The organism is Nocardia sp. NPDC051570, from assembly GCF_044454005.1.
Lineage (GTDB): Bacteria > Actinomycetota > Actinomycetes > Mycobacteriales > Mycobacteriaceae > Nocardia.
Window position 1 is genome coordinate 54,876 of the sequence record NZ_JBITDI010000020.1, and the last position, 95,802, is coordinate 150,677.

The following is a 95,802-nucleotide window of genomic DNA, read 5'->3' on the forward strand; positions in this document are numbered from 1 at the left end:
GTAGCTCACCATCGACGACAGCCTTCCGGGGCCCTCGACGCCGATACCGAGTTCGTCTCGAAGTGGACTGCGACCACCGTCGGCGGCGATCACGTAATCCGCCGTCACCTCCTGCTCGGTGCCGGTGGCGCGGTCGCGCAGCCGCACGCGGACACAATCGTCCTGCTGGCTGAGGCTGACACATTCGGTGCCGAAGCGGATCTCGCCCGCATCCTCGGATAGCTGTTCCAGCAACAGCGGTTCAAGACGGTTCTGGTCGATGAGGGACCAGCCGTGCGAGCTGACGAAGCTGACCTCGTCGTGCGGCGCACGGGGCAGCCGGATCCGTTCCTCGCCGGCGAGCGAGTGAACGTGGACAAGCTGGTTGTTCTCCGCGATGGGCGAGCGGTTGGCGGTAAGCGCCTCCGCGAGGCCCAGCGCGCCGAGCACCTCGGTGGTGCGGGGGTTGAGCGCCCGCGCCTTGGGATGGCTGGAGGTCGTGGAGTGGCGGTCGACGAGCAGGAACCCGACATCGAGCCGGGCCAGGCACAGCGCCGCCGATAGCCCGGTGAGGCCCCCGCCGACGATCAGCACAGGAACGTGCGTGTCGCTCACTTCGGCACCTTTCATGGTCTTCGAGAAGGGAGGAATGTGGTCAGCGACGTGCGACGACGACGGTGTGATCATCGAGCACCCGGTACGACTGCGGGGAGTGGAAACCGGCCTCGGCGAGCCACTGCGATAGCTGATCAACGCTGTATTCGGAGCCGCCGCCCGAGGCGAGCATGAAAGTGAGGCTGTAGAAGAGGCGGTGCAGGTCAAGCGGCGATCCGTCGATCATGCGGTCGTACACGACGACCATCCCGCCGGGGTTGAGCGCGCGGTGCGCACGTTCCATGAGGATGAGGCGGTTCTCCGGGCTCCAGTCGTGCAGCACGTGCCCGAACACCAGTACATCGACCTTCGGTAGGTCGTCGGCGAAGAAGTCGCCTGCCTGGAAGGTGACCCGGCCGACGGTGCCTAGAGCGGCTACGTGCTCGTCGAAGAACGGCTCGGACTGGGCCCGGTCGAAGCAGACGCCCTTCAGATGCGGCTGGGCGAGCACAAGATGTGCGGCCAGGTTGCCGCGGCAGCCTCCGATGTCGGCGAAGCTCGTGAACTCATCCCACGGCAGCAGCCGGGCCAGCTCCCGCGCCATGGCGGTGCTGTGGGAATCCATCGCCGTCATGAAGCGGCGCACGCGGTCGGCCTGGGTGTGCACATTGACCCGGAACAGGTGGTCACTGTCATCGGGCGGGATCGGGGCTTGAGCCTGGCCAGTACGCAACGCCGTGGTGAGCTTGCCCCACGCCGGATAGAACGTGTCGTTCGTGGTCTCGGCAAACCCGCCGACAAAGGTGGGCTTCGCACGGTCGAGGTACAACTCGCTCACGGGGCTGTTGCGATAACGGTCGCCCTCCTTCGCCAGCAGGTCGAGCTCGACGAGCACTTCGAGAAAGTGGCGGCTCAGCCGTGGATGCAGGCTCAGTTCCCGGCGGAGTTCGGCCTCGGTCATGCCCCCGCTCCCGGCGAGGATGGAGAACAGGTCGATCTCGACTGCGGACATGAGCGCCTTGGAACCGCAATAGGCGAGCAGCACCTCGTGGAAATGCTGCGGCGTCAGGGGGGCCTGTTCCGCTCTGGTCTGGCCGATCTCGGTCGTGGTCACGTTGGGTACCTGCCTTCGGAAGTGCGTCCGGCGTCGTCACCAGCACACCCGGCGCCACTCCAGTCGACCGTGATTGCTGGTTGTCGATCGCAGCTGGATCACCACCTGACGAACAGGGGGAAGTGTCGATGGCGAAACCGGGACAAGGAGGCTGCCGATGTCCGGAACCGTGCCCGAACCCGCCCCGATCGGGGACCAGTACGACCCGATCCGGCTCCAACCGTCCCCCTGGGGCTTCTACGCCAGGGCACGGCGGGAGGAGCCGGTCTTCTACGCGCCGGCAACAGGCGCTTACATGGTGACCAGGTACGAGGACGTGCGTCGGGTGCTCGGCGACGTCGACGTCTTCTCGATGGCGGGCGTGCTGCGCGTCATGGAGGTGCTGAGCGAGGACGCACGCACCGAGCTGCAGAAAGCGTTCCCGCCCTTCCCACCGGACGAGGAACCCGGTGACGCCGCACGACTGAAGGCCCGCGAACCGATCTCCCGGGCGTTCAGTCCAGAGCGGGTGCGGACGATGGACGCGGAGCTGACGGCGGCGATTTCAGCGCTGCTGGACGACCTGGACGCGCGGGGGCCGGGCGACCTGATGACGACAGTGGGCCGCCCGCTGCCGATCCACGGCAAAGCGATCGCGCTGGGATTGCGCAGCGAGGACCTGCCCGCGCTGGTAGACGGAGCGTACGCCCTTTCGGTGCTCAGTTCTGGCGGATCCACGTTGGACGGCCACACGCAACTGGAGCTCGCACGCGCGGTCGTGCCCTACCAAGCGATGCTGTCGGATTACGTCAACGAGCGAATCGCGACGCGGGGAACAGATCTGATCTCGCAGATCGTCACCGCGGTCGAGGAGGCCGCAAGCACCCGCAATCCCTCAGCGGTGACCCGGACGACCGTGGAGACGCTGATCGCACTGATCGGCGCGGGGCAGAGCACCACGACGTCGTCATTCGGGCTGGCCGTGCACCGGCTGCTCAGCGACGGCGAGGGCTGGCGAAAACTCGCCGCCGACCCGAGGCTGGCGCCGGTGGCAGTCGAGGAACTGCTGCGGCTGGACTCCCCTATCCAGGCCCTGAAGCGCCGCACAACGTGCCCGGTGACGCTCGGCGGAATCGACCTGGACAGCGGAACCGACGTGATGGCCGTGTTCGCCTCGGCCAACCGGGACGAGACAGAGTTCGAGGACGGCGACACGCTGCGCATCGGCCGCAGTCCGAACCGCCACCTGGCCTTCGGCTACGGGCCGCGCTTCTGCGTGGGCATACACCTGGCGCGGCGGTTGCTCTCGGGCGCGCTCGGCGGGTTGGCGCAGCGGCACCCGGATCTGCGTCCAGCGGGCGAGCCCGCGATGACATTGTGGCCCGGGATACATCGGTTGGTCCGCACACTCGAAATCACGTGGTGAAGGAGACTCCCATGCGCATTCTGGCCGTGACGAACCCCGCCGAGGGGCATTTCTACCCGATGGTGCCGTTCCTGCAAGCAGCGCGCGTCGCGGGGCACGAGGTCTTGGTGGGCGCCGCCGAGAGTTTCTTGCCGCAGGTGGTCGGGGCGGGCCTGACCGCCGTGGCGACCGCGCCGGCGATGGAGATGGTTGACGTGATGCGGCCTGATTCCAGTGAGGACGGGCCCCGGCAGCCACCAACCGAGAGCGCCGCCCGCGTGGGCACCGGACAGGGGTTCGGCAGGCTCGCGGTCCTCACCCATACCGGCCTCACCAAGGTATGCAAGACGTGGCAGCCCGACGTCATCGTGAGCGAGACGTCCGCCTACGCAGCGGGGATCGCCGCTGCACGGACCGGTTGCCCCCACGTGGAATTCCACTGGGGCATTCCGTTACACCCCGAGGTGCAGGAGGCGGCGGTGAAGTTCCTCGCTGGCCGGAATCTCATCCCAGCAGCGCCCTCACGAACGCTCGGCGTGTGCCCACCGTCGTTCCTGATGAAACCGGAGACCACTCCAGACTGGACCATGCGTTACGTGCCCTACAACGGCCCTGCCGAGATGCCCTACGAGTTCCTCGTGCGACCCGCCCGCCAGCGGGTACTCGTGACCCTGGGGACCGTACTGCCCCGCTACGGCAATGTGCGAACTCTCATAACGGATCTGGTCGCCGCCCTGTCTGCACAGGACCTCGACATCGTGGTGGGGATGCGCGAGTCGGACCGGATACGGCTGGGTGATCCGGCCACGCTCCCCGAAGCCGTACGCAAAGCGGTGTGGACGCCACTCGCCACCGTCGTGGGCACTTGCGCAGCCGTCGTCCACCACGGCGGATCGGGCACGACGATGACCGCGCTCTCGTTCGGTACCCCCCAGGTAGTCGTACCGCATTTCGCCGACCAGTTCGTCAACGCCACGCACCTTGTGGCGTCCGGATGTGGCATCCAGGCGGACAGTGCCACGCCGGGCGCGGACATCGCCGGCCTGGTGGACCGGCTGCTCTCCTTCCCCCGCTACGCGGAGCGGGCCGCCGCGGTGGCGGAGGACTGTCGTGCCCAGCCCACGCCATCGGAGGTCGCCGATCAGCTCGTGCATTCCCTGACGAAAGGACTTTCCGGTGTCTGACGTGAAAACCTCGAGGCGTGATCTCGGGCTTGGCTGCCTGAGCATGATCGGCGCTTACGGCGTCGAAGACCCCGGCGACGTGGCCGCGACCGTCCGTCTGGCGCTCGACCGCGGCGTGGGCGTCATCGACACAGCCGATTACTACGGCGACGGAGCCAACGAGGAGCTGATCGGCCGCGTACTGGCCGGGCGCCGCGACGACATCACCCTCGCGGTGAAGACCGGCATACGGCCGGATCCAGACCAGGGCAAGATCCTCGACGGTTCGCCTGAGTATCTACGCTCGGCGTGCGACGGGTCGCTCAAGCGGCTCGGGGTCGACCACCTCGATTTGTACTGCTTGGCGTGGGTGGACCCGAAGGTGCCGATCGAGGATTCCGTCGGCGCGCTCGGGGAGCTGGTGGCGGCCGGCAAGATCGGTGGGCTCGGGCTGTCGGAGGTGGCCGTGGGCACGCTGCGCCGGGCGTGCGCGGTGTCCCCGGTCTCCGCGCTGCTGACCGAGTACTCACTGTGGCAACGGCACACCGAGCCGGCAATCCTGCCTGCGGCCGAGGAACTCGGAGTGCGGCTTTGGGCCTACGCGCCGTTGGGCCGGGGTTTCCTCACCGGCACCGTCTACGGCATGGCCCACCTCGACGAGGGCGACTGGCGGCACAATTTCCCGCGGTTCCTGGACGACCACGTGGGCCGCAACCTTGCGTTGCTGGGTCCGCTGCGCGGTGTCGCCGACCGCCACGGGGCCACCATGGCCCAGGTCGCGCTCGCCTGGGTCATGTCCCGGCCGTCGGCACCGCTAGCGCTGGTCGGTTGTAAGACCCCCCAGCACCTGGAGGAAGACCTGGCTGCGGTGGACCTCGAACTCGACGAGGAGGATCTGAAACGACTGGACGCGAGCTTCCCGTCGGACGCAATCAGCGGTGACCGCTACGCCCCCATGGTCGCAGCGCTCATGGACGACGACTCCTGAAGACCCCTGCTACCGGACAACGCGGCGGTTACCCGGACGCCGTCGGGCTAGGACAAGCCGGTGCGGACCACCGATCACCCGATATCGGTATCGCGGCAACACGATCCCAACCCCTGCGCCACAGCCAACCACGCCTGACGGCAGACACCGTCCCACCGTGTTGCATGCGATGCCAGGAGAGGCCAAATCGCTCAGCCAAGTGCTTCGCGTAGCGCTGCGTGCCAAGGCAGCCAGCGCGGATCGGGCACTGCCGGGTTGTCTCCGGTCATCCGGTGACATCGAGAAGCTCAACCACCCCGCCGCCGGGCCGAAGGATTCGTCTGCGGCACTTCGTGATCACCTGCTTTTGGTTAATCGCGCGAGCGGGTCTCTGCGCTCGTGCCGACCCAACTCCACCAGAGTCCTTCGCTCGATGTGCACGGCCTGATGTCAGGTGACACGGTCACGGGCCGACGCGCAGCGGGCCCATTGTGCCGCCAGAGAACGGCCACCTCGGTGCCAGCACCGTTCGCGTGTTCCCGATGTCCCTATCCACCAGCGGGGACACGCTGTCATCGAGATCGGTGCCAGTGCTTACGGTGTCGCCTTCCGGTAGGCCGCGACGACATCGGCCGAGATCCGTCCGCGGGCGGACACTTTGTGCCCGTTCTTCCCGGCCCATTCCCGAATCGCCTGTGTCTCTTCCCGCTTCCCTGTGGGTCGGGCCGCGCTCTTGCCCTTGGGGATGCGGCCGACCTTGCGGGCGTTGTCAGTCCAGGGCTCGAACAATGCGCGTAGCTTGCCCGCATTCCTCATCGACAAGTCGATCTCGTATGTGGTGCCGTCGAGTCCGAATGTCATCGTCTCCCTGGCGATCGACGACCCATCGAAGTCGTCGATCAGCTCGACGACAACCTTTTCGCCATAGAATGGCCCCCCTTCAGTCGTGAAGATTCCGCAGCTATCGACAATAGTCAAAGCGTCTAGGGTGCGAAACGTGGGCCCACCATCAGCCAACCCTGGAACTTCGTGGGATCGGTGACGGCCACGCAGTAAGCGGCATTGGCCCCGCGCGCGTGGGGTATCGGGTTCTTGGCAGGTTTCGCCGGGGGAGAGAACGCCACGCCTTTCCCTGGCGACACCGACAACACCCACGTGCAGAAGACCCGATAGAAATGCGCCGGATCCGCAGGGCTTGGTCGTGTTGGACCCCCACCAGGCAGTCACCGCGCGGGCGCTGCGCCACCCCACCGTAGTCCTCGAACAGGCGCTGCGTGCGGGCCTGCCGATCTGAGCCCAGCTGCATCGCGCGGTGACGCCCCGACCTGCTGGACGGCACCGCTGGCGTCCCCAGCGCAGGGCTGCTGGCCGGGCGGACCGTGTCGTTGGCCGGACTGCCTACTGAGCGCACCGGCACCGAGGACGTCACCGACGCCTCCCCCGCTGCGCCTGGCCGAGCTGCTCGACGGGGTTTCGGTAGTAATCGCCGAAAACAACGGATATGGCGTAATCAATTGGCCGACAGGGTTTCTGGTCGTATCCTGCCGCAAGTTGCCGCTCTAGGGTAAAGCAACGAAAACCGTCTGGCGGCAGCCGCGTGGCGGTCATCAGCAGCAGTACCGGTTGCCGGACGCGACACCTACGACCAATAAGGCGCCAACCAGCCTACCGGATCGGCCGCACCGACGACCCGACATCCGTGAGTGCTTGAAGGGCACTGCGAATGTGCCAGCGAACCAACAACTTCGAAGAACTCGGCATGAAGGTGCAACGCGCACAGCGCCAGCTCGAACAGATCCGCGGCGTCGGCAAGGAGCGCAACAGGCGGGGCTGGCTGGAAAGCTGAGACGGCTCGGGGTGGAACCACGGCCGGTCGCCGCACGTCATAACCTATCGAGGTCGAGCCGAAGTCGAGACCGGGGAGAACTTGTCGATGCGATCAGCCGCCGCCATACGAGGAAAAGTAGCGCTGCCTGCTGTTTTGGCGGCCATGACTGTCGCAGGAACCTTGGCGGGATGCTCGTCGACCACGACCGGTACGCCGAACAGTCCGTCCTCCTCGGCCGGTTCAACGCCCAGTGGACTGAAGGACCCGCTCTACAACCCTTGCCAACAGCTGTCCGACGACGCCCTGCGAGGAACTCGTCTGAACCCCACCTCGAAGCAGGTGTCCGTCGACTCCGGCCAAGATGTGGACGCGTTCACGAAAAGTTGTATCTGGAACTCCACCGAGGGCCCCTACGGCGTTGGGGTGCAATCCCTTCGGACCACCATTGATCAAGTGCGCCAAAACCCCAAGTACACGGACTTCCGTGACGTGCAGGTCGGTCCTCGCAAGGGCTTGGTCCATCTCGACAACACCGCAGCCAATGGCAGCAAGCTCGACTGCTATGTGAGCCTGCCGTTCGCCCAAGGCACGATCGAGGTCATCATGTACTGGGATTACGGTCAAGAGGCGAAAGCACCGCAACTACCACCGTGCGATCTTGCCATCTCGCACGCAAAAGACCTCGAGCCGTATCTGCCCAAATGATCAAGTCGGTCTGCCCTAGTCCGGTAGGCCAGTGACTCAGGGGGTGCGATACCGCCGATGTCGATGAGGAGGGGAACCATGGCAGATCCCGTGAGCGCCGCATCGGGTCAACCGCAGTTTGATAGCCAGGTCGCGTACTGGCGCAACCTGAAGCAGCAAGCTGAGGGCGGCACCTTCCGGCTCGATCCCGACCTCGCCACCGAACTCCGCAACCACGCCGAGGAGATGCGCCAGAAGCTCGTGGAGTTGCAGAGACGAGCGCGCAACCTGTCGACTCTCAGCGGGTTCGGCGCACTACCATCGTCAACCACACTCCAGACCGCCTTCGAGCAGAAAGCCGACGGCGGCCCAGACTCACTCGTTGTTCAGTACGCGAGAGCGATCGAGATCGTCACGCTCATGCGCGACACCTACGAACTGTCGATACGGAAACTGACCGGCCAGGACTCCGCGGCGGCTGACGCGATCGGACAGGCCAGCGCTACGGCCGGTTCCGACAGCGCGGCCAGCTGATGGCAGTTACTGGTGTGACAGCCCAGCGGTTTGCTGGGCTGGATTCTGAGCGTAGTAGGCGGCCTCCACCTCGGCCGGTGGCATGTCCCCGCAGTGCTGGTAGAGGCGCCGGTGATTGAACCACCCCGCCATTGTCCTCGCGCGGTCGCTCGATCCGGGCGAAACCTGTTCGGCCCCATTTGTTTGTGCGGCGGTGCCTGCCGGAACGGGCGCAAGATCGGTGATGGTGTCGATGCCTGCTGAGACACTTGCGGTCATGCGGTACGAGGTTGCGCGGCCGTCTTCTCGCAAAGGACGCTCGGTGAGCGGTTATCACCGTTTCACCGTTAGCTTGAGCACCGATGATGGACAGTGCCCCACGGGGTTTCGAAGCGCTGGACGAGCGCATCGACTCGACGGCCGCCCGTTGCAGCGGACGGCCCTTGTCAGCGGTCAAGTAATTCCCCCAGGTGAGGGGTAGTTCCGTCACGGAATTGGCTCTGGCCCACTTTCGGTGACGGGCGTGTCGTTCCGATGATCGGGTGATCAACTCGAGTATCGACTCTGTGTGTGATTGGTGTTGGTGCGTCAGAATCGTTGCTGCGGTTGCTGTTTCCAGTTCTCGCGGATGTTCGGATCGAGAGTGTCGAGATGCGCAGTGGTGGGATACGCCTCCGGGCCAGCACCTGTTCGGAAGCGGTGAGGTGCCCGCGGTGCTCGACCCCGTCGCGGCGGGTCCACAGCCGTTACGACCGCACCGTTGCCGAGCGTGCGATCACAGGCCGGGAACTCTCGATCCGGCTGCGGGTGCGCCGGTTCCGCTGCATCGAATCACGCTGCGAACAAAAGATTTTCGCGGAACAGGTACCGGATCTCGCTGAGCGGTACCAGCGGCGCACCAACCCGCTGACGACCCTGTTGGGTCGGATCGGGCTGGCCCTGGGTGGTCGGGCGGGTGCGCGGATGACCGGTCACGTCGCGACTCGATCCTCGCGGTCGACGCTGCTACGGCTGGTCCGCAAGCTGCCGGTGCCCGAGCCGGGCGTGCTGCCGGTGATCGGGGTCGATGACTTCGCCACCCGCAAAGGCCACGTCTACGGCACCGTTATCATCGACATGGCCTCGCACCGGCCCGTGGACGTGCTCGAGGACCGGGAAGTGGCGACCTTCGCCGCCTGGCTGGAACAGCACCCGGAAGTCGAGGTGATCTGCCGCGATCGGGGCGGCGCCTATGCCGAGGCGGCCCGCCAAAGCGCAACCGGCGCAATCCAGGTCGCAGACAGGTGGCATCTGCTCCATAACCTGACCAAGGCGGTGGACTACGCGATCCGGCCGCACCGCCGCTGCCTGGCCGACCCGGTAGAGCAGCCCGTGGACCAGCGCAATCCGCTGCCGCCGACGCAGACGACCCATGCCCCGCAGGGACTTCGGGAGGAGAACACCCGCACCCGCCACCGCGAGGTCCATGCACTCGTCGAGCAGGGTGTCTCGATACGTGCGATCTCGACCAAGCTCAACCTCGATCGGAAAACCGTTCGTCGCTACGCGTGCGCGCAGACCGCCGACGCGCTGCTCACCGTGGACACCGGCCGTCGCAAGAAACTCGACGACCACGTTCCCTACCTGCTGCAACGCTGGGAACAGGGCTGCACGAACGCCGAGACGCTCTACACCGAACTCACCGGACGCGGCTACAAGGGCAGCGCCCGCTCGGTGCGGCGGCTACTCGAGACCTGGCGGGCCGCGACGTCACCGCAGGCCGCGATCGCTGCCGCCGTGCGCCCACCCAAACCCCGCGATATCGCCGCGACCATGATGCGGCCGATCGCCAAACGCAGTGACGACGAGAACGCCCAGCTCCAACGAATAGTGGACCGCTGCGACACCCTCAAACAGATCGACAGGCTCGTCTCCGACTTCGCCGGCATGGCCCGCGAACGCCACGGCCGCCACCTCGACACCTGGATCGCGACCGCAGCCGACAGCGGCATCGCACAACTGGAGGCATTCGCCGACGGCCTGACCAAGGACTACGACGCAGTCCGCAACGGGCTGTCCATGGACTGGAGCAGCGGACCGGTAGAAGGCAACGTGAACAGAATTAAGATGATCAAACGAATGATGTACGGCCGCGCCAACTTCGACCTCCTTCGCCGCAGGATCCTGCTCGCCGACTGACAGCGGAATCACCGAAAGTGGGACAGAGCCAATTACCTGACGGCCGACACCCTCGCATTCTCAGAACGATTCAGTCCACGACACCCACGGCCTACCCATGTCGATTCCGGCCCAAATACTGATCCTCGTGTTCAGGGCGAACGCTGACCCACCCTGTGACGAAACACGAGGTGCTGAACGTGGAGGATTGGGCGGAGATCCACAGGCTGCATCGAGCTGAGGGCATGCCGATCCGGGCTATCGCCCGGCATCCGCAGGTGTCGAAGAACACCGTGAGGAAGGCCCTGGCCTCGCACGAACCGCCGAAATACCAACGCGCGTCGAAGGGTTCGGCTGTCGATGCGTTCGAGCCGCAAAGGGGAGTCAAACCGTCAGCTTCTGAGAATGTTTATTCTCGGAAGTCACATCCTGACGCCGGGCCCGAAACTCGTCGACCGCGCAGCTCAACGCTCTGGCCGCGGCGAGCGGACAGCTCACTATTCCATGCTGCGGTGGCTATTTTCGGACAATCTCATCGAGGAAGAGGTCATCTGCTGTCGGGCGCGGTGGTCGGTGACCGGGCATCGGCCGGTAGGTTGCCTCTGCGACCGGCCGGCGGGTGGCGGTGTAAACGTCCAGCGCTGCGGCTATGGTGTCGGCCTGGCGCAGGGACCTGGCGAGAACGAGGGCATCCTCGATGGAGGATGTGGCGCCGCGTCCTGCTGCCGGTGAGACGGCGTGGGCGGCATCGCCGGTGAGCACTGTGTCCGTGCTGTTCCAGATCCCGCTGGGATCCAGTTCGTGGAGGGCGTACTGATCGCTGAGTTCGGACATGTCGACGACCGCAGCGGCGGGGGTCGCCCGAAGCGGGCGTAGCAATTGCGCGAGTTCGACCATGCCTGTCGGGGCATCGGCGTCGTGTCGGCTGAACCAGAACGATCCATCCCGATCATCGCCGACGTAACCGATGACGCCGTCGGGGTGGGTCCAGAAGTGCAGCACGTGCCGCGGCAGCCCGGGCACTGGCATCGGGTGGTGGCCATACCGGATGACCTGCCCAGCGAAGTTCAGTGGTGTCGAGTTTCCGAGCAGGCGCCTCGTCGTCGAGCGTGCGCCGTCGGCACCGACAACTAGATCGGCGCTCACCTCGCTTGCGGTTACAGCCAAGCCGAAGCGGCAGCCGATACCCACCTGATCGAGCCGATCGCGCAGCACCGACAGCAGGTCTCGACGCCAGACATGCGTACTCGACCAACGATGGCCAGGCTCATATCGGGAAAGTCTGTCCTTCTGCCCCGTAACTGTGTTCACCATACGGGCCTCGACGACCGGGAAACCCACAGCTCGGATCCGTTCACCAACTCCTATCTGATCGAGTGCCGTCATCGCTGACGGTCCTAGCGTCACCCACCCGCCTTCGGCGGCGGTGCGCACCGCCGCCTCGTAGACCTCCACGTCAGCACCAATTTTGGCCAACGCCAAGGCGGCGGTGGTTCCGGCGATCCCGCCGCCGATCACTGCCGCGTCGAGCCAAGCCGCCATAACCGAATTCTCCTTGGTGAATGAGCTCTATGAAGTCCCACGTGCTGAATCAAGGGGAGGGTACAGCGCGATGGTTGAGATATCGGCCTACTGCCTTGAGCAGCCGGCGGTCGCCATCGAAGGAACTGGCACGATCCGCGGGCGCTCGGACTGCTGTCCCGTAGAGCACGGGTCGTTCCTGGTTGGCTGCGGCGACCCGGAGGATTTCTGACGTATAGCCCGCAACGGTTGCGGCCCGACTGGGGTCTATCTGCGGGCTCAAAAGCATAAGAGCGTCACGGATGTCGACCATCATGGCCTGACGGCGTTCCAGAACAGATGCCAGGGGGCGCCGTGCATCGATACGGGGCGGGATCCGCGGAGGCAAGAACTGGGTGAGCGTGGCAGACGCCATTTTCCACAACCAGTGAAGTCTCACGATGTCGCGCACCGCAGCCAGGGCGGTCAGAAGATCGCGGACGCGCATGACAAACCCATACCACGATATGCCGATAATAAATAAGAACTGGCCGGTATAGATCTCCCAACGTCCCGCTACGACTAATGGACGGGGTGGACGGCTAGCGTTGGCGTAATAAAACAATTCTACTGTGAATGTTGCCTCGGCGACGAAGATCAGAGCCGCTCCAAGGGTAGCCGCCGCTATGCCGCGCGCCGCCGTGCCGGACAATAAACGCAAATATGCCACCGCATACCAGACGATAATCAGGTCGATCGGCAGCAAGAATACTTTCTCGGCGAAGAAGGCATTGACTGCTGCCGGATCGGAGAACCCGTGAGGCCTAGCCGATGGGCTAGCAGCGAAACTTAAGACCACAAGCAGCACTGTCGAGATCCCCATAGGGATCAGACTGACGGCAAGAACGCGTTTGACGACCTTCCCATGCTGCGATGCAAACACGAAGAAGGCGGCTGTCAAGTACTTGCACCAGAACAACACGATCTGGCCGATGAGCTCGTATCCCATGGGGTGGAGTAGCCACGTCGCGTGGGACTTCCGCGCATAGTCGCCGAATGCGAGACCGATAGCCTCGCAGGCAAAGGCGCCCACCACGGCCAGTAGAGCGGGGTCGGCATTGCGTCGGTACTGTTGCGCCTTCCAGATGGCCACGAACGAAAAGATCACAATAAGCACAGGATGTGGGATATAGATCATAGCCAGCCCATGCGTTCTCGTAGCGGAGCTGATACGTCGGCGAGGGGTAACAAAGGCCGGAGGTCCTTGGTTCGGTCCATGGCACGCCCCAACTGATAAGTCCAACGCCCCAGAAGGTTCGCGCAGAACTCGGCTTCCCACTCCATGTGGGCGGACATATCGAAATGGCATGTACCCGAGCGGCTATCATAATGCCCGGATATAATATGCCCGAGTTCGTGCGCTATACCATGGTCTTGATGCCAAGATGACGTAGCCTGCTGGTAGGTGATCGCATAGGCGTCGAACGGTGAGGTCAACTTGAGGGTGATCGCAAAGAAGCAGTCCACAGGCAGAAGCCTCTCCTGCAGAAGGATCAGTGTTCCGGTGAACTCAGAGTAACGCTCTATTAGCTGGCGGATACCGAGAGGCTGATGAACACCCATTCGCCGGACCAACGCGCGAACCTGGTCTTCCACGGCATGAACCTGGCTGGTGTTCGGTTTGAAGGCCTGGCGATCGACATCATCAATCCTGTGCGTCGCAGTCATGTCTCAGTGTCAGCTACCGTTCGAGTCGTCGGAGTGACGCCGGTACACCTCGTGGGACTGAAGGTCGCGAAGAATGTCACCAACGATGGACATGAACGTAGAGCGCCCAACCGCATTTAGGGTGCCGAGCTCGGAAAGACGAAACCCAACTGCCTCCACGCCGGAGTCGGCCAGTTCCTTGTGGAGCTTGGACTCTAGTCGAGCTTGGTCAGCGGCTGCGCCATCGAGGAATTCGCGAACGTCGACTCCCAACGCAAGTGAAATACCCTCGATGATCCTGAATCCTGGATTGCGCACGCGTCCAAGCCTGATGTGCGAGACCTGTGCAGGACTAACGGGGTAGCCGAGTTCGGTCGACCGCTCGGCAATGTCCTTGTTGCCATATACCCGAGAATCGCGTTGTTGCGCAGCCTCAATCAACTGGTTCAAGCGTCGACCGATCGGTCCGATCTCCTCATCATCCGACTCTGTCGCAGCCACAGACCCCTCCCGTCCACATGAGGATACAACAGCACCCGACTCTGTCCAGCAGTCCGGGTTCCCGCGCGGAGAGCGACCACATAGGGGTCCTACCGAACGGCTGCAGGGTTCTTCGGTGAATCCTCCGATCCTCCTGGCAATATGATCCTATCGCTCTACACTCTGATCTGAGCGCGCAAGAACTGCTGGCTTGACACCGACGTCGACGATCTGCCTGCTCTTACGTGCATTACGAGTGCATACCGGTCGCTCCCGGGTGCTGCGAAGCTACGGCTGACGGCATCGAGCACCCCGGAAGAAAGGTAAGGACTATGAAATGACTGGGTGACCATGCCACAGCCGCTGCGGTCTCCCAAGCAGGCTATCGAACATCCCGAGTCGCTCACCCGCCGCTGCGCTACGCAAGGCATCGCATCCTGCCGTCTAACGAGGGGTCGGCCGGATTCGACGGGCCCTTGCGGGGCCATGCGGCGAAGCACCCACTGCCAGAGGCAATCCGGTACGAGCGACAGCATATGGGATCTCCGAGCCCGGGCTTGGCGCGCTACGTTCGCGAAGGGGGCGAACGATGGTCGACAAGGGAGACACAACGGCATGCTGGACGCGCCCCCGAGCCGAGGCGGCACCGACCGAAAACGATTTCTACGCCCCGATCGGCGCGATCCTGCGGCGCTACCGAACGGCACTTTCGGGCCGACCGCACAAGCGTCCGCCGAGTGTTTGGGCCTGTCGGAATCGTCGACATCCACCTGGGACCGGATCGTCTGATATCGAGGCGATCCGGCAGGGTCGGTTCAGGGGAATCTCACAGTGGCTGGGATCGAATCCCTGTACGGGATTGCGATGACTGCCGCCCAGAATCGAGCCCCAGGTGAGCACCCGATACCAACGCCGCATTCGCTTCCCGGCGGCAGACTCACGCGCTCGGTGTTCGTGTTCTCGCCCGTCCGCCCCGGCTGCGTCTATCGACCTGAAAGCCGCGAACCGGTTCTCCCACACACAATTCCGGCATGTTGCTACCGAAACGAGGTGCTCAAACCACGCTGACTACCAGCGACGACTCCACACCTAACTGCATATCCGTCTGAGGCAACACCTGGGCAGGCAGCACGAACTCTCGGCAAAGAGTTCGTTGAACGAGGGAGCGTTTTCGCCGACGACCCTCAAATCGCTGAAGAAGTCGCCAGAAACGACTTCCGGGTGTTGCTGTGTCCGGAAAGGACTGCTTCCCATGAGCAGATCCGAGGGTACCGCATGCCCTCGAACCCTGTACAACCCCAGCGCATGTCAAACCGACCGAGCCCTCCTCGCATCGTCGGAAGTGCCCACACCCGCCGCGGCGACCGTCGCTGCCGCGTTTCAGCGATTCTGTGCCGCGCCGCGACCATCGACACTCGGCCCAGCATCGTGGCCGAGACCAATCCGCCGCGGCTACAGCACAACTGAGTCGGCACTCGCCGCGCAACAGCGCCGCAGACGTGTCCGGTTCGCCGATGCCGACACCGTCCGAGAGCGGCTACTGCGTGCGGCCGACGACCTACGCCTGACCGGAGCACGCCGCAACGTGCTGGCCGCAGTGCTGAGACTATTGTGTGGCTGGTCACGCATCAGCGACGACCGGGTCCGCATCCACCAGATCATCACCTTGTGCGGACCTCACCGGCACGGCCCGAAGACCGTCGGTCGCGTGCTGGCCGCCTTACAACGCGACGAATTCATCCTCTACACGCCCGCCCAAGGTCGGGGAACCTTCGCCACGATCGCGATCCACCCACGGTTCCTCGATGGCATCTGCGAGCTGGAACGCGACCAAGCCGGCCGCGTGATCACCTTTTCCCGCCCGTCTCCTTACTCTTCCAAGAGAAAACACCTCCCTACCCTCCGCTGGCGCTCCGGCGACGCACGGCCCGACTCGGTGACCGTCGATGCTGGTGAGGTGCGCGAGGTGCTGGCCAACGTCCCCGAGCCGTTCCGGTCGTTGCCGGCCCGTCTCCGGTGGTGCCTGGGCAAGGAAATCCGCACCTACCTGGCTCGCGGATGGCGGCCCGACCAACTACTCACGACGCTGCGGGCCGCACTACCCGAACAGGTCCGACGACCTCTGTTGTTGGCTCGATATCGGTTCCGACACAACCTGATCGGCGCCGGGCCCCGGCTGGCCCCGGCCCAGCGGGCCTGGGACCGGCGACACCGAGCCGAGGATCGTGCACGATACGATGCGCAGCAGCGCCGCCACGCAGCCGCCGTGTTCACCGCGACCACAGCCGCGATACGCGAGAAGCTGCTCACGGCTCTGCGCAACCGATTACACCTGAGCACTCCCTTACCGGATCACACCACGGCAGTGATCCACGCTGCCCGTCTCGCGCGACGCGCCTTTCCCGAAGCACCCCTGCGCGAGGCCGTCGACCGCTGGATCGCACAGTTCTATATGTTCCCGGCGCACGCCGACGTGCCCGAGAGCAACAAGCCCTTCACAGCAGCCGAGCCCGATCGTTGTGTCGCATGCGGAGCGAACGGTACACCGCGGCAAGAGCTTCCGCTGCGATCGATCGTGTGTGACCGATGCTGGTCCCGAGAGGGAATGTGACACGGATCCATGCAGGGTCGGAGGCCGTTCGATCGCCCAGCCGACGTAAACCACAATCCCGGTATGTCCGTTTCATCGGAGCTAGGATCCCATCGCCCGGCAAATACCGAGACTACCTATACGCACCCGAATACGAACCGAGGCAATGACTGCTCCACACTATCGATCGCCCAATTCCAACCAGGGTGCACGCCTGGACCGGTACGACCGCTGTGTCGCCCGCAGTTTGCAACGGCTACGGCAGACCTGCGGGCTGACCGTGGCCGAGCTTGCCGAACACATCGGATACGAACAAGAGTGGCTGAACAACGTCGAATCCGGTAGTCATTCGCCCACGATCAGACAGCTGCACGACCTGACTGTCCTCTACGACGTCGACGGGCGCGAGTTCCTCGAACGAACATGGGCCGAAACCATCGGCAGGGGGTGACGTCTGCGTGCAACCCTGCCGGGCATGCGAGTCGCTCTTCTCCCGTCGATTGCAACGAAAAGGGCCCGGCGCGAAGGGGATTGGCGCCGGGACCTTTCCTCCGACAGGTCCTCCCATCGGCCCCTCGGATGCTACGCCCCCGAACACGATCCACAGAGGAGGTCCTCCGATGGGAGTGAGCCGAGACGAGCGCCGGACCGAGCTGGCACGGCTGACCAAGAAACAGCTGATCGCGAAGTCCCGCATCGGTATTCGGCGACCCGATGGGCAGATCGTCGAGCTACTGGACACGGAAGGGTGGACCAAGGACGAACTGATCGCTCGAATGCTGGACATTCAGTTCCCCCGGCCCTGACCTCCGGGCGGCGTCCCACTCTCGCGACGGCGGTGCGGCGCCGCCCGAGCGTAGGCCACAGCTCGTCGATCGGCACCATGATCGAACATGCACGGCTCTCGCCCCCGGGGAGCGGCCGACCTCACCGACAACGGCTTGGATCTCAAGGGTTGAGGCGTTAGATGGTGCCGGCTGGGTTGCTACATGTTCGTGGTCGGTGCGGAGAGAGCGGCATCGTTCTGGCCGCGGTTTCCATCAGGACCGCAGCGGTGCAGAGCGCTCCGGTGAGCACGGCCCCGGCGACCGCCCGCCGGTGGTGGCGATCAGCCCGCCGGCAAAGGCACCGAACCAGATCGACCGATTTGTCGCGGAATACTTGCTGAACCAGTACGCCTGTCCGGTGATTTTGTTGAGTTTTGTGCTTCCAGGGCATGTCCTATCAGGCAGATTTGCTGGACACGTAAAAAGTTTGCTGGATGGACGCGCAAACCGGTCGCGGCGCGGTTGCCGAGGCGAGTATTGGGTGAGATGTCATAGACCCCACCCCGGTTCAGTGCTTTCCGACTAAAACCGGCCAGCCGTCCAGCTCACACGTTTTGCGAGGTGTGGGGTATCCGTAGGCGCGGATACCCCACCGTGATGGGTCACGTCCAGTCCAACGTTGCCCGTCCTCGTGCCGCGGCCCGACTGCTCGGTGAGGCGACAGCTGTAAGGATGCTGCCTTTCCCGCTTCACGGCCAGACCTCAATTTGTCAAGAAACGGTAACGGTTCCCGTTCCCGGCCACGGAAACGGCAATCTGGATTTTCCTGGAATGTCGTGACATTGATCAGCGTTGTTCTGGCCCTTTGTTCAGAGCGCTCCTGACAAAGGGCACAATTTATGGAACAGGGGCCCGGGAAAGATGCGCACAATTCTCTGGCAGCGACCCTATTTCCACCGGCGTGAATACAGGGCACTATGGGTTGCCGTGTGGCTGCGGAAGCTCGCCGGGGTAGGCGCCCCGGATCCGCCGCGACATGACCGTCCAGTCCATAAAGTCCCAATAGTCAGATAGCGGGTGATTTACGTGGGGTCCCGTGTGTCCTCGTGGAGGAACTGCCTGCCCGGATGGTGGTTCGCCGGCTACGTCCTCGTGTTCGTCATGTTCATCGTGGTGGAGGGTGTGCTGATCGCCCGCGACTTGTCGCCGATGGTCGCGGTCTCCGTCCCGGTCAGCGCCAGCGCCGCGGCGATCGCGGCCCTGCGCTGGCTGTGCACCATCGGGACAGCGATCCAGCCCAGATCCGCCGCGTCACCGCAGCATTCCTGATCCGGCGGTGGGAAGGAAACCCAATCCGATCGAGGACCTCGGCCCGATCGGGCAGTTCGCGACGAAACTGCGTCAACGAATCGAACAGGAGGACCCCACACCGACCTACCGGGATCTGGCCGCCAAGGTCAACTACTCCTACGCGACGCTGGCCGGCGCGGCCAGTGGCAGGAAGCTCCCCACCTGGGAGGCCACCGTGGCGGTACTGCACGGCTGCGACGCCGGCGACGAGGAAATCGAGCAGTGGCACAACTACTGGAAGGAGACCCGGCTCAAGGTCACCGGAAGACTGCCCGACCCGATGGTTCCCGACCCGCAGGGCTGGGTGGTCGAGCCGAAGACCGAGCCGGACCGTCCGGACCTGTCCGGGTACGACGACTGGCGGCCCCACCCGGAACTCGTCGGCACCTTCGACGATCTCGCCTATCAGCTGCAACGGTTCAGGGCAGCGGTGGGCAACCCTACGCTGCGGGCTCTGCTGTACGACCTGCGGAACCAGGCATTCCGGGGACCCGAGGCCACCTGCTCGCTGACCGCGCTTTCGGAGATCTTCAACGGCAAACGACGCCCCCGGGCCCTCACCTTCCGCGCCCTGCTCACCGTGCTGCTGCTGCGGTCGCACGCCATCCACGGACTCGAAGAACGCGATCGGACATGGAAATCGGACTACGAATGGACCGAAGCGTGGAGCCGCGCTGAGTTCCACCACCAGCAATCCCGCCGACCCAACCCCAGCACCGCCGCGGCGACCTCTCACCAGACCGGCGCGGGGCTGGCCAACCTCGCGACCACCAAGCCCAAGGAGCTGCTCAACCTGCTGATCGACATGAACCCGGCCGACGCAAGCAGGATCATCACAGCGCTGCCGGAACCCACCGGTACCGAGATCCTCACCGCCGTCCTCGAAACGCTCCAGGCACGAGCCAGACCCACAGTGACGACCGGACCAACGGCCGAGGTGACATCACTGGCAGCCAGGCGGTCCTCACAGACACCGTCCCCCACCCCGTTCCGGCCGAAAACCGTATAGCGCGAACGAGTCCCGGCGAAACGAGCCCTGAGGAGATTTCCGGGGAACCGGGCCCGCGGGCCGTGCGTCGAAACAGATGTGTAGGTACGGCCTCGCGGTGCGCGGCCGTACCGCGGGGACCACTCAGGTTGGGGCGGTGGGGCTGGGGTAGGCCGACACGCCCGAATGGCGTTGACACACCGCTATTTTGGGGCGCACCGTCATCGCGAATTCTTCAACACTTCGTGATGAATCCGGACGCCATTTTTATGCTTTGACCTGCGGCTAACGGTGTAAGTGTCCAATTTTGGCCGCGAGTACGGGTTTTGTCGATCGGGCCTGGTCGCATTGCGTGGCGGGTGCGTGATGCAATAGCCGGGCTGCAGCGTCGTGAACCGAAAAGCGTGCCGCCCCACCACGTTCGCGCAGGTAGGGGCAGGCGGGAAACCCGCCCTGGTGTGCGCTCCCGAACATGTGCCCAGGAAAGAGCCCAGCATGTCGCCAGACGCATCTCTACGAACACCCCGGCGCGCTGCAGCGCCGACCGCATCACACGGTCGATGGGACCGGCCGAGGTACCAAAAACCTTGGCACTTCGGCCTTCTCGCCGCCCGTAGGTTCGGTCATCATGGTTGACCTGTTGGCCGGGACCGGAGCAATCACCGGCGGTATCGGTGGGCTCACCTGGTGGCTGTGGCACGACGGCCCGGTCCGGCTCATCGCCGGATTCGTGGCGGTCGCGCACTCGGATCCGCAGCGGCGCGCCGACGCTCGCGAAGTGCTGCGCTGCACCGGCCGACACCGGACCGCCACCCGCAAACGAGCAGCTGCACCAGCCCGCCCTGCCGGGTAGGCGCGGAACATGGCCTCGCCCCTGTCGCCGCAGTGCTGCGCGGCTGGGCCGAGGCGAAGAAGATCAGCGCCACCGAAGCGATCAGGCGCGCGATCGCGGTCTGGAACATCATCGAGACCGAAAAGGCCAACGGGAACACTCTGGCCATAGTCGAGAGCCTGCCAGGTGTGACAAGCGGCGGATCCGTGAAGTCTCGTGCTCATGGTTTTCCGACACCTATCCGGCCGTATCGACCAAGAGATCCCGGCCCGGCAGGTCGGTGTCGAGAACCGGTCAATCCTCGACACCCACCCTGTCCCGCACGACGTCAGCCCTCACCTACTCGGCTGAGCCGTCCTCGCGTTCACGCGGCGTTGGTTGGGTTCGGCGCATCGAGGTCCAGGCTTCCAAGTCACGCCAAACGCGTGGCCGCGTTGAGACTCCCCGGCTCCTAAGTAGTCGCGCGGTCCAGGATGCGGACGGCGATCAGGATGCGCCCTTGAACACTTTGGCCAGGGCCCTGGCCACGTCCTGGGGACGGGTTCCGCCGAGGATATCCACGCACAGCTGTTCGTAACCGGCTTGGTCGACAGGAACTGCGCGTTTGCGTCGCAGTTGGCCCAGCCGATTGCGCATGTCCGGGGCGACGATCGCGGCGAGGTCGGGCAGTTGGGCGTCGAGGCCGGGGCCGATCGCGTAGATGTGGGCGTCGACGATCGTCTGCAGCGGTTTGAGGCCGAACTCGTCGTAGACACGCTGAGCCTGGGCGCGGGCGCGCCACCGGGTGGTGGCCATGATGGCGGCCCGCCAGACCGGCTGGTGGTGGTGCATCTTGAACTTGGACCGCCACATGTCCGGGTTCTTCATGCGGCCGATGTACTGCTGGTAGATGGCTTTGACCATCGCCTCCATCGCGAGGTCGCCGCTGGTGACGAAATGCGCGCGGGCCTCGCGCAGGGTCTTGGTCCAGGCGTCGAGGGCGCGGCCTTGCGACGGCCACAGCCAGGCTTGCTCGATCTCGAGGTCGTCCAGGCCGAGCCCGGCGCCGCCGTCGGCGACCGGCTTGCACAGCCATTCCACGCTGACGCTGGTGACCCAGGTGCTCACCCGCCGATCGGCGCGCATGTGTGGATGCGGCAGCGGCATCCACTCCGGCGTGGAGAGCTCTTGTCCGGCAGGCAGATTCGCGCGGTAGAGACCGAACGGCAGCGGGACGGTTTTGGGCGCGTTCCAGGCCTTGCGGACCGCGGCGACAGCGGCGTCGCCGGACATGTGGACCGGTGCGCCGTAGCCGAGGTTGATGGAGCAGGAGCCGAGATAGGAGGCGGTCTGGTCCATTTCGACCAAGTGAGTGATCGGGACGACCCCGGCCTCGTCGGCGGTGAGGTCCTCGGCCGAGATGAGAGTGGGGCGGCGGGTGTATTCCAGCGGCGGCTCGAGGTCGTCCTCCGGGCCGGGCGGGTATTCCATGTCCTCGGGCAGGCCGCCGGGTTCGCTGATCACCAGGCCGCGGCCGGCCTTTTGCCGGTCTTTCCAGATGATGTCGGCGATCGAGGCGCCGGTGCGGCCGGCCGATTCCGAGGGCAGCACACCGAGGTGCTGCACGGCCGCGGCAAGGCGGCGGCCTAGTTCGGCGGCCGCGGCGATGTCGTCGTCGGGCAGCGCGGTCGACGTCGGATCGGTCTCGGCGCCCGCGGTCTCGGCGGTGCCGTCGTCCACGCTGTCGTTCGTGTCGGCGTCCTCGCCGTCCGGGTCGGCGTCGGCCTGGTCGAGGTCGCCGAGGATGTTGCCCTTGTCGCTGCCCTGGGCGATCCAGGCGAACGGTTCGAGGACGAGGTCGACCATGGCGCGGCCGCGGGTCAACAGGATCCGGGGGCCCGGGTCGGCGCGCAACTCCCATCCGTGATCGGTGAACGGCCACAACGTTTTCGACAACAGGGCGGTCAGCGATTCGGCCAGCGCCACACGCCGCTGCAGATCGGGCAGGTCGGCCCAGCCGTCGGGTTCAGGCGGCAGCCAGCCCAGTCGCTCGCACGCGTCGATGCCGACGATCCACACCTGCGGCGTGACGCCCTTGGGCCGCAGCATCTTCCGCTTGCGGCTGGGATCCAGCGCCTGATGCAGAACCTCCGCGAGCCGTTCCACCGAATCCACCGGCTCCTTGAGCGGCAGCTCCCGCCCCGAGGGCAGGAACACGCGTCCGGCCGCGATGATCAGCGCATGCTCGTCGGCGGCAAAGGGATTGACCGCCCGCCCGTGGGATTCGGCGGGCTCGCCGGACTTCGATGCGCCCGTGGTCGCCGGCATCGCCTCAACCCTTCCGTGGAACGACTTCAGTTGCCTCGGTTGCCCTGTTGCAGGGGCCGCTTGGACGCCGGCCGCCAGCCGGTCACATCCCGCGCCTCGAGCAGCCAGGTCTTGCGCGGGAACAGCTTACGGATCTCGTCCTCGGCCAGGTTCTCGTCGATGTGCACGATCACTGGCTTGCCGGTGCTGGCCGCGGGCTCCAGCAGCGTGGCACGGTACACCGTCTGCGCACCGGCCGAAGTCAGCGCCGCCTCCCGCAACAACCGGCGCACCCGATCGGACACCGACTCCCCCGCCTCACCGGCGTCGCGCTGCGCCGCTTCCCACTCGCTGTCGGGGATGCGGATCGTACGTCGGTCGTCAGTCATAACAATAATCGTCGCATTTGTCATGCGGTGGCCTCCGTCCGGACACCCGAGATTCCAGCCCGCGATGAGCTGACACGTCCGGCCCACTGTAACAAAACGCATGACGTAAATTCAATTTTTAGTCATACATTCGGCGCGGCTCACTGCCAGTCGACGTCGAAGTCCAGCACCGATTCCATGTGGAATCCGGTGTCGTCGTCGAAGTCCGCGAACGTGGTCGCGTATTCCAGGGTCAGGTGCCGCTCGAGGATGGCGACCGCCGCCGCATGATCCTCACGGGCCACAGCGGCAGCGAAATCCGAAGCGACCGGCTCGTCGAGTTGGATTTCGAAGCTGCGGCTGGCCCGGTAGTCCGAGCTCGTCGTTCCCGAATTCCGATACTGGAACGCCGCGGTGACGGTCACCGCGGGCCGTCGCTGCAGCGCGCCGGTCCGCCGGTCGGCAAGATCGGCGCGGGCCAGCGCGTCGGTGGCGCGGGCCTCGGACAGGCCGCGCTCGGTGGTGGGACGCAGCGACGCGGATTTCCCGGTCTGGTAGCGGGAGACTGTCTTGTCGCTGACCCCCATCGCGGCCGCGCCGCCCTTGATGCCGCCGAAGCGGGTGACCAGGCCGCGGCGTTGCGCGAGCTCGGCGACCACGTCGTGCGGGATCCGGTCCTGCTGGATCCAGCGGCGGATCGTGCGGTCCGACGGCGGTGTACGGCCGGCGTCGATCGCCGCCTGGCGCAGGCCCGCAGCACCGATCTGTTCGCGCAACTCCCCCACCGTCACCGGCCGCGACAGCTCAGCCACCCCAGAATCCGGATCCGCGGCCGCCGAGGCCCAGGTGGCCACCGCATCCCCGGCGACCTGCACCGGGAACCCTTCCAGCCGGGCCGTGGTCGGCGCGGCCGGAGTACTACGCGGCCGCCCCCGCAGATACTGGCGAGCCATCGTTCTCGAACCTCCGTCACCAATCGTCGTCTCACGCGCGGGTTCCCGCGCTGCCCGGACTGTCGGGCAAGTCAACCATGCACACCCGACAACAACGAGCGTTCACGCGGCGGTGGCGGCGGTGGGCGCGCCGAGATGCTCGGCCACCCGCTCCCCCAGCCAGCGGGCCACATTCACCGATACCGCGTTGCCGATCTGTACGACCACCTCGTCGACGCGGCGCTTGCCGACCAGCACGGTGCCGCCGTGGAATTCGTAGTCGTCCGGAAACCCTTGCGCGCGTGCGCGTTCGCGGCGGGTGAGCATCCGATGGAAGACCCCGTCGGGGGTGACGGTCGCGATCGCGTGGTGGTTTCCGCCCGCGGTGACCGCCGCCAGCGGGTGCTGGTCGGCACGCCGCGGGCGGCCGTGGTTGCGGTAGGTCACCAGGTGCGGTACACCCTCGAGCTGGATCTGATCAATCTGCGGCGTCACATACAGCCGTCGGGTGACCGGCTTGCCGAGATCCGGATCCAGGATCGCTATCGCCGGGGTCCGCGCGACCGGCGCCAGCGTCAGATTTACACCACCATCGCGGGTGAACACCGTAGAAGCGAATCCGGTGCTGCGCCACCGGGTTCGGGCCGACGTCGGCGGAATTGAGGATGAGGATCTGCTCCCGGTAGCCCAGTCGGCGCATGCCGTCCAGCCACCACTCGTAGAGCACCCAGTTCTGGAACTCGGGCACGTTCTCGACGATCACGGCGTCGTAGCGGTGGACCTCGGTCGCGGCGATCACCGCGAACGCGGTGGCGCGGTCGACCGAGCCTTCGTCGGCACGGCGCAACTCTGCCTCGACCGGCTGCTGCTTACGGCCGCCGGAGCGCGCGTGCCACACGCAACTCGGCGAGACCCACAAGATGTCGGTGCGCCGGATACGGCGGAAATCGGTGTCCGCGGACAGATTCCAGGTCTGATGCTCGGTGTTCGGGTGATTGGATCGATGCGTCAGGATCGCAGTGGGCCAGTGATTGATCGCTGTCAGCACGTCATAACCCGCCCGCTCCAACCCGAGTGTGGATCCGCCGCCACCGCAGAACAGATCGGTCGCGGTCGGACGGCCGCTGAGGCATGCCGCGCGACGGCCGAACAAGTCAGCGGAGCCGCCGAGGCGGCCGGAGTGTATTCGCTTCCCGGTACTCATTCGGTCATCCCCTTCTCGTCACGGGACGTGGCGAGATTCAGACTACGATTTTCGCCTGACAAAAACAATGATTTATGTCATGCTCTAGCCGGGAGTGCCCTACTGTCCGAGAGCGAGAGGGAGAATCCCAATGATCGAGTCAAGCACGGTCACCGCCACCGAGAAGGTCTCCACCGACCGGCTTCGCCACGGCGACGTCGTCCTGAATCACGGCATGCGCCTGATCATCGACCAGCCCATTCAGACCCGCACCGAGGATTCTGGCGACACGGTCTATTCGACTTCGGCGGTGGTCGCCAACCGGGAGGGGATCACCTCCCAGGCCGCCGCCGAACGCGAGGCGGGGATCATCAACGGCCGCGCCCGCTTCATCCAGGCCCGCACCGAGACACGCACCGGTACCCCTCGCTGGACCATTCAAGGCAACAGGCTCGCGCACTGGTACCGCGAGGTGCGCGGCACCGCCGTGCGCTGACCTGCCGACTGCCGACTGAGGATCGCTAATGACACACCGCGGCAGAATCCTGGCTGATCGACGCGCATTCAGCGGGCCGGATACGGGCCGCCGTCGAGGTGGCGTTCGCCTCGACGGCGGCCTTCGGACCCTCCCTTCAACTCTCGCGCCCATGACGTAAAATCGAACACATGTACGAACAGGGGCAGGTGGTGGGGCACCGAGACGCAGGACGCGTCGACCCAGCCCTGGCGGCGCTGTCGGCCCAGGACCGGCTGGTCGAACTCCGTCGGCGGATAGCGGCTGTCCCGGGCCGGGTCGGCGCCGGTGCGCCGGCGACGGTCGCCGCGCACGATGTGCTCCCGGTGCCCGGGGCGCTGGGCGAGCTGCTTCCCCACGGCGGTGTGGTGCGCGGGACCGTGGTGTCGTGCCCGCGCGGTGTGGTGCTGTCGGCCATCCTCGCTGGCGTGACCGGTAGCGGCCGACATGCCGCGATCGTGGGCAACTTCCGCCAGTTCCGTGCGATGCGTCCTGCACTGCTGGATATCTGGGAGATGGGTGGCACGCTCGAGAAAGTCGCGCTGGTTGACGCGACCGCGGGCGCCCCGGCCGAGATCGTGCACGTGCTCGCCGATGGCATCGAAGCGATGGTGTTGTTCGACATGCCGCGGCTGCACCTGACACCGACCCAGCATGAGCGATTACGCGCCCGGCTGCGCACTACCCGCTCGATACTGGTCGTCACCGGCGGCACCGGGGCGCGCCAGCCGCACCTGACGATCGATTACCGCCGCGTCGGCGATACCGGAATCGGCCGGGGCCGTGGACGTTTCGCGCGTCTGGAGCTGGATGTACGGGTGACGGCAGCTGGCGAATCACCGCACCGCGGCCGGGTCATGCTCACCGGTGTGGACGGCGAGCGCACTCAGTGGATTCCGGGACAGTCCGAGCGGGACCGTGGGCCCCGGCGCCTCGCGCAGACGGGATAAGGGGCCGGTATGGACATGTCCGCGTTGCGGCGATTCTCCGAGCCGCGGCCTGTGCTGGTGGATCCCCGGCGGCTGCTGGTGGTGCCTCTGCAGGTGCAGGAGCAGCCGTCGATCGGGGTGCAGGCGGCAAGTTTCGAGGCCTGCGGCGACGGCCAATGGCTGGCGGCGCAGCTGTACGCGTGGGCGCGGCTGCGTGCGTCGTGGCCGCAGCCGCCCAGTGTGGGCTACCTCTGGTACGGGCAGATCGCCGTCACGTTCGAGACCCGGAATCGCCAGGAGCAACACGACTTCTGGCAGTGGGTGCCCGCCGACGCCGTCCGGCCGATCCCGTCGTCGGACGCGCCATGTAGGCAGTCGCGTGCCGCGGCGGGTGGACGTCCTGTTCAGTAGACGACCCGGCACCCGGACCCGTCGGGCTCGAGCGTGATGCCCTTCCATGGGCGTTGGGTGAGCTCCAGGATGCGCTCCTGTTCTTCCGCCTGCTCGAGGGCGTACTGCTCCAACTCGCGCTGGGATCTTTCGACAGACTCCTGCGCGCGTTTGCAGATGTCGCGCAGCCATTCGCTGGTGGTCGGGTGGTCGTGAAGCTCGGACATGGCGGGATTCCTTTGTCTTCTTACGCCGCGGCGTCGGGCACGGCGGATGGCTGGGTTACGACCTCCAAGAACAGTTCGGGAGGCGCGGCGGCGAATTGCATGGGCAGAGGCACGAGCATGTCGCTGTGCCCCTTGCGCACGCTGCAGTATTGGAACGGCCCGTCGGGCTTCATCAGGGCACGCAGGGTCGGATCCGCGCAGGTGAGCCACCAGTCGTTCTCGGCTTTCGGGTTCGGGCTGCGCAACCCGTGTTCGTAGGCCCGCCAGATCGCAGCGAGGCGTTCGGCCGCTTCCTTGTGCAGCCACGGCTGCGGGCACCAGACCGTGTCCGATCTGTCGGTCACCTGGCGGCGGTAGGTGGGAGCCAGGTATCGCTGCAGGAACTGCCCCAGAGACCGGTATCGCCATTCCGGGGCCGCGCCGTGATCGACGCCGCCGGTGGAAGTGCTGGGCATCGAACTTGTTCTCCTGTCGATGTTCTGGGGCAAGCCCCGGCCACGGCCGGGTGGTCGGGCGATGACGGGGCGGGTCAGCGGTCGGTGCGTTCGGGGGCGGCGACGAATCGGCGGATCCGGTCGTGGTGGGCGTCTTTGCCTGCGTGGTCCCAGCGGGCTCGGGGGTCGTCGGCGGGGACGACCTCGACGTGGTCGAACAGCGGAAGGTCGCGCGGGTTGACGTGGTAGCACAGCTGTCCGCCGTCGCGGGGCAGCTCGAGGTAGAGCACGGGCCAGTCCTGCGGATCGCTTTCGGAGTTGTAGGACAGCGCGGCCGGTGTGGCGTCGGGGATCTCGGCGAGCAGGCTGGTGACCAGGGCGTAGGCGTGGGCGCGTTCGCAGTACACGTGATCGGAATGCGTTTCGGCCTGCTGGGCGCGCCAGCGTGCGCTCTCCAGCTCGGCGTACAGGTTGCCGACGCCGTCCAGCAGCCCGTCGACCAGACCGGCCGCGTCGGGGCTGTCCACGATCTGTCGACCGGACTGCCCCAGCGCCAGCAGGCGAACCGACGGCTGCGGGCCGCCGCTCGGCGTGGTGATGTCGTGAATCATTGTGTCCCCCCTGGGGTTGTCAGCGGAGCGGGCCGGTGGCCGGGTCGGCGAGCTCGGTCGCCATCGCTGCGGCGGCGTCGATGCGGTAGCGCGCGCGGAAGGCGAGCCCGTCCTCGGTGGTGCCGGTGACCTCGATGCGGATGTCGGCGGTGTCGGGGTCGCGGTCGGCGCGGACCCGAGCGCCCTCGGCGAGGAACTCCCCCAGATGCAGCAGCGCCCGGAGGGCCGGGACGGCCTCCTGATAGGGCGGCCGCCCCTCGACGGTGATCCGACGGTCGACGGCGATCGCAACAGTGCCGGTGTCGGTCATCATGCTTCCCCTTTCCTACGGAGCCGCCGGCCATGGCCGAGGCGGGTGTCGAGCGGACCTGTCCAGCTCGCGGAGACGCCGTTGTCCCCACTCCACCACGTTGTGTCTCGTGGACCGGTCCGCCGGGATCAGCCGGTGAGGCTGCCACCAGCCTAACGCAACGTCATGACGAAAACAATCATTTATGTCACGCGCGTTGTAGAGCGGGGGTCCATGTATGGTCTCGCCGACGAGCGGCATCACCGATGGTGGGCGACCGCGGCGGCGACGGATTCCGCAGCGATTTGCGCGTACGCCGCGGATCCCTCGATGCCGAGGAACCGGCGGCCTTCCATGACCGCGGCGACGCCGGTGGTGCCACTGCCGGCGTACGGGTCGAGCAGCAGTCCACCGGGCGTCATGGCGCGCACCAGCTGCTGCATCAACGGGAGCGGCTTCGCCGTGATGTGCCGGCGCGCTCGCCCTTTCGGTGACCCGAGGGTGTAGACGCCAGGCAGATACGGCGGCTGGTGATCACGGTCGAGCTGCCCGTGCGAAGCCCACAGCACATACTCGGACTGATTGGCGAAGCCCGGCTGCGGGCGGGCATTGGTCTTGGCCCACACCACGATTCCTCGCCACCGCCAACCCGCCACCTGCAGGGCATCCGACATCGCGGGCAGTTGTCGCCAGTCGGTGAACACCAGCGACGACCCGCCCGGCCGCACCAGCCTCAGTGCTTCGGCCAGCCAGATCGAGCACCACAGCGTGAAACTTCTCTGGTCGCGCTGATCACCACCGAAGTCCGGCAGCGCGTGTCCCTGCCCGCTGTCGGACGACACGTATTTCTCGGCCGCGGTCCGGGACGTCCGCTCGGCCGTCGAGATACCACCCGAGCAGTAGGGCGGGTCGCAGACGAGAGCATCGAAGGCAGCCGAGGGCAGGCCACGCATGGTATCCAGCGCCTCACCGTGCACGATCTGCGCAGGTAGAGACAGGTCCACAGGGGTTTGTACCGCAGGCGAGATGAGGGAGGGTGTCGAGGTCATGGCTCACTATCTGATCGACCGAACACACGACAGAACGGACGAACAGGGACATTGATACCCGGAGGAACTACCGGAGGGCTGTCAGGAGCCTCGGCCTGTGCTCAGCCGGAGGCATTGCCGCTGGAGGGCCAAATCTTTCGAGGACAGGAAATCTCCGGTGTAACGATCGGGATCAGCTGTTGGAGGATCCGCGTTCGATCGCGCGAAGGCCCTTGAACCGCACGTGAGTGAGACTGGGTTTCAACATGATTCCTGTGTCGGTGATCTCGACGTTGGCGTCGCGGTAGACCAACAAAACGGCTTGCAGGTTGCGGATGAAGTCGCGTTTGAACTGTTGCTTGCCTTGCTTGGTGTCGGCCAGATTGCTGCCGAATTGGCCGCGGAGCAGTTCCCAGGAGACGGTGGTGGGCCGCTCCAGGTAGCTCATGCGGTGGGTGAGCCATGCGTAGATGTCCAGGCGCATCGGGGATTGCCGCAACGCGCGCAGCGCACCTAAGTCCATGGGGACGGGGCGGCTGGTCACTTCTTCGAAGAACTCGTAGGACAATCGCACGGTCGAGGGCATCAAACTCGGCTGGTCGTCGAACCCCTTCGTCCACCACAGGTCATAGGCGGAGGCGACCGACAGCTTGGCGCCGGCCTGATGGTCGGGGTCACCGTCATCGACCCGCACGGACAGCGTGGCCTGGAACAGCCGCTCCATCTGCCGTTTCAAGCGGGTGATCGTGCCGTTGCTGCCGCCGGTCGGAGTCATGTCGATCTTTTGCATGAACTCGGTCAGCGAGGCGCCGAGCATGAGTTCGGGATCCTTGGTGCGCACTGCCTCGGTCGACAACCAGGTCAGCAACAGCCGGGGAACGGTTCCGTACGGGTATCCGAGACTGCGGGCCTTGCCCTTGGTGTCGACCGCCACCCCGGGCTGCACGGTCAGGGTCAACGCCCCGTTCTTGCGGAACCAGACGGGGGCGTCGTCACCCGGGTCCTTGTAGGGCAGGGATGTCTGCGAAAACAACTTCGCGAGATAACCGATCTCCTGACTGTCCGCCGTCCAGAGTTCGGCTGCAGCGCGAGCCAGCTCCAGATCTCGAGACGACGACATGCCCGCTAGCATTGCACGATCGCCGCGCAGCATCGATCGAGCCACCCCGGGCGTGTCGCCAATGCGCCATCGCAGGCCGTCACGCTGCGGTTCGGGGCCGTCACACGCATATCTTGCCGACCGGACCGGACACGCAGCGCATAACTTGCCGACCGAAATGGCCGAGTTTCGCATAACTTGCCGACCAGCGGGCTGCCGCCGGGCTTCGTACGCCGATCTGCCCAGATGGAGCCCACGCATAACTTGCCGACCAGCGGGGCCTGAGCCGACGGACTGTAGGCGGGGGTCCAGTCCGTTCATGCCGGAAACCTCACGGCACGCTCATGGGTGCCGAGTCGCCTTTCGGGGGTGCGCGACGGGTCGTTTCACCACTTCGTGGACGTGGTGGGCGTTGTTGCTCCAGGTGGCAGCATTGTTCGCGGTCCGCGTATGGGGAGTATCACCATCGGTCATCGACGCGGGGCAGCGGCTCGTCGACAGGTTCGATGTCCACCGCCGTACTGGACTCGGTGGCACCGGCAATGCCGGGTCCACGCATATCTTGCCGACCACGCAGGTCAGGTCACGCATAACTTGCCGACCGGTGGTCGGGAACCGGGTGCGCGGGCGGCCGAACCGGCTCGCCGGGTTCGGCTACGCATATCTTGCCGACCATCGCGGTCTACGCATAACTTGCCGACCGAGATATCCGGGGCTGTCCTGTGACAGTGGGTCGTCCTTGAGGCGGGTGCCCTGACCTGCGGCGAGGAATTTAACTGGCGATCCGCGTGCTAGGTCAATGTTGCTGGAGAGCTCCGGGCGGGCGATTTCGCCATTGGATCTTGCTCGTTTCGCGGGCGTTGAGATTAATGGAGTTCGTCGGCTTTACGAACCACAAGGGCTCTGATAGCGGCTCTGAACTGCGGTGATTCATAGACTATGTCCGTGACGGTGGTTCAGTGCCGTTCCGGAAAACCGCTGGGGAATGGCGCGGTCGCGGTGGCAGGATGCGGGCATGCGCTCTGATGTCACCCTGCGGCAGCTCGATGAGGGTCTGCTTCAAGATCTGCTGGATGTGGCCGTGGTCGATGCGGACCCCCATGAGGTGATGCCCCCCGTTGCCGGGCCTGCTGGATGGACCGACGAGCGGCGGGCGGCGTTCTCGCGGTTCCATCAGTCGAGGTCTCTCTCAGCGGAGCCGGTGGAGAGCACCTATGCCATCGTCGTGGGGGACGCCGTGGTGGGGGCTGCCCGGCTGTGCCCACTGGAGGGTGCGGAGCATGCGGTCGAAGCGGGGGTGTGGATCGGACGTTCCTACCGCGGTAGCGGCGTTGGCGGCGCGGTGCTCAGCCACCTACTGACCCTCGCACGCGGCCTCGGATTCGATTCATTGTTCTTGGGCACGAAGCCCGACAACACGGCTAGTCAACGACTGCTCTCGGCAATGGGTGTCGACCTCGTCCACGAAGGCGACGCTGTCACAGCGTGGGTGGACCTCATCGCTGCCGGGTAGAAGCAGGCCAGTATCCGTGTAGACAAGCCAGGCATTGGTGCGGTTGCCCTCTCGGCACCACGGCCCGTCGACCACGAGCAAACTGTTAGTGGCAGAACCGGCGGCACGAGCAAGATTCATTGGCACAGAGCACGGTTCACTGTCACAGGATAGGGGCCAGCAGCCCGTACCGGAGCCGCACCTCGGCCGGGCGCTCCTGTCTCAGTGAATCTGGCCAGTCCCAGGGGCTGGAGCCTGCGGATCGCCCCGATTGATTGAGACGACGAACTCCTTTGGGGCTCAAGTTTTTCTGGCCAGCGCAGAAGGCTGCGCAGGACTGTTCCGATCGTCCTGTGGGCAGTAAATGGGGTCGCTGGCCCAGTCTCGGGTGTGGTGGGATCTGCGGTGTGAAGATCAGGCAGTACTGCTATTTCTCGGTGAGGAGCACCTCGTTGTCGGCTGCGGACATGACTGCGCAGCTAGGGATGCAGCCGGACGAGGTGCTCGTGATGGGCAGTCGGTCCCGTGAACGTGTCCTTCCGCGGTGTCATACGTGGAAGATCGTCTGCCGCAGCGGCGAGAGCGTCGACGACCAGATTCAGCATCTGATGGATCGGTTGGAGCCGATTCGCGCCGAGCTGGTCTCGCTGTGTGCCGACGACGATGTCAGCCCCGCGATGCAGGTTGTGCGCCATTTCGGTGATCCAGACGGCATCGAGGTCGCGCCCGATGGCACTGCCTGGGATCAGGCGCAGGACTGGCCTCGACCGCTGGGGTGGCACCTTTCGCTGTCGATGCTGGACTTTCTGGTGTCGACGCGAGCTGAGCTCGACGTCGACGAGTATGACTCAAGTGATGATGAAGACGACCGGTAGTCGCGATCTGCGGATTCGGTAGATCCACTGGGACGCTGGCCCGATGCCTGGTCGGGTTGGCCAGATCGATCGAGACTTGGCCGACTTCATTGAGATGGGACAACTCCTTACGCATAACGTGCCGACCGGACACAGTCGGTGCGCATATCTTGCCGACCTCACGATGTCTTCTCGCGCATATCTTGCCGACCGTGCGACCGGGTGGCACGCATATCTTGCCGACCAGGCCTCGGGTCGGCGCATATCTTGCCGACCACGCAGGTCAGGTCACGCATATCTTGCCGACCAGTGGTGATCGTGGGTCGGTGTGCGGTGGCTGAAATACGGGTTACGCATATTTTGCCGACCGAACAATAAGCCGTCGCGGGCCTGTGGATAACTTGGCGATTAGGTGGAGTTATCCACGCATATTTTGCCGACCGTTCGAACCGTAAAACCCCAGGTCGCTACGCATATCTTACCGACCTTTACGCATATCTTGCCGACCGAGCCTCATTGTTTGCCCAGGTCACGGGGCGAATCGCCGACCCCCCTGTAGTTCTTTCCTGTTTAAGAAATCCTGTAGTAGGCTGCCGGGAGCTGTGGATGACTCGAATTCGGTGCAATTCGGGTCGGCCGCAAGCAAACCGGAATCTCCACCGCATCGCTCTGTGCACAGGCTCTCGCATTTACCGTGACATCGTTGGCGCTGCGACGGCTGTTCGTCGGCGGCGCGACTCCCCCAGTTCGATGATCGGTCTCACGCAGCGCTGCACGCGCTCGTTGCGGTCTCGTTCTCGATTGTCGGCTGTGCCGCTGACGAAGATCGACTACACCCGGCTCCCGGATTGTGTCTTCTGCTGAAGTCTCTCATATGGCGTCTGGCCGTCGAGTCCGCCGTGTGGTCGGTGGTAGTTGTAATAGTCTTGCCACTCTTTGAGTTTCGCGTTGAAGATGTTCACGTCGTCGATGACGACGCCGTCGAGCAGCCGGTAGAACTCCTCGGCGTCGATGCGGTGGGAGCGCTCCACCTTGCCGTTCAGCCGCGGGGTCCGCGGCTTGATGTAGACGTGGTTGATGCCCTTGTCGAGCACGTGCCAGTGGAACCCCGACTGGAACTCGGCGCCGTTGTCGGTCTGGATGGTCTCGACGGCGAAGGGCAGCTGGGCGAGCACGTAGTCGAGGAACTGGATCGCGGTCTTCTGGTTGTTGCGTGGGTAGATCTTCAGGATCCGCAGGCGGGTGCAGTCGTCGATGGCAGTGAACTGGTAGAACTTCCCGCGCCGGCCGATCGGTTTGGGCGCGATCGCGGTGCCACCGGTCTTCCCGGGCAGGGCCTCGACGAACTTGACGTCGATCTGGACATGGTGGCCGGGGCGTTGCTTCTCGTAACGCTTCCACCGGCGGTCATGACGCTTATACCGTTGCGAGGCAGGCAGTCTGCCCATGTCGAGGCGATTGAGGATGCGCCAGACACCGGACTTGCTGATGTCGATGTCGTGGTAGCGCTTGAGGTACATCCGGATCTTCTCGGGCCCGAAGTGGTAGTTCTGCCGCAGATGGATGATCTTCTCCACGACCTCGGCGCGCGTGGCGTTCGGGCTGGTTCGCGGGCGCTTGGATCGTTCTCTGAGTCCGTCGACGCCCTCGGTTTCGTAGCGGCGCAGCCACGTGTAGTAGGTGGGGCGGCTGATACAGAAGTACCGGCAGGTCATCGCGACGTTGCCGCTGACTTCCTCGACATGACGAAGGACCGCCAGGCGCCGACGCACCTCGCGGTCCAGAACAGGCTCACTCACCCGAATCTCCTTAGGGCTCAGGGGATCCGAGTGTCAAGCATCTCCGTCAGTTTTATAGTTGACATCGATCGCAGATGTTCGTGGTTTCCTGGCTGGCAGTCGGTGATCGGCGTCGCCCGGCCTCGATCATCCACGCGGCGAACGTGGTTCGGCAGACAGAACACCAGCCGAGACCGGCCCGTCTCGTCCTGGCGTGTTACGGCTGGGCTTCCGGCTCGATCCAGGCAGCCGAGTGCCATGTGGCGAGGGTTGTCAGCTGGGCCATCCGGGGACGGGGGGCTGCACGGTTGCGTCCGATGATGGGAAATCGCCGATGGGTGGTGTGAGAGCTTGGCAGGCGGTCGCGACTTTTTGATAGTCGTCGCCGAGTTCCACGGTGTTGTTCTCTTTGGTGGCGGTCCAGTGACCGAATACGTTGCGATTCGGTCGAACCGAGGGTCCTCGTTGGTCAGGTAAGGGGAATGATCCCTGCCGGGTGTAGTAGAGGTAGGCGAAGCCGGGCGAGGATGGTTTGTTCCACCATTCGCAGACCGTGGCGCGGCCGGTGCCGTCCGGCAGGGTTGTGATCTCGGCCAGTCCCATGAGCTGTGTGCGTCGCCATGCGGTGGTGACGGTACTCAATTTGACCGCGCTGTTGGCTTCGGTGAACCCGGGGTACAGCGAACTGTTGTCCCCGGAGGCCATGTAGCGGGTTTGGGACTCGATGAAGGCTCGGACGAAGGTGGCATCGGAACTGGACAGGTCGGCGCCGGGGCCGGCCACCCACCGGAAAGACATTTCGTTGTGCCCCGGCTGGTTCGGGTGATCGGTATTCGACGAACATGCCGGGATCAGTCCGAGCGCCGCCGCCACGGTTACGAAGGCACCCATCCGGTGCCATCGCCAACCGCGCTTGTGTTCACTGGCGCTGTCGTTGCCGGCCGGACCGGGGCTGTGTGTCGAGGCGTTCACTTCCGGATCCAGTTCTGGGCGTCCTGTCCGCGGTTCCAGCCGTTCTGGTAGATCTGCAGCGGTGTCCCCGCGCTCTTGTCCATGTCGGCGTTGAATTGGGGGGTGCCGCCGGTACCGCGGACGATGTCGTCGAACGACATGACACTGCCGTCGGGACGGTAGTACTGGCCGAGGTTCGGGTCGTGGCGGAGGTTCGGGAACTGCGGCGAATCCGACATGCCGTGGAAGATGTCGTAGTAGCGGTGGGGGGAGTTGCCCTGGCCGTGGATGTCGACCGAGGCTCCCGCGTCGGGCACGGAGCCGAGCAGCCACGTCTTCACCTCGGGTGAGGTGACGTCGATGCCGGTGTTGAGGAACGAGCCCACGACGGGGATCTCACCGACGCCCAGTTTCACCAGCGGTTTGAGGCTGTCGAAGAAGTCCTTCTTGGTCTGCAACTGGGGATCACCGTCACCGGCGGACGGGTCGTACATGGCGTGCTGGGCGGCCCAGTCGATCCGCGACGCGTACTCCCCCAGTTCCGGATGAGCGCCCCCGTCGTGGCCGAACTGGTAGTCGAGCTGGGTGATGGTGGAGTAGGCGCTGCCGTTGAACTGCACGGCCGCCTCGTGGTTGCTGTCTATTTCCTTGAAGATGGCTTTGACGTCCTGGGCGCCGAGGTGATTGGTGCCCGCCGCATCACCGAAGCCGTGTGATTGCACCATCGAGTCCGGGACGCCGACCATGTTGGGAATGTAATGCCCGAGGGTCCGTTGCAGGGCCTGGGTCATGTTCGGATCGTTGGCGCCGATCGATGGCGCGTCTTCGAAGTCCCTGCCGGGCAGGTGCAGCAGTTGATCCTGATGGCTGCCCATGTACTGGGACAGTGCGTACGCGGCGCGCCCGGACGGGACATTGAGGTTGCCGTCCGAGGAGGTGGCGTTCTGCCCGATCGAGTCGATCAGTTTCGCGATACCCTGGTCGTGGCCGTCCCAGCGGTGGTTGAGCAGGCCGTCGATGTGGCTGGTCGGGTCGTAGTGGTTGCCGCCGCAGGTGACATCCATGTTGTTGCCGGTCAAAGCGTCGGTGACGGCGACGTGGTCGGTGCTCGCTCGGTCGAGCATGTCGCTGGCCAGTGCGTTCATGTCGTTGTGGTTCACGTCGACCACAGGATCCTTGCCCGGTGTCGCACCGGCGATCTCCGACGCCTGTTTGATCAACCCGCGATCCAGATCCGAGCCTTGGGCAAGACCGGGATCGCCGTGACCGAGCAGGCTGGTCACCGATTTGAAGTCGCTCGCGCGCGGCACCGACTGAACCGGCGGCACCACTCCGCCTTGCGTGATGAGCTCCTTCGACCACGTCACGGGGTTGTCGGTGAGCAGGGTGCGAACGTTGGTGGGCAACTGTCCCAGGCCTCCGCGATCGATCACCGAGGGCGCGTCACCCGGATGCAGCACACTCGCGGTCTGCACCTGCGGATTGGAGATCAACTGCATCGCGTTGGCCAGGTCACCCTGCCGATCCGCGGGCAGGGCGCTGGCGAGCTTGCTGATGTCGTCCACGCTCGACCCGTCCATCGCGCGCATCAACCCGCGCAGATAGTCGTACTGGCCTTGTGGCATATCGACCGGTCTGCCCTCGGCAAGGTCGCGTTTCTGCTGGTCCGTCAATTGGGTGGCGGCATGGATGCGATCGAGTTCGGCCTGCGTGGGATGCCCGGTCCTGAGATCGTCGACATCGGACTGGGCCGTCGATCCAGTCAGCCCCGCCAGGGCCGGGGTGAGCAGTCCGATGTCCTTGAGCGCGTCGCCGGCCGCTTGGGCGCACTGCTGATCGGCGGCGCCCAGATCACCAGCCAATTTCTGCAACCGCACGGTTTCGTTCGTGGCTTCTTCAGCTCGCCGCTGCTGCAGCGACTTGTCGGTCGTGGTGAGCTTATCGGTGACCGTCCAGTCGTCACCGACCTGGAAATGATCGCTCTCCAGCCCCCTCGTCGCCGACTTCAGGCTGTCGATGATCGGCCCCATCGCTGCCGCGCCCTGCGTGCATGCCGTGGCCAGCCGGTCGAAGGCGGAGCCGACTTTGCGCATCTGCCGGTCCTCGCGATCGGCGCGGTCACACGCGGCGTTATAGGCCTCACCGGACCAATGCATCCCGGTGATGGTCCGCAGCATCGAATCGGCGGCGTTGTCGATGTTGACGACGTTACCGGCGACGACCTTGCCGACATTGCCGAGCCGGGTCGTGTCCCAATGGTCTACCTGTGAGCGTGTCGGTGCCACTGCACTTTCCTTGCTATTCCGGGTTCAGGTCACCCATGGCCGACAAACGTTTGGCAGCGTCGAGATCGCTGTCGTGATAGGCGTCAGCGCACGTATTCAACACGTTGCCCATCTCGACGTAGCGGTACCCCATCACCTGCGTCGCCTTCACCACCGCGGTGTCCACCTGCGCCAACGCGGCGGCGACCGCCGAGCCCGGCAGTTCCTGATCCGACCACATCGACCCGATGCGATCCGGATCTACCTGCTCCTGCAGGACCGCAATTGCTCGTGAGGCCGTCCGCAGATCATCGGGAGAGACCTGCACCTTATCGCCACCCATGGGCCACCCCCGCTCTCACGCGCAGAACAGTACAACAGACTCCGTGGCCGTAGAAGCTGGACAACGTTCCCGACACCCAAGGCGCTTGCCTTCATTACTCGCTGCGGCAGCCGTACGGTTTCAGTCAGCGGTCACCCGCGAGCGAGGTCGGTGAATCGGCTGTAGTGCAGTTGGTGGGCGACGGTGATGGTGCCGGTCGGGCCGTTGCGGTGTTTGCCGATGATGAGGTCGGCTTCCCCCTGGCGTGGGTCGTCGCGGTCGAATGCGTCGGGCCGATGGAGCAAGATGACCATGTCGGCGTCCTGTTCGATCGATCCGCTTTCGCGCAGGTCAGCGACCATGGGCCGCTTGTCGACGCGCTGTTCGGGACCGCGGTTGAGCTGGCTGACTGCGATGAGGGGCACTTCCAGCTCCTTGGCCAGCAGCTTGAGCATGCGGGAGAACTCCGACACCTCCTGCTGCCGGGATTCGACCTTCTTACCCGAGGTCATCAGCTGCAGGTAGTCGATGATGATCAGCCGCAGGTCGTGGCGCTGCTTGAGACGTCGTGCCTTCGCGCGGATCTCCATTATGGTCATGTTCGGTGAGTCGTCTACGAACAGTGGTGCCTCGCTGATCTCACTCATCCGCCGTGCCAGCTTGGTCCAGTCGTCATCGCGCATCCGGCCGGTTCGCATGTCGGCCAGTTTCACACCGGTCTCGGCGGAAAGCAGGCGCATAGTGATCTCGGAGCGGCTCATTTCAAGGGAGAAGATGACGCTGGCCATGCTGTGCTTGATCGAGGCGTGGCGCATCACGTCCATGGCCAGGGTCGACTTGCCGGATCCGGGGCGTGCTGCGATGACGATCATCTGGCCGGGATGAAACCCGTTGGTGAGATCGTCGAGTTCGGCGAATCCGGTGAGCACTCCGGCGGGCAGTCCACCGTGCCCGGCGATGGCATCCAGCTCATCGAGTGTCGGCTGCAGTAGTTCTTGTAGCGGGACGACGTCGTCGCTGGAGTGGTGCTCGGTCACCTCGTAGATCTCCGCCTGGGCCCGGTCGACCACCTCGGCCACGTCCTGGCCCTCGGCGCCCGCGTAGCCGTACTGGACGATGCGCGTGCCGGCCTCTACCAGACGGCGCAGAATCGCCTTCTCCGCAACGATTTCCGCGTAGTAGGAGGCATTGGCCGCGGTAGGGACGACCTGGGTCAGCGTGATCAGATACGGGGCGTCGCCGACACGTTTGAGTTCGCCGCGGCGGGCCAGCTCGGTAGCGACAGTGACGGCGTCGGCGGGCTCGCCGCGCCCGTACAATTCGAGAACGACGGCGTAGATCATCTGGTGGGCGGGGCGGTAGAAGTCGTCGGGTCGCAGCACCTCGACGACATCGGTGATGGCGTCCTTGCTCAGCAGCACGCCGCCGAGCACAGACTGTTCGGCGGCCTCCCCGTAGGGCGGTTGTCGCCCGAAATCGTCGGCGGCCGAAGCCATCTCGGCGGGGCTGGTGTGGGGCAGACGATTGTGGCGGGCGACCGAGGTCATCAGGCGACCTCCCGTGCAGCCTCGGTCATCTGGCTGGTGACCGGGCCGAGGAGCCCGCGGTGGCGGGCTTCGGCTCGAACGCGGCAGACGGTGCGTTCGGTGGTGCCGAGCCGGGCGGCGATTTCGGCGCTGCCCTCGCCCCGTTCGGTGGCGGCGACGACCTGGTGGATGCGTTCGTCGCGGCGGTCCCGGAAATTGGTGGTGCGAGTGCGGCGGCATGGGATGGGCTTGGCGGTGGGGTCGTCGAGGTCGGCCTCGTCCCACATGAACGGCAGGGCCCACCGGTGGCGGGCGGCGGTCTGGCGGGCTGTTGTCGACTGGCCGGGCTGCATCTGCAACTCGGACCACAGCGTGTGGACGCGCCGGTGGAGGGCGACGCTGATGTGTGCGCCTCGATTTCTGCTGTTGCGGACGGGGCGACTGGTCAGCTGGCGCATGGTGGCGCAGGAGACTCGCAGTCGTCGGCGCAGATAGCAGGGAGTGTGGCCGAACGCGATCAGGGACTGGATGCGGCGGGTGGCTCCGAGGATCGGTACCCGGGTGTTGTCCGCGGCGATTTCGGCGCCGGAAAGCGGGATCGGGATCGACTGGATGGCCGCGGCGACCCGGCGGCTGACAAAGACTGCCGACGGCAGCCGCGACACCGTGGTCCGATCGAGGTGGGCGATCTGCGCAATCTGCGTTGCGCTCATCGTCGCGCTCAACAGCTGCAGATGTTGTTGTGTCGCGGCCGGGTCGGTGCGGTCTGGCCGCCATTGCTGCAGGATGATCAACCGGTCCCGGTTGCGGCGGTAGCACTGGCCGCAATGGGTGCAATCACAGTGCAGCACAGCCTTTTTCGCAGTCGGGTGCGGTTGCTGGCACATCATTCTCTCCTTCCCTCGCCGGCGGCCGGGTCGTCGGCGGCGAGCAGCGCGTCGTCGGAGGTTGAGGAAGAGGTAAAACCGGTGTGGGACATGCGGGTTCCTTTCGCTGTTCAGGCGGCTGCAGATGCCAGGTCTTGGTCTGCGCTCCAGCAGGCGTCGCAGACGAGCGACCGCAGGGGCAGCTCCTCCCGGACGACGCCGCCGGTGCCGCCGCATGCCACGCAGTCGCCGTGTTCCGGTGCCGTGGCAGATTGGTCGGGGGAGGTTGGTTTTGGCAGGTGATGGGCCAGCCAGCGGTCGATTGCGGCGGCGAGGTCGTGGTCGGGGTGTTCCCGCGACGCCATGCGGGCGGCGTGGACGAGTGCCCGGGTTTCGTCGGCGTGCGGCCCGTCGCGGTGCGGCAGACGCGCCCGCAGTGCGACGAGCATGCGGCCGCGAACCGATTCGGTTGTGACCGACCGCAACTGGTCGATACGGCGATGCTGTTCGTCGGCGGTGGCCGTGCGTTGCGCCGCGGTCTGTGCGTCGTCCCAGGCCCGTTGCACCGGTGTGAGCAGCGGCCCGGTGCCGATCATGTTGTGGGCCAGGCGCCATCGGGCCAGCAGCAGCGGTCGGGCTACGGTGCCGGGCATGGGGGCGGCGAGGATGGCGATCACCTGGTCCGTGGTCCATCCGCGGCTGAGGTAGCGGCGGATCTCGCGGCCCAGGCACCAGCGCACACGGCTGGGCAGGTGCCGATACACGGCAGGGATCCGGGCCAGGACACGGCGGACGTCGTTGGGGATGATCTCCACCCCCGCCGGTCGGCCGCTGGTGTCGGTGCGAATTCGGGGGGTAGGGGGGTTATTAACCCCTTTGGGGATATAAGGACGGCGGCGCGAAAAGGTGATCACGCGGCCGGCGGTGTCGCGGGCGAGCTCGCCGATCCCGTCGAGGAACCGGGCGTGGATCGCGATCGTCGCGCAACGGCCGCGGCCGCGCGCCGGGAGGTAGATGATCAGTTCTGCGCGGTTCAGATCGCGCAGGGCGCGACCGATCGTCTTCGGGTCGAGTTGCGTGCCAGCGTGTTCCGCGATCACGTCGCTGATCTGCTGGATGCGGACCTGGTCGTCGCGGATGCGGGACCACCCGCACAGCAGCCGCAGCACGGCAGCCAGGACGTGATCGCGGGCGCCGGTGAGGCCGAGCGGGCCCGCGGCGTCCAGCACGCGAGCACGGACGGCGGTGGCGTCGGAAAAGGTGATCCGCGGCCGCGCTTTCGGCGTGGATGTAGAAGCGTGTCGAGGGTGTGCGATACCCTGAGATCTGCCCATTTGCAGTCTCCTTCGGTTTGGAACTCCTGGGGGATCTGCCGCTTGCGGCAGTCCCTGCGCTTGAGGAGGCAGCGGCGATTAGGGCCGGGTACGTCCGGTCGATGTGAAATCCCTTTATGCCGAAGGGGTTTCACGCGTCTCTATGTCGCTGCGAGTATTCGGTTAGGTGGGGTTCGGCGCCTCAGCGCAGTGCTGCATCACCTCCTGGATCTGGCAAACCCAGTTGGCGCAGTGGAGAATTCGTAGCTCGCACGGTGGAATGGGAGGGCATCACTCAGTCCTCTCCGGCCCGGTGTGGTCCAGCCAATAGCAGGCGTTGCGCCAGATCGTTGTCGCCGTCTCGTGGCCCTCCTGCGCCTTCAACCGTGAGAACAGGTCGGGAAAGGCATGTCCCGTCGGCAGGTCGTCGTCTTCCTGCGCGATCAACTCGGCGAGCGCGAAAGAATCGGTCGGCAACGGAGGAAGCGCGGACACGCCATCAGGTGTTGGCGACCAGGCGATCGTGGTCCCCTCAACGTGCTCGGTGTTGTACAAGCAGTCGGTGAGGGACCAGGACGCATGCGTGGCCTGATGCCGAAACGTAAATCCGAGATGCACGTCCGGCAGTCCGGGACGGTGCACGGTCGCGACGAACGGGTAGTCCATGGCGTTGCTCATTCCTGTCTCCAGCGGTTTTCGGATTGGGTATGCGTGGCGGGAATCAGGTTGGCGGCGGCGCGATTGGGCAGGTGCGCCCGGCGCTCGTGTTCACGCCATCACCGTTCCGGCAGGGTGATTGGTGGGTGGGTACTCGTCCCATGTCCGGCCGTCCAGGAACCGGCCGCCGGTCTTCGGGCGGATGCCTCCGACCTGCTTGAAAAATAGGGCGATAGTCTGAGCCTGGCACCGGTCACGGATATCGCGCACCCAGTCCAAATCCAGGGGCCGGAAACCGCGTCCGGACTCGCCGCCGATGATCACCCAGTCGATATCGGTCAGATCCAGGCTGGGCAGCGGACCCAGCAGCGGTTCGCAGGACAGGAACCGAACAGCGGCTGGGGTCTGGCGCAACTCGTCGGCGCGCCAACAGTATTCGTCCACGCCGATCGAAGGCCCCAGCCATACGTTTGGAAGTGGCCATGGGCAGTGCTCGGCCCGCAGGAACAACAACTTGGTGTTCCAGGCGGGAAGGCTCGGTCCATTCCGGACGATGTCGAGCAGCGCTTCCTGCATCGCCGTCTGCACCCGTCCGTCGGTCAGCAGGTCATGCATCCTGTTCGGCCGTTTCGTCAACACTTGATACGTGTGCTGCGGCGTGAGGGCCATCGTTGCGAAGATCCGGCCAAGGAAGGAAACCGAAATTCGCGCATGGAAGACGTCGGACATGCTGTCCACGAACACCATTCGAGGCGTCCGCGACCACTTCAGAACCGGCTCCAGCACGACATCCGGATGCATCGTGACCCCGAACCCTGGCCCACTGGTCCGCGGGTCGCCGTCGTTCTGATATTTCGTGGCTCCCATGACCTTCAACCTCTTGGCCATCGTCAGCGCATAGCAGTGATCACATTCGGGCGAAATCCGGTCACAGCCAGTCGACGGATTCCAACTGAACCCCGTCCATTCGATCGTCGTGCTCATCGGCCTGTTCTCCCGTGCCGGTCGGCGAGCACGGTGCGCGCCCGCGATTGCTGAAAGTGGTAGGCGGCGACGCCGGTCGGCGTGCCCAATTCCGCAGGGATCGTCATGAGATGGAGGTCGCCGACCGTGCGGAGCCGCCCCGGAAGAGGCAGGGCAGCCACGCGCAGGACCGCACCGAGGTGCCGGGTCAACGAGTGGATGAGAGCGGTCTCCTCGATGCTGGCCGTCACGGTGTCCGCCAGCTGGATATCGCGCTCGCCCCAGGTGATGCCGCGATCGTCGGCGTATTCGGGGACAGTGAGCACCAGCGTCACGGTTCGGCCGTTCGAGGTGAGCGGATACGCCGCTCGATGAGTCCGGACCATGCCGGTTTCCGTGTGCCGCCAGTCGCTGTGCCCGGCGGGAAGTTGGCACCACGGCGGGCACACCCACGCATTCCAGCCGGCGGCCAGTTCCTCGGTTGTCGGCTCGGTTTCGGCCATCGTCGTGGTGCGCGGCGCGTCGACGCGAAGCGGAAACCATGCTCGGGGCAGCGCTCGCACGGGCATCGCCTGGGCGTTGTCTTCGGCGACAGCAGTGAGCAACGTGTAGCGCGTCGACTCGTGCCGCCAGCAGAGCCGCCACCTTCGGCCGAACGAATCCGTCACCGGCAAGACAGCGCCTTCCGCGGGCACCGTCGCGGCGTGGTCGGACGCAGTGCGACGCACGCGCGGTGTGGCGAGCAAATCGTATGCGACCCAGGCGGATTCCCATGTGCGCAGCCGAAGCTCGGTCGGCAAGATATGCGTGTCCGGACATTGCAGGCCGTCGAGGCCAGTGCAGATTTCCCGGGCGGTGGCCCAATCACTCGCGGACAGTTCCGCCGCTACCGGCGCGATGTCGGGGTCCGCGAGCAGGGCGGGGTTCGGCGTGGAGCCGATGCCGCAGAACGACCCCGGCTGCAGCCACGGCGGCCGCACGGTGGGCGCGGTCATTCGATGGCCCCCTGCCGCACGGTGGCCAGCCATTCGGCCAGCTCGTCGAGGACATGTCCCTTCGGACCGTGGAGGGTCAGCACAGGTTCGGGCGTACCGTCCTGGCGGATCGTCACGTCGATGCTGCCGGCGAGCAGCGGACCGAGATGGTTTGCCAGCCAGTCCACCGCTGTAACGGGTAACGCGCGGAACGTTCGAGGGCGAGCCCGATTGTCACCGGCGCTGCCGGACTCGAGGCCGGCGGAAAACTCGACCTCCACCGCGCGCTCGGGATCGACATTCGCCAGCGCAGCCGAGCCGTGCCCGTTCGACGCCTCATGCCGCTGGTCGATGTCGGTCGTGCCGCTCGGTGCGGACGACTCGGTGCGAAAAGCGTTGTGCGACATGGCTACACCTCCTCGGTAGGACTCGGCAACTCGACGGTGACGATAGGCTGGGAAACGGCTGTACCCGCGGCCTGGATGCGGCGGTCGATCGCACCGATCCACTCCACGGCCACGGCAGCCACCTGGAGGAGTTCGGCTCGTAGCCGGAGGGGTGCCGTTTCGGCGAAGGCCTCGGCCACCTCCTCGAGGAGGATGTGGCGGAAGGTCACTTGACCCGCGTCGGCGGCAGCCTGGCAGCAGGCCCGCATCAGATCGGCGTACCCCAGGGCGCCGCCAGGGCTTTGGCCACCCAACCCGCCGCACCAGTCGTTCTCCCATGCGGTACCGGTGCCGTCGGGGTGGTCTTGCTGACCCCACCGGGCGTCCTGGCGGGCACGTTCGGCCAGCACCTCGTCTACGATCTGTTCGTCGACCAGCACGGGTGGTTGGTACGCCTGAATGACACCATCGGCGGCGACAGCACACGACATCCAGCCGCTGGCGATGCGGGCCGCGTCCTCGGCGGGGCGGTTCATGCCGCATCACCGCGCACGTCGTTGGCGGCGGGAAGGTCCGGGAAACCGTGCAGTGTCAGGGGCTGGCCCTCTGCGAGTTCCCGGCGCCACTCGTACTCCCACTCCCCCAGCGAATCTCCTGCCTCCCACGCTCCGACCAGGTCGCGGGCGGCGCGATCGGCAGCGTCGGGAGCGATTCGGTGCAGCACGGCCAGCAAGTACGCCACCCCGTAGCCGTCCACATGCGCCGCGACCAGCAGATGCCACAGAGGGCCGTGGAACTCCTTGCTGAACGCGGGATCGAGCGCGGCCGCGCGCTCTTCCAACGCGGTGATGGTCGCGCGCCGCTGCTCGAAATCGAGAGCATGATCCAGGTGCGAGGCGAGGACAGACAGCGTCGGCTGGCTCTCGTCCCCAGCCCATTCCGGCCAGGGCCAGCTCTCTGGATCACCGGGGGTGGTAGCGCGTTTGAACGCGTCGCACACGAGGGCGACCTGCTCGGCGGTGATCGAAGTGGGCGTGACCTGGGCCCAGTCGATCGGCAGCGCTTCCAGTTCGATGGCGAACCGGCGCATGTCGGCCCAGCTGGCGTGGGTGACGACGTAACCGGTAGGGAGGTGGACCAGGTTGCGGCCGCAGTCGGTCAACCCGACCGAGCCGCCGGTCCGGATCGTCAACGACGGTGCGACAGCGAAATGTTCGCTGACCTGCTCGGCCACGATGGTGGCCGGGTCGTGATCTTTGAGCGGGACAGAAACGGAGACGAGCGTCATCGGAGTACTCCTTTGAACGGCGGAAGGATGTTGCGAGACAGCAGTTCTCGTCAGGTCGCCACCTCCGTTCGCGCGAACTCGTTGCATAGGCCGCAGGAGGGGGCGGCGCGGTCACCGCGGTGGTTGTTCGTTGCGCCGTAACCACAGGTGTGAGCGGTCCTCACGGCCGATCTCCTTCCGCTGCACTGGGTTTCGGTACGTGTGGGACGTGGAGATGGGCCGCGGTGATCGCCTCGGTCAGGTGAAGATCGAGTCTTCCGGGGATCTGCACCAATTCCTCGAGGATGGCGCGGGCCTTCCGCTCGGCGAGATGCGCTTCCGCTGGTTCGGTGTCGGGGTCCAACGCCAGCGCGAGCATCGCGCGCGCCCCACGCAGCGCCCGGTATTCGGCGTGGCTGAGGTGGTGGCCCTCGCCCACGGTGCCCTTCTGGGCCTTGTCGCGTGCGTTGTCGTCGGCGCGCCGCCACATCTGTTCAGCGTCGCGGGCAGCGTCGACGAAGGCCTGAATCGCCGTCGTATCCGTCGGCGCGGTATCCGACCACAGCGCGTGCGCGGCGCGGTATGCGGCGTAGAAGCGGGCGGTGTCGGGCTCCCGGTTGTCGCCGAGGAGAGGCCGCCCGAACAACGAGTCGAGGATCCCGTCGACGGTGTCGGGCATCTCGAACTCTCCGAGCTGCCGGTCCACCCGCCCCATCACCGCAACACCGGTGCGCCACAACGCAAGTTGGTCGAACCGCGCGCGCCGTCGCCGTGCGCGGCCAGCCACATCGCGGACCGCCAGGATGATCGACATGGTCGCCGCCAGGACGACGAACACCAGCGTGGTCACGATCACGTCGACCACAAGGTGCAAGGGATATCCGGTCGCGACAGCGAGCGGGCCGCCGAGGGCGAGCGTCTGCAGGATCCGAGCGCGGTCGATCATGCCGCTCGCCCCTTCGATGCCGTGCGTCGACGCGCACGACGAGTGCGCATGGATTCGGCCAGCTGCTGTCGATCGATGTCACCTCGGTTGAGGGCCTGCGGCCGGTGCCCGATGTGCCAGAGCTGGTCGTTGTGCGGGCACCGCCAGATCGCCAGGCCCTTGCGGGTGCCGCGGTGCACGCGGCGGGCAGCCTTAGCGTGACTGCGCGTCGGATAGCCGCGGTGCTGGCATTTCTCGCACGGCTGGAACGACCGCGTCGAATCCGGGGCACCGCGAAACCGAGGTGGCCGAGGCGCGAAATCTCCGCACTCGTCGTCGGAGTGGTTCAGCCAATGGGCATTCCGCGTCATCCGGCCCTCCTGATTGCCGGGTGCGAGTCGTGGACGGGTTCGGGCCGACGTCGGCCAGCCAAGACGCCACGGACGAAGGCCGCGCGGGTGTCGAGCACGGCGCGGCGTTCCCCAGCTCGAGAACGAACGGTGGTGGCGGGGAGAGGGATTCGCGGCGGCACCTGGCTGGCGATGGAAATGGCCAGACCCACCAAATGAGAGCGACCCATCCCGTCGATCAGCCGGGCGATGTCGTGTTGATCGCCCTCACCGTGGACGATGTCGATGAACTTCTCGGCGGCCTCGTCGACACGGTCCGCTATCGCCTGGTCCAGCGATCCGTCGGGGCGCACCGGCCAGACCCTCGGACGGGGTGCGCGCGCGGTCATCGAGCACCCCCGGACATGAGGTACTGCGTGCCCTCAACCCATGCCTGAAGCCGGGCTAGATCCCCCAGTGGTTGAGCGGCCGTGTCGAGGATCGCGCGCTGCAAACGCGGCGGCAGCTGCCGCCAGTGAGCGCCGCACGAGAAGTACTGGTTAGGGATCGGCTGCTTGCATCCGCCGGGACATGAGTGGTGACGTTGGCCGGGCGAGCCGACGAAGCACGGACGGATCGCAGAGGCGCCGGATCCGGTTGTGGTGCAGGAGGTTCGGACGGGTTCGGTGGTAGCCATGTCAGGCACCTCCCCAGCACAGCCAGAAGAACCCGATCACCAGGCAGATCACCAGCATCTCGGTCAGCGCCTGGTGCCAGGTATGCGGCAGCAGCGGTTCGGCGATGACCGTCTCGGGCTCCGGTTCATGGGACACAAAGACGCCGAGCGGCGACCTGGCGGTCACCCAGTTGGAAATCCGCCCGACCTCCGGAGCGGGCGTCGGCTGAGGCCGGGCGGAGCTCAAGGAGGCGCTCATGCCGCGTCCGCCTTCGAAATTGCGGCAGTCGCGGTGGAGCCACCCAGGTGGGCACGGGCAACGAGATCGCGCTTCAGTTGTCGCCGTTGCTTCTCGGTCAATCCGCCCCAGATGCCGAACCGTTCGTCGCGATCAAGGGCATATTCCAGGCACTCATCGCGCACTTCGCAGCCCATACAGATCCGCTTCGCCTCACGGGTGGACCCCCCTTTTTCCGGGAAGAAAGCGTCGGGATCCGTCTGGGCACACAGCGCCCGGTCCTGCCACTGCTCGTCTCGCTCCGAGCGGTCGAGGAAAGCGAACAGGGCTTGCGCGGAGATCAGTACGCCGCTCATGCCGCGCACCCCCGGCGGGCGATACGGCCGGCCGCGATGAGCTTCAGAGCTCCGGACCAGGCCTCACGGACACCGATGAACTCGCCGTCCACCAGCAGCATCGGGTCGCCGCCGCGGGCCGCGACGCGACCGAAGTAGGTGTAGCCCGGCTCGTGGGATTCCGAGTCAGTGGGATCCGGTTTGGGCAGCGGGATCGTGACAGCCGCGGCCGAATCCATACCGGCCTGCTCGGGCATCCCGGCCACGCTGCAGGCGACGAGCAGGCACGACGCGAACGCTTCCGCGTCATCGGCGTCGACCGGGTCGTTGTGCCACGGCGAGTAGACGGTGCCGCGGCCAGCCCAGGCGACGACTTCCTCGAACTCGGCATGCTCACCCAGATCGCCGGTCCACCCCTGGTCGTTGAGGCGAACCCGGGCAGTTGGGCGAGGAAGCGTGACGAGCGCCTTGTTCCCCGCACGCGGGGATGCGGATACGATAGACATTGCTGACACTCCAATTCAGCGACTGCTCGCCGACGGCTGTCACCGTCCGTGAGCCTTGGGGCCCGGCGGCTGTCACCGCCGGGTTCACTAATTTCTGGAGATCGACTCGCCCGCTGTCACAGGCATTTTGAGTTCGATCAGAGCACCGTATTCAGGAACCGATGCTGAAGTAGCAGCCCTCCTCGCGTCGTTTGCTGGGGCCGAGCCGTAGGAGGTGAGCTCCTATGGAACTTGAGTGTAGGAGCTCACCTCCTACGTTGTCCAGGGGGAAGTTCAGGCGTCCGTCTGCTTGGGCCGTCCGCCCTGGTCCCACGCGATGATCACGCGGGGCAGCCATATCGGGGACTTGCCGACCCGGTCGGACGGTGCCGGAAGACGTTTGGCATTGAGGTAGGAGCTCACCGTCTGCGGACTCCATCCGAGGTAGGCCGCGACGTCGTCCCGGGTCCAGTACGGCGCGTTCGGATCCGGTTTCGAGGTGCTCATGAATGTCGATCGTAGGAGGTGGGTTCCTACGACTAGTGGAACCCTCAACGATTCTCGCCGTCTGTGTGTTGCGCGCCCGAGGCGGTGGCAGCCGATACGACGGGTAAGCGGCCATGTTCTGATCGAGCTTCGACAACCGTTGCACGGCGTTCCTCCTGATCCAAACGAAACGACCTGTTTGCCAAACGTTCCGGATGGACAAATTCGACCAGGTGTCGCGTGGTTCAGGAACGGTGCTAGACCCGGACGATCGCCCGGCGGGACACTCGGATAGATGCTGGGAGCGGTGCCTCATCGGGAGGCGGTGTTGCGGCCGAATGGTTTCGGGTGCGAGCGCCATGTACTTAAGGCTGAGGGAAAGCGAGCAGTCTGAGCGTGACAATTTGTCACACCGTACTGCTCGGCCGTCTCGATGGTGCCCTGCTCATCGGCCCTCACCGCCAACCGTGGCCACCTGCTCCATACGAGGCACACAGCCAGTTCGGTACTCAACCTCAGCGCTGCGGCAGATGTTTGGAGAAGGTGCGAAACGAGGGTCGCTGATCGCCGCGGCCATACATCCGGCGATCACGATCAGCAGCACACCCGCGAATCCGACCAGCACGAGCACCGGATCCACCGGCAGCAGGAGAACCGTCGGCCAGAGGAGAGGCAAGGGCGCGCGGATCTTTGCCGGAGAACGCATGCTAGCCAAGGGGTTTTCACTCCTCAAGTGGATGGTCGAGCCTGTCCACCCAAGGATGTTTCTTGACCCGGTCTCCCCTCGTCTCCCTCAGTGTCTCACCTGCTCCAGCTATGCCTCAAAAATGTCTCTTCTGTGTCTCGCCTGAGCGCAGCGCAGACCTGGCTAAGCGGCCTACATGCTCGTGCAGCGCAATTTGTCGCAGCCACACACGATTCAGACTGATCGGGAGGATACTCTCGCCGGCGCGAAGCAAAACCAGCCTTTGGGAGGAGGGCGCTTGGAAAGCAGAGGGATTTCGCCGAGCCAGGTGATGGCCGATTTAGGCATTCTGCAGGAAGGTGATCCGCTGCTGTGCCAGGTTGCGAGGCCGTTCGATCTGCCTACCGAGGCGGGGGACGCATGTCGAGTGGTCGCTGGGCTGAACTCAGCCGCGGAGCGAGTGGTGCAGGCCCACATCTTCTCGAAAGGTATGGGGCTCGCAGCGCCGCAGATCGGGATAGACCGTGCTGCCGTGATAGTGCGCACCTCGCGCGGGGATCGAATTACCCTGCTCAACCCACGGATCGTGGAGGCCAGTGCCACCGAAGACGAGCAATACGAGGGGTGCCTGAGTTTTTTCGATGTGCGAGGGAAGGTACCGCGCCCACTGACTATCGGTGTCGAATACGCCGACCTCGACGGCCGCAAACACATCACGGTGTTCGAGCGCGGAACGGCGCGCCTTGTCGCGCACGAGGTCGACCACCTTGAGGGGCATCTGTACCGGGACCGGATGCGGCCTGGCATCGAGCCGATCTCCGTCGAGGAGTACAGGGGCACCGGAAAATCGTGGACCTATGGCCCGACCAGCTCAGGGTCTTAGTTGGACAGCGCTTCTCGTGGGTCCGCCGACATTGCGTTCCACGCATCTCGGACGATGGTGTGAATATCGGAACGTGTTGGGGCCCAGGATATTTCGGCGATCGCTCGTGATGGGTCGCTGACCAGCGTGGATGGTTCGGCAGCGGGCGGATTCCTCGTAATCGGTACGTGTTTTCCGGTCACGTTTTCAACTGCGGCCACTACTTCGAGAATGCTTGTCCCGTGACCGCTTCCGATGTTGTATCGCCGCGTCCTGCCGACGGGCGGTAGATGCTCGAGGCACGCTACGAAGGCATCGGCAGTGTCGGCAATGTGCAGGTAGTCTCGGACGGCACTGCCATCGCCGTTGACCTCCAGCGCCTCGTTTCGCAGAGCAGCGGTGATCGCCCTCGGAACCAAACGTGTTGGATCCGGATCGGCCCCGCCGGCGACATTCAGTAGCCGAACGACGGTTCCCGCAATCTCGCCGGTTTGCGCTTGAGCCTCGATGGCAAGCTCCGCAGCATATTTGCTGCTGGCATAGGGATGGGGCGGGGCGGCTGGAAGGTCTTCGGTCATCGGCTGGCGTTCGGGCGTGCCGTAGATGGCGCCGGTGGATGCAAAGACGAGCCGAGCTACCCCCGACGCCGCCATAGCTTCGAGCAACGCAATGGTCCCGCTGGTGTTGACGCGAAAGTACTTGAGTGGCTCTTGGATCGACTCCCGGGCTCGGGTCAGACCTGCGAGATGGCACACCGCTTCGACGTCAGCGACAGTCTGTCGAAGGGCGGTCTGATCCAGGAGGTCGGCAGTCCGAGTCTCGCTCGCTCCGGGAATCGCCAACTGCGACGAATGCACCATGGCGATCGGATCGTGCCCAGCCGCCCGCAGGGCCTCGACTACAGCACGGCCGAGATAGCCGCCTGCTCCGGTAACGAGTACACGCACAACGCCATCATCCCATCACGGCAGCAACACGCTTCTGTACTTCCAAGTCAGAGCAATGCAGGCAGCTGCAGCTGCCGCGAGCGGCTCATGGTTCAGGGCCCGTCGAACGTTAGACGGAGTCCACCTGATGCCTATGGTCCCGTCGTCGGATGGGTAAATCTCTCCCTCGGCGTTTCTCTCCACCATGCCCGCGAAGGCCGCGTCGAAGATCTCGGAATCGATGACAACCGTCGTCAGAATCTCACCAGCCGGGGCGAGTGGATCCATTCCGATCCCGAAGCACCACGCCTGAACCTTCCCGTCGCGCCGCCCCTCCGTGAGCGTGCGGAAGGGCTTGATGTCGTAATCGACGGGCGTCCCACTGCTGCCATCGTGCTCGGGCGCGTCCAGGAACTCCTCGGAGAACTCTCGAATCATGTTGCGCCACAGGCTGAAATCCCGCATGACATTGGCATGCCCGATGGCGGCAGGCTGAAAGACGCCGGCAGGGACGATATGCGAGAGCCCGGCAGCGAGAGTGACAGTCGTCGAGCCGCGACGATGAAGAAAGAACGTGTCACCGTCGGGCGCCCTGCGGACCGTCAAGGTGTTGATGCTCGGGAGAATGGGGCGCCGCGAAGCGTCGAACAGATTGCCTACGAGGCTCCTGAACGGTAGGTCGTTCATTTCGAGCTTCTCGCCACCGTTGGCAATCCACGCCGCAGCGGTCTCATGCGCGATGACCTCGCAGACGTCGACCATGTCGAAGTAGGTGGTCAGGCCGTACGACATCCGCCCGCCATTCGCCTCGAACGAGACGTCCAGCAACCGATACGAGGTGCGGTTCTCGAACAGCGCAGGCTGAGCGATAGCACGAACGGCCTGGCTGTATCGCCCGTATCTCATCCCGTTCGAGCGCGGGGGACGGTACGGTTCGGATGCTGTTTCAGCACCGTTGAGAGTGGGATCCTTTGCCTCGGTGTCGAAGTCGAGGCAGATGGAGTCCAGATCGACTGGGGTTGGAGCCATCCACCCAGGCTGTGAGATGCAGGTTGTGCCCTCGATCTGGATCGGATCCCAGTACAAGCGTGCAGCTGCAGCGGTCAACATGTGACGATTTCGATTCAGCGTCTGACGCACGAGACGCCACTCGGTGACCACATCATCGAGCTCTTGCTGAGCCTCATCGGGTGCACCCAATAACCCGAAGGTCTCGGGCGGAAGATCCATGGCCTGTGCAAACCGACGGAGCTGGAGGACGTCCCTGCACGTTCGGGCCCCGCTGATGTACCTCGATACCAGGGTGCGATCGACGCCGAGGACGCGTGCCATCTCGTCGTGCTTGGTCAGACCATGTGCCTTCATGTACGCCTTGATCACATCGCCTAGGCGCGAGTTGTGGACTGGCGATGACATGCGTCAAGCCTAGGAGCCCACGGCGGTTGTCCGAGCGGTAATAGAACGTCCGGTGTGGGCTAGACGCATGTTTTGGCCTGATCGGCCTTCTTCTGCCGACATAAGGCTATGAGGAAACTGGCGAGCGTATGTTGATTTCGTTTACCGACGTGTCGGTACCGAACAGTCGGGATCTAGGGCAGATCGCCGCCGTAGCGTTGGTCTCGGCCACGCTGCCACGCCGCCTCGACCTCGTCTTCGGACACCTCATATGCTCGCGCCAGGGCGGCGCGTACATGCTCGGGCATCAGGGAAATGTATGTCTCGGCGGTGTAGATCGGCGTCACCCCAATCCCGGCCTTCTCCGCGGCATCTTCACCGCGCAATCCACGCCACTGCCGCATCTGCCGCAGGGTCGGCTGGTCTGGCGGGGTATTGGTGAGGTCCGCGATGTTCACCTTGAGAGCTTCGGCCAGCTTCACCGCCTTGGTTTCGGTCGGTGTGAGGCGGCCAGCCGTCCAGCCCCGCGCCGTGCCGATGACGACGCCGCACCGGACAGCGATCTGATCGAGTCCGATCCCGGACCGCTTCTGAAAGATCCGCATCCGCTCCGGTGAGTAGTCGTCCAGACCCTTCGGCATATCCGGATGCTATCGGACCGGTTTACGTTCGCGTTGTTTGGTCGGCACGTATCCAACCGCCGTATATCTGGCTGCGCCAGGCAACTGCTGCTGGGCGAACACATGAGACGGGTGGAGCGGGGCGCGAACCAACGCGCCCCGCCGGGTTGTCAGCTGGCTGCGGTCTCCTTCTTCGGTTTGGGCGCAGGCAGGTAGGCGTCGAGCAGCACGGTCAGCACCTCGGACTGGTCCGTGGGCTTGATCTTCGGCCAGTTCGCCTCCAGCCAGGCGTTGATGGAGTCCACCAAGGCCTTCAGGTAGCCCAACTCGGCCTCCGTCGGCCGGATCCGCAAGTCGTCCTTCGTCTGCTTGTCCATCGTGAGACGCCGCAGCGGCATGCGCTGACGGGTGTAGCGGGCCGCGATTTCCGGCCGGTGCCGCAGGATCAGCTGGTCCAGCTCGTGCGCGTGCTCGGCCATGGCGTCCAGGACGACCGCGGTGTGGCTGGCGGCGCCGCGGCGGGCGTTGTTGAACCGCCGCATCACCGGGACCGGGATCTTGGCGACGGTCGGCTTCACGTACAGCGCGGTCGGGTCGTCCGGCTCGATCGAGTCCTCCGGCATCACCCAAGCCTGCTTCTGCGCAGGCAGCCCGCCGCTGCCCTGGGCTGGTGGTGTGGTTGCTGCACCCCGCGGTTTCGCTTTGGCTGCGGCAGGAGTCGTTTCAACGGGCTTTTCCGGCGCCTCTGGCGCAGGGGTGACCGCCGGCGAGTTCTCGGTCCGCGCCGTGACGGGCTCCGGGTGCGGAACCGGGGCTGGTGGGGTGTCAGGTGCGGTCGCGGTTTCCGCTGCGCCTGTCGCCTCGACTGGTTCCGGGGCCGACGGTGGGCTGACCGGAGCCCGGCCTGCGGCCGGTTCGACAGTCGCGGTGCCGGCGGGCGCAGGCGGCGGGGTCTTTTGCGGGATTGGCTGCTCGATGGCAGCGACGCTCGGTGCGGCTGCCGGCGCTTCGATCGCCGGGTTCTGCGCTTGGTCGGCGTCCTTCTTCGGGTGCCTGGGGGGTGGGGCGGTGCGCTGGCGCCGTTGCTTCTTGAAAGCGCCGCGAACGTTGTCGATACCACCGACTCCGTCGATAGTGGCCATGCTGGTTAGCCCTCCTCCCCCATCTGCTTGGCGATCAGTTCCACGACCGTGCGGGCGACCAGGGTGACCTGCTCGGCGTACTCCTGGAACCGGGCGGGAACTGGTTCGCTCGCGGCGACCGCCATGCGACGGGTGCGCTCGGGCAACCAGCGGCAGAACGTGATCGGCGGCCCTAACGGCACCGAGTACTGCTCGGCGATGCGGCCGAGCCGGTCGAACATCTTGTCGCTGGGCACCTTGTACAGGTTCTGGTTCGGCACGATCAGCAGCGGATAGCCGCGGAGCTCCTTGACCATCGCTTCCAGGGCCTCGAGCTCGTTGATCCCCAGCGGGGTCGGCACGACGATGACGTGGGAGGCGCTCATCGCGCCGTAACCGACGTCGGTGCCGCCGGGATGGGTGTCGGCCAGGACGGACCGTTCCCACGAGGATCGCCATTTCTCCAGCGCCGCCGACACCTGGTCCGGTGAGGGCTGGTTCTTCTCGAGGTCGGGGTGGCTGGGCACGAGGTCCGCGCGCCATTCGCCGCCCTGCAGCGGTTTCGGTATCCGGTTGTTTTCGAACGCGTCGAGCAGCGGCGCGTTCAGCCGGGTCTCGTGGTTGTAGCCCCATTTGCGGCTGGCGCCGCCGGCGTCCCAGTCGAGGTCGACCATGACGGCGTTGAGCAGCCAGGCCAGTTCCTTGGCCAGTTCGGTCTTTCCGACGCCGCCTTTCCAGGCCGCTACGGTGACGATCCCCTGCCGCAGTACCGCGGTCCGTGCCGCGGTCGGTTCCAAGCCGAGACGTCGCAGAACAGCGATCTCTTCCTCGGTGGCAGGTGCCGTGAGATCAACCATGGCGCCTCCTATCGTCCATTCCGTGTGCTTATGTGAGCCGTAGACCACACGATAGCCTGCGTGACCAGTCGCGAAGCATCTCGTCAGGCATCTCGCCACCTAACGTATGCCAGATCTGCCAAGATCGTGGATGCTGGTCGGCGTAGTGGAGGGCGTGTCAACGCGTGTAGGGAACCGCGGCAGAGCATCCATGACAGCGGCCATCAGATCATCGGTGATGACTCCCGAAGGTCGGACCGTGTCGCCCCGCGTGCTACAGCACGTGACGGATGCTGTGAGTGCACGTCGAGGATCGTCCGTGCGTAGTTGAAGAGGTATCTGCGTGAAGGGGCGCGGGACGTATTTCACGATTCGACGCGTGAAGAGTCTGGGGAGCCATCTGACGAAGTAGCGGTTGAGGGATGCGTTGTGGTAGTGCAGAGGCTACGCTGCTTGAAGTCGCGTACGAGGACTCGAGGGATCATGCGCACTACATCTCATGAGATAACTCAAGATGGATCTCACTCTGTACGTCGGAGTGCATCTCATCAAGTATCTCATCACGTATCTCGAGATGTATCTCATGGTCTATCGCAGACGCACCCGCACGGAAGGTTGATACCGGCTATGACCAGCACAGAGGTCCACACGACTGACGAGGTAGCCGCGCTCGCGCACCGTGTCGCCACGGCACGTGGAAAGCTGCCGCTGCAGACAGATCGCGCCCTCTACGAGGCGTTGTCGGAGCAGGAGATAAAGGCAGAGCGCGACCTCGCTGAGTGGATCCGTGAGCAGCGGCGCAAGCAGCAGCGCAGCGCGGTACGGTACGAGCTGAGGCAGCAGAAGCTCGCACGCCGGAACGCGGACAAGATCCGGTCGGAGCAGGATTCAGACTCCCGTTGGCATCGCCGTGCGCTCGCTGCCCGCCGCCGCACAGCGAACCCGGATGCGCGCCTGGCCGAGCTCTATCGCCGCGCAGAATGGTCCTCACGTGCGCTCATCGGTGTCGTCGTCCTCGGCATGCTGTGGGCCGGGGTGAATGTGCAGCACAATCTGGTGCCCAGTGGCGACATGCACGATCCGCTGTACTGGCTGAGCTACGGCTTCGAGGCAATGATTTCGATCCCGATCATCACCATCATGGTGGTGGCCACAACGGCGGCCCGATGGGGGCGCGAGATCGACCGAGGAAAGGTCGTCTTCCTCGAGGTCGCACTGCTCGGGGTGACCATCGCACTGAACGCCGGGCCCCACCTTGCCGCCCATGCGCCAGCCCGAGCAGCCGAGGCCGCGATCGCACCGGTGATGGTGGGTGTGGTGATCTGGCTGCACGCCTGGGTGACCGCCCGCTACGCCTACCTGATCGACATCGCACCCGACACCAACGCCGCACCGCGCCACGATCCCGTCCTCGATGCGCCGGAAGCCACGGCAGCGATCCACCCGGCCACCACCGCCACCGTGGCGCACCCGGAGCCCGCAACGCAGGCCGACAGCGACCTGTCCGATGCTGCATGGGACAGCGTTCTCGCGATATCGGGCGCCGGTGGCAGCGAGCATGTCGAACTCACCCGGACGGAGCGCAGCGCGGTGTCGGACACGCTTCTCGGTGGCGTCCTACCGTTCGCGCGCCGCGTCGACGACGCCGTGATTCCCGCCGCCGAGTCGAGCGCGTCGGCCGCGGGTGCCCGGCAGTCTCGCGGCCGCCGCTGGTTCGGTGGCGTTGATCTGGCCGACGAGGAGATCGAGCAGCTTGCCCTCGCGATATTTGACAGCAAGCGCACCCAGCAGTCCCTGGAAACTCTCATCGACATCATCCGCGCCGCGGTCACCGAGCGGGAAACCTCCGCCAGCGCTATCGCCCGCAGCCTCAACATGACCGCTCACAGCACCGTACTGCGCGTCCTCAACGTCGCAGAGGACCACTATCGAGACGAACACAGGGTCGCCTGACGCGTCGCCTCGCGGGCAGCCGATTCGAGCGGAGAATACCAGCGAACAGGGAAGATGGCTGCCGAGAGATACAACGCAAAATCGGCCGTGCGTTATCGCATGAGATACGCCATGCGATAACGCATCCGTGCATCTCCGCTTGCCGCGATACCGTCGAACACGCTGCCTGACACCGCGCCGGTCACGACACCGCCGGGCGGGTTCCTCGGCGCACGCCTCACCGAGCAGGACATGCCGAGCGGCGCACAGCCTGCTCCGGACAAACACCCACGTGATCGGGACAGCACGCAGCGATCGGCCCGATCCGATCGCGGACCACCACGGCTGATCACGATCGGCGAACCCCACGACCGTGACTCGGCCGCGCCGAACGAACACCGATCGGCTCGTTCCAGCCGGTGTAGTCGGATCGCGATCCGCTCACGATCGGCGATCCGCGCGATCCATTCGCGGCCGAGCGCCAATCAGATCCCGCCGATCGCGATCGGGACCCGGATCGCCGATCACGATCGGGCGCAGCATGCGACAGAGCCGATCGCCTCCCATGAGGCCCGGCCGGAGCATCCGCGATCGGCGAACCAGGTCCACCCAGCCCAGCTCCCGGCAGGCTGTTTCCCCGCGTCACACCCCCCTCCGATCGTCCGGAAAACGATCGGGCGGGTCCCGACCAGCCGATCGCGATCCGCGATCCACCCGCTGCGCCGCGGGATCGCCGCCGCGGCCGGGACGGCGATCCGATCGCTATCGGACTGGTGCGCGGGCCCCGGATCGAGGATCGCGTGCACCGATCGCCGATCACCTGGCGGGCCGTGAATCAATGCCCACGATCCGATCCGCCGATCGCGATCGAGTGGCGGCACGAGCCCCCGATCACGGGGCCCGATCGCGCTCCGATCGACCGGTAATCGCCTGTCCGATCGCCGATCACGATCCGATCGTTCGATCACTGCAGCCCGATCGCCGATCACGATCACGGTCTGGCCCGGATCGCGAACACGATCGAGGGCGGGCACCAGGTCGGTGCCCGCCCTCGATCGGATTCAGAGGATCGGAATCAGGATCCGATCGTGATCCCGCCGATCGTGATCGCCGGAATACCCGGGACCGTGATGTGCGCCGGCGGCATGAGGCCGCTGTCGGCGGCGGCCTGCCCGAGGCGCTGGGCGGTGTCCTGGATGCCCTGGTTCGCCTGGGCGATCGCGGACTGCACCTCGGCCGCCGGTGGGGGAAGGGCCGGCAGGTCGACCAGAGGCGGCGGCAGGGGAGGCGGGGGAGCCGCGGGGTCACCGCCACCGAGCGCGTACCCCAGTGCACCGCCGGCGACAGCACCGACCGCACCCGCTGTCACGGCGACGCTTCCGCCGGTCACGGCAGCTCCGACCGCGCAGCCGACCCCGGCGCCGATCCCAGCCCCCGGGAGCCCACCGCCACCGGGCATGACCGCCTCACCGGCGATACCGCCGCCCACAGCGCCGATCACGGCCCCACCAGCGCACCCGAGGGCAGCGGCGGGGACTCCGGCGAGAGCCGCGGCTCCGACGCCGCCGATCACCGCGCCTGCAGTAGCGGCCGCGGCGCGGCCATCGGCCTCGGCCGGGCCGACACCCGCGGTGGTCGCGGTCTGGCGGATCTCCCATTCGCCGTAGGCGGCCCAATCGTTCGCCTTCTCGATGGCCCGATCGGGCACCACGTCGGGGATCTGATCGCGCGGCACCTCGATCGAGCCGATCCGCAGCTTCCCCGGGGGTGCCTGGATCGGGCCATCCATTGCCTCCGGTGTGGGCGGGCCGGAGGTCGTGTCCTGATCCGCCTCATCGGAGCTATCGGATTCGGTCCGCGGGCTCGGCTTCGGCGGCGTCGTGGGCACCCATCCCGTGTCCGGCTTGGGGCGATTCGGCCGAACAGGCGGGTCGGGAATCCATTCGACCGGGTCGTTCGTCGACTGCGGTGCGGGTGCCGCTTCCGGCGGCGCAGGCGAGGGCGCCGGCGCGGTCGGCGGTGGGCTGCTCGGTCGCGGTGCCGAGCTGGCCGGCCCGGGGTTGCCGGCGGGCGGGGTCGTCGATGCTGAGGAGCTCGAGGACGCGCTCGCGGACGGATCGGGATTGTCGGCGCCGGTCGAGCTGGGCGCGGTGTTGCCGTTCTCAGCCGGAGCGGGCGCGGCGTAGGCCTGGCCGCCGAAGGCCAGACCGGTACCGAGACCGGCGGTGGCGGCCGCGGCGAGGACCCATCGTCTGCGTGTGTGGGGATATGTGGCGGTCATGGCAGGCACCTACCTTTCGTGAAATGTGCAGGTCAGAGGGGAGGGCAGGTGGTGTCGCAGTCGGTTTTCGAGGCGATGAGGTACTTGCCGTCGTCGGCTCGGGCGAGCCGGTACCGCTGCGCATAGGGGTGCTGGACACCGTCGGAGGTGGTGATCGTCAGCCGCGCGTCGTACAGGAGCGGATCGCCTGTTTCGGTGACCTCGACGTGGAATTGCCACTTGTCCGCGGCGGCCTTGTCGATCAGCTTCTGCAGGGTCTCTGGAGGACCCGCGGCACCGGAGGCCCAGAACCCGGAAACTCCTGCCGCGGTGCGTGGCCACACGTAGTACGCGTAGTTCGACGCCTCGATGATTCCCGGCCCGGATGTCCTATCGCCCGGCCCCGCCAGGGAAAACGTCTCCAGGGGTCGATCAGGGGCCATTGCGGCGGTCCCTGTGCTGCCTCCGCCAGCCGCGGCTCGGCCCGCTACGAAGGCGGCTAGCAGCACGGTCGCCGCCGCGCCGTAGCGGACGCTGCGCCGCCGCCATGCTGCGACCGCCGTCTCAGCGGCCGCTGCCCGCCGATCGGTCACCGTGCGGGCGTTGCCCACGACTGCGCTGGGTCGGGTCCGGCCGACACCGCGGCCGTTGTCGTTCTCCGGCGGTGGAGGGAGTCGTCGCGGCAGCGGATGGGGCGGGCTGTCCGGCCCGTCCTCCCGAGCTTTCCTCGGGGGCACTTCCACGAGGCGTGACCAGCTCTTACCTGTGGGGGCGGTGACCACCAACCGGACGGGCAGACCGGACTCCTTGGCCCGTCGGCGAGCGTGGCTCATGATCGCTTCCTCGATCGAGCCGGTGCCGGCCTGCAGGGTGCGGTCCCCGGTTCGGGCTTGAGTGGGGGAGGTCAGGTCGACCTTGATTTCAAGGGGTTCGTGCACGGTGGTGGACACAGCGGAATCTCCTGTCAAACGTGGGCGTCGACGGCCGTGAGCTGGTGATCGTCGAGCTGAGTGCGAAGTTCGGCGACCACTGCGGCGGCCGCGCGGTGACGTTCGAGTGCGGTGTCTCGCTGCGGGCCCTCCGGGAACGCCTCGAGGACGCCGATGCGATGCGTGAGTGCCGCGTCGAGCTCGGCGAGCATCGTGGGCCGCAGATCGCTGTCGTCGGTGATGCGGTTGACCCAGCCGGGGGCGTGCGCGGACAGGTGTTTCCGCTGCTCCTGGATCACTGGCTCGGAGGTCGCCTTGGCGTCGAAAGCGGCCCGGATGATGTCGGCTTCGGCGGTGCTGGGGGTGAGAATCGGTCGGATGATGCCCACGGCACGGTCCTTTCGGGCGAGGGATTACGGATTGGGCTGGTCGGTGCTGTGGCTGGCCGCGGGTGACCCACCTGTCCGCGTACGCGGACAGGTGGGTGCGGCAGAACCGGATGACGAAATTCGGTGAGGCAGCGGCGCCCTGCCCGCGTAGGGGGCCGGTGGGGATGAGCGTTGCCTGCAGTGTTGGTTCGGTCGGCGCGCTCATGAGGCGTCCAGCCGGTCGGCGTGCACGTACTCGTCGACGTCGTATTCGGCCTGCCATCGAGGCCGATAGTCCGACACCAGATCGACGAAAACGCTGGTTTCCTCGACCCGGACCTGCGAGACGATCCCGGTCACCTCGGTGACGCCGTCATCGTCGACATGGTGCAGCCGGTCGCCGGGGACCAGATCACGCGCCAGGATCCGATCAGCAGGATCATCGACGCCATCGACCCGCGGTGGGGTCTCGTACCGGCGCCCGTGCTTGGTGAGGAAGGCCCGCATTTCGCGCGAAAAGGCCATGAACAGCGGCTCGGACTCCGGCTCCAGTCCGCTGACGATCTCCAGGTCCTCCGCGCTCAACCGCGACCGCTTGTTCGGGTGATCGTCGACATCGGGAGTCCACACGACCTGCACGTCGAACGGCTCACCACGTTCGTTCGTCGCGACCGCCCGGCCCGGGATCGAGGTGTCGACTTCCCTGCCGATCGCTCCATCGCCCCACATCATGTAGGCGCCATCGGGGCTGAGTTTCGCCAGGCAGATACGGGTGCCGTAGTTGTCGCGCACATTGCCGCCCGCGTCGCCGTAGACATACGCGTCAGGGCGCTGCACACCGTCGGCCCGGCGGCCGCCTGCCGACCGGATCAAGGCGGCGATGTCGGCCAGCTTGCCCAGCGGGTCTTCGTCCTTGACCCAGTCCGACAGCAACTTGTCGGCCGATTTCCGTGCCCGCTCCACCATGTTGCTGAAGATGAACAGCTCGTCGAGGATGAACGCGAAGATCGGCAGTTCGGTATTCGGCACCTTCGTCGTGTGCACCCAGTCCAGCCGTGCGTGCATCTCGGCGTGGACCGCACTGATCAGTTCGCAGGCGTCCCGCAGGACGTACACCACTGCAGCGACACCAGGCCAGTTCTCCAGGCCGTCGAGTTCGATCTTCTTCGGGTCGATCGCGAGCACCGTCACCCCGCGCAGCACCAGCTCGGTGATCAGGGCTCGCAGTGTGGTCGTCTTGCCGCCGCCGGTGGGCCCGACGACCAGGGCGTGGGGGACATTGGACTTCCAGGAGATGTCCCAATACGCGGTCTTGGCGGCCACCCCCATTCCGTACGGGACGTGATAGAGCTCGTGTCCGGTGACGCCGTCGAGGTCGGGTGGAGTGTGCGGGATCCGTTTGGGAAGGTTTGCTTGCAGCTCGATCCGCAGCTGCGCGGTTTCACCACCGAGGTAGTCGCTCTCGCCAGGGTTGTGATTGCCCAGCAACCAGGTGAATTTCCACAAGCGCCCAGAGGGGTGCTGGCCGAGGATCGAGCGCAGTGAGTTTTCGAACCCAACCTGGGTCGTGCGATTGCCGACCGGAATCGCTGTCTTGAACTTGACCTTGTAGCCGATCTCGCGATACTCCGGCCGGTCTTCGGCGGCATCGATCAGAGGTGTCACCACCGCATCTCGTAAGGGAGTGCGGGAGAAGGAAGCTTCGAGGGCACGATGACGAGAGCTTCGGGCACCGGCCATCAAATCGGCCTCGGTGTTCCCCGCCCGACCGCGGATGATGACCAGCCTCCGCTCCGGCGCCTCCCATGAAACCTGCATGTCCCAGTGCGGTCCAGCAGTGTCCCTGACCACCGTTCTGAGCGCCGCCAACTGCCCGGCATCGAGCACGGCTCCGAGACCCAATCGGGCGACGGCACGGCGCGGGGCACGAAGTCCGGCTCGCCAGAGCCGCGGAGGCAATCGGCCCGGAAGCCAGGACACACGAAGCGATGTAGGAGTGGCCTGCGCCGACTTGGCGATCTGTCGGCGCAACGCAATCTGATGCCTGCTGGCGAGAATGCGCAGCACCTCGAACGCCACGATCATCGCGGCCGCCCCGATCACCAGCAATCGCCACTGCCACTGGCAGGCCTCAGCCAGCAAGTCCCGAAGAGTGGCCGAACCGGGCGTCGGCAGCGCCGAGGCGACTTGAGTTGCGGAAAGCGCCAAGACACCGAGACCAATTCCGCCGACGAGCAGTGGGGAAGTCCATCTCGGTGTCGGATTTCGATCCGCCTCATTTCCACCTACGGCGGACGATCCGCGGTGCGGCGGCGCGAACACTTCGCCCACCGTTTCCTCGAACCACCGAACCAACGGATCGCTGGACGACGAGGGGCTCATGGTGCACCGCCTAGAGAAGATGACAAGACCATAGACGGCAACTGTAGACGGCTATCAAAAGACACATATAAACGAACGCACTTATGGGCGTGTCGCGAACATCCGCTAGCGCCCACTGCGGATCTGTCTCAGGGAGACGGAGAGGGGGTAGCCGAAAGGGGCTCCCAGGCGAGCCGTTGAGGAGCGTCGCTCGTCCTGTTCAGCGAGTGTCCTGGAAGGGCTGTAATCGGCCGTTGTGGAGGCCTGCTGCACCCTGTCGAAAACAGGGCCTCCAGGGCGTGTCGACTGGCGGATTCTCCCAAGTTCCCCCAGAATCAGAGATTCTGGGGGACCTAAAGGGGGGCAACAAAATTCGCCACCTCCCGCTGACGTACTTCCCGCCCGCTCGCGGCCCCATCTCGCAGTAGGCTCGGAAGCTCCCGTTCGCGCCCCGGTCGCAGCCCCCTGTGCGGGGCCTTCCCGGACGCGCTGTCGAGGCATCCAATCCGCGGGTGTTCCAGCGCCGAGGTGAACCAGCGTCGCTCATCTGCCGTCGGCCATGGTTCGCAACACGCGTCGGCAAATCGCCGCAGGATCCATCGCTGGGTCAAAAAATGCGGGTACCGTACACAAGCAAACGAACACATCATTCGAACGAACGTGCTGGAGACAATCATGTTCGGAAACCACCCCGCCTCCGTGACCACCTCACTGGCCGACTCCCAGATCGGCACCACCAATCTCCTCGACTGGCTCACCCACAACGGTGTCACCGTGATGCTGGTGATCGTCGGAATTGTCATGTTGGCCGCCAGCATGCGCGCCCACATGTCCAAGGTCGTCAGCGTCGGCGCCTGCGCCATCATCGCCTTGGCCTTCATCGTGCTCGGCAACAACGGCGGCATGCAGACCGACGTCGGCAACTGGCTGTGGCACCTCGTCCACGCCGCCTGACGAGGAGCCGACATGTCCTATCAGTCAGACGACATGGTGTGGCGGGTCGATAACCGCTACCTCGGTCCCCCCGGCAAGACCCTCCCATTCCCGATCCGAACCAACGCTCTGTGGGTCGGCCTGGGCATCGGTGTAGCCCTGTTCATCACGCTCCGCGAGGTCTTCCACATCTCGTTCTCACTCAACCTCGTGGTGATCGTGGTCTTCGGCACCGCTATCGCGACCGTCCGATTCATGCGGCACGTCGACCCCGAACGACCCGTCCGCGCCGTACTGCGATCGGCGCTCAATGACCTCCGCTCGCCCCGGCAGCCGAAACCCGGCCAACCCATCACCCTCCACTACCTCCCGGCCCTCACCCTCCGCAGGCATGGGCCCGTCCCCTCCCATGAGGAGCTGCTGTGACCGCCTTCGACCGGCACCCCGCGGACGCCGATCCCGACTTCACCAACTTCCTCACCAACGCCTTCGACGAGGACGGCTCCACCGATCCTCGATTCGCCGACACCGTGTGGGACAACGACTTCGGCGCCGAGCAATGGGCCACCGACAGCAGCTCCACCAGCACCGCCACGCACGAAGCCGACGCCCCCACCGTCGACGAGGACTTCGACGAAGCCGACTGGCACCGCTTCCTCGGCGCCGACAGCCCCGCCGATCTCGACACCGTGACCCCAGCCATCGAACGTCCGAGCCCCAGCACCACATCCACAGAACTCGAGACCGAGCCGCAGCGCACGAAACCTTCGCGGCAACGCGGATACGACACCCCCACTCAGCGGGTCAAACGTCTCGCCGCCGCCGACCGCGCCGAACATCGGCGCTCGGACAAAGCCACCCGCGACAAGAAGACGATGCAGCTGCGGCTTCGCGGCACACTGGCACATCTCACCCGTACTGACAGAACGACTACCGCGTGGTTCGTTCAGGCACCCGGCGCATGGACGATGCGCTCGACGAAGAAACAGCGCGACGGCATCGAAGCCGAAGCCCGCGTGCTGTCCATGTTGCAGGCCGCCGGTGTCGAGCGCTTGCACCGCCGAACCGTGCGTGCCAGCTGGCCGGTCGCAGAATGGGCCCGTGCCCACGACGCTTGGGCATCCCCTCCGCCGGACGTTCCCGGCACCCTCTCCTGGTCGGATTACCTGATCGGCCAACAGCACGCCCTGATGGCCGCTGGCGCGACCCTCAAGTACCGCTACTGGGGAATCGAATTGCCGCACCGCACCGGCCTGGCTACAGCGGTCGACAAACTGGCCTCCGTGGTCGACCGCGGCGCGGCCGCTCGGACATGGCCTGCGCGGCAGCTCAGCCAATGGGCCGACGCCATCTTCGACCGCGAGGTGGCCGAACTCAACGAACTGCTCAGCGAACTCGCTCGCATTCTCGGCAGTGACGGCGTGTGGGCGCACTCCGCCACCAGCCGTGAACTGGACTATCTCCTGCGTCGCTCCGCCACCATCGGCCTGCCCCTGCATCCAGCCGGCCTCAGCGCCTACGTCGGGCACGGGGAATGGGAGACCAGCGATGTCGCCGGCCTGGTCAACGCTGCCCAGCCAACGGTCATCCCCGGCGAGGGATACACCACCATCACCGGCGTCGTCGACGGACAGACGGTCTCCTCCACTGTCATCGTCGTCACGATCGGTCGAATGGGGGAGCTCGACATTCCGGAGAGCATGCTGCCCTGGCAGGTCCTCGGCGACGGCCTCGGCGAAGGACTGGAGCATTCCGAGCGCATCCACCTGTGGGGCCGGGAGCGAGCCCGCCGCAGCCTCAAATACCAGCTCGACCGGATCGAGGCCCAGTTCAAGCACTACACCGGCGAGCACGACGAAACGCCGCCACTGGAACTCACCCAGCAGCACGCCCGGATCCGTCAAATCATCTCCGACATCGATCATGACCACACCGGCCTCGCGGACCGGCTCGAGGGATGGTGGCGGATCGCCGTCGTCGGGGACACACCTGAAGACGCCCGCAACAAGGTCGCACGCCTGAAGAGCCTCTACGAACCACAGATTCAGCTCGAAGTCGAAGACGGCCAGTGGCAGCTGCTGCGCGAATTCATCCCCGGTGAGTCCTTGGCGAATATCGCCCACCGGAGGCGAATGAGCGTTGTCACCGCGTCCGCCGGTATGGCCGCGGTCAGCGACCGACTGGGCGACCGCACGGGCGTACTGCTCGGCGAAACCGCCAGCATCGAGCCGAAACCATTCGCGTTGGACCTGTGGGCAGGCCCCGAGCGCAAGCACCAGAGCGGCTTCACCCCAGTCGTCGCCATCCCCGGAGGCGGCAAGTCCGACCTCGTCGGCATGATCACCTACCAGGCCGTGCGCGCGGGAGCCTACGGCGTAATTCTCGACCCGAGCGGACCGCTCGCACGAATTGCGACCATCCCCGAACTCGCGCCCTACACCCGCGTCTACGAGCTGACCCGGAACCCGCGGCCCGGTGTGCTCAACCTGTACCGGATCATCCGCGATCCGCGCCCCACCGACGGCGCCTACGACCCCGAACTGCCGGAGTTCGCCGCCACCTCCAACCCGCAGGCCGCAGCACGTGCCCGCTACGAGGCCGATCTGCGCGCCGCGCCGGCCATGCGGATCTCCGAAGTCGTCACCGTACTGACCCAAATGCTGCCGGTCGACCTCTTCCATGATCAGGTCGCTCGATCCGTGATCCGTCGCGCCGCGAGCGAAGTCGGCGGAGGCCGCGACCACCACCTTGGTGAAGTACTCGACACCCTCGGCAGCCTCGCGAACTCGGCAACCGACCCGGAGGAACGCAAAGCCGCCCGGGCCGTTTACGACGCGCTATCGATGATGCGTGACCTGCCCGAAGCTCAGGTGCTGTTCCCCGTCGCCGGGGACCTCGGCGGTCTTGAGGAGATCGGCGACGAACGGCTCACCATCCTGACCATGCCGGGGCTGCAGCTTGCCCCACCCGACGGTTCCGAGGAACTCGATCTCCGAGCCCGGATGGCCGCCCCGCTGCTGCACATCGCGGGATGGCAGGTGTCTCGGCTGATCTACGACAGGCCACCGCGTGAGCGCAAGCTGGCCGTCATCGACGAAGACAAGTACGTCGATAGCACCGGCACCGGCCGCACTATGAATCTGCGAATGGCCACCGACTCCCGCAAATACAACCTGCGGGCACTGATCTGCTCACAAACCTGCGACCCCTTCCTCGGCATCGACGACGACGGCGACGACAAATCCTCCCTGGCCAACGAGACATTCATCGGCGATCTCGGTGGCGATGAACACGCGATCGCCAAGGCGCTGCGTCTGCTGAAGCTCCCGCCCGGCCACGGTTACGAGGCCCTCCTCGCTGGTCTCGGCGGAGGCGGCGAAGACACCTACGACGAAGACGCACCGACCAACCGCCGCGACGACTACGACCGCCGATTCATCGTCAAAGCCGCTGACGACCGCGAGATCGTCCGCATCAACTGGCACCACTTCACCCACCTCACCCACGTCCGGCGCGCCCTGAAGTCCAGCCCGACCGAATGGGGCGCACGATGAGCCGCCACACACGCCCCACTCCGACCCGCAGCCGTTGGGCCGCAATCACTCTCGTCATCGGCGTCCTCGCGGCGATCGCCGTCGGCCCGGGCATCTCCACCGCGTCCGCGGGCGGGTTCGAGTGCAAAGAAGTTCCGGCTCCTGAAGCGCCAGCCATGGCCGAGCCCGCAACCCTCGACCCCGACGCGATCGCCGAACAAGACCCCAACGATCACACCGGCTACGGCACCTACGGGTGGGCCGGACTGAGCTGGTACACCTACGATCTCGGCTGCGGCGAAGACATCACCCGGTCCCCCAAGGCGGTCGCCGACACCGAACTGGGCAACACCTTCTTCCGCACCGGCCAGGAAATGGCCGCGATTGCGTTCTGGATGGACCGCCAAGCCACCACCCCCGACGAAGCCGCTAAAGCCGGCCGCGTCTCCTTCCTGTCCGAACTCGACAAGCTGATCATCACGATCACCCAGGCAGTCCGCGACAGCACCTACGGCAAATACATGGCGATCGCCCTGGTGATCGTCGGCCTGACGATCCTCTGGCGCGGCCTCCGTGCCGACATCGCCTCGGTCACCAAATCTGCCCTGCTCGGCGGCAGCGCCCTACTACTCGGAGCTCTATTCCTCGGCGCACCGCAACAGGCGATCCAACTCAGCGACGACACCTTCGCGCAGCTGATCACCAATCAACAAGCCACGATCTTCGCCGACACCGGCACCACCGGGAAACCACGCGACGTCGTGCTCGACCAGATTCTGCTACCCGACTACACCCGCGGCTGGTTCGGCGACCTCGACACCGCCAACGCCCACAACCTGGAACCCCAGATCCGCGACGCGCTGGCCCTGTCCTACGACGAGCAGGAAACAATCCGCAAGGATCCCTCGGCCGCCGACAAGATCCGCGACGAGAAGAAACAAAAATGGCAGTCCGTCGTGAGCGGCCTCGAAGGCAACGGCCTGTCCTACTACACCTTTCAGGGCAAAGACAGTCACCGCATCTCCATCGGACTGATGTCCATGGTCAAAGTGTCCACCATCAGCCTCCTCTGGCTCGGCGCATCCCTGCTGAAACTCGCGGCGTTGTTGGTGATCCGGCTCGCGATCCTCACCGCGCCCATCTGGATCCCGATCGCCGCCGTCCACGGCGGCCTGATGGAACGCGTCCTGCGCGGACTGCTCGCCGCCTACATGTGGGGCGTCGCCGCCTCCGTGCTGCTCGCCGTCTACATGTTGTTCGTTGTCCGGCTCTACACCACCGATGTAGCGCTATCGCCGGTCTGGAAGTTCTGGGTCACCCTGCTCATGACCCTGTTCTGCTGGTTGGTGATGCGCCCGTTCAAACGCATCTCCGCCATCGCCCGCGAGTCGAACACCAGCATCCTCAACCGAAGCCGCCTGCGCCGCAAAGCCCTTGCCCTTGCCGAGCTCGGCGGCGCCGGGCTCGCACGCATCGCCGCAAAAAAACCCACCAACGCCGACGACAACACCAGCCAATCCCCGCGGCCCGAAGGTACCACCGTCCAGCAGGCCGAACTAGACGTTCGCCGCCGCAAAGAGCAAGTAGCCCAGCAGATCGCCGCGCAGACCATCGCCGACCACTACCGCCGCCGCCGCGCCGAGCACGAAGAATACTGGCGCAACAAGGCCGAACAGGAAAACGGCCAGCCATCCGATATCGACAGCGAGACCGACTCTGCGCAGACTCCCGCTGCCGCAGCAGGCGAGGGCATAGGTGGCGTCGGCACCGGACCGACTCATCCGCGGACTCAACGCAATGAAGTCGTATTCGTTTCGATCAAAGGCCAATCCCGGCTGGGGCGCTCGCGCCAACAGCGCCACGAACCGGCGGGCTCCAACTCGATGATTTGGGGCGGTCAGCTATGGGTGCCCCCCGTGTCACATGACAAAAAGGGTGGCGATTCGACGCCCCCAGCGCCGGCTGCCTCGGCGCCTTCGGCAGGAACCAGTGGTGGACCCCTTGTCACCTCGGGAGAAACCTCCACCGGCGGATCTGGAGGAGGCGCCTAATGGTCGCGCGTCGCCGAAACCCAGTCCTCGGTCCGATCTGGCGGTGGGTGCTCTACAGCGAGACCAGAGCACTCGGCACCGTCGTCGCGGTGCTCACGATGGCTGTCGCTATCAGCATCCTCACCCGGCCCACACCACATTCCGCCCCAGCTCGTCCGGTCGCGCCCGCCGCAGCCCAGGCCACGGCACCCGCCTGGCCGAGTTCAACCACATCGGCGACGACATCGACCACCGCGTCGGCGACAGCCACATACAGCCCCGCGACGTCCGCCCTGACGCCGACATCCGCCACTCCCACCACCCCACCCTGGCGGGACCCGGCCACATCGACACCATCGGCTGCGGCCACGACAACACCGGTGAACCCGACACCCGCGAGCACGACACCACTACCTACCCCGAGCTCCCCGCCGTCGCTGCCACCCGCCACCGCGCCTGGCCTGGATCCGCCGCTGCCATGACCATTCTCGACAGATCGTCCCTCGCCGCAGGGATCGGCGTCGTGGCCACCGCGATCCTGGTGTGTGGTTGCGCGTCGACCACCGAGGTCGCACTCCGCCGTCCAGTTGACCGCTGCGGATCGGCACCCGGCTCAGCCAGCATCGGATCCATACCGGCCGGCACCCCCGGCACCGAAGCACTGAACGAGAGCCAACAACGCATCCTCGCCACCATCGTCGGTCGAGGAGTAGACCGCCGGATCCCCACCCAGGGGCAGACGATCGCGGTCACTGTCGCCCTAGACGAAAGCACCCTCCGAAATCTCGCCAACCCACACGTGCCGGAATCGCTTACGTACCCGAACGACGGAATCGGCGTGGATCACAACAGCATTGGCATCTTTCAACAGCAACCCGACCTGGGATGGGGCACGGTCCCCGAGCTGATGAATCCTGCCACCGCCGCAGACAAGTTCTACGACGCATTGCTGAAAGTCGCTGACTGGCAATCGATGTCGATCCCGGACGCCGCGGCCGCCGTGCAACACAACCTCAACGGCGCACCTGACTACGCCCGATACGAGAGCGCCGGGCGGAAGATCATCGCCGGGCTCAACGACAGCGGAGTCCGCGTCGTTCCGGCGGCCGCCGTCGGCCCGGCGACACCATCGCCTGCCAACTGCGGCCAGGGCCCGATCCAGATCCCACAATTCGTACCCGGTGGCCCTGCCGGCCCGAACATCGTCGCCGCAGCAGCATCCCAGATCGGAATCGACTACGCCTGGGGAGGTGGCGACCTCAACGGGCCCACCCTCGGTCAACGCGACGGTGGTGTCGCTGACAGCTACGACGACTACAACAAAATCGGCTGGGACTGCTCCGGACTGTCCCGCTGGGCCGTCTATCGGGCGACCGGAAAAACCATCGCCCGCACCTCCCAAGATCAATCCACCGGCGGACAGGCCGTCAGCGAAAAGGACGCTGCTCCTGGCGATCTCGTCTTCTTCGGCGGCCAGGGCGTCGCCCATCACGTCGGGGTGTACATCGGTGGAGGCCAAATGATCGCTGCGCCCCAATCCGGTGGCAAGGTCCAGCGGCAGCCCGTCGCTGACGTGGCCGGACCCGTGACCTACCGGCGGTACACATGATGCGTCGAACTGCTGGGCCAACCCATCGCCACGGTGACTCATCACAGGCCGAATCCGTCCGGCCGATGAAAGGAGACTGCCCATGAGGATCAGCGCCCGACTCCTGCTTGTCCTGGCCGCACTCATCCTGCTCGCAATCATGTTGTTCCGATGCGGCACCGGCTCGGAGACACACCCCGACGCGGCGCTGACCCCCCCGAGCTCCAGCGCCGACACCACAACGACCACCGCCGGCCGACTGGCATCCACTTCCGCGACCACGCCGACGACCACGCCAACCACCCCGGGCGGGCTGCGATTTCCCGCACCATTCGATGCGGTCAACCCGTCGGACCCGTCAGCGGTACTTGCGGCCGCAAGCCGAACACTGTTCTCCTACCAGTCGGGCGACGCTACCCAAGCCGACGCCGCCCAGCGCGCCGCGCCGCTACTTGCCCATCCTGTAGACGACAGTTACCAGGTACTCGCTCCGATCACGGGTGCGCAGTGGCGCAACTGGATGACCGCGGGGGATCGCGTGGTCGCCGACGTCCAGGTGCCCGCCCGCAATGACAACCCGGACCAGCCGACCATCGCGTCTCGTGTCATCGCCGTCACCCAGCACGTGCTCGACCCCCAAGGAAAACCGGTCGAAGATCGTCGACTCACCGCATACGCGACCGTCACCAAGGACGGTCAAGGAGTGTGGCGCGTGACGCGAATCAGCGTGCAGCAGTAGCGCATCCAGCTCACAACCAGACGCGGTTCACCGGAAACCGAGACGACGGCATCGGTTCTCCGGTGAGCCGATGCAGCCAGTGGTGCACCGGCAGCATGACCTGCACGTATTGGGCGAACATGGCATCCGGTTGAGTTCGTCGAATCGCCTCGAGTTCCTCCGGGGCAGGCACGTCGCAGTAGATCTCCGAGACCACCACGCATGCCTCCCAGGCGTTTGGCTCCGTGCGGGCCAGCCAGCCCCGTCGGCCGGTCAGCACCCCCATCTGGTCGGCCGGCCTGGTCAGGATTCGTGGCAACGGCCGTGCGGGCGGTTCGTTCAGCACCGGAACCGGGTGATCGAAGTTGAAATGCTCCGGCCCTACAGCCGCCGGCCACTCTGGTGTGTCGTCGGACCAGTACACGCTCTGGTCATCGCTCATTTCCAGCATCCACACCTGATCCAGGTCGACCAATCGGGTGGCGATGGGGTGGAGCGCAGTGTGCGGGAACCGTGCCCGGAACAGTTCGTCTTCGGCCGCGACTGGTATACGACCCCACTGATCCGGCCCGCGCATCCCATACACATCACTGATGGATGCTCGTTTATTGGCGTCGAACAAGATGACAGGAAAAGGCGGGTCCCACGCGCCCGGCCATTCCCCTGCAGGAACCGGGTTCAGGACGGGCGGGAACTGAAGATAGTCCGCGAAATGCCACGGCAGCTCATCGACCGGCAACCAGTCCATGCGCGCCAGCCAGTCACTATTCGCCCCATGTGCCACATTGGCCCCCATCCCCGCAGTGTAAGGGCCGCCGCAGTGTCCGGTCCAGCCGCGTATCCGCGCCGAAGGGGGCGCCCCGAGGGGCGGAACCTGCGCTGTAGCTCATGTCGCAACTCCACAATCGTCAGAGTCGATCGTATATTTGTGCTGAATAGTAGCGTTGTAGAGAGGTGAAGGTCATGAACCGCCGCCGCGCAGCAGCAACCACCACGGTCATCACCGCTGGAATCGTCGTCGCCCTGCTCGCCGTGTCCTCCTCGGGCGCTGCACCGATTCCGCTCGCGCACACCGACGCCCCCGGTTGCGCACCAGTCACCGTCGTCGCGCTGGCCGGCACCACCGAAACGAGCCCTGCTGCCAACCCCGACGTCGCGGCCGGTACGTTCGCCGCAGTCACAGACCCCCTCAAACAGCGACTCGGCAACCGCGTTCGGATCCGATACCCCGGCTACCCGGCAAGCGCCTTCGACAAGGGCCTCACCTATGCCGAATCACGCAAACGCGGAGTCCAGGCCGCTACCGACGAAATCGCCGCAGACGTCCGCTCCTGCCCGAGCACCAAATTCATCCTCGGCGGCTTCAGTCAGGGTGCGCACGCCATCATGGACTTGGCCGTCGACATCGGCCACGGCCGCGGGCCGATCCCCGCCGACAAGGTGCTCGCCGTCGGTACCCTTTCCGACCCGGGGCAAGGCACGCCAGGCGAAGCCCTCGTCGGACCGCCAGTGCAAGGTGTCGGTATCGCCGGACCCCGCCAGGAAGGGGTCGGCGCACTCGCCGGCCGGGTCGCCACGATCTGCCGCAATCAACCCGTCGACCTCTACTGCGCCACCAATCGGGCGAAGGACGGATTCCTCGCCGGACTCGGCAACGTGCTCGGCAACTCCACCGGCGACGGCGGGGATCCCGGATCGAAGATCGGTTCCTCGCTCGTCTCCGACTTCACCGGCGCCGACCTCGGCACCATCCCGTCCAGCGTGTCCACGTTGACCACCCAGCTCGCCAACCCGAACGGCCAGTTCAACCCGCAAGACGTCACCTCGGCCGCATCGAACATCGTCACCTCCCTGCGACCTGTCGCCGACCTCGTGCAATCACTCGCCGGAAACACCGCAGCCTCCCAAATGCTCAGCTCGGCTCCGACAGGGTCCCCTCAAGCCCTCGCGGGTCAGGCCCTGGACACGCTGTCCCACATCGACCTCACCGGAGCGGTGAACACCGCGGCCCGCATCCTGACCACCGCGCAGAACGCCCTCGCAACTCAAGGGGCCAACCCCTCCGCCTCGCCGACCGCATCGGCCGGAGACCTCACCCAATCCGCCAACCAGCTGGCGCAGCAAATGCAGCCGCTGACCACCATGCAGCCCGACGCCCTATCCACCGCCACCGGGATCATGTCGACCCTCCGGCCAGCCACCGTGGTCAACCAACTGCTCAACGCCGCCACCGGCGTCACATCGTTCGCAGCCAACCTCCCCAAGATCCTCGACGATCTATTCGTCCAACTTCCCCAGAAGATCATCGCGCTCGACGTGCAAGGCGCACACCAGATCTGCGGTGACCTCAACAACCTGTTCCAGCCCCTCGTCAAAATGGCCGCAGGAGTCGACCTCGGCTGGGTCGGCCAAATCGTCGGAATGATCCCGGACCCCCAAGGATTCGCGCAGATCGCCTCCGTAATCCTCGGCATCCTCGGCCACGTCGACGTCATCCGGCTCGCCAACGACGTCGGTGCACTCCAAGAAGTCGGCTGGAATGCCCTGCAGGCACTCACATCCGGCCGCCCCATCGACGCCGGACTCGCTCTCACCGGATTGATCGCCCCCGGACTCGACGTCGCCTCCGTTGCATTCGGAGCAGTCACCGGCAACGCCCAAAAGACCGACCCCGCATACCTGGGCCAGCTCAACCCCGCGGCCCATCAATCCGCCGGCGCCCCCACCGCGCAACCCGGACCGGCCGACCTGCCAGGGCTCGCGAAAACCCTCACCGACGCCGCCAACAGCCAAGGCGCACAAGACCTGCAACAGATGGTCTCCCAAGGCCTCGATGCCGCCGCCTTCTACGGCACCAACGCCCACAACCTCTACAACGACTTCATCGTCGACCCCGCTGGCCGTACCGCGCCGCGATGGATGAGCGACTGGTTCGCCCAGCAAGCTGCCAAGGCGGCGCTGTGACCGCACCGCGCGTGAAAACCCTGCGGGCCTGGGCAGCCTGGACCGAGGACGACTATCACAGCCTCGTCGCCGACCTCCGCAACGGCCTCGACCTCGAGACCGCAGCAGCCAATCTCGGCCGCACTCACACCGCGGTCGCCAAACGCCTCGCTTACTTCATTCCGCCGGAAGAGAACATCCCCGTCGACGAACGCGAAAGATGGGTCAGAGACCGGCTGGCCCGCCCTCGATGGGACTGGATGACCGTTGTCCGCGACTGGCAACAGCACAGGCGCGAGGACCTCTGGTCGGTGGCCGACACCCAGGCCGCGACCAAAGCCTGGGCCACGCACACTCCGCTTGCCGAGCTCGCCCAACGGCTCAGCACCTCCGAAACCAGCACCGTCCGCCTGCTCATCCAACTCGGCCTGGCCGAGACCCGAACCGACGTCATCAACCGACTCGGAGCGACGCCCGGTGCCGCACTAGCCCTTCGCGAACAGATGGCCAACGACCGCACGGCTTGCGCAATCTGGATCCTCACCGTCGACGGAGCACTCGGCACCACGAGCCCCCATGGACTCGGCTTCCCGCGCGACGTCACCATCCACGGTAGTCAGAGCGACGCCGAAGAAGAACGCGACCGTCTCCTCACCTGGCACGACCGCGCCCGCCAAGCCCCCGGAGCTGACCCCGCCACGCCGATCGTCTGGTCGATCACCGAACGCAGCCTCGGCGATCACACCATCGGCACCTCCCTCCACGGGCAGCACCCACCCCGGCAGAAGCCACCCGCCCGCCTCACTCGAGCGAACCATCGCCCCAGCCGCCGCCGGAGGAAATCATGACCACCGCCCGTCCGAGGAAGCCCGCCACCATAACCGGACGGGCCACACGCTCAGGAATCGCAGCAGCAGCGCTCGCGGCGACCGCCGTCGCCATTCTGACCCCGACTAAAGCCAACGCGGACACCCCTTGCAGCGCAGTCGATCTCGTGGTCGCCCGTGGCACAGGCGAAGGGGGCGAGCTGGGTGCGGAGGTGGGGGACCCGTTGTTCGCCGCCGTGCGGGCGGCGGCACCGGTGTCGGTCAACGCCTACCGGGTCGATTACTCGGCCAACCTGTCGTTCTCCGTCGGCGCCGGCAGCGCGGACGTCGTCGATCACATCGCCCGCCAGGCGGCCGAGTGCCCTAGCCAGCGATTCGTGCTGGTCGGCTATTCCCAGGGGGCTGCTGTCGTCCACACCGCGCTGGGTAGCGCGCTGACCGATCTCATCCCGGGTGCGACCCGTCTGCCGGACGGACTGGCAAATCGTATCGCCGGAATCGAGTTGTTCGGCGATCTCGGCAACAACCTCGGCGTCGACGTCCCGGGCCGATACGCGGCCCGCACGCGCTCTTTCTGCCGTCCCGGTGATCCGATCTGCTGGCGCGGCGGTCAGAACTGGCCGGCTCACATCGCCTACGGCGACGACATCGCCACCGCGGCGGCGTGGATCACTGATCAAATCCGCTGACCCGTATGGGCATGAACTGTCGGAACCTGCTGGCACACTGAGAATCCCGGCACAGTTGGGCGCGCGACAGCCAGATCGGTGTCCGGCAAGGCTCCAAACGCCCGCGCCGACCACGTTGCAGTTCCTGCCGGGCCGTGATCCGTTCCAGCCCAACTACTCAGGGAGGGGTGTGCTGATGGGAAGACGACGTCGCCGGCGTAGCCGGAGGTCGGACGGTGCCGCGCTGATATTCATGGCGGCAGTCGCGACGCTGGTGGTGGCGCCGCGACTAGCGCACGTGGCCGAGCAGCAGGCCACACTGCTGACAGCCGCCGGGGTATGTGGGCTGCTGGTGGCGATCGGCATCGCGCTGCTGCTGATGTGGCATCGCCGTCGGACCCGGGCTCGCGACGCCGCGCGCGTGCTGGTGGCGTTGCAGCAGAACACGCTGAGCCCCAAGGAGTTCGAGGAGGCACTGGCGGCACTATGCCGACGCGACGGCTGCACCCAAGTCCAGGTAGTCGGTGGCGCAGGCGATCTCGGTGCCGACGTAACCGCACGGGCCCCGGACGGCCGACGGATCGTGCTGCAGGCCAAGCGGTACCGCAACGGCCGCAGCGTGGGCAGTCAGGACGTACAACGGTTCGGCGGAACTGCGCACACCATCCATGGCGCCGACGTGGCGGCAGTGGTAACCACAGCGCATTCGTTCACCACACAGGCCCGGGCATACGCGGCCCAGGCCGGAATCCTGCTCATAGCAGCGAAAGCACTTGCCGCATGGGAGTCACAGACGGGACCAGCCCCCTGGGGACTGACACCGAGCCGGAAGCGTTCACACCGGTGACGGCAATATCCGTGCGCTTGCATGGCTGGATCCTCGATCGTGGCGGTGTCCGATGACCCCGTACCTGGATGCGGTGGTGTACACGGATTCGGTTGGCCACCTTGCCCACCATCACGGTGGCGGGTTTGCCGACACTGTGGCGACGGCCCTGCTTCGCGGGATCGTCTATCACGTGGTGGGGGAGGCGTTCCGCCACGCCACGGTGATGATGTGCCTGGTCGGGCTGGGAGTACTCGTGGTGGCGGGCGTCGTGCTGGTGCGTCGTACCCGGCAGAGAGCGCGGTAGAGAAATGAATCGGTTTCCACGCCCTGCTGCGTCCGGCGGTCTGCACCGCAGGAACTCTCACTGTCGTCGGCTGTCGACCTGTGGTTGCTCGCAGTGCGTCGAGTTCCCCCCGTGGACCGCTATTTCTCGGGCCGTACCGCGGTTTACCGCGAGCGGCACGAGCATCAGTTCTTCCCCCTGCGGGGCTGAACCTCCATTCCTAGGTGCTGGCGATGGAAGCTACTGCGATGACCGGCCACGCGCGTCTGTCTCGGCATAGTCCGCCTGCACCGACGCTGGCGTTCGGGTTCGACGATGATGTCCCGATCGAGCACGACCCGCTCGACCCGCATCCGGAGTATTCGACGCCGCTGGAGCTGGTGGTGCGTCAGGGCCGCATGTCCACCACATCGACACTGTGGCCGCTGTAACGGGCGGGCTCGAAGGTCAGGATCACTGCGGACGCCGAGGTGGCCTCGTGCACCATACTCGCGGTTTCCAGGTCGGCGACCGTTTTGGCACCGGCGCCAGCTGTGCCGATCTCGATTGCGTTGAGCGCCAACGGCAGTACCGAGAGTGGCCCTTCCCGGTCGTACGCCAGCCATGCCAGTTCGCGGGTCTGGGTGGCCAGCTCGGCGCAGGCCGCCGCCAGCGAGACGGCCGGGGTGGCGAGCAGCCGTCCGTCGATCGTCGCCTCGAGCACCACGGACTGGGCTCGGCGGGTCAGATCTCGTTCGTAGGCGATCAGGACGGTGGAATCCAGTAGCAGGACCGCAGCGTTCACGCGGTCCGATCCTGGCGCAGTCCGTCGGCGCGCGCAAGAACGGTCCGCGCGTCACGACGCACCGCGGCGTACTCGGCGGAGTCGGGGTCCACGCCCTGGCGGCGTAGCGCCTGCTCGGCGATCTCGGTGCGCCGCTCGTACGCCTCCCGTGCGCCGGGCAGCAGTGCGTCGAGTTCACGGCGGAGGAGGTCGAGCACGAGCGTGTTGGCGGAGACGCCGTGTTCCAGTGCCGCCCGCTTGAGGAGGTAACGGTCGGTCTCGGACAGGCCGCGCACCGGGAAGTTCGATGACGTCATGACGTCATTATAGGTGCGTAGCGTTCTGCATGCAGGTGGTGAAGGCTATGGTCTCGTCAGCCCCGGGTGCTGGGCTGAGAGGTAATGTCGAGATCCGCGCTCCCGGACAGCTGCAGCCGTGGCGGTGGTCGTATCGCGATTCGCTCCGTACCAACCCCAACTACCGGGATCCGAGAGCGAGATTCTTCGGCACGGTGAACTTCTGCCGTAAGTCCCGGATGCCCGGCGAACGGGTTCCTCAAGCGACGCGCCGACGCGGTCCGCCGAGCCGGCGGTTGACGAACCCCATCTGGGTGGCAGAGACACAGAGAAGGCCCTCGAGTGCGCGTCGGGTCGGCGCTGTGGGCCAACTGATGAGCCCTCGTTCGAGCCGACTGATGTAGTCGGCATCGATCCCGGATGTGACGCCCTGCTCGGCCAAGGCGTGTGCCACCGCCGAGGCCAGCTCTTCCTGCGTCCAGCCGTGGGAAAGGCGAAGGCGGGCGAGCTGTTCGTTGGGTACCCGATCCTGCGCGTCGGCCGCCGCGGTGTCGTTGCGGCGCTGGAGATGTGAGCGAAGGTAGTCCCTCATGGCATCTATCTCCTCGGCATGTGGGAGAGAGTTGCCGTGCGCGGCGCTGTCCGATCTGCGTGCGCCACCCCGATACCGTCTGCCAGCATCGTGGTCAGTTTCCGTTGTGTGGTCATCGTTGACCCTCCGTGCAAACCGTGGCGGACAAATAACCCAGCGACAGGCGCCGGCCGGTGCGCCCCGAACGGGGCGGGGGCGCCGCGGCTCTACGGTGGTTCGGCGGTGAGAGTCAGCGCCTCGGCTAGCACTGTGGCGAGGCCACGGACGCCGGTCGAGCCGAGTTCGCAGTCACTGCTGAGTCCGGTGTCGATGACGTATTTCATCGGGCCGCGCTCGCTGCCAGCGGGGCCGTGGTACTCGCTGAGGAGCACCATGAGGCTGCCGTGGTCGGTGCCGGGGATGGGGAAGGTGTGCCGGTGGACGCGCATCAGCTCGGGGGATGCGATGTCGTCTTCCCAGTCGTGGCCGGGGGGTCGTTCGCACCAGTGTGGGCAGGTCGCCGGCGGCACTGCCGTCTGTCGCATGGTGGCGGGGATGGGGAGAACGGTTGCCCTGTCGGTGGTGACGTGGGTGAGGTCGGTGTTGTGAAAGCCCGCGGCGGTCACGAGGTCCGCCTCCGGCCGGGTGTTGGAAATTCCGGTGCCGGGATGGACGGCTCGGGGTCCCGGTACAGGAGCTCTGGGAGGGATGGGTGGTCGCTGAGGTAGGCGGCGATCACCGGGAATCGGTCCGCGAGCAGGCCCACGAGTTCGAATGCGACGGCCTCGTCCAAGGGATCGCCGGTGAGGTGGATGTAGTCCGGGTCGGTGACCGTCGGGGTCTCACCCAGGTGAACGAATTCCCATGCGAGGTCGCTGGCGGCGTGATGATTTCCGTCGGCGTGGAGCTGGCTGATCCGCTCGATGATGGCGTCGGCGCCGTGTATCTCGGCGATTTCGCGAAGGTCGTGAGGGCTCTGTCGTGTCCTGTCGCTGCTGCCGACCACTGTCGCCGGGGGCACCCGATGCGAGACCGGACGAGTGGAATGAGTGGGCGGTGTCGGGGGAGTCGGTGGCTCCGCCGGATTGCTCGTGCTGTTGCGTCTGGCCGGCTCGGTCGACGGATCGGCCAGTACGGCATGGGAGTTCGTGTGTGGTTCTGCGGTTGTCATCGGTAGCCCCTTGCCCTTGTTCGGCACTGGCTCCGGCGGGTCGCCGGGGCGTCGAGGTCACCGGTACCGGTTAGAGGGAGACCAACCGCTTCTTCCGCTAGCCGTTTCCGGCTATTCGGTTTGCTTGGACGAGGTTACGTCGATCACATACATCTTCGCAACATGTTCGCGATATGATAGTTGCACGTTACATCGATGTTGTGGTTTGAGAGCGGTCGACAGGGCGCCCGAGTGCGTCGTACACCCAGGAGTGGCTGCAGTATGCTGGCCATGTTTCAGCTGGTGGAGCCGTTCCTGTATGGATGTTGTAGGCCCTGCGTAGATCGGAGAGCAGCAAGTGACCGATGGGCATGGCGGTAGCAGCACCACGGGTGACCCCGAACGCTTCGGCGCGATCATGCGTTCCGAGCGCGAAGCGCGCGGCTGGAGCCGCAAGACCCTCCACGACGACCACGACGGCCCGGCGGAGATGACGCAGTACCAGATCGAGATCCTGAGGAAGAAGCGCCCCAAGGGCCCGACCTTCGTCGGCTACGACACGGCCTTCGGGTGGTCGCCTGGCACCGCTGCGCACGTTTTCCACGGCGGGAACCCACCGTCGCGCCAGAACGAGTCGTCCGCGATCGGCGAGGACGTGCAGCAGGAGATCGCGTTCCGGCTGTCCAGTTACTCCCCGGCCGAGCTCAGCCAGGTCCTGGACCTGCTCAAGATCGTGGAAGACATGCGGAAATCGAAGAATCCAGGAGGCGATTGATCACGAACACACCACTGGTTTCCACGCCACCGCACTGGATGCCGGGGCGGTACATGATCCTGCGCCACCGCATCATCGGCCTGTTGCGCCGTCTGCAGGTCGAGCCGTCCGGCGGCGTCCCCGCCATCGTCGACGCCCTGGCCCGGCACGTCGGCCCGATCACCGTCCAACCACACCCCCTGGTCGTTCCCGGATCATTGGCCATCACTGTGCACGACCCCGGCCTGGGTGCGGTGATCTTCGTGCAGGCCATGACGACCGCCGACCATCAGGCCCACCTGCTGCTGCATGAACTCGCGCACCTCATCCTCGGCACCACCGAGGACGTCACTGTCGTGCTGAACGGTCCACGCGCCCTGCGGACCGGCCACTACGGCCAGCCGGAGGAGAAAGACGCGGAGTTCGTCGCCCGGCTCATCAGCACCCGGATCGACTTGCACTGCGGCGCACAACTTCCCGCCCAGGGCGACGAGCGCGCCGAACGGCTGGCCGCGGTGCTGCAAGAGCGGATCGGCTGGTGACACCATGACCTACGACTCGCCCTACAACTTGCCACTGCGCCTCGCCGTGATCGTGCTGATCGGGGCGTGGCGGTGCTGGCAGATGACCCGCCGCAAACCCAGCGCCGAATCGGTGGCCATCACGGTGGCGATCCTGGCCGTCTGCGTGGCCGGGGTCTTCGAAACGCTCGCCGCTGCTCAGGCCCGCTCGGTCGACGGGCGCCCGTACATCAGCGCGTCGCTGCAGGCGTGGGCCTTGGCGGTGATGCTGATCGCGCTGTGTATTTATTACGCGGCGGCCGATGCCACCCGCTGGGCCACGACCTTGATTTACACCGTGTCCGGTATCGGTGCCGTGTCGGCGGTCGCCGTCCTGGTATCCGGGGTCGCCGTGGCGCCCGGTCGCGCACTGTGGGATTTCCAGCACGGCGATACGCTGACCTGGTATTTCTCGAGCGTCTTGTTCTTCCCGGTAGCCACATTTACGGGAGGTTTGCTTGCTGCCCGCGCCGCGCGCCGCGCCACCGGCGCGTTGCGGGTCGCGCTCGGCTTGGCAACGGTCGGCTTGTGGATACTGGCGCTGGATGGGCTGGTCATGCCGTTCGGGTTCTGGGCCGGGCACCGCGTGGCCAGCATCGGTATCGGGCCGCAGGCTGCGCTGGCGCAACCGTTGAAGGCGTTCGTTTTCGTGGGCTTCATCGGTGGCGGCGTGATCACGGTGTGCAGCTGGGCGGCGGTGGCTGTTGCGCACCGCAGCAGACAGCTGCAGGCAATGTGGACCGCCGGACTCGATACCCGCACCATGCGCCGGTTGCGCGATGATCTCAGCACCATCGGTCCGAATCTGACGTTTCCGCGCGTGGGCTGGACTCCTCTGTTGCTGCGGCCGCACACCGCCCGCATGACCGGCCGCATCGAAGTCCGAGATCGACTGGTTACCTTCAGCCCGCGCCTGGCCGAGGAACTTGAACCCACCGACTACCAAGATCCCGACGTCGTCGCGGCGGCCCTGGTTCGTCTGCACCGGGCGGGGGCTCTCTATCAGCCAGACCGACAGGTGGCGGCGGTGCCGATTCTCACCGACCTCGACGCCGACGGCCGGGATCCACTGATTTCACTGGCCCGAAGTTACGCCCGACAAAGCAAGGAGATGATCTGATCATGGCGCAGGAGGTGCCGGCAGTCCCGATTTTCACCCCGCCCGCGGACGATGGCTCGCCCGCTGTTACACGAAATTGAATACCGCACAGGAGGTCTGAATGTCGGACACGACCATCATCGGCGGCGGGATCGCCGGAACCGTCCTCGCCGCCGCGCTGGCCCGCGCCGGACACACCACCACCTTGTTAGAACAGCAACCCGCCGAAACCTCCGGCGGCGGTGGCGCATTCCTGTTCCTGGATGCCCGCGGGCACGAGGCGCTCTACGGGCTCGGCGTCGACCAGACGGCCCTGTTCTCGGCCAGCCACGCCATCGACGGCCTGGACTACACCACCAGCACCGGAATTCATTCCTCGCGCATGGACCGGGGACACCGGTTCTGGTTGCGCCGCAACCTGATCAGCGTCCTGCAAGAGTACCTGGACGGGGCCGACGCGCACGTGCACCACGGTGCCGCCGTCACCGGCATCACCCGCGACGCCGAGGCGCTGCTGCTGCACCGCGACGGCCTCGAGGCCCTGCTCATCACCGACGAGCTGGTGATCGGTGCCGACGGCATCGACTCGGTGGTGCGCGCCGAGGTCGAACCCGAACGTGTCCCCACCTACTCCGGCGACATCGTGCTCTACGGCATGACCGCCGCGCACCTGGAATTGCCCACCACCCCCGATGTGCTGCATTTCTACGCCGAGGTCGCCCCCGGCGGGCCCGCCAGCACGTTCGGGCACGTGTGGAGCCGCGCCGAGGGCACCACTGCCCTGTGGTTCCTGCGCATCCCCCGCGAACCCCTCGAACGCGACGACCTGGGGATGCGTCCGGTCGCCGAATGGAACGCCACCGTGCTCGAGGCCACTCCCAGCAATGGGGCGATCGTGGAAACCCTGCTGGCGCACACCGATTCGGTGCACGTATCCAATGCCAGGGATGTGCTGCTGGACGGCGCGGCCGACCCCGGGAACCGGGTGCTGCTGATCGGCGACGCCGATCACGCCATCACCCCCGCCGCTGGGATCGGCGCGCGCGACGCCCTCGAGGACGCCCACGCTGTCTACCAGGCCATCACCACTGGCGGATCCCCCGCTGCCGCCATGGCCGCGCGCCGGCAGAAGATCCTCACCGACCGGGCCGCCGCGCGGCGGGTCACCCCGCGCCCGCCGAACGCGTCCAGTCGCGCCTGAACAGGGCTCGCCCGAACACATCCACACATGGAGCCGGTAACCGGCATTCGTGATCGGCTGCAATCCTGCGACGGTCTCCGGGCTCCCGATTCCCGGTTGTGGCAGTTTCGCCCAGGGCAGCATCCGGAGATAGTCGACAGGCTGGCCCGTCGACGGATCAAGGTAGGTCCCGGCGCCAATCCCCTTCGCGCCGGGGCCTTTTGCTGTCTCGGGCCGGATCGCTGGAATTCGACGGATCCCCGAACCGCCGTTGTCCCGAACCGCTGATGGCGCGTGACATAAACTGTAGATAATGTCAAGCAGTCGAGTTATGCTCGACAGATCACCGAATCGCCCGGGAGGAGGGCAAATCATGACCGCGGCTGTGCTTTTCGATCTAACCGACCTGCTGCTGCCCTCGACCGCCGCGGACTGGCAGCGTGCCGCGTGCGCGGCCGATCCGGGCCTGGGTGATGCCCTGGTTCCCGTTCCCGTCGCAGGACTTCGCTTACGCGCGGGCGGTGTGCGCGGGCTGCCCGATCCGGGAGGCTTGCGATGCGTTCGCGGCCGAGACCGGCCAGACCGGTGTGTGGGGTGGCCACGAGTACGACCACGGTCGCCTGGTCCGGTGAAAGACCTTGGCCGCCACCAGCTTCCCCCCGGTTGGTGGCGGCCAAGGTGTCCGCGTCCTTGAGTACCGCGATTGGGGCTCGGGTGCTCGTGGCTGTGGTCACGGTCGGGCTCAGCGCGATCCTGAGCTGAGAGGTCCTCTGCGGCGTGGCATAGCAAACCGTTCTCCTAGTCCGGCCCGACATGCAGGATGGTCAGCATGGCTGACACCGCCGATTCCCACACTGCGACCGGCTATATCACCTACAGGCCGCGCTACACCTGTGAGCATCAGGCCGAGGAGCAGATCTCGGTCCGTGACGCGGTGCGCGCGATCCAGCAATGGCTACAGGACTATGAGGCCAGGATCACCGCGGCGATCGAGAGCGGGCGAACCTACTACGTTCACAACAAGATTCACTCCGTCGACTGCCCGAGTCTGAAGCGGGGATTGGTGCCGACAGCCTCGTGGTACTGGGTGGAGGAGACAGACGACCCGGAGGTGATCGGGGAGCGCTACGCGGACATCACCGAGATCGGAGGCGGGTATGCGCCGCATCTTGCGGGCCGTCTTGTCACCCGGGAAGAAGCTGGTCAATCCGCCCTGAAGCGTTGCCGCACATGTGTTCCTGACGTGAATCCTCGCACGGTGGGAAAACGCGCCAAGAAGGTCGCGGGACTCGGTGCCGGGGACCTGGGGCGTCTGCTGAATGGGCATCTCATCGAGTCCATCACCCACGAGCCAGGCGTCGTCATCGTGCGAACGAGCGCCACCTCCCACCGTTTCGACGTGGCCGCGTCCGTGGTTCTCGACACTGCCTCGATCGACCCGGCAGAGGCCGAGGCATCGCCGTAAACGCGCGTAAGTCCGGCACCTGCGTGGCGCGTTCCGCGCACGGGTCATAGCCGGCCGCGGCGTCCGGTGAGCAGAACGATGAACAGCGGTGCGGTGAGGTGTCGTGGCCAGTCGATCTCGGTGATGTCGGGGTCGGCGGTCAACAGCAGCATGGAGTCGACCTGCTCGGTCTCGGCGTAGCGCACGAGCTGTTCCTGGATTCCTTCTTCGGACCACTGGCTCGCCGTCTTGATTTCGACGCCGACCTTGTGCCCGTCGTCGTGGTGAATCAGGAAGTCGATCCGGCTTCCCCGTGCGGCCGAGGATCCCTTCGCCAGTTCCAGCTCGTGGTCGATGGTGACGTCGTTATCGACGCCCGCGTCGCGCCACACCTGCCAGACGAGGTGATGGAACTCTTCTTCGTCGCGATATCGGAAATCGGTGTGGTCCTCGGCGAAAGGATCCACCAGCGGCTGAATGTAGGGCCAGACCGGTGAATCGCTCGTCTGGCCCGGCCGCAGACAGACCTGATGCGCGAAGTATTTGTCGACATAGTCCTGTTCGTCGCCTGCTGCATCTGATGCCATATCGAACCCCCTGCTGGTCGATGCCATACAGGAATCAGGATGCCCTGGGGCACCGACACATTCGGTGTCCCGCAGCGCGATGACAGCCCTGGGAACGCGGCGGTATCGGCCGCGCAGTGGCCGAACCGGATCACATCGCGTCGTCCGGGTCTTGCTCCGGGTGTTCGACCGTTCAGCGTGCCCGGTCGCCGAAGTGACGCTGTCCGGCATGACGAACCCCGCCGCTCGGGCCCGCCCGGTCACCGCACCGGCGCACCGCTACCGGATCGGGTCCCTGTTCACCGGCGTCGGCGGCCTGGACCTTGCGGCGCTGCAACTGTTCCCGGACGCCACGCTCGCATGGCACTGCGAGAACGATGCCGCCGCCCGCGCGGTGCTGGCCCGGCACTGGCCGGATGTGCCGAACCTCGGTGACATCACCGGCGTCGACTGGCGCACGGTGGCGCCGATCGACGTGCTGACGGCCGGTTTCCCCTGCCAGGACGTGTCCAGCGCGGGCCGCCGCCGCGGCCTGGGACCGGGAACCCGCTCGGGCCTGTGGGCCCACGTGGTGGCCGCGATCGACATCCTGCGCCCGGAGTGGGTGCTCATCGAGAATGTGAGAGGACTGCTCCATGCACCCGTTCGCCCGCTGGAACCGCACTCGCGCACTGTGGAAGACCCCCGCCCGGCCGGACGCGCCTTCGGCGCCGTACTCGGCGACCTGGCCGAGCGCGGGATGGATGCGTGCTGGACGGTGCTACGCGCCGCTGACGTCGGCGCTTGCCACCCCCGCGCCCGCGTGTTCGTCCTCGCCTACCCGGCCCGCCCGCAACCGCCACGCTGACCTCGACACCCGCCGGCCGCCTGCGGCCCGCGGAACCGGGTGCTTGCTGCCTACACCTACGGTCGCCGACGCCACCGGCGGGCACCGTTCCCGGTCCGGGCCCCGCTCGGCGGAACAGCTGCTGGCCGGTCTCGCCGCGGCCGCGGTCGAGGGCAAACTGTTGCCGACACCTCGCGCCACCGACGGAACGCACGGCGGCCCGAATCAGCGGGGCAGCTCCGGGGACCTGATGTTGCCGTCGGCGGTGACGCGCATGCTGCCGACCCCGAAGGCCAGCGACGCCCGCCGCGGCAGCAGCGCCGCCGAGCGCCGCCGGAAATCCCCGTCCCTGTCCGCGGTGGACGCCCTGCTGCCCACGCCCACCGCGTGTGACGGCACCGGCGGCGGGGTCCATCCGGATCGTCGAGCCGGACACACCCGCCAGATGGCCGACTACGCACTGCTCGACGGCAGCGCCCGCTGGGGCCGCTACGGTCCGGCCATCGCACGCCAGCAACGACTTTCCCGCCCCGCACCGGATCCGACCGAACCCGGCCGCCACGGCAACCCGCGCCTGGCCGCCGCGTGGAGCGAATGGATGCTCTGGCTGCCCGCGGGATGGGTCACCGCCCCCGATCTCGCGCTGTCGCGGCGAGACCAGCTGCGTCTGCTCGGCAACGCCGTCGTCCCCCCGCAGGCACTGGCGGGCTTCCGGCTGCTCGCCGCGATCCGACCTCACCTGCCGGAGTAGACGGCTCGAGCGGACCGCGCCCCGGGGCGAGTATCAGTCCGCAATCAGTGTGATGGTGAGCTGGTCGCGGGGGATGGCCACCTGTGGCTCGTCGGCGAATTCGAGGGAGACCTCCTGCCAACACCGTTTGCAGCACAGCGTGTAGTCGTGGAAGGTGGCCACGGCCTGGCAGCAAGGTGTGAGCGCGACCAGGGTGGTGCCGGAGCGGATGATCAGGTGGCCGTGCTCGGTGATTCCGACGAATCGGGACTCGATACCTTGTGGCACAAGGGCTTTCCGCATCGTTTGGGTCCTTCGTGTCAGGCGGCCGGTTGGTGACAGGTCCGCCGGGACGGCCGTTTCACGCGGCCGCCGACGGAGAGCGGGATTCGTCGGAGTACTCCGGCATCGTCGCGCCCGGCCTCGACTCGGTCGGCGCATTCACCGCCGCACGACTGCGCCGACAACGACGCCGATTGCGCTGTGCGCCAATGGAAGGTCCACGATCCGGGCTCGCCCGCTTCGGCACTGGTTCGCCCGCAGGCGGCGCACACGGCGTCCTGCCAGCGGTCGCGGTGGATGACCGGCCGGTTCAGGCGATCGCAGGCGAAGCAGTACACGCGCGATTCGGGGGTGATCGGCCTTTCGCCCCGCACGCCGATGCTGCATCCGCAGCAGACGGTGACGTAGTCGGGATGCAGGTCTTCGGCGGCGACTTCGGTCATGCCGCATCGGCAGATGACGTTGCCGGTGAGCGGGTGCGCGGCGAACCGGTGGACATGGGGTGCGGGGGAGTGCGGTGAGGTGATGGACATCGGAGTGGGCTCCTCGGTCGAAGTGTAGGGATGCTCCTGGTCGTCGGCCCACGCTAGCTCGAATGTCATGACAAATACAAGAAGAATGGTCAGGCAATTCTGAAGCGGACCGCCATAAGGTAAGCGTGACGATAAGTTTTGTATTTGTCATATCGTGAAGGTAGTGTCGAAGTCCCAGCAAACCCCGCGAGGAGGGCAGTATGAGCGTCACGTTCTACGTCGCCGGCCAGCACGGTGACCCGCGGGTGGCGGACCTCGAGGTCAACGTCCACGACGGCAACGCGGCCGACTTGTTGGTCCTGCTGGGCTACCGCCGCCCCGCCGGCGCGGCGGTTCCCAGACCGCAGGAGCCCGCCGAGATGACCGGTGAAGCACAGGCGGAGAACTTCCTCGGCCGCGTCTTGATCGCCGCGGCCCTCTACCCCGACAACGCGGCCCAGCCCGCCCGCAGTCCGATCAGGGTCACCGCCCGCCGAGAAGGCCACGTGGCGATGCGGCTGCGCAACCTCGAGCGGCTGGCCCGCTACTGCCTCGACATCGAAGCCGACATCGCCTGGGCCTGACCGGCACGGAAGGCGGAATCCCGAATGGAACTCGATTACGGAACACAGGTCTTCCGCAGCGACGACGCCGCGCGGCTGGGCCGGATCGTCGCAGTGCCCATCGACGCGGCTTCGGACTGCTACGGCGTGGAATGGCCCGACGGTGCGGTGGAAACCCCTTGCCGGGCAACAACTGACCCCATGCACACTGACCGCACTGTCGACATCAGCGAAGTCGAGATCCCGATCGCAGCACCCGGATCCTGCGAGCACACTTTCACCGTCTGCGCGGACTGCCACGGCCAGTGGGCCGGGGACTACCTGTTCCTGAGCTCCTGGCCCCGTGACTGGTCACCCCGGCCGGACTGCACCGACGTGTCCCGGTAATTCGGATCCGGCACCCGCGACCTCCACTGATCAGCGGTGTGTGCGTGCTCAGGTGGTCGCGACCAGGTATTTGGTCTCGGTCCGCCAGCGGTACTTGGACGGGTGCCCGTCGGGAAGCTCCGCGGACTCGACCCACGCGAAGTCGCCTTCGATCTCGAGTACCCGGAACGTGGAGACACCGTCCGCGACCAACAGCACTAAATCTTTCTTCTCCACCTCGCCAGCGTAGCCGGAAGAACCGACTGATCAGTCTCACGGCGTGCCGACCGCGCCGCGGCCGTCACGGCGATGATGGGTTTTTACGCGGATTCGTCGAGCCGGAATTCGCTCCATACGGCTGCGGCGTGCTCGTGTGAGTCGACACCGGCGTTGAATGATTCGGCGAGTGCGTCGTAGTTGGGTTCGTCGAAGCCGGTGGTGTCGAGGAATTTGGGCTGGTACACGCCGAAGCCTTCGGGATCGGGTTGCGGCCGGTAGGGGACGGCCAGCTGTAGGGATCGCCGGGGGGAGAGGTATTCCACGGCGTCGACGAGGAGGGCGTCGACTCGGCCGGTTTCGAGGTGGAGGTAGGCGTCGGTGACGAGCACTGCGCGGGCCCATTCGTCGCGTCCGGTCGCCAGGGCTGCTCGGCCGGCGTGTGCGCTGTCGGCGAGGTCGTCGAACAGGAACCGTTCCATGCCGCGTGTGCCGTCGTGCTGTTCGTATCCGAGTATGGGTATCAGCGTTGCGCCATCGGATACGCTCCAGATCCCGTGGGCGGCGCAGAATCCCGCAATCGAGGCAATCGCGTACATGGCAGCCCAGGGTAGCGCTCCGGTGTGTCGATGCCGGGGGACTGTTCGTGGCCTTCGGCCGGTGGACTCCCGTCGTTTCCCGGTATGAGTACGGCGTCTCGGGAAGGATTGTGTCGGTGGACAATAGAGAGCCTGACATGGTGGTCGTCGGCTATGCCCGGTTGTTCGGTGATCTGTTGGACGAGGATGTTCTCGCCGAGCTGCGGAAGGTGGGCGACTCCCCGGACAATCAGTGGGGCGCGATCTTCATCTACGACCGGGATCCGGACGGCACCCGCACGAAATGGACGTTGATGACCGCCGATGTCGCCTATGCGGAAATGCTGGCATCCCAGGCCGGTCGCGTCGAGCTGTCTGCCCCGATCCTTCGGGAGCGGTTCCCCGCGTACCAGCGGGGCTGGATCATCGACGACGAAGATCATGGCCGTCCCGAGGGTGATAGCCGGTAGCTCCGCGCGGCGGTGGAATCACTCTTCGGCGCTGAGCCGATTCCAAAGATCACCGCTGGCTCGAGCGAGAAGATCGTCGGCGCCGGTATGCGCGCTGTCGGCAGGCGTTGCAGCAGTAGCGTCGCGGCCTGCCCAGGTCTGCTAGGCCGAAGACTCGCTCAGCGCGAAGTTCGCATGGACACTCAGCGCAAGCAGGACGACCGCGGGGCTCGGTCCAACCGTGGTGAGCGCACTCGATGAGCGGCTCTGGTTCGGATGCGTCGCTCACAGCGAGTTGGAGCCGGGCCAGGCCCCGGATGAGTTCCTCCGTGAGGTCTTCGCTTCGACGCAGGTACTCCTGCTGCAAGAAAGTAAGGCTGTTGAGCAACTCTCGGGCGAGCATGGGGTCGCTCACCGCGAGCTGCTCCAGAAAGACGCTCACGGACTCCGCAGTGGTCGGCTCGAGTTCGGGACGGTTGCTCCGCCACTCCTGCAGCGCTCTGGTGAGGACAGCGCTGAACGTAGCCGTGTCGACCGAGTCCAGGGCGCGATTCTCTACCGAGTAGCGATGGGGCTGTCGCCGGTTCACTCCAGCTCTTCCGGATTGTCCTGTTTCCGATCTTCCAGGGCCGCGCGACCTTCCACGTCGGCGGCATCGTCATCATCCGCTCCAGCGAGGCCGCGGAACCCGAAGCTGGCCGCGAACGCCGTGAAGATCTTCGGGATATCGCAGCGATCTGCCCGGCACAGAGCTATGGCCGTCACGGTGACCACGGCTGTAGCGAGGATCAGCAACGGCCACAGGCCGGTCGCCGCCAAGGATGCGACGACGTCCAGGACTCGGGTGGTAGACAAGGCGCGCCTCCGGGCACAAAAAAGGCCCTCGGCACGGCGCCGAGGGCTGAGTGGATGCGATCAGGGTGGTGAAACGAAAAAAGCCCCAGCCGATCCGGCTGAGGCTCCGAAGGACACATTGGCCCTCCCGATAGAGCATGCTACCGCATCGCCCAGACAGACCATGCCTGACCGACTCGCCAGGTCAGACCCCCTGTGGATAAGGCGCGGATACTTTCGTAACGCTCTAATCGGATGCGTTTGTTGTGGAGGGCCGGTCTCTCCGGGGCAATCGGGGAGACCGGCCGGGGTCGAGTGTGTCCGGACGTGGTGGACGTTCCTCGGTAAGGAGATCTCGACGTTCGCAACTATGGCTGTCCGGGGTGTGCGTTGGAAAGCAAGCCCGGACGGATCCGGACACCCGAGTGTGGTGCTGGTGTCCGTAGTTGCGTTGTGGCACAGGTGTTTTGATGTGTTGCTGCTTCTGGGTTGAAGTCATGGGATTTGGTGGGGTTGCCACGTGTTGCCGCCATTGCGGTGGAGTCCATGGAGCGCGGCGTGAATTGTGCCGTTGTGCGGGGGGATTCGGTGGCTGCCGGGTGTGGTGGTGGTCGAGACTGGACCGGAGTTCGGCGGTTCCGGGCCGGGCCTGTGGTGGAGGGCAAACCACGACAGGCTGTGAAGCGGCGGGAGGTGGCGGGCTTTGGTTGGTCAGTCCGGACGTATTCGACGAGAAAGTGAGTTCCTCGATGTTCAACGGTTTCTCTTTGCTGCCCGTGACCGGGTTCCGTACCGGTCCCGCGTCGCGCGGGCGCCACCGTCATGTAGAGGTGATCGTGCTGCGCATCTGGGCGTTCGTGGCGATGGCCGGGGCCGTGGTGCTGTTCACCGGGGGCGGTGCGGATCTGGCGAGGGCCGCGGCAGTGGTGGCCGCGCTGGGCGCGGCGGCGGCGCAGTTGACCGCGTTGGTGCCGGCCGCCCACCCCGGGACGCCGCGGTAGGGCGAGCGAGATGGTGGTGTCGCTGGCCGGTGCGGATCCGATGGCGGCACTGGCTGCGCGCGCTCGTGCGTTGCGGGAGGCGGAGGGGATCAGCCAGCGTGAGCTGGGTCGTCGTATCTTCTTGAGCCATACCGTGGTGAACAACGTGGAGTGCGCGCGGTGGCCGGTGTCGTGGCGGGCGGTGGAGGCGTTCGTGCGGGGGTGCGCGCCGGAGGCCGATTGCGCTGTGTGGGAGCAGATGTGGCGCGAGGCGGATCGGGCTTATCGAGCACGCCTCAGTGCCGCAGCTGCCGCGACCCCGGCCTCGCCTCCGCGGGCGGTGGGAAAGGTGAGGAAGAGGCCGGTACGGCGGAAGGTCGTGCTGCGGCCGCCGGAGGCCTATCGCCGTAAGTTTTATGCGCCGCTGCCACGTGAGGTCGCCAGCGTGGACACCTACGTCGCCGCGCTGGGGCGGCTGCGCGCATCGGCGGGTAATCCGTCCTTCCGCCAGATCGCTGCGCGTTCGGCGGCGAAGTCGGCGCTGCAGATCGGTGTGTCTGCCTATGCGGATCCGGTGGGCCGCTCGACTTTGCACGACCTGTTCAAGCCGGGCCGGGTGGACTTGCACTGGGGAGCGGTGTGCGCGTTTCTGATTGGTTGCGGGCTCGATGCCGAGGAGATCGAGTACTGGCAGCTGCTGTTGTTCTCCCGACTTCCGTATCGGTCGCGCAGGGAACCGCTACGGCTGACCAGGCCGCACGACCCTCCGCCGGAGGTCGAGCTGGCCGGGGTGGACTCGGCTTCGGCGTTCGTCGACGCGCTGCGGCGGTTGGCGAAGGCCTCGGGCCGCGCGGCTGAGCAGATCGTCGACCGGGCTAGGTGCCATGCGGGCACTCGGATCTACGGCCGCTCGGCGGTATTCGGGCGGTTCCGCCGCGCGAATACCGTGGGAGTGCTGCCCGAGCGTGCGATCGTGGAAGGCTTCCTGCGGGGCTGCTACTGCGCGAGCGAGGGCACCTTCCACGGAGGGCGCTTGTTCGTCGATTGCGTGCCCGACTGCAGCGCGGATCGCATCGCACCCTGGCTCAGGCTCTACGACCGCCTCACGGATCGCGACTAGGCTGCCCCTCGGCCCCCCTGATCTAGTGCGGTTTCAGCTCGTTATATACGGGGCAGTAGATGTCGATGGCGCCGTTGAGGAACACTCGGGCTGCGTCGGGGTTCATGTTGGCTTGGATAGTCAGGATCGATACTTGCAGGTTGTAGTCGCTGGTCGCTCCGAGATCGCTGCATACCTCGCGCGCGATGTCACGCATGTGGGCCCGCTGCTCTGGGGGGTTGCCGTGCTGCGTCAGAAACTGGTCCATCCGATCATCGGGGCTTGCCGGCTCGGCTGGTTGTTCGGTCGTCGATGCGGCGGCACTGCTTTCGTGCTTGGTGAGGGACGCATCGGCTCGGCTTGTGTTGTAGCTGGAGACCGTGTTGTTCAAGAGCGCGATCGCGCCGACGCTTCCACTGATGCCAAGGACGGCGATAGCTATGTGCCGCTTGTTGATTCGGCTCATGGTGACCTCGGAAGGCGCCGGGGAGATATCCGCCGATGATCATGCGGACGATTCACTCATTTTATACGGTGGCGATCCCAGCTATGGACTGGAAGGGGTGAGCGATCTCACCAGTACCAACCCCCCGTCACAGGCGCAAACGTGCACTCGTGCCCCTCCAGAGTTCCTGGCAGTCGCAGAGGACGGCAGTCCAAGGCGGGGGGCTTTCAGTTCAGGATCTCGGCGCAGATCCCGACCGCCAATCCAATGATGGTGATAGCGATCCCGATGAATGCCCACCGGAGGTCCTTGACGCTGCGGGTTTCGAGCTCACCCTGGAACTCGACGAGCATTTCTCCAGCGACGCGGCTGATGTTCTCACTGGTGAGATCAGGTTTGCCGGCGGTAGAGAGCTGTGTCCTTTCGACTCTGTCGAGATCCCGGCTCAGCTCGTTGATGGCATCGAGCAGCCGCCCAAGATGATCCGTGGGATCGGGGAGCAGGACGTACTGCTTGAGGACCGTGGCGGTGGAGCTGACAGTGATCGTGTCATGCGCGCCGATGGGGACCGGGTCGCCGTGGCCTCTGAGAAGGGAAAGAATCTTTGTGATCAGTGCTCGGTACATCTTCTCGGCTCGCTGGCCGGCCCGCTTCCAGGCCAATGCCAATCCAAGCGCCGTGAGGAATGCACCTATCAGCTCGATGATGTGCCCGGCGATCGCCATACCGACAACATTAGGAGGCGGGCACCGCTCAGCTGGCGAGGTGTCTGTAGATCGTGGGGCGGGTGACGCCGAACTCGGCAGCATTCCGTGCCCGACGCGCGGTCCACTATGCGCTTCTTCTGTCATACCAGCACGGCGATCGCTGCTGCGAGCATCGCCTGATAAGAGAAGCTGTCTCGTTGTGGGACGTGGT

At 65.9% G+C, this 95,802-nt stretch carries 107 protein-coding genes and 3 pseudogenes (1 of these 110 cut by a window edge); 47 read left to right on the forward strand and 63 right to left on the reverse strand.

Features of this window, described 5'->3' with window-relative positions; all coding sequences use genetic code 11:
• Positions 1 to 594 carry the beginning of a cytochrome P450 gene (locus ACIA76_RS36140; RefSeq protein ID WP_397158693.1) on the reverse strand. Its footprint begins 2,232 nt before the window's first position, so 594 of the gene's 2,826 nt are visible here — the first part of the coding sequence; the start codon lies at positions 592 to 594; the stop codon falls past the left edge of the window.
• Positions 595 to 634: 40 nt separating this feature from the next.
• Positions 635 to 1,687 (reverse strand): methyltransferase, encoded by a 1,053-nt coding sequence (locus ACIA76_RS36145; RefSeq protein ID WP_397158695.1) that lies wholly within the window; start codon positions 1,685 to 1,687, stop codon positions 635 to 637.
• Between the two features lie 157 nt (positions 1,688 to 1,844).
• Here ACIA76_RS36145 and ACIA76_RS36150 point away from each other — a divergent pair, with 157 nt between their 5' ends.
• Genes ACIA76_RS36150 through ACIA76_RS36160 form a run of 3 tightly spaced genes read left to right on the forward strand, consistent with a single transcriptional unit; the run spans position 1,845 to position 5,222 of the window.
• The gene (locus tag ACIA76_RS36150; protein ID WP_397158696.1) at positions 1,845 to 3,092 is read left to right on the forward strand and encodes a cytochrome P450; all 1,248 of its coding nucleotides are present in this window, start codon (positions 1,845 to 1,847) and stop codon (positions 3,090 to 3,092) included.
• Positions 3,093 to 3,103: 11 nt separating this feature from the next.
• Positions 3,104 to 4,255, forward strand: coding sequence for a nucleotide disphospho-sugar-binding domain-containing protein (locus ACIA76_RS36155; RefSeq protein WP_397158698.1), 1,152 nt, complete (start codon positions 3,104 to 3,106; stop codon positions 4,253 to 4,255).
• Entirely contained in the window at positions 4,248 to 5,222 is a 975-nt protein-coding gene (locus tag ACIA76_RS36160) for an aldo/keto reductase (RefSeq protein ID WP_397158700.1), read from the forward strand. The genes ACIA76_RS36155 and ACIA76_RS36160 overlap by 8 nt, the downstream gene beginning before the upstream one ends.
• A 573-nt stretch (positions 5,223 to 5,795) precedes the next feature.
• Here the strand turns inward: ACIA76_RS36160 and ACIA76_RS36165 are convergent.
• Positions 5,796 to 6,179 (reverse strand): Lsr2 family protein, encoded by a 384-nt coding sequence (locus tag ACIA76_RS36165; RefSeq protein ID WP_397158702.1) that lies wholly within the window; start codon positions 6,177 to 6,179, stop codon positions 5,796 to 5,798.
• A 745-nt stretch (positions 6,180 to 6,924) separates the two neighbouring features.
• Here ACIA76_RS36165 and ACIA76_RS36170 point away from each other — a divergent pair.
• The 3 genes from ACIA76_RS36170 (at position 6,925) to ACIA76_RS36180 (ending at position 8,247) form a co-directional block, all read left to right on the forward strand.
• Positions 6,925 to 7,047, forward strand: coding sequence for a hypothetical protein (locus ACIA76_RS36170; protein WP_397158704.1), 123 nt, complete (start codon positions 6,925 to 6,927; stop codon positions 7,045 to 7,047).
• A gap of 87 nt (positions 7,048 to 7,134) precedes the next feature.
• Complete coding sequence (locus tag ACIA76_RS36175) at positions 7,135 to 7,734, forward strand: DUF3558 domain-containing protein (RefSeq protein WP_397158706.1); 600 nt, start codon at positions 7,135 to 7,137, stop codon at positions 7,732 to 7,734.
• A 78-nt stretch (positions 7,735 to 7,812) separates the two neighbouring features.
• The gene (locus tag ACIA76_RS36180; protein ID WP_397158708.1) at positions 7,813 to 8,247 is read left to right on the forward strand and encodes a hypothetical protein; all 435 of its coding nucleotides are present in this window, start codon (positions 7,813 to 7,815) and stop codon (positions 8,245 to 8,247) included.
• A gap of 6 nt (positions 8,248 to 8,253) precedes the next feature.
• On the opposite strand, the gene ACIA76_RS36185 is transcribed toward ACIA76_RS36180, so the two are convergent.
• Positions 8,254 to 8,505 (reverse strand): hypothetical protein, encoded by a 252-nt coding sequence (locus ACIA76_RS36185; protein ID WP_397158890.1) that lies wholly within the window; start codon positions 8,503 to 8,505, stop codon positions 8,254 to 8,256.
• A 372-nt stretch (positions 8,506 to 8,877) separates the two neighbouring features.
• On the opposite strand from ACIA76_RS36185, the gene ACIA76_RS36190 reads away from it, so the two are divergent.
• Positions 8,878 to 10,404 (forward strand): ISL3 family transposase, encoded by a 1,527-nt coding sequence (locus ACIA76_RS36190; RefSeq protein ID WP_397158709.1) that lies wholly within the window; start codon positions 8,878 to 8,880, stop codon positions 10,402 to 10,404.
• 170 nt (positions 10,405 to 10,574) lie between these two features.
• Positions 10,575 to 10,760: pseudogene (locus tag ACIA76_RS36195) on the forward strand (helix-turn-helix domain-containing protein); the annotation flags it as partial.
• A 139-nt stretch (positions 10,761 to 10,899) separates the two neighbouring features.
• On the opposite strand, the gene ACIA76_RS36200 reads toward ACIA76_RS36195, so the two are convergent.
• The 4 genes from ACIA76_RS36200 to ACIA76_RS36215 all read right to left on the reverse strand — a co-directional run bounded on the left by ACIA76_RS36200 (position 10,900) and on the right by ACIA76_RS36215 (position 14,091).
• On the reverse strand, positions 10,900 to 11,901 hold the full coding sequence (locus ACIA76_RS36200) for an FAD-dependent monooxygenase (protein ID WP_397158711.1): 1,002 nt from the start codon (positions 11,899 to 11,901) through the stop codon (positions 10,900 to 10,902).
• A 73-nt stretch (positions 11,902 to 11,974) separates the two neighbouring features.
• On the reverse strand, positions 11,975 to 13,060 hold the full coding sequence (locus ACIA76_RS36205; protein ID WP_397158713.1) for a hypothetical protein: 1,086 nt from the start codon (positions 13,058 to 13,060) through the stop codon (positions 11,975 to 11,977).
• A 17-nt stretch (positions 13,061 to 13,077) separates the two neighbouring features.
• A complete protein-coding gene (locus tag ACIA76_RS36210) occupies positions 13,078 to 13,611 on the reverse strand; it encodes a hypothetical protein (RefSeq protein WP_397158715.1) in 534 nt (177 codons plus the stop codon).
• 9 nt (positions 13,612 to 13,620) lie between these two features.
• A complete protein-coding gene (locus tag ACIA76_RS36215; RefSeq protein WP_397158717.1) occupies positions 13,621 to 14,091 on the reverse strand; it encodes a hypothetical protein in 471 nt (156 codons plus the stop codon).
• A 1,321-nt stretch (positions 14,092 to 15,412) separates the two neighbouring features.
• On the opposite strand from ACIA76_RS36215, the gene ACIA76_RS36220 reads away from it, so the two are divergent.
• The 6 genes from ACIA76_RS36220 to ACIA76_RS36245 all read left to right on the forward strand — a co-directional run bounded on the left by ACIA76_RS36220 (position 15,413) and on the right by ACIA76_RS36245 (position 20,618).
• Entirely contained in the window at positions 15,413 to 16,681 is a 1,269-nt protein-coding gene (locus tag ACIA76_RS36220) for a hypothetical protein (RefSeq protein ID WP_397158718.1), read from the forward strand.
• Between the two features lie 145 nt (positions 16,682 to 16,826).
• Positions 16,827 to 17,111 carry a helix-turn-helix domain-containing protein gene (locus tag ACIA76_RS36225; RefSeq protein ID WP_397158720.1) on the forward strand — a complete coding sequence of 95 codons (285 nt, stop codon included), beginning with the start codon at positions 16,827 to 16,829 and terminating at the stop codon, positions 17,109 to 17,111.
• A gap of 169 nt (positions 17,112 to 17,280) precedes the next feature.
• Positions 17,281 to 17,466 carry a hypothetical protein gene (locus tag ACIA76_RS36230; RefSeq protein ID WP_397158722.1) on the forward strand — a complete coding sequence of 62 codons (186 nt, stop codon included), beginning with the start codon at positions 17,281 to 17,283 and terminating at the stop codon, positions 17,464 to 17,466.
• 1,047 nt (positions 17,467 to 18,513) lie between these two features.
• Complete coding sequence (locus tag ACIA76_RS36235; protein WP_397158724.1) at positions 18,514 to 18,756, forward strand: hypothetical protein; 243 nt, start codon at positions 18,514 to 18,516, stop codon at positions 18,754 to 18,756.
• A gap of 7 nt (positions 18,757 to 18,763) precedes the next feature.
• Positions 18,764 to 19,786 (forward strand): hypothetical protein, encoded by a 1,023-nt coding sequence (locus ACIA76_RS36240; RefSeq protein ID WP_397158725.1) that lies wholly within the window; start codon positions 18,764 to 18,766, stop codon positions 19,784 to 19,786.
• A gap of 607 nt (positions 19,787 to 20,393) precedes the next feature.
• Positions 20,394 to 20,618, forward strand: a complete 225-nt coding sequence (locus ACIA76_RS36245) for a hypothetical protein (protein ID WP_397158727.1) — start codon at positions 20,394 to 20,396, stop codon at positions 20,616 to 20,618.
• 465 nt (positions 20,619 to 21,083) lie between these two features.
• On the opposite strand, the gene ACIA76_RS36250 is transcribed toward ACIA76_RS36245, so the two are convergent.
• The 5 genes from ACIA76_RS36250 to ACIA76_RS36270 form a co-directional block, all read right to left on the reverse strand.
• Positions 21,084 to 22,904, reverse strand: coding sequence for a hypothetical protein (locus tag ACIA76_RS36250; protein WP_397158729.1), 1,821 nt, complete (start codon positions 22,902 to 22,904; stop codon positions 21,084 to 21,086).
• A gap of 26 nt (positions 22,905 to 22,930) precedes the next feature.
• Positions 22,931 to 23,272, reverse strand: a complete 342-nt coding sequence (locus ACIA76_RS36255; RefSeq protein ID WP_397158731.1) for a hypothetical protein — start codon at positions 23,270 to 23,272, stop codon at positions 22,931 to 22,933.
• Between the two features lie 140 nt (positions 23,273 to 23,412).
• Positions 23,413 to 24,204, reverse strand: a complete 792-nt coding sequence (locus tag ACIA76_RS36260; RefSeq protein WP_397158732.1) for a hypothetical protein — start codon at positions 24,202 to 24,204, stop codon at positions 23,413 to 23,415.
• Positions 24,205 to 24,306: 102 nt separating this feature from the next.
• Positions 24,307 to 24,678: a DNA cytosine methyltransferase gene (locus tag ACIA76_RS36265; RefSeq protein ID WP_397158734.1), complete on the reverse strand. Its 372-nt coding sequence runs from the start codon at positions 24,676 to 24,678 to the stop codon at positions 24,307 to 24,309.
• Positions 24,662 to 25,387 (reverse strand): DNA cytosine methyltransferase, encoded by a 726-nt coding sequence (locus ACIA76_RS36270; RefSeq protein WP_397158736.1) that lies wholly within the window; start codon positions 25,385 to 25,387, stop codon positions 24,662 to 24,664. Before ACIA76_RS36270 ends, ACIA76_RS36265 begins: the two co-directional genes overlap by 17 nt.
• 130 nt (positions 25,388 to 25,517) lie before the next feature.
• Here ACIA76_RS36270 and ACIA76_RS36275 point away from each other — a divergent pair, with 130 nt between their 5' ends.
• From ACIA76_RS36275 to ACIA76_RS36285, 3 genes are all read left to right on the forward strand, one after another.
• On the forward strand, positions 25,518 to 25,862 hold the full coding sequence (locus ACIA76_RS36275) for a hypothetical protein (RefSeq protein ID WP_397158737.1): 345 nt from the start codon (positions 25,518 to 25,520) through the stop codon (positions 25,860 to 25,862).
• A gap of 170 nt (positions 25,863 to 26,032) precedes the next feature.
• A complete protein-coding gene (locus ACIA76_RS36280; protein WP_397158739.1) occupies positions 26,033 to 26,830 on the forward strand; it encodes a hypothetical protein in 798 nt (265 codons plus the stop codon).
• A 9-nt stretch (positions 26,831 to 26,839) separates the two neighbouring features.
• The gene (locus tag ACIA76_RS36285) at positions 26,840 to 27,220 is read left to right on the forward strand and encodes a hypothetical protein (RefSeq protein WP_397158740.1); all 381 of its coding nucleotides are present in this window, start codon (positions 26,840 to 26,842) and stop codon (positions 27,218 to 27,220) included.
• On the opposite strand, the gene ACIA76_RS36290 is transcribed toward ACIA76_RS36285, so the two are convergent.
• The 6 genes from ACIA76_RS36290 to ACIA76_RS36315 form a co-directional block, all read right to left on the reverse strand.
• On the reverse strand, positions 27,214 to 27,426 hold the full coding sequence (locus ACIA76_RS36290) for a hypothetical protein (RefSeq protein ID WP_397158742.1): 213 nt from the start codon (positions 27,424 to 27,426) through the stop codon (positions 27,214 to 27,216). The genes ACIA76_RS36285 and ACIA76_RS36290 overlap by 7 nt on opposite strands.
• Before the next feature lie 20 nt (positions 27,427 to 27,446).
• Entirely contained in the window at positions 27,447 to 27,881 is a 435-nt protein-coding gene (locus tag ACIA76_RS36295) for a DUF4913 domain-containing protein (RefSeq protein ID WP_397158743.1), read from the reverse strand.
• Between the two features lie 74 nt (positions 27,882 to 27,955).
• On the reverse strand, positions 27,956 to 28,471 hold the full coding sequence (locus tag ACIA76_RS36300) for a hypothetical protein (protein ID WP_397158745.1): 516 nt from the start codon (positions 28,469 to 28,471) through the stop codon (positions 27,956 to 27,958).
• Positions 28,472 to 28,490: 19 nt separating this feature from the next.
• Positions 28,491 to 28,784, reverse strand: coding sequence for a hypothetical protein (locus ACIA76_RS36305; protein WP_397158747.1), 294 nt, complete (start codon positions 28,782 to 28,784; stop codon positions 28,491 to 28,493).
• A gap of 236 nt (positions 28,785 to 29,020) precedes the next feature.
• Positions 29,021 to 29,764 carry a DNA-methyltransferase gene (locus ACIA76_RS36310; RefSeq protein WP_397158749.1) on the reverse strand — a complete coding sequence of 248 codons (744 nt, stop codon included), beginning with the start codon at positions 29,762 to 29,764 and terminating at the stop codon, positions 29,021 to 29,023.
• Between the two features lie 217 nt (positions 29,765 to 29,981).
• The gene (locus ACIA76_RS36315) at positions 29,982 to 30,941 is read right to left on the reverse strand and encodes a replication protein RepA (RefSeq protein WP_397158750.1); all 960 of its coding nucleotides are present in this window, start codon (positions 30,939 to 30,941) and stop codon (positions 29,982 to 29,984) included.
• 961 nt (positions 30,942 to 31,902) lie between these two features.
• Here ACIA76_RS36315 and ACIA76_RS36320 point away from each other — a divergent pair.
• Positions 31,903 to 32,400 carry a GNAT family N-acetyltransferase gene (locus ACIA76_RS36320; protein ID WP_397158752.1) on the forward strand — a complete coding sequence of 166 codons (498 nt, stop codon included), beginning with the start codon at positions 31,903 to 31,905 and terminating at the stop codon, positions 32,398 to 32,400.
• Positions 32,401 to 32,786: 386 nt separating this feature from the next.
• A complete protein-coding gene (locus ACIA76_RS36325) occupies positions 32,787 to 33,254 on the forward strand; it encodes a DUF4279 domain-containing protein (protein ID WP_397158754.1) in 468 nt (155 codons plus the stop codon).
• A gap of 809 nt (positions 33,255 to 34,063) precedes the next feature.
• Here the strand turns inward: ACIA76_RS36325 and ACIA76_RS36330 are convergent.
• The 20 genes and pseudogenes from ACIA76_RS36330 to ACIA76_RS36425 form a co-directional block, all read right to left on the reverse strand.
• A complete protein-coding gene (locus ACIA76_RS36330; RefSeq protein ID WP_397158887.1) occupies positions 34,064 to 35,017 on the reverse strand; it encodes an IS481 family transposase in 954 nt (317 codons plus the stop codon).
• Between the two features lie 267 nt (positions 35,018 to 35,284).
• Positions 35,285 to 35,884: a hypothetical protein gene (locus ACIA76_RS36335; protein WP_397158756.1), complete on the reverse strand. Its 600-nt coding sequence runs from the start codon at positions 35,882 to 35,884 to the stop codon at positions 35,285 to 35,287.
• A gap of 95 nt (positions 35,885 to 35,979) precedes the next feature.
• The gene (locus ACIA76_RS36340; protein WP_397158758.1) at positions 35,980 to 38,247 is read right to left on the reverse strand and encodes a hypothetical protein; all 2,268 of its coding nucleotides are present in this window, start codon (positions 38,245 to 38,247) and stop codon (positions 35,980 to 35,982) included.
• 13 nt (positions 38,248 to 38,260) lie between these two features.
• Positions 38,261 to 38,569, reverse strand: coding sequence for a hypothetical protein (locus ACIA76_RS36345; RefSeq protein ID WP_397158760.1), 309 nt, complete (start codon positions 38,567 to 38,569; stop codon positions 38,261 to 38,263).
• Between the two features lie 131 nt (positions 38,570 to 38,700).
• Positions 38,701 to 40,044, reverse strand: a complete 1,344-nt coding sequence (gene dnaB / locus ACIA76_RS36350; protein WP_397158888.1) for a replicative DNA helicase — start codon at positions 40,042 to 40,044, stop codon at positions 38,701 to 38,703.
• A gap of 50 nt (positions 40,045 to 40,094) precedes the next feature.
• Positions 40,095 to 40,868 carry a hypothetical protein gene (locus ACIA76_RS36355; RefSeq protein WP_397158762.1) on the reverse strand — a complete coding sequence of 258 codons (774 nt, stop codon included), beginning with the start codon at positions 40,866 to 40,868 and terminating at the stop codon, positions 40,095 to 40,097.
• A gap of 203 nt (positions 40,869 to 41,071) precedes the next feature.
• On the reverse strand, positions 41,072 to 42,169 hold the full coding sequence (locus ACIA76_RS36360; RefSeq protein ID WP_397158764.1) for a hypothetical protein: 1,098 nt from the start codon (positions 42,167 to 42,169) through the stop codon (positions 41,072 to 41,074).
• A 375-nt stretch (positions 42,170 to 42,544) separates the two neighbouring features.
• Positions 42,545 to 42,931, reverse strand: coding sequence for a hypothetical protein (locus ACIA76_RS36365; protein WP_397158765.1), 387 nt, complete (start codon positions 42,929 to 42,931; stop codon positions 42,545 to 42,547).
• A 90-nt stretch (positions 42,932 to 43,021) separates the two neighbouring features.
• Entirely contained in the window at positions 43,022 to 43,894 is an 873-nt protein-coding gene (locus ACIA76_RS36370) for a DUF5131 family protein (RefSeq protein ID WP_397158767.1), read from the reverse strand.
• The gene (locus ACIA76_RS36375) at positions 43,891 to 44,868 is read right to left on the reverse strand and encodes a hypothetical protein (RefSeq protein ID WP_397158769.1); all 978 of its coding nucleotides are present in this window, start codon (positions 44,866 to 44,868) and stop codon (positions 43,891 to 43,893) included. Before ACIA76_RS36375 ends, ACIA76_RS36370 begins: the two co-directional genes overlap by 4 nt.
• Positions 44,865 to 45,254: a hypothetical protein gene (locus tag ACIA76_RS36380; RefSeq protein WP_397158770.1), complete on the reverse strand. Its 390-nt coding sequence runs from the start codon at positions 45,252 to 45,254 to the stop codon at positions 44,865 to 44,867. Before ACIA76_RS36380 ends, ACIA76_RS36375 begins: the two co-directional genes overlap by 4 nt.
• 2 nt (positions 45,255 to 45,256) lie before the next feature.
• The gene (locus tag ACIA76_RS36385) at positions 45,257 to 45,769 is read right to left on the reverse strand and encodes a hypothetical protein (protein ID WP_397158772.1); all 513 of its coding nucleotides are present in this window, start codon (positions 45,767 to 45,769) and stop codon (positions 45,257 to 45,259) included.
• The gene (locus ACIA76_RS36390) at positions 45,766 to 46,521 is read right to left on the reverse strand and encodes a hypothetical protein (RefSeq protein ID WP_397158773.1); all 756 of its coding nucleotides are present in this window, start codon (positions 46,519 to 46,521) and stop codon (positions 45,766 to 45,768) included. The genes ACIA76_RS36385 and ACIA76_RS36390 overlap by 4 nt, the downstream gene beginning before the upstream one ends.
• A 160-nt stretch (positions 46,522 to 46,681) precedes the next feature.
• On the reverse strand, positions 46,682 to 47,446 hold the full coding sequence (locus ACIA76_RS36395) for a hypothetical protein (RefSeq protein WP_397158775.1): 765 nt from the start codon (positions 47,444 to 47,446) through the stop codon (positions 46,682 to 46,684).
• A 346-nt stretch (positions 47,447 to 47,792) separates the two neighbouring features.
• On the reverse strand, positions 47,793 to 48,164 hold the full coding sequence (locus ACIA76_RS36400) for a hypothetical protein (protein WP_397158776.1): 372 nt from the start codon (positions 48,162 to 48,164) through the stop codon (positions 47,793 to 47,795).
• Positions 48,165 to 48,452: 288 nt separating this feature from the next.
• Positions 48,453 to 48,689 carry a hypothetical protein gene (locus ACIA76_RS36405; RefSeq protein WP_397158778.1) on the reverse strand — a complete coding sequence of 79 codons (237 nt, stop codon included), beginning with the start codon at positions 48,687 to 48,689 and terminating at the stop codon, positions 48,453 to 48,455.
• A gap of 59 nt (positions 48,690 to 48,748) precedes the next feature.
• Positions 48,749 to 49,084, reverse strand: a pseudogene (locus ACIA76_RS36410) (WhiB family transcriptional regulator); the annotation flags it as partial.
• The gene (locus ACIA76_RS36415; protein ID WP_397158780.1) at positions 49,021 to 49,509 is read right to left on the reverse strand and encodes a hypothetical protein; all 489 of its coding nucleotides are present in this window, start codon (positions 49,507 to 49,509) and stop codon (positions 49,021 to 49,023) included. The pseudogene ACIA76_RS36410 and the gene ACIA76_RS36415, both read right to left, overlap by 64 nt.
• A 273-nt stretch (positions 49,510 to 49,782) precedes the next feature.
• Complete coding sequence (locus tag ACIA76_RS36420) at positions 49,783 to 49,995, reverse strand: helix-turn-helix domain-containing protein (protein ID WP_397158782.1); 213 nt, start codon at positions 49,993 to 49,995, stop codon at positions 49,783 to 49,785.
• 424 nt (positions 49,996 to 50,419) lie between these two features.
• Complete coding sequence (locus tag ACIA76_RS36425) at positions 50,420 to 50,680, reverse strand: hypothetical protein (RefSeq protein WP_397158784.1); 261 nt, start codon at positions 50,678 to 50,680, stop codon at positions 50,420 to 50,422.
• A gap of 175 nt (positions 50,681 to 50,855) precedes the next feature.
• Between ACIA76_RS36425 and ACIA76_RS36430 the strand changes: the two genes are divergently transcribed.
• On the forward strand, positions 50,856 to 51,542 hold the full coding sequence (locus ACIA76_RS36430; protein ID WP_397158786.1) for a peptide deformylase: 687 nt from the start codon (positions 50,856 to 50,858) through the stop codon (positions 51,540 to 51,542).
• Here the strand turns inward: ACIA76_RS36430 and ACIA76_RS36435 are convergent.
• From ACIA76_RS36435 to ACIA76_RS36455, 5 genes are all read right to left on the reverse strand, one after another.
• Positions 51,539 to 52,468 carry an NAD-dependent epimerase/dehydratase family protein gene (locus ACIA76_RS36435; RefSeq protein WP_397158788.1) on the reverse strand — a complete coding sequence of 310 codons (930 nt, stop codon included), beginning with the start codon at positions 52,466 to 52,468 and terminating at the stop codon, positions 51,539 to 51,541. The genes ACIA76_RS36430 and ACIA76_RS36435 overlap by 4 nt on opposite strands.
• A gap of 15 nt (positions 52,469 to 52,483) precedes the next feature.
• Complete coding sequence (locus ACIA76_RS36440) at positions 52,484 to 53,863, reverse strand: helix-turn-helix domain-containing protein (protein ID WP_397158789.1); 1,380 nt, start codon at positions 53,861 to 53,863, stop codon at positions 52,484 to 52,486.
• Between the two features lie 173 nt (positions 53,864 to 54,036).
• Positions 54,037 to 54,483 (reverse strand): helix-turn-helix transcriptional regulator, encoded by a 447-nt coding sequence (locus ACIA76_RS36445; RefSeq protein ID WP_397158791.1) that lies wholly within the window; start codon positions 54,481 to 54,483, stop codon positions 54,037 to 54,039.
• Positions 54,484 to 54,632: 149 nt separating this feature from the next.
• A complete protein-coding gene (locus ACIA76_RS36450) occupies positions 54,633 to 55,604 on the reverse strand; it encodes a hypothetical protein (protein ID WP_397158793.1) in 972 nt (323 codons plus the stop codon).
• A 5-nt stretch (positions 55,605 to 55,609) separates the two neighbouring features.
• Complete coding sequence (locus ACIA76_RS36455) at positions 55,610 to 56,440, reverse strand: ParA family protein (RefSeq protein ID WP_397158795.1); 831 nt, start codon at positions 56,438 to 56,440, stop codon at positions 55,610 to 55,612.
• A 606-nt stretch (positions 56,441 to 57,046) separates the two neighbouring features.
• Here ACIA76_RS36455 and ACIA76_RS36460 point away from each other — a divergent pair.
• A complete protein-coding gene (locus ACIA76_RS36460; protein WP_397158797.1) occupies positions 57,047 to 58,372 on the forward strand; it encodes a hypothetical protein in 1,326 nt (441 codons plus the stop codon).
• Between the two features lie 1,054 nt (positions 58,373 to 59,426).
• Here ACIA76_RS36460 and ACIA76_RS36465 read toward each other — a convergent pair.
• A complete protein-coding gene (locus ACIA76_RS36465) occupies positions 59,427 to 60,140 on the reverse strand; it encodes a hypothetical protein (protein WP_397158799.1) in 714 nt (237 codons plus the stop codon).
• 91 nt (positions 60,141 to 60,231) lie between these two features.
• On the opposite strand from ACIA76_RS36465, the gene ACIA76_RS36470 reads away from it, so the two are divergent.
• Entirely contained in the window at positions 60,232 to 60,537 is a 306-nt protein-coding gene (locus tag ACIA76_RS36470) for a hypothetical protein (RefSeq protein WP_397158801.1), read from the forward strand.
• 127 nt (positions 60,538 to 60,664) lie between these two features.
• On the opposite strand, the gene ACIA76_RS36475 is transcribed toward ACIA76_RS36470, so the two are convergent.
• From ACIA76_RS36475 to ACIA76_RS36485, 3 genes are all read right to left on the reverse strand, one after another.
• Complete coding sequence (locus ACIA76_RS36475) at positions 60,665 to 61,561, reverse strand: hypothetical protein (protein ID WP_397158804.1); 897 nt, start codon at positions 61,559 to 61,561, stop codon at positions 60,665 to 60,667.
• A gap of 14 nt (positions 61,562 to 61,575) precedes the next feature.
• Positions 61,576 to 61,929 carry a hypothetical protein gene (locus ACIA76_RS36480; protein ID WP_397158806.1) on the reverse strand — a complete coding sequence of 118 codons (354 nt, stop codon included), beginning with the start codon at positions 61,927 to 61,929 and terminating at the stop codon, positions 61,576 to 61,578.
• Positions 61,930 to 62,130: 201 nt separating this feature from the next.
• Positions 62,131 to 64,050 (reverse strand): FtsK/SpoIIIE domain-containing protein, encoded by a 1,920-nt coding sequence (locus ACIA76_RS36485; RefSeq protein WP_397158808.1) that lies wholly within the window; start codon positions 64,048 to 64,050, stop codon positions 62,131 to 62,133.
• 879 nt (positions 64,051 to 64,929) lie between these two features.
• On the opposite strand from ACIA76_RS36485, the gene ACIA76_RS36490 reads away from it, so the two are divergent.
• The 4 genes from ACIA76_RS36490 to ACIA76_RS36505 are packed head-to-tail and all read left to right on the forward strand — an operon-like array spanning position 64,930 to position 70,786.
• A complete protein-coding gene (locus ACIA76_RS36490; protein ID WP_397158810.1) occupies positions 64,930 to 65,223 on the forward strand; it encodes a hypothetical protein in 294 nt (97 codons plus the stop codon).
• A gap of 12 nt (positions 65,224 to 65,235) precedes the next feature.
• Entirely contained in the window at positions 65,236 to 65,628 is a 393-nt protein-coding gene (locus tag ACIA76_RS36495; protein ID WP_397158812.1) for a hypothetical protein, read from the forward strand.
• Complete coding sequence (locus ACIA76_RS36500; protein ID WP_397158814.1) at positions 65,625 to 68,756, forward strand: hypothetical protein; 3,132 nt, start codon at positions 65,625 to 65,627, stop codon at positions 68,754 to 68,756. The genes ACIA76_RS36495 and ACIA76_RS36500 overlap by 4 nt, the downstream gene beginning before the upstream one ends.
• Complete coding sequence (locus tag ACIA76_RS36505; RefSeq protein ID WP_397158816.1) at positions 68,753 to 70,786, forward strand: hypothetical protein; 2,034 nt, start codon at positions 68,753 to 68,755, stop codon at positions 70,784 to 70,786. Before ACIA76_RS36500 ends, ACIA76_RS36505 begins: the two co-directional genes overlap by 4 nt.
• A gap of 52 nt (positions 70,787 to 70,838) precedes the next feature.
• On the opposite strand, the gene ACIA76_RS36510 is transcribed toward ACIA76_RS36505, so the two are convergent.
• Entirely contained in the window at positions 70,839 to 71,216 is a 378-nt protein-coding gene (locus tag ACIA76_RS36510) for a hypothetical protein (RefSeq protein ID WP_397158818.1), read from the reverse strand.
• Positions 71,217 to 71,243: 27 nt separating this feature from the next.
• On the opposite strand from ACIA76_RS36510, the gene ACIA76_RS36515 reads away from it, so the two are divergent.
• Both ACIA76_RS36515 and ACIA76_RS36520 read left to right on the forward strand, forming a co-directional pair.
• A complete protein-coding gene (locus ACIA76_RS36515) occupies positions 71,244 to 72,374 on the forward strand; it encodes a C40 family peptidase (RefSeq protein WP_397158820.1) in 1,131 nt (376 codons plus the stop codon).
• Positions 72,375 to 72,456: 82 nt separating this feature from the next.
• Positions 72,457 to 73,092 carry a hypothetical protein gene (locus ACIA76_RS36520; RefSeq protein WP_397158822.1) on the forward strand — a complete coding sequence of 212 codons (636 nt, stop codon included), beginning with the start codon at positions 72,457 to 72,459 and terminating at the stop codon, positions 73,090 to 73,092.
• Positions 73,093 to 73,102: 10 nt separating this feature from the next.
• On the opposite strand, the gene ACIA76_RS36525 is transcribed toward ACIA76_RS36520, so the two are convergent.
• Complete coding sequence (locus tag ACIA76_RS36525; protein WP_397158824.1) at positions 73,103 to 73,819, reverse strand: hypothetical protein; 717 nt, start codon at positions 73,817 to 73,819, stop codon at positions 73,103 to 73,105.
• A gap of 215 nt (positions 73,820 to 74,034) precedes the next feature.
• Here ACIA76_RS36525 and ACIA76_RS36530 point away from each other — a divergent pair, with 215 nt between their 5' ends.
• The 6 genes from ACIA76_RS36530 (at position 74,035) to ACIA76_RS36555 (ending at position 79,052) form a co-directional block, all read left to right on the forward strand.
• On the forward strand, positions 74,035 to 76,035 hold the full coding sequence (locus tag ACIA76_RS36530) for a cutinase family protein (RefSeq protein WP_397158825.1): 2,001 nt from the start codon (positions 74,035 to 74,037) through the stop codon (positions 76,033 to 76,035).
• Positions 76,032 to 76,862, forward strand: a complete 831-nt coding sequence (locus ACIA76_RS36535) for a hypothetical protein (protein WP_397158827.1) — start codon at positions 76,032 to 76,034, stop codon at positions 76,860 to 76,862. The genes ACIA76_RS36530 and ACIA76_RS36535 overlap by 4 nt, the downstream gene beginning before the upstream one ends.
• Positions 76,859 to 77,530: a cutinase family protein gene (locus ACIA76_RS36540; protein ID WP_397158829.1), complete on the forward strand. Its 672-nt coding sequence runs from the start codon at positions 76,859 to 76,861 to the stop codon at positions 77,528 to 77,530. The genes ACIA76_RS36535 and ACIA76_RS36540 overlap by 4 nt, the downstream gene beginning before the upstream one ends.
• Before the next feature lie 232 nt (positions 77,531 to 77,762).
• Complete coding sequence (locus ACIA76_RS36545; RefSeq protein ID WP_397158831.1) at positions 77,763 to 78,356, forward strand: restriction endonuclease; 594 nt, start codon at positions 77,763 to 77,765, stop codon at positions 78,354 to 78,356.
• Positions 78,357 to 78,408: 52 nt separating this feature from the next.
• Positions 78,409 to 78,642, forward strand: coding sequence for a hypothetical protein (locus ACIA76_RS36550; RefSeq protein ID WP_397158833.1), 234 nt, complete (start codon positions 78,409 to 78,411; stop codon positions 78,640 to 78,642).
• 212 nt (positions 78,643 to 78,854) lie between these two features.
• Positions 78,855 to 79,052: a hypothetical protein gene (locus ACIA76_RS36555; protein ID WP_397158835.1), complete on the forward strand. Its 198-nt coding sequence runs from the start codon at positions 78,855 to 78,857 to the stop codon at positions 79,050 to 79,052.
• Here the strand turns inward: ACIA76_RS36555 and ACIA76_RS36560 are convergent.
• The 5 genes from ACIA76_RS36560 to ACIA76_RS36580 all read right to left on the reverse strand — a co-directional run bounded on the left by ACIA76_RS36560 (position 79,010) and on the right by ACIA76_RS36580 (position 81,257).
• Complete coding sequence (locus ACIA76_RS36560; RefSeq protein WP_397158837.1) at positions 79,010 to 79,405, reverse strand: hypothetical protein; 396 nt, start codon at positions 79,403 to 79,405, stop codon at positions 79,010 to 79,012. The genes ACIA76_RS36555 and ACIA76_RS36560 overlap by 43 nt on opposite strands.
• Positions 79,402 to 79,701: a hypothetical protein gene (locus tag ACIA76_RS36565; RefSeq protein WP_397158840.1), complete on the reverse strand. Its 300-nt coding sequence runs from the start codon at positions 79,699 to 79,701 to the stop codon at positions 79,402 to 79,404. The genes ACIA76_RS36560 and ACIA76_RS36565 overlap by 4 nt, the downstream gene beginning before the upstream one ends.
• A gap of 238 nt (positions 79,702 to 79,939) precedes the next feature.
• Positions 79,940 to 80,272 carry a multiprotein-bridging factor 1 family protein gene (locus ACIA76_RS36570; protein ID WP_397158842.1) on the reverse strand — a complete coding sequence of 111 codons (333 nt, stop codon included), beginning with the start codon at positions 80,270 to 80,272 and terminating at the stop codon, positions 79,940 to 79,942.
• Between the two features lie 206 nt (positions 80,273 to 80,478).
• Entirely contained in the window at positions 80,479 to 80,877 is a 399-nt protein-coding gene (locus tag ACIA76_RS36575; protein ID WP_397158844.1) for a hypothetical protein, read from the reverse strand.
• On the reverse strand, positions 80,874 to 81,257 hold the full coding sequence (locus ACIA76_RS36580) for a hypothetical protein (RefSeq protein WP_397158846.1): 384 nt from the start codon (positions 81,255 to 81,257) through the stop codon (positions 80,874 to 80,876). Before ACIA76_RS36580 ends, ACIA76_RS36575 begins: the two co-directional genes overlap by 4 nt.
• 502 nt (positions 81,258 to 81,759) lie before the next feature.
• Between ACIA76_RS36580 and ACIA76_RS36585 the strand changes: the two genes are divergently transcribed.
• The 6 genes and pseudogenes from ACIA76_RS36585 to ACIA76_RS36610 all read left to right on the forward strand — a co-directional run bounded on the left by ACIA76_RS36585 (position 81,760) and on the right by ACIA76_RS36610 (position 86,459).
• Positions 81,760 to 82,176, forward strand: a complete 417-nt coding sequence (locus tag ACIA76_RS36585) for a hypothetical protein (protein ID WP_397158848.1) — start codon at positions 81,760 to 81,762, stop codon at positions 82,174 to 82,176.
• Positions 82,173 to 82,697 (forward strand): hypothetical protein, encoded by a 525-nt coding sequence (locus ACIA76_RS36590; protein ID WP_397158850.1) that lies wholly within the window; start codon positions 82,173 to 82,175, stop codon positions 82,695 to 82,697. Before ACIA76_RS36585 ends, ACIA76_RS36590 begins: the two co-directional genes overlap by 4 nt.
• A 4-nt stretch (positions 82,698 to 82,701) precedes the next feature.
• Positions 82,702 to 83,835 carry a hypothetical protein gene (locus ACIA76_RS36595; RefSeq protein ID WP_397158852.1) on the forward strand — a complete coding sequence of 378 codons (1,134 nt, stop codon included), beginning with the start codon at positions 82,702 to 82,704 and terminating at the stop codon, positions 83,833 to 83,835.
• Between the two features lie 100 nt (positions 83,836 to 83,935).
• The gene (locus ACIA76_RS36600) at positions 83,936 to 85,015 is read left to right on the forward strand and encodes an FAD-dependent oxidoreductase (RefSeq protein WP_397158855.1); all 1,080 of its coding nucleotides are present in this window, start codon (positions 83,936 to 83,938) and stop codon (positions 85,013 to 85,015) included.
• 352 nt (positions 85,016 to 85,367) lie between these two features.
• Positions 85,368 to 85,626 (forward strand): annotated as a pseudogene (locus ACIA76_RS36605) (WhiB family transcriptional regulator).
• A gap of 197 nt (positions 85,627 to 85,823) precedes the next feature.
• Positions 85,824 to 86,459: a hypothetical protein gene (locus ACIA76_RS36610; RefSeq protein WP_397158857.1), complete on the forward strand. Its 636-nt coding sequence runs from the start codon at positions 85,824 to 85,826 to the stop codon at positions 86,457 to 86,459.
• A 44-nt stretch (positions 86,460 to 86,503) separates the two neighbouring features.
• Here the strand turns inward: ACIA76_RS36610 and ACIA76_RS36615 are convergent, their stop codons facing one another.
• On the reverse strand, positions 86,504 to 87,025 hold the full coding sequence (locus ACIA76_RS36615; protein WP_397158859.1) for a hypothetical protein: 522 nt from the start codon (positions 87,023 to 87,025) through the stop codon (positions 86,504 to 86,506).
• 208 nt (positions 87,026 to 87,233) lie between these two features.
• Here ACIA76_RS36615 and ACIA76_RS36620 point away from each other — a divergent pair, with 208 nt between their 5' ends.
• Positions 87,234 to 87,851 carry a DNA cytosine methyltransferase gene (locus tag ACIA76_RS36620; protein ID WP_397158861.1) on the forward strand — a complete coding sequence of 206 codons (618 nt, stop codon included), beginning with the start codon at positions 87,234 to 87,236 and terminating at the stop codon, positions 87,849 to 87,851.
• 43 nt (positions 87,852 to 87,894) lie between these two features.
• Complete coding sequence (locus tag ACIA76_RS36625) at positions 87,895 to 88,581, forward strand: hypothetical protein (protein ID WP_397158863.1); 687 nt, start codon at positions 87,895 to 87,897, stop codon at positions 88,579 to 88,581.
• Positions 88,582 to 88,614: 33 nt separating this feature from the next.
• Here ACIA76_RS36625 and ACIA76_RS36630 read toward each other — a convergent pair whose 3' ends face one another.
• Together ACIA76_RS36630 and ACIA76_RS36635 are read right to left on the reverse strand one after the other, a co-directional pair.
• Positions 88,615 to 88,863, reverse strand: coding sequence for a hypothetical protein (locus ACIA76_RS36630; protein WP_397158865.1), 249 nt, complete (start codon positions 88,861 to 88,863; stop codon positions 88,615 to 88,617).
• Between the two features lie 17 nt (positions 88,864 to 88,880).
• A complete protein-coding gene (locus tag ACIA76_RS36635) occupies positions 88,881 to 89,444 on the reverse strand; it encodes a hypothetical protein (RefSeq protein WP_397158867.1) in 564 nt (187 codons plus the stop codon).
• Between the two features lie 131 nt (positions 89,445 to 89,575).
• Here ACIA76_RS36635 and ACIA76_RS36640 point away from each other — a divergent pair, with 131 nt between their 5' ends.
• Together ACIA76_RS36640 and ACIA76_RS36645 are read left to right on the forward strand one after the other, a co-directional pair.
• Positions 89,576 to 89,938: a hypothetical protein gene (locus tag ACIA76_RS36640; protein WP_397158869.1), complete on the forward strand. Its 363-nt coding sequence runs from the start codon at positions 89,576 to 89,578 to the stop codon at positions 89,936 to 89,938.
• 24 nt (positions 89,939 to 89,962) lie between these two features.
• Positions 89,963 to 90,304, forward strand: coding sequence for a hypothetical protein (locus tag ACIA76_RS36645; RefSeq protein ID WP_397158871.1), 342 nt, complete (start codon positions 89,963 to 89,965; stop codon positions 90,302 to 90,304).
• Between the two features lie 48 nt (positions 90,305 to 90,352).
• Here ACIA76_RS36645 and ACIA76_RS36650 read toward each other — a convergent pair whose 3' ends face one another.
• Together ACIA76_RS36650 and ACIA76_RS36655 are read right to left on the reverse strand one after the other, a co-directional pair.
• Positions 90,353 to 90,520 (reverse strand): hypothetical protein, encoded by a 168-nt coding sequence (locus ACIA76_RS36650; protein WP_397158872.1) that lies wholly within the window; start codon positions 90,518 to 90,520, stop codon positions 90,353 to 90,355.
• An 83-nt stretch (positions 90,521 to 90,603) separates the two neighbouring features.
• Positions 90,604 to 91,098: a hypothetical protein gene (locus ACIA76_RS36655; protein WP_397158874.1), complete on the reverse strand. Its 495-nt coding sequence runs from the start codon at positions 91,096 to 91,098 to the stop codon at positions 90,604 to 90,606.
• A 116-nt stretch (positions 91,099 to 91,214) separates the two neighbouring features.
• Here ACIA76_RS36655 and ACIA76_RS36660 point away from each other — a divergent pair, with 116 nt between their 5' ends.
• Positions 91,215 to 91,547: a hypothetical protein gene (locus tag ACIA76_RS36660; protein ID WP_397158876.1), complete on the forward strand. Its 333-nt coding sequence runs from the start codon at positions 91,215 to 91,217 to the stop codon at positions 91,545 to 91,547.
• A 564-nt stretch (positions 91,548 to 92,111) separates the two neighbouring features.
• Here ACIA76_RS36660 and ACIA76_RS36665 read toward each other — a convergent pair.
• Positions 92,112 to 92,381, reverse strand: coding sequence for a hypothetical protein (locus ACIA76_RS36665; RefSeq protein ID WP_397158878.1), 270 nt, complete (start codon positions 92,379 to 92,381; stop codon positions 92,112 to 92,114).
• 686 nt (positions 92,382 to 93,067) lie between these two features.
• On the opposite strand from ACIA76_RS36665, the gene ACIA76_RS36670 reads away from it, so the two are divergent.
• Together ACIA76_RS36670 and ACIA76_RS36675 are read left to right on the forward strand one after the other, a co-directional pair.
• Positions 93,068 to 93,361 (forward strand): hypothetical protein, encoded by a 294-nt coding sequence (locus ACIA76_RS36670; protein WP_397158880.1) that lies wholly within the window; start codon positions 93,068 to 93,070, stop codon positions 93,359 to 93,361.
• Positions 93,362 to 93,371: 10 nt separating this feature from the next.
• Positions 93,372 to 94,460: a helix-turn-helix domain-containing protein gene (locus ACIA76_RS36675; protein WP_397158882.1), complete on the forward strand. Its 1,089-nt coding sequence runs from the start codon at positions 93,372 to 93,374 to the stop codon at positions 94,458 to 94,460.
• Between the two features lie 22 nt (positions 94,461 to 94,482).
• On the opposite strand, the gene ACIA76_RS36680 is transcribed toward ACIA76_RS36675, so the two are convergent.
• On the reverse strand, positions 94,483 to 94,905 hold the full coding sequence (locus ACIA76_RS36680) for a DUF732 domain-containing protein (RefSeq protein ID WP_397158884.1): 423 nt from the start codon (positions 94,903 to 94,905) through the stop codon (positions 94,483 to 94,485).
• Between the two features lie 206 nt (positions 94,906 to 95,111).
• Complete coding sequence (locus tag ACIA76_RS36685) at positions 95,112 to 95,609, reverse strand: hypothetical protein (RefSeq protein ID WP_397158885.1); 498 nt, start codon at positions 95,607 to 95,609, stop codon at positions 95,112 to 95,114.
• Positions 95,610 to 95,802: the final 193 nt, after the last annotated feature.

Bases quoted from the DNA above. Each gene is read 5' to 3' on its own strand.
- ACIA76_RS36600 (WP_397158855.1), top strand. From the start codon at position 83,936: ATGTCGGACACGACCATCATCGGCGGCGGGATCGCCGGAACCGTCCTC.
- ACIA76_RS36420 (WP_397158782.1), bottom strand. From the start codon at position 49,995: ATGAGCACCTCGAAACCGGATCCGAACGCGCCGTACTGGACCCGGGAC.
- ACIA76_RS36380 (WP_397158770.1), bottom strand. From the start codon at position 45,254: ATGTCGCACAACGCTTTTCGCACCGAGTCGTCCGCACCGAGCGGCACG.
- ACIA76_RS36540 (WP_397158829.1), top strand. From the start codon at position 76,859: ATGACCACCGCCCGTCCGAGGAAGCCCGCCACCATAACCGGACGGGCC.
- ACIA76_RS36405 (WP_397158778.1), bottom strand. From the start codon at position 48,689: ATGAGCGCCTCCTTGAGCTCCGCCCGGCCTCAGCCGACGCCCGCTCCG.
- ACIA76_RS36255 (WP_397158731.1), bottom strand. From the start codon at position 23,272: ATGACTGACGACCGACGTACGATCCGCATCCCCGACAGCGAGTGGGAA.
- ACIA76_RS36555 (WP_397158835.1), top strand. From the start codon at position 78,855: ATGGAAGCTACTGCGATGACCGGCCACGCGCGTCTGTCTCGGCATAGT.
- ACIA76_RS36680 (WP_397158884.1), bottom strand. From the start codon at position 94,905: ATGAGCCGAATCAACAAGCGGCACATAGCTATCGCCGTCCTTGGCATC.
- ACIA76_RS36260 (WP_397158732.1), bottom strand. From the start codon at position 24,204: ATGGCTCGCCAGTATCTGCGGGGGCGGCCGCGTAGTACTCCGGCCGCG.
- ACIA76_RS36570 (WP_397158842.1), bottom strand. From the start codon at position 80,272: ATGAGGGACTACCTTCGCTCACATCTCCAGCGCCGCAACGACACCGCG.
- ACIA76_RS36675 (WP_397158882.1), top strand. From the start codon at position 93,372: ATGGTGGTGTCGCTGGCCGGTGCGGATCCGATGGCGGCACTGGCTGCG.
- ACIA76_RS36525 (WP_397158824.1), bottom strand. From the start codon at position 73,819: ATGGACTGGTTGCCGGTCGATGAGCTGCCGTGGCATTTCGCGGACTAT.
- ACIA76_RS36290 (WP_397158742.1), bottom strand. From the start codon at position 27,426: ATGTCCGAGCTTCACGACCACCCGACCACCAGCGAATGGCTGCGCGAC.
- dnaB (WP_397158888.1), bottom strand. From the start codon at position 40,044: ATGGCTTCGGCCGCCGACGATTTCGGGCGACAACCGCCCTACGGGGAG.
- ACIA76_RS36515 (WP_397158820.1), top strand. From the start codon at position 71,244: ATGACCATTCTCGACAGATCGTCCCTCGCCGCAGGGATCGGCGTCGTG.
- ACIA76_RS36375 (WP_397158769.1), bottom strand. From the start codon at position 44,868: ATGACCGCGCCCACCGTGCGGCCGCCGTGGCTGCAGCCGGGGTCGTTC.
- ACIA76_RS36385 (WP_397158772.1), bottom strand. From the start codon at position 45,769: ATGAACCGCCCCGCCGAGGACGCGGCCCGCATCGCCAGCGGCTGGATG.
- ACIA76_RS36415 (WP_397158780.1), bottom strand. From the start codon at position 49,509: ATGTCTATCGTATCCGCATCCCCGCGTGCGGGGAACAAGGCGCTCGTC.
- ACIA76_RS36610 (WP_397158857.1), top strand. From the start codon at position 85,824: ATGGCTGACACCGCCGATTCCCACACTGCGACCGGCTATATCACCTAC.
- ACIA76_RS36395 (WP_397158775.1), bottom strand. From the start codon at position 47,446: ATGATCGACCGCGCTCGGATCCTGCAGACGCTCGCCCTCGGCGGCCCG.
- ACIA76_RS36545 (WP_397158831.1), top strand. From the start codon at position 77,763: ATGGCGGCAGTCGCGACGCTGGTGGTGGCGCCGCGACTAGCGCACGTG.
- ACIA76_RS36285 (WP_397158740.1), top strand. From the start codon at position 26,840: ATGGACATGTCCGCGTTGCGGCGATTCTCCGAGCCGCGGCCTGTGCTG.
- ACIA76_RS36655 (WP_397158874.1), bottom strand. From the start codon at position 91,098: ATGTACGCGATTGCCTCGATTGCGGGATTCTGCGCCGCCCACGGGATC.
- ACIA76_RS36640 (WP_397158869.1), top strand. From the start codon at position 89,576: ATGAGCGTCACGTTCTACGTCGCCGGCCAGCACGGTGACCCGCGGGTG.
- ACIA76_RS36595 (WP_397158852.1), top strand. From the start codon at position 82,702: ATGACCTACGACTCGCCCTACAACTTGCCACTGCGCCTCGCCGTGATC.
- ACIA76_RS36210 (WP_397158715.1), bottom strand. From the start codon at position 13,611: ATGACTGCGACGCACAGGATTGATGATGTCGATCGCCAGGCCTTCAAA.
- ACIA76_RS36345 (WP_397158760.1), bottom strand. From the start codon at position 38,569: ATGGGTGGCGATAAGGTGCAGGTCTCTCCCGATGATCTGCGGACGGCC.
- ACIA76_RS36155 (WP_397158698.1), top strand. From the start codon at position 3,104: ATGCGCATTCTGGCCGTGACGAACCCCGCCGAGGGGCATTTCTACCCG.
- ACIA76_RS36295 (WP_397158743.1), bottom strand. From the start codon at position 27,881: ATGCCCAGCACTTCCACCGGCGGCGTCGATCACGGCGCGGCCCCGGAA.
- ACIA76_RS36300 (WP_397158745.1), bottom strand. From the start codon at position 28,471: ATGATTCACGACATCACCACGCCGAGCGGCGGCCCGCAGCCGTCGGTT.
- ACIA76_RS36320 (WP_397158752.1), top strand. From the start codon at position 31,903: ATGCGCTCTGATGTCACCCTGCGGCAGCTCGATGAGGGTCTGCTTCAA.
- ACIA76_RS36175 (WP_397158706.1), top strand. From the start codon at position 7,135: ATGCGATCAGCCGCCGCCATACGAGGAAAAGTAGCGCTGCCTGCTGTT.
- ACIA76_RS36645 (WP_397158871.1), top strand. From the start codon at position 89,963: ATGGAACTCGATTACGGAACACAGGTCTTCCGCAGCGACGACGCCGCG.
- ACIA76_RS36270 (WP_397158736.1), bottom strand. From the start codon at position 25,387: ATGAGTACCGGGAAGCGAATACACTCCGGCCGCCTCGGCGGCTCCGCT.
- ACIA76_RS36450 (WP_397158793.1), bottom strand. From the start codon at position 55,604: ATGGCCACTATCGACGGAGTCGGTGGTATCGACAACGTTCGCGGCGCT.
- ACIA76_RS36615 (WP_397158859.1), bottom strand. From the start codon at position 87,025: ATGGCATCAGATGCAGCAGGCGACGAACAGGACTATGTCGACAAATAC.
- ACIA76_RS36620 (WP_397158861.1), top strand. From the start codon at position 87,234: ATGACGAACCCCGCCGCTCGGGCCCGCCCGGTCACCGCACCGGCGCAC.
- ACIA76_RS36225 (WP_397158720.1), top strand. From the start codon at position 16,827: ATGACTGCTCCACACTATCGATCGCCCAATTCCAACCAGGGTGCACGC.
- ACIA76_RS36635 (WP_397158867.1), bottom strand. From the start codon at position 89,444: ATGACATTCGAGCTAGCGTGGGCCGACGACCAGGAGCATCCCTACACT.
- ACIA76_RS36440 (WP_397158789.1), bottom strand. From the start codon at position 53,863: ATGTCATCGCCAGTCCACAACTCGCGCCTAGGCGATGTGATCAAGGCG.
- ACIA76_RS36630 (WP_397158865.1), bottom strand. From the start codon at position 88,863: ATGCGGAAAGCCCTTGTGCCACAAGGTATCGAGTCCCGATTCGTCGGA.
- ACIA76_RS36245 (WP_397158727.1), top strand. From the start codon at position 20,394: ATGGTTGACCTGTTGGCCGGGACCGGAGCAATCACCGGCGGTATCGGT.
- ACIA76_RS36230 (WP_397158722.1), top strand. From the start codon at position 17,281: ATGGGAGTGAGCCGAGACGAGCGCCGGACCGAGCTGGCACGGCTGACC.
- ACIA76_RS36250 (WP_397158729.1), bottom strand. From the start codon at position 22,904: ATGCCGGCGACCACGGGCGCATCGAAGTCCGGCGAGCCCGCCGAATCC.
- ACIA76_RS36465 (WP_397158799.1), bottom strand. From the start codon at position 60,140: ATGGATGGCCCGATCCAGGCACCCCCGGGGAAGCTGCGGATCGGCTCG.
- ACIA76_RS36315 (WP_397158750.1), bottom strand. From the start codon at position 30,941: ATGCTGCGCGGCGATCGTGCAATGCTAGCGGGCATGTCGTCGTCTCGA.
- ACIA76_RS36425 (WP_397158784.1), bottom strand. From the start codon at position 50,680: ATGCGTTCTCCGGCAAAGATCCGCGCGCCCTTGCCTCTCCTCTGGCCG.
- ACIA76_RS36445 (WP_397158791.1), bottom strand. From the start codon at position 54,483: ATGCCGAAGGGTCTGGACGACTACTCACCGGAGCGGATGCGGATCTTT.
- ACIA76_RS36685 (WP_397158885.1), bottom strand. From the start codon at position 95,609: ATGGCGATCGCCGGGCACATCATCGAGCTGATAGGTGCATTCCTCACG.
- ACIA76_RS36280 (WP_397158739.1), top strand. From the start codon at position 26,033: ATGTACGAACAGGGGCAGGTGGTGGGGCACCGAGACGCAGGACGCGTC.
- ACIA76_RS36400 (WP_397158776.1), bottom strand. From the start codon at position 48,164: ATGACCGCGCGCGCACCCCGTCCGAGGGTCTGGCCGGTGCGCCCCGAC.
- ACIA76_RS36550 (WP_397158833.1), top strand. From the start codon at position 78,409: ATGACCCCGTACCTGGATGCGGTGGTGTACACGGATTCGGTTGGCCAC.
- ACIA76_RS36390 (WP_397158773.1), bottom strand. From the start codon at position 46,521: ATGACGCTCGTCTCCGTTTCTGTCCCGCTCAAAGATCACGACCCGGCC.
- ACIA76_RS36370 (WP_397158767.1), bottom strand. From the start codon at position 43,894: ATGAGCACGACGATCGAATGGACGGGGTTCAGTTGGAATCCGTCGACT.
- ACIA76_RS36460 (WP_397158797.1), top strand. From the start codon at position 57,047: ATGACCAGCACAGAGGTCCACACGACTGACGAGGTAGCCGCGCTCGCG.
- ACIA76_RS36275 (WP_397158737.1), top strand. From the start codon at position 25,518: ATGATCGAGTCAAGCACGGTCACCGCCACCGAGAAGGTCTCCACCGAC.
- ACIA76_RS36455 (WP_397158795.1), bottom strand. From the start codon at position 56,440: ATGGTTGATCTCACGGCACCTGCCACCGAGGAAGAGATCGCTGTTCTG.
- ACIA76_RS36365 (WP_397158765.1), bottom strand. From the start codon at position 42,931: ATGAGCAACGCCATGGACTACCCGTTCGTCGCGACCGTGCACCGTCCC.
- ACIA76_RS36505 (WP_397158816.1), top strand. From the start codon at position 68,753: ATGAGCCGCCACACACGCCCCACTCCGACCCGCAGCCGTTGGGCCGCA.
- ACIA76_RS36180 (WP_397158708.1), top strand. From the start codon at position 7,813: ATGGCAGATCCCGTGAGCGCCGCATCGGGTCAACCGCAGTTTGATAGC.
- ACIA76_RS36170 (WP_397158704.1), top strand. From the start codon at position 6,925: ATGTGCCAGCGAACCAACAACTTCGAAGAACTCGGCATGAAGGTGCAA.
- ACIA76_RS36530 (WP_397158825.1), top strand. From the start codon at position 74,035: ATGAACCGCCGCCGCGCAGCAGCAACCACCACGGTCATCACCGCTGGA.
- ACIA76_RS36190 (WP_397158709.1), top strand. From the start codon at position 8,878: ATGCGCAGTGGTGGGATACGCCTCCGGGCCAGCACCTGTTCGGAAGCG.
- ACIA76_RS36185 (WP_397158890.1), bottom strand. From the start codon at position 8,505: ATGACCGCAAGTGTCTCAGCAGGCATCGACACCATCACCGATCTTGCG.
- ACIA76_RS36430 (WP_397158786.1), top strand. From the start codon at position 50,856: ATGCTCGTGCAGCGCAATTTGTCGCAGCCACACACGATTCAGACTGAT.
- ACIA76_RS36565 (WP_397158840.1), bottom strand. From the start codon at position 79,701: ATGACGTCATCGAACTTCCCGGTGCGCGGCCTGTCCGAGACCGACCGT.
- ACIA76_RS36305 (WP_397158747.1), bottom strand. From the start codon at position 28,784: ATGATGACCGACACCGGCACTGTTGCGATCGCCGTCGACCGTCGGATC.
- ACIA76_RS36150 (WP_397158696.1), top strand. From the start codon at position 1,845: ATGTCCGGAACCGTGCCCGAACCCGCCCCGATCGGGGACCAGTACGAC.
- ACIA76_RS36495 (WP_397158812.1), top strand. From the start codon at position 65,236: ATGTCCTATCAGTCAGACGACATGGTGTGGCGGGTCGATAACCGCTAC.
- ACIA76_RS36520 (WP_397158822.1), top strand. From the start codon at position 72,457: ATGAGGATCAGCGCCCGACTCCTGCTTGTCCTGGCCGCACTCATCCTG.